This window comes from Bradyrhizobium sp. Unk1, from assembly GCF_059512345.1.
The window spans coordinates 1-103,930 of sequence record NZ_JCAMOP010000033.1; the positions used below are offsets into that span (position 1 = coordinate 1).

Annotated in this window: 83 protein-coding genes and 4 pseudogenes; 57 read left to right on the forward strand and 30 right to left on the reverse strand. The window is 59.8% G+C overall.

Annotated elements, in window-relative coordinates; all coding sequences use genetic code 11:
- Positions 1-191: 191 nt before the first annotated feature.
- Entirely contained in the window at positions 192-2,054 is a 1,863-nt protein-coding gene (locus tag AC5ZFO_RS33520; RefSeq protein WP_496123042.1) for a reverse transcriptase domain-containing protein, read from the reverse strand.
- Between the two features lie 1,098 nt (positions 2,055-3,152).
- On the opposite strand from AC5ZFO_RS33520, the gene AC5ZFO_RS33525 reads away from it, so the two are divergent.
- The 13 genes and pseudogenes from AC5ZFO_RS33525 to AC5ZFO_RS33585 form a co-directional block, all read left to right on the forward strand.
- On the forward strand, positions 3,153-5,330 hold the full coding sequence (locus AC5ZFO_RS33525; protein ID WP_496123043.1) for a carbohydrate porin: 2,178 nt from the start codon (positions 3,153-3,155) through the stop codon (positions 5,328-5,330).
- Between the two features lie 249 nt (positions 5,331-5,579).
- Complete coding sequence (locus tag AC5ZFO_RS33530) at positions 5,580-5,804, forward strand: hypothetical protein (protein ID WP_496123114.1); 225 nt, start codon at positions 5,580-5,582, stop codon at positions 5,802-5,804.
- 432 nt (positions 5,805-6,236) lie between these two features.
- Entirely contained in the window at positions 6,237-6,560 is a 324-nt protein-coding gene (locus AC5ZFO_RS33535) for a 2Fe-2S iron-sulfur cluster-binding protein (protein ID WP_496123044.1), read from the forward strand.
- Positions 6,561-6,608: 48 nt separating this feature from the next.
- The gene (locus tag AC5ZFO_RS33540; RefSeq protein WP_496123045.1) at positions 6,609-7,835 is read left to right on the forward strand and encodes an NAD(P)/FAD-dependent oxidoreductase; all 1,227 of its coding nucleotides are present in this window, start codon (positions 6,609-6,611) and stop codon (positions 7,833-7,835) included.
- 13 nt (positions 7,836-7,848) lie between these two features.
- The gene (locus AC5ZFO_RS33545) at positions 7,849-8,727 is read left to right on the forward strand and encodes a dihydrodipicolinate synthase family protein (protein ID WP_496123046.1); all 879 of its coding nucleotides are present in this window, start codon (positions 7,849-7,851) and stop codon (positions 8,725-8,727) included.
- Positions 8,728-8,929: 202 nt separating this feature from the next.
- On the forward strand, positions 8,930-10,240 hold the full coding sequence (locus AC5ZFO_RS33550) for an MFS transporter (protein WP_496123047.1): 1,311 nt from the start codon (positions 8,930-8,932) through the stop codon (positions 10,238-10,240).
- Positions 10,241-10,330: 90 nt separating this feature from the next.
- Positions 10,331-11,242, forward strand: coding sequence for a phytanoyl-CoA dioxygenase family protein (locus tag AC5ZFO_RS33555; protein ID WP_496123048.1), 912 nt, complete (start codon positions 10,331-10,333; stop codon positions 11,240-11,242).
- Between the two features lie 326 nt (positions 11,243-11,568).
- The gene (locus AC5ZFO_RS33560; protein ID WP_496123049.1) at positions 11,569-12,222 is read left to right on the forward strand and encodes a GntR family transcriptional regulator; all 654 of its coding nucleotides are present in this window, start codon (positions 11,569-11,571) and stop codon (positions 12,220-12,222) included.
- Positions 12,223-12,376: 154 nt separating this feature from the next.
- Positions 12,377-13,138, forward strand: a complete 762-nt coding sequence (locus tag AC5ZFO_RS33565) for an SDR family oxidoreductase (protein ID WP_496123050.1) — start codon at positions 12,377-12,379, stop codon at positions 13,136-13,138.
- Positions 13,139-13,361: 223 nt separating this feature from the next.
- Positions 13,362-14,651, forward strand: coding sequence for a 4Fe-4S dicluster domain-containing protein (locus tag AC5ZFO_RS33570; protein ID WP_496123115.1), 1,290 nt, complete (start codon positions 13,362-13,364; stop codon positions 14,649-14,651).
- Between the two features lie 69 nt (positions 14,652-14,720).
- Entirely contained in the window at positions 14,721-15,008 is a 288-nt protein-coding gene (locus tag AC5ZFO_RS33575; protein ID WP_496123051.1) for a helix-turn-helix domain-containing protein, read from the forward strand.
- A complete protein-coding gene (locus AC5ZFO_RS33580; protein WP_496123052.1) occupies positions 14,999-15,637 on the forward strand; it encodes a LysR substrate-binding domain-containing protein in 639 nt (212 codons plus the stop codon). Before AC5ZFO_RS33575 ends, AC5ZFO_RS33580 begins: the two co-directional genes overlap by 10 nt.
- Positions 15,638-15,698: 61 nt before the next feature.
- Positions 15,699-16,088: pseudogene (locus AC5ZFO_RS33585) on the forward strand (MFS transporter); the annotation flags it as partial.
- Here AC5ZFO_RS33585 and AC5ZFO_RS33590 read toward each other — a convergent pair.
- The 5 genes from AC5ZFO_RS33590 to AC5ZFO_RS33610 all read right to left on the reverse strand — a co-directional run bounded on the left by AC5ZFO_RS33590 (position 16,061) and on the right by AC5ZFO_RS33610 (position 21,394).
- The gene (locus AC5ZFO_RS33590; RefSeq protein WP_496123116.1) at positions 16,061-16,144 is read right to left on the reverse strand and encodes a hypothetical protein; all 84 of its coding nucleotides are present in this window, start codon (positions 16,142-16,144) and stop codon (positions 16,061-16,063) included. The pseudogene AC5ZFO_RS33585 and the gene AC5ZFO_RS33590 sit on opposite strands and share 28 nt — an antisense overlap.
- A gap of 89 nt (positions 16,145-16,233) precedes the next feature.
- Positions 16,234-16,452, reverse strand: coding sequence for a hypothetical protein (locus AC5ZFO_RS33595; RefSeq protein ID WP_496123053.1), 219 nt, complete (start codon positions 16,450-16,452; stop codon positions 16,234-16,236).
- 704 nt (positions 16,453-17,156) lie between these two features.
- Positions 17,157-17,585, reverse strand: a complete 429-nt coding sequence (locus AC5ZFO_RS33600) for a GlcG/HbpS family heme-binding protein (protein WP_282524628.1) — start codon at positions 17,583-17,585, stop codon at positions 17,157-17,159.
- Positions 17,578-20,553: an FAD-binding and (Fe-S)-binding domain-containing protein gene (locus tag AC5ZFO_RS33605; RefSeq protein ID WP_496123054.1), complete on the reverse strand. Its 2,976-nt coding sequence runs from the start codon at positions 20,551-20,553 to the stop codon at positions 17,578-17,580. The genes AC5ZFO_RS33600 and AC5ZFO_RS33605 overlap by 8 nt, the downstream gene beginning before the upstream one ends.
- Positions 20,554-20,656: 103 nt before the next feature.
- The gene (locus AC5ZFO_RS33610; protein ID WP_496123055.1) at positions 20,657-21,394 is read right to left on the reverse strand and encodes a GntR family transcriptional regulator; all 738 of its coding nucleotides are present in this window, start codon (positions 21,392-21,394) and stop codon (positions 20,657-20,659) included.
- Positions 21,395-21,527: 133 nt separating this feature from the next.
- Between AC5ZFO_RS33610 and AC5ZFO_RS33615 the strand changes: the two genes are divergently transcribed.
- The 4 genes from AC5ZFO_RS33615 to AC5ZFO_RS33630 all read left to right on the forward strand — a co-directional run bounded on the left by AC5ZFO_RS33615 (position 21,528) and on the right by AC5ZFO_RS33630 (position 26,246).
- Positions 21,528-22,730: a pyridoxal-phosphate-dependent aminotransferase family protein gene (locus AC5ZFO_RS33615; protein ID WP_496123056.1), complete on the forward strand. Its 1,203-nt coding sequence runs from the start codon at positions 21,528-21,530 to the stop codon at positions 22,728-22,730.
- Positions 22,731-22,782: 52 nt separating this feature from the next.
- Complete coding sequence (locus tag AC5ZFO_RS33620; protein ID WP_496123057.1) at positions 22,783-24,066, forward strand: MFS transporter; 1,284 nt, start codon at positions 22,783-22,785, stop codon at positions 24,064-24,066.
- Positions 24,067-24,190: 124 nt separating this feature from the next.
- Entirely contained in the window at positions 24,191-25,390 is a 1,200-nt protein-coding gene (locus tag AC5ZFO_RS33625) for a pyridoxal-phosphate-dependent aminotransferase family protein (RefSeq protein WP_496123058.1), read from the forward strand.
- Between the two features lie 58 nt (positions 25,391-25,448).
- Complete coding sequence (locus AC5ZFO_RS33630; RefSeq protein WP_028156590.1) at positions 25,449-26,246, forward strand: enoyl-CoA hydratase/isomerase family protein; 798 nt, start codon at positions 25,449-25,451, stop codon at positions 26,244-26,246.
- 105 nt (positions 26,247-26,351) lie between these two features.
- Here AC5ZFO_RS33630 and AC5ZFO_RS33635 read toward each other — a convergent pair whose 3' ends face one another.
- Positions 26,352-26,942 carry a prepilin peptidase gene (locus AC5ZFO_RS33635; RefSeq protein WP_496123059.1) on the reverse strand — a complete coding sequence of 197 codons (591 nt, stop codon included), beginning with the start codon at positions 26,940-26,942 and terminating at the stop codon, positions 26,352-26,354.
- Positions 26,943-27,353: 411 nt separating this feature from the next.
- Here AC5ZFO_RS33635 and AC5ZFO_RS33640 point away from each other — a divergent pair, with 411 nt between their 5' ends.
- The 6 genes from AC5ZFO_RS33640 to AC5ZFO_RS33665 all read left to right on the forward strand — a co-directional run bounded on the left by AC5ZFO_RS33640 (position 27,354) and on the right by AC5ZFO_RS33665 (position 32,659).
- The gene (locus AC5ZFO_RS33640) at positions 27,354-28,328 is read left to right on the forward strand and encodes a Bug family tripartite tricarboxylate transporter substrate binding protein (RefSeq protein ID WP_496123060.1); all 975 of its coding nucleotides are present in this window, start codon (positions 27,354-27,356) and stop codon (positions 28,326-28,328) included.
- A gap of 205 nt (positions 28,329-28,533) precedes the next feature.
- On the forward strand, positions 28,534-29,076 hold the full coding sequence (locus AC5ZFO_RS33645) for a tripartite tricarboxylate transporter TctB family protein (RefSeq protein ID WP_496123061.1): 543 nt from the start codon (positions 28,534-28,536) through the stop codon (positions 29,074-29,076).
- A 9-nt stretch (positions 29,077-29,085) separates the two neighbouring features.
- Positions 29,086-30,600: a tripartite tricarboxylate transporter permease gene (locus tag AC5ZFO_RS33650; RefSeq protein WP_496123062.1), complete on the forward strand. Its 1,515-nt coding sequence runs from the start codon at positions 29,086-29,088 to the stop codon at positions 30,598-30,600.
- A gap of 92 nt (positions 30,601-30,692) precedes the next feature.
- Positions 30,693-31,073 carry a hypothetical protein gene (locus AC5ZFO_RS33655; protein ID WP_496123063.1) on the forward strand — a complete coding sequence of 127 codons (381 nt, stop codon included), beginning with the start codon at positions 30,693-30,695 and terminating at the stop codon, positions 31,071-31,073.
- 389 nt (positions 31,074-31,462) lie between these two features.
- Entirely contained in the window at positions 31,463-32,326 is an 864-nt protein-coding gene (locus tag AC5ZFO_RS33660) for a leishmanolysin-related zinc metalloendopeptidase (RefSeq protein WP_496123064.1), read from the forward strand.
- A 60-nt stretch (positions 32,327-32,386) separates the two neighbouring features.
- Positions 32,387-32,659: a hypothetical protein gene (locus tag AC5ZFO_RS33665; protein ID WP_245285670.1), complete on the forward strand. Its 273-nt coding sequence runs from the start codon at positions 32,387-32,389 to the stop codon at positions 32,657-32,659.
- 92 nt (positions 32,660-32,751) lie between these two features.
- On the opposite strand, the pseudogene AC5ZFO_RS33670 reads toward AC5ZFO_RS33665, so the two are convergent.
- From AC5ZFO_RS33670 to AC5ZFO_RS33700, 7 genes and pseudogenes are all read right to left on the reverse strand, one after another.
- Positions 32,752-32,938, reverse strand: a pseudogene (locus AC5ZFO_RS33670) (CoA transferase); the annotation flags it as partial.
- A 185-nt stretch (positions 32,939-33,123) separates the two neighbouring features.
- Positions 33,124-34,125, reverse strand: coding sequence for a class I SAM-dependent methyltransferase (locus AC5ZFO_RS33675; protein WP_496123065.1), 1,002 nt, complete (start codon positions 34,123-34,125; stop codon positions 33,124-33,126).
- Positions 34,122-35,093, reverse strand: coding sequence for a fatty acid desaturase family protein (locus AC5ZFO_RS33680; protein WP_496123066.1), 972 nt, complete (start codon positions 35,091-35,093; stop codon positions 34,122-34,124). The genes AC5ZFO_RS33675 and AC5ZFO_RS33680 overlap by 4 nt, the downstream gene beginning before the upstream one ends.
- A gap of 723 nt (positions 35,094-35,816) precedes the next feature.
- The gene (locus AC5ZFO_RS33685) at positions 35,817-36,500 is read right to left on the reverse strand and encodes a class I SAM-dependent methyltransferase (protein ID WP_496123067.1); all 684 of its coding nucleotides are present in this window, start codon (positions 36,498-36,500) and stop codon (positions 35,817-35,819) included.
- 6 nt (positions 36,501-36,506) lie between these two features.
- A complete protein-coding gene (locus AC5ZFO_RS33690) occupies positions 36,507-37,508 on the reverse strand; it encodes a glycosyltransferase family 2 protein (protein WP_496123068.1) in 1,002 nt (333 codons plus the stop codon).
- A 362-nt stretch (positions 37,509-37,870) separates the two neighbouring features.
- Positions 37,871-38,002, reverse strand: a pseudogene (locus AC5ZFO_RS33695) (CoA transferase); the annotation flags it as partial.
- Positions 38,003-38,662: 660 nt separating this feature from the next.
- Positions 38,663-38,860: a hypothetical protein gene (locus AC5ZFO_RS33700; RefSeq protein ID WP_312016811.1), complete on the reverse strand. Its 198-nt coding sequence runs from the start codon at positions 38,858-38,860 to the stop codon at positions 38,663-38,665.
- Between the two features lie 222 nt (positions 38,861-39,082).
- Here AC5ZFO_RS33700 and AC5ZFO_RS33705 point away from each other — a divergent pair, with 222 nt between their 5' ends.
- On the forward strand, positions 39,083-39,430 hold the full coding sequence (locus tag AC5ZFO_RS33705; RefSeq protein ID WP_496123069.1) for a hypothetical protein: 348 nt from the start codon (positions 39,083-39,085) through the stop codon (positions 39,428-39,430).
- Between the two features lie 483 nt (positions 39,431-39,913).
- Here the strand turns inward: AC5ZFO_RS33705 and AC5ZFO_RS33710 are convergent, their stop codons facing one another.
- Positions 39,914-40,342: a CBS domain-containing protein gene (locus AC5ZFO_RS33710; RefSeq protein ID WP_496123070.1), complete on the reverse strand. Its 429-nt coding sequence runs from the start codon at positions 40,340-40,342 to the stop codon at positions 39,914-39,916.
- A gap of 1,027 nt (positions 40,343-41,369) precedes the next feature.
- On the opposite strand from AC5ZFO_RS33710, the gene AC5ZFO_RS33715 reads away from it, so the two are divergent.
- A complete protein-coding gene (locus tag AC5ZFO_RS33715; protein WP_496123071.1) occupies positions 41,370-42,206 on the forward strand; it encodes a glycosyltransferase family protein in 837 nt (278 codons plus the stop codon).
- A 176-nt stretch (positions 42,207-42,382) separates the two neighbouring features.
- Here AC5ZFO_RS33715 and AC5ZFO_RS33720 read toward each other — a convergent pair whose 3' ends face one another.
- Positions 42,383-43,426: an O-antigen ligase family protein gene (locus AC5ZFO_RS33720; protein WP_496123072.1), complete on the reverse strand. Its 1,044-nt coding sequence runs from the start codon at positions 43,424-43,426 to the stop codon at positions 42,383-42,385.
- 326 nt (positions 43,427-43,752) lie between these two features.
- Positions 43,753-44,946, reverse strand: coding sequence for a CaiB/BaiF CoA transferase family protein (locus AC5ZFO_RS33725; RefSeq protein ID WP_496123073.1), 1,194 nt, complete (start codon positions 44,944-44,946; stop codon positions 43,753-43,755).
- A 917-nt stretch (positions 44,947-45,863) separates the two neighbouring features.
- On the opposite strand from AC5ZFO_RS33725, the gene AC5ZFO_RS33730 reads away from it, so the two are divergent.
- The 4 genes from AC5ZFO_RS33730 (at position 45,864) to AC5ZFO_RS33745 (ending at position 52,900) form a co-directional block, all read left to right on the forward strand.
- Positions 45,864-47,765, forward strand: a complete 1,902-nt coding sequence (locus AC5ZFO_RS33730) for a polysaccharide biosynthesis protein (protein WP_496123074.1) — start codon at positions 45,864-45,866, stop codon at positions 47,763-47,765.
- Positions 47,766-48,648: 883 nt separating this feature from the next.
- Positions 48,649-50,745: an acyltransferase family protein gene (locus tag AC5ZFO_RS33735; RefSeq protein WP_496123075.1), complete on the forward strand. Its 2,097-nt coding sequence runs from the start codon at positions 48,649-48,651 to the stop codon at positions 50,743-50,745.
- 297 nt (positions 50,746-51,042) lie between these two features.
- Positions 51,043-51,885, forward strand: a complete 843-nt coding sequence (locus AC5ZFO_RS33740; protein WP_496123076.1) for an NAD-dependent epimerase/dehydratase family protein — start codon at positions 51,043-51,045, stop codon at positions 51,883-51,885.
- A complete protein-coding gene (locus AC5ZFO_RS33745; protein ID WP_496123077.1) occupies positions 51,842-52,900 on the forward strand; it encodes a glycosyltransferase family 2 protein in 1,059 nt (352 codons plus the stop codon). Before AC5ZFO_RS33740 ends, AC5ZFO_RS33745 begins: the two co-directional genes overlap by 44 nt.
- Before the next feature lie 416 nt (positions 52,901-53,316).
- Here the strand turns inward: AC5ZFO_RS33745 and AC5ZFO_RS33750 are convergent, their stop codons facing one another.
- Complete coding sequence (locus AC5ZFO_RS33750; protein ID WP_496123078.1) at positions 53,317-53,619, reverse strand: hypothetical protein; 303 nt, start codon at positions 53,617-53,619, stop codon at positions 53,317-53,319.
- A gap of 202 nt (positions 53,620-53,821) precedes the next feature.
- Between AC5ZFO_RS33750 and AC5ZFO_RS33755 the strand changes: the two genes are divergently transcribed.
- From AC5ZFO_RS33755 to AC5ZFO_RS33765, 3 genes are all read left to right on the forward strand, one after another.
- On the forward strand, positions 53,822-56,821 hold the full coding sequence (locus AC5ZFO_RS33755) for a M10 family metallopeptidase C-terminal domain-containing protein (protein WP_496123079.1): 3,000 nt from the start codon (positions 53,822-53,824) through the stop codon (positions 56,819-56,821).
- Positions 56,822-57,101: 280 nt separating this feature from the next.
- Positions 57,102-57,419, forward strand: coding sequence for a glycosyltransferase (locus AC5ZFO_RS33760; RefSeq protein WP_496123117.1), 318 nt, complete (start codon positions 57,102-57,104; stop codon positions 57,417-57,419).
- Positions 57,416-57,676 carry a glycosyltransferase family protein gene (locus tag AC5ZFO_RS33765; RefSeq protein WP_496123080.1) on the forward strand — a complete coding sequence of 87 codons (261 nt, stop codon included), beginning with the start codon at positions 57,416-57,418 and terminating at the stop codon, positions 57,674-57,676. The genes AC5ZFO_RS33760 and AC5ZFO_RS33765 overlap by 4 nt, the downstream gene beginning before the upstream one ends.
- A 426-nt stretch (positions 57,677-58,102) precedes the next feature.
- Here AC5ZFO_RS33765 and AC5ZFO_RS33770 read toward each other — a convergent pair whose 3' ends face one another.
- The 3 genes from AC5ZFO_RS33770 to AC5ZFO_RS33780 all read right to left on the reverse strand — a co-directional run bounded on the left by AC5ZFO_RS33770 (position 58,103) and on the right by AC5ZFO_RS33780 (position 60,932).
- The gene (locus AC5ZFO_RS33770) at positions 58,103-59,125 is read right to left on the reverse strand and encodes an acyltransferase family protein (protein WP_496123081.1); all 1,023 of its coding nucleotides are present in this window, start codon (positions 59,123-59,125) and stop codon (positions 58,103-58,105) included.
- Between the two features lie 242 nt (positions 59,126-59,367).
- Positions 59,368-60,153, reverse strand: coding sequence for an ABC transporter ATP-binding protein (locus tag AC5ZFO_RS33775; protein ID WP_496123082.1), 786 nt, complete (start codon positions 60,151-60,153; stop codon positions 59,368-59,370).
- A gap of 5 nt (positions 60,154-60,158) precedes the next feature.
- On the reverse strand, positions 60,159-60,932 hold the full coding sequence (locus AC5ZFO_RS33780) for an ABC transporter permease (RefSeq protein WP_496123083.1): 774 nt from the start codon (positions 60,930-60,932) through the stop codon (positions 60,159-60,161).
- A 427-nt stretch (positions 60,933-61,359) separates the two neighbouring features.
- Between AC5ZFO_RS33780 and rfbC (AC5ZFO_RS33785) the strand changes: the two genes are divergently transcribed.
- From rfbC (AC5ZFO_RS33785) to AC5ZFO_RS33825, 9 genes are all read left to right on the forward strand, one after another.
- Entirely contained in the window at positions 61,360-61,923 is a 564-nt protein-coding gene (gene rfbC / locus AC5ZFO_RS33785; RefSeq protein WP_496123118.1) for a dTDP-4-dehydrorhamnose 3,5-epimerase, read from the forward strand.
- Positions 61,924-61,935: 12 nt separating this feature from the next.
- The gene (gene rfbB, locus AC5ZFO_RS33790) at positions 61,936-62,985 is read left to right on the forward strand and encodes a dTDP-glucose 4,6-dehydratase (RefSeq protein WP_496123084.1); all 1,050 of its coding nucleotides are present in this window, start codon (positions 61,936-61,938) and stop codon (positions 62,983-62,985) included.
- A gap of 8 nt (positions 62,986-62,993) precedes the next feature.
- On the forward strand, positions 62,994-63,878 hold the full coding sequence (rfbD, locus tag AC5ZFO_RS33795) for a dTDP-4-dehydrorhamnose reductase (RefSeq protein ID WP_496123085.1): 885 nt from the start codon (positions 62,994-62,996) through the stop codon (positions 63,876-63,878).
- A gap of 14 nt (positions 63,879-63,892) precedes the next feature.
- Positions 63,893-64,762, forward strand: coding sequence for a glucose-1-phosphate thymidylyltransferase RfbA (gene rfbA, locus AC5ZFO_RS33800; protein WP_496123086.1), 870 nt, complete (start codon positions 63,893-63,895; stop codon positions 64,760-64,762).
- A 71-nt stretch (positions 64,763-64,833) separates the two neighbouring features.
- Positions 64,834-65,859, forward strand: a complete 1,026-nt coding sequence (locus AC5ZFO_RS33805; protein ID WP_496123087.1) for a hypothetical protein — start codon at positions 64,834-64,836, stop codon at positions 65,857-65,859.
- A 341-nt stretch (positions 65,860-66,200) separates the two neighbouring features.
- Positions 66,201-67,019: an ABC transporter permease gene (locus AC5ZFO_RS33810; protein ID WP_496123088.1), complete on the forward strand. Its 819-nt coding sequence runs from the start codon at positions 66,201-66,203 to the stop codon at positions 67,017-67,019.
- Positions 67,009-68,373, forward strand: coding sequence for an ABC transporter ATP-binding protein (locus AC5ZFO_RS33815; protein WP_496123089.1), 1,365 nt, complete (start codon positions 67,009-67,011; stop codon positions 68,371-68,373). Before AC5ZFO_RS33810 ends, AC5ZFO_RS33815 begins: the two co-directional genes overlap by 11 nt.
- Complete coding sequence (locus AC5ZFO_RS33820; RefSeq protein ID WP_496123090.1) at positions 68,366-74,011, forward strand: rhamnosyltransferase WsaF family glycosyltransferase; 5,646 nt, start codon at positions 68,366-68,368, stop codon at positions 74,009-74,011. The genes AC5ZFO_RS33815 and AC5ZFO_RS33820 overlap by 8 nt, the downstream gene beginning before the upstream one ends.
- Positions 74,012-74,091: 80 nt before the next feature.
- Positions 74,092-75,168 (forward strand): formyl transferase, encoded by a 1,077-nt coding sequence (locus AC5ZFO_RS33825; RefSeq protein ID WP_496123091.1) that lies wholly within the window; start codon positions 74,092-74,094, stop codon positions 75,166-75,168.
- 175 nt (positions 75,169-75,343) lie between these two features.
- Here the strand turns inward: AC5ZFO_RS33825 and AC5ZFO_RS33830 are convergent, their stop codons facing one another.
- A complete protein-coding gene (locus tag AC5ZFO_RS33830) occupies positions 75,344-78,136 on the reverse strand; it encodes a hypothetical protein (protein ID WP_496123092.1) in 2,793 nt (930 codons plus the stop codon).
- A gap of 467 nt (positions 78,137-78,603) precedes the next feature.
- Between AC5ZFO_RS33830 and AC5ZFO_RS33835 the strand changes: the two genes are divergently transcribed.
- From AC5ZFO_RS33835 to AC5ZFO_RS33880, 10 genes and pseudogenes are all read left to right on the forward strand, one after another.
- Positions 78,604-79,551, forward strand: coding sequence for a glycosyltransferase family 2 protein (locus tag AC5ZFO_RS33835; RefSeq protein ID WP_496123093.1), 948 nt, complete (start codon positions 78,604-78,606; stop codon positions 79,549-79,551).
- Between the two features lie 172 nt (positions 79,552-79,723).
- Positions 79,724-80,491, forward strand: coding sequence for a glucose-1-phosphate cytidylyltransferase (rfbF, locus tag AC5ZFO_RS33840; protein WP_496123094.1), 768 nt, complete (start codon positions 79,724-79,726; stop codon positions 80,489-80,491).
- On the forward strand, positions 80,491-81,576 hold the full coding sequence (gene rfbG / locus AC5ZFO_RS33845; RefSeq protein ID WP_496123095.1) for a CDP-glucose 4,6-dehydratase: 1,086 nt from the start codon (positions 80,491-80,493) through the stop codon (positions 81,574-81,576). The genes rfbF and rfbG overlap by 1 nt, the downstream gene beginning before the upstream one ends.
- Positions 81,573-82,124: a dTDP-4-dehydrorhamnose 3,5-epimerase gene (rfbC, locus tag AC5ZFO_RS33850; protein ID WP_496123096.1), complete on the forward strand. Its 552-nt coding sequence runs from the start codon at positions 81,573-81,575 to the stop codon at positions 82,122-82,124. The genes rfbG and rfbC (AC5ZFO_RS33850) overlap by 4 nt, the downstream gene beginning before the upstream one ends.
- Positions 82,121-83,347, forward strand: a complete 1,227-nt coding sequence (locus tag AC5ZFO_RS33855; protein WP_496123097.1) for a methyltransferase domain-containing protein — start codon at positions 82,121-82,123, stop codon at positions 83,345-83,347. Before rfbC (AC5ZFO_RS33850) ends, AC5ZFO_RS33855 begins: the two co-directional genes overlap by 4 nt.
- Positions 83,344-84,198 carry an NAD-dependent epimerase/dehydratase family protein gene (locus AC5ZFO_RS33860; protein ID WP_496123098.1) on the forward strand — a complete coding sequence of 285 codons (855 nt, stop codon included), beginning with the start codon at positions 83,344-83,346 and terminating at the stop codon, positions 84,196-84,198. The genes AC5ZFO_RS33855 and AC5ZFO_RS33860 overlap by 4 nt, the downstream gene beginning before the upstream one ends.
- A gap of 5 nt (positions 84,199-84,203) precedes the next feature.
- Positions 84,204-85,565, forward strand: a complete 1,362-nt coding sequence (locus AC5ZFO_RS33865; RefSeq protein WP_496123099.1) for an FAD-binding oxidoreductase — start codon at positions 84,204-84,206, stop codon at positions 85,563-85,565.
- Positions 85,566-85,573: 8 nt separating this feature from the next.
- Entirely contained in the window at positions 85,574-86,296 is a 723-nt protein-coding gene (locus AC5ZFO_RS33870) for an SDR family NAD(P)-dependent oxidoreductase (protein ID WP_496123100.1), read from the forward strand.
- Positions 86,297-86,568: 272 nt separating this feature from the next.
- Complete coding sequence (locus AC5ZFO_RS33875; protein WP_496123101.1) at positions 86,569-87,015, forward strand: GtrA family protein; 447 nt, start codon at positions 86,569-86,571, stop codon at positions 87,013-87,015.
- 168 nt (positions 87,016-87,183) lie between these two features.
- A pseudogene (locus AC5ZFO_RS33880) lies at positions 87,184-87,449 on the forward strand (transposase); the annotation flags it as partial.
- Between the two features lie 196 nt (positions 87,450-87,645).
- Here the strand turns inward: AC5ZFO_RS33880 and AC5ZFO_RS33885 are convergent.
- The gene (locus AC5ZFO_RS33885) at positions 87,646-88,242 is read right to left on the reverse strand and encodes a transcriptional regulator (protein ID WP_496123102.1); all 597 of its coding nucleotides are present in this window, start codon (positions 88,240-88,242) and stop codon (positions 87,646-87,648) included.
- A gap of 110 nt (positions 88,243-88,352) precedes the next feature.
- On the opposite strand from AC5ZFO_RS33885, the gene AC5ZFO_RS33890 reads away from it, so the two are divergent.
- The 4 genes from AC5ZFO_RS33890 (at position 88,353) to AC5ZFO_RS33905 (ending at position 93,031) form a co-directional block, all read left to right on the forward strand.
- Positions 88,353-89,141, forward strand: a complete 789-nt coding sequence (locus AC5ZFO_RS33890) for an outer membrane protein (protein ID WP_496123103.1) — start codon at positions 88,353-88,355, stop codon at positions 89,139-89,141.
- A 664-nt stretch (positions 89,142-89,805) separates the two neighbouring features.
- Entirely contained in the window at positions 89,806-91,566 is a 1,761-nt protein-coding gene (locus AC5ZFO_RS33895) for an adenylate/guanylate cyclase domain-containing protein (RefSeq protein WP_496123104.1), read from the forward strand.
- A 197-nt stretch (positions 91,567-91,763) separates the two neighbouring features.
- Complete coding sequence (locus AC5ZFO_RS33900; protein WP_496123105.1) at positions 91,764-92,300, forward strand: D-glycero-alpha-D-manno-heptose-1,7-bisphosphate 7-phosphatase; 537 nt, start codon at positions 91,764-91,766, stop codon at positions 92,298-92,300.
- A 536-nt stretch (positions 92,301-92,836) separates the two neighbouring features.
- A complete protein-coding gene (locus tag AC5ZFO_RS33905; protein WP_496123106.1) occupies positions 92,837-93,031 on the forward strand; it encodes a hypothetical protein in 195 nt (64 codons plus the stop codon).
- A 23-nt stretch (positions 93,032-93,054) separates the two neighbouring features.
- Here the strand turns inward: AC5ZFO_RS33905 and AC5ZFO_RS33910 are convergent, their stop codons facing one another.
- The gene (locus AC5ZFO_RS33910) at positions 93,055-94,278 is read right to left on the reverse strand and encodes a phenylacetate--CoA ligase family protein (protein ID WP_496123107.1); all 1,224 of its coding nucleotides are present in this window, start codon (positions 94,276-94,278) and stop codon (positions 93,055-93,057) included.
- A gap of 86 nt (positions 94,279-94,364) precedes the next feature.
- Here AC5ZFO_RS33910 and AC5ZFO_RS33915 point away from each other — a divergent pair, with 86 nt between their 5' ends.
- A complete protein-coding gene (locus AC5ZFO_RS33915; RefSeq protein ID WP_496123108.1) occupies positions 94,365-95,516 on the forward strand; it encodes an AGE family epimerase/isomerase in 1,152 nt (383 codons plus the stop codon).
- Positions 95,517-95,582: 66 nt separating this feature from the next.
- Here AC5ZFO_RS33915 and AC5ZFO_RS33920 read toward each other — a convergent pair whose 3' ends face one another.
- The 6 genes from AC5ZFO_RS33920 to AC5ZFO_RS33945 form a co-directional block, all read right to left on the reverse strand.
- A complete protein-coding gene (locus AC5ZFO_RS33920; protein ID WP_496123109.1) occupies positions 95,583-96,422 on the reverse strand; it encodes an ABC transporter ATP-binding protein in 840 nt (279 codons plus the stop codon).
- A 144-nt stretch (positions 96,423-96,566) separates the two neighbouring features.
- The gene (locus tag AC5ZFO_RS33925; RefSeq protein ID WP_496123110.1) at positions 96,567-97,850 is read right to left on the reverse strand and encodes an ABC transporter substrate-binding protein; all 1,284 of its coding nucleotides are present in this window, start codon (positions 97,848-97,850) and stop codon (positions 96,567-96,569) included.
- 46 nt (positions 97,851-97,896) lie between these two features.
- Positions 97,897-98,970: a branched-chain amino acid ABC transporter permease gene (locus tag AC5ZFO_RS33930; protein WP_496123111.1), complete on the reverse strand. Its 1,074-nt coding sequence runs from the start codon at positions 98,968-98,970 to the stop codon at positions 97,897-97,899.
- Positions 98,971-98,973: 3 nt separating this feature from the next.
- On the reverse strand, positions 98,974-99,867 hold the full coding sequence (locus tag AC5ZFO_RS33935) for a branched-chain amino acid ABC transporter permease (RefSeq protein ID WP_027545085.1): 894 nt from the start codon (positions 99,865-99,867) through the stop codon (positions 98,974-98,976).
- 223 nt (positions 99,868-100,090) lie between these two features.
- Positions 100,091-102,022 (reverse strand): long-chain fatty acid--CoA ligase, encoded by a 1,932-nt coding sequence (locus AC5ZFO_RS33940; RefSeq protein ID WP_496123112.1) that lies wholly within the window; start codon positions 102,020-102,022, stop codon positions 100,091-100,093.
- Positions 102,019-102,840: an ABC transporter ATP-binding protein gene (locus AC5ZFO_RS33945; RefSeq protein WP_014493868.1), complete on the reverse strand. Its 822-nt coding sequence runs from the start codon at positions 102,838-102,840 to the stop codon at positions 102,019-102,021. Before AC5ZFO_RS33945 ends, AC5ZFO_RS33940 begins: the two co-directional genes overlap by 4 nt.
- Positions 102,841-103,177: 337 nt before the next feature.
- Here AC5ZFO_RS33945 and AC5ZFO_RS33950 point away from each other — a divergent pair, with 337 nt between their 5' ends.
- Positions 103,178-103,852 (forward strand): Crp/Fnr family transcriptional regulator, encoded by a 675-nt coding sequence (locus AC5ZFO_RS33950; protein WP_496123113.1) that lies wholly within the window; start codon positions 103,178-103,180, stop codon positions 103,850-103,852.
- Positions 103,853-103,930 lie beyond the last annotated feature (78 nt).

Consider the following 103,930-nt stretch of genomic DNA (forward strand, 5'->3'; position numbering starts at 1 on the left):
CAGCCGCATCAAGAAGCCGGATATACGTCTGCAGTTGTGACCGTCGATCCTGATCAAGCCGGCCGTTGCAATCGGGCGGGGGCCATATACGTCCACATATGAACCGAGCCGCTTCGCGTCTCGGTAGGGTAGGCGCGGGACACCTCGAAGAGGATATCCCTACGCCTCCCCCCAAACCGTGCGGGCACTTTTCAATGCACACGGCTTTCCGTACGCGCATGCTCTCGACCGGAGACGGCTGCACGGCATGGCGGGCACAGGACAATGGTCTTGCGCCGCCAACCGGACCGTTTCCAGACCGTCAGCGATCCGCTTCGCAGGTCACCTAGGCGGCGGAGATGATGCATCTCGAATGGTCCCGTCGCATCGCTGCACGCTTCGCATTTGCGAGCGTTAAGTCGATCGACCAGATCATTTGGGCGTTTGACCCACCACGCACCTGCCGTGACGTTGTCGATAGTCGGACTTGTCCAGTAGGCTCGGGTGAGATGCTTCAGTCTCCACAGCTTGATGCTGCGAAGCTTACCACGGACCACGGAGCTAACCTCGTAGTCCGTGCCTTTCCACAGACGCGCCATGGTTCTTGCTCTCGTCGTCCGATGTCGCATCGCCAGCGTCTTCACAAGACTGCGGAACACGACAAGCTCCAGCAATCCCAAGGCGCTCTTGATGTCGTCGGCAAACCAGTGGTAGTTCGCAAACCCACGGAACTCTGAGTTATAGGCGAGGACGGTTGCAACATCGCTGGTTACCAGGAACTGCTCGCGCGGACTGCCGGTCTTCTTGGCGAGATCGCCATAGCCGTGTTGCTTGCAGAACTTGGTGACTTCCTTGCGCGGCACCCGCAGGCTGACATTGCCGGTGGTCGGCCGACGCATCACGCGCCATGTCCGTCCAGCCGGCCCCTTGCGGCTGGATTTTCGTCCAGCCCCGTAGGATGTGTATGTCGAGATGCGATAGCTCAAGAAGGTCACTCCCTTTGAAGCGGCGTGAACCCCACTTTTCTCGGGCGACACGGCGAGCTTCAAGGTCTCCGTCAGGAATCGTTCGACGCAGGCCATGACCTCACACGCTTCCCGCTTGCTCCCGATCACGCCGATGAGGAAGTCGTCGGCATAGCGGCAGTAGCGGAGCCTTTTGAAGTTGGGGTCCATCGGATCGACGGAAGGCACTTTCCGTCGCTCCTTATTGATGGCTTTGATCTCCGCAAATGCAGCATCGATCTCGGCCCGATCCGTGCCTTCGGCACGGAGCCGTTCAATCTTCCGGCGGAGACTGAGGACGCGCCGTTCCAACGCCACGTAGCGTGGGAATGGACGTCGCTCACGGCCTTTGTCGAAGTCCGCCTTCATCATCTGCATGTGCTGGTCCAGCTCGTGCAGATAAATGTTGGCGAGCAAGGGCGAGACAACGCCGCCCTGTGGCGTGCCACTGTAAGTGCGTCCGTAGACCCAATCTTCCATGTAGCCCGCTTTGAGCATTCCTTCGATCAGACCAATGAACCTATCGTCATCGATCCGCTTCCTTAGAAGCCCAAGCAGGATGTCATGGTCGATGTTGTCGAAGAACCCACGCACATCCACTTCGACCAGCCACTTGCAGCCCGTCCAACTCTTCTTGATGAGCTTGAGTGCGGTATGACAGGATCGCCCCGGGCGGAACCCATGTGATTCATTGAGGAACACAGGCTCATAGATCGCTTCGAGTAGAATCCTGACCGCCTCCTGAACGAGCCGGTCTTCCACCGTGGGGATACCCAGCGGTCGTGTTTTGCCGTTGTCCTTCGGGATATAAACCCGCCGGACCGGCCGGAAGCGATAAGTGCCATCTGCCACGCGCCTGGCGATGTCGGCGAGCTTCTCCAGCGACATGCCGTCGAAGGTCTTGCCATCTACACCGGGCGTCAGGGCTCCCTTGTTGCGGGAGACCTTTTCGTAGGCCCACTCGAAGAGATGCGGACATCTCATCAAGCGGTGAAGGCCATTTACGCGCTTACCCGACCGCGACAAAGTCGGCAGTGATTCAATTCTTCTCTGGATGGTAACGGCCTGCATCAGCAGAGCCTCTCCGTCGAAGAATCTCTTCTACGCATACTGCACATGCCGTTATTCGCGGCATCGTCCTTCCCCCGATCGGAGGCGCTTTCGGTCCGGTCGCCCGGCCTTATACGCATGATCGTCCACCTCACGGTGGCTGTCCCGGCCATTGCGCCGGGCATTTGGGTACTATGACGGCTCCGTCGCCATACAGGTCCTCGAAAGAGCCTGCTGCAGGCGATCCCGTAGTTGCGTGTGTGGGGAGTTACGGTGTGTTTAGGTGTCCCATTCGCTTCCTTGACCCTCCGACGGAGGTCGTCCCACGCGGACTGGTGGCAAATCGCACTGGCCGGTGCGATCCGCCCCGCGTGGCGCAGCGTGTCAGCCGCGTTCGCTACTGCCAGCCCTTTGGCGACTGGATACTGGGATTCAGGCAATACAGCTTTCACCATGCACACCTTACTTTGTGCTCTCCACCGGGCTGCGGCGCCCGATTTCGAGACGTTTCCCGGCATGCTCTGGTCCCGTTCCTCTTTCGAGGTCTCAGTCGTTTCCGACACCGGTAAGCCGGGTAAGTAAGAGCCCAACCAGCAGGCTCCGTTCTTTCGAACCCTCCCTTCTTCTTCACGCCACAACGGCGCACGCCATCCGGCTTCGATCCCTCGCGCAAACGCTGCGGAGCTCCTCGCCGGGGGCACTCGGGAAAGGGGCTCGCCTTCGGCGATCGCTATCACTGCCCCTGTCCCGGGTGCCGCCGTTAACCGGTCTCGTCGCTGCACTCGGTCCCGCGTGCCGCCTTCGGCGTCGCTATGCTCACGCTCCTGCGGGTGCCATTTTCCGTTGCGGCGATGCGCAATTGGCGCACGCCTGATCGGGGCCTTCGGCCCTAGGCACTCAAAGCCAAGTCCTACGAAGAAATGGGACGGAAGGCGGGCCGCCTCGCAGATTTTGCATTCTCGTTGTGTGCGCGCGGCGAGGAGCCAAACCGGGCTCTCCTAAGTCACACGCCGACGTATCCTCGCGAAAAAGGCTGAGAGTAAGAGTGCCGGCCGGGTGCTGCCGTGACGGGTTACAGGCTGCGAGAGAGGCTCGCGTCGCCCGTCGCGGAGAACCGCGATGTCTGGACATACCACCCGAGTTCGTGCCGGCAATGACCGCGCCAGCCTTTACACCGAAATCACCGACAAGATCATCGCCGAGCTGGAGGCCGGCCGTGTCCCGTGGGTGCAGCCCTGGGGAACGGCGGCAATCAAGGCACCGCTCGCCATGCCGCGCAACGCGTCGACGCAGCGCAAATATTCCGGGATCAACGTGCTGATCCTGTGGGGAGCCGTCATCGAGCACGGCTTTGCCGGACAGAGCTGGCTTACTTTCCGCCAGGCACTCGGAGTTGGTGGCCATGTCAGGAAGGGCGAACGCGGAACAACCGTCGTCTATGCCGATCGCTTCACCCCGGACTACGAACGTCGGCGAGCCGCGGAGGCCGGTGAAGAGCCGGGTGCCGTCGCGTTTCTCAAGCGCTTTACGGTCTACATGCTGCCGAACCGCATCGTTGTCGGCGCCGAAGCCGACGTCAGTTTCTCGGCATTCCCGTATCCTGGGACTGGCCTGTCGATCGGGGGCGCCGCTCTCGCGACAAACAGCCAGGCATTCTATACCGACAACATCTATGTTTCCGGCAGCGTACGCGGCCGTATTGGCTACGCGCCAGGAGACTGGCTGTTTTACGCGACCGGAGGCCTTGCGTGGACCACGGAGCAATTCTCGCTCACTCAACTGGCAACCGACTCCCACTTTGCATCGCGGTTAGGTTGGGTGGCGGGGGTCGGGATTGAAGCTCCGCTGATCCCAAACTGGACTGCACGGGCCGAATATCTCTACGCCAGCTACGGCAATAGCAACACATCGTTCCCGTCCACAGGTCAGCAGTTCATCTCCAGTCTTTCCGAGCAAATGGTGCGCCTCGGACTGAACTATCAGTTCAGCGAGGCCAGGGTACTAGCGGAAAAGAACGCACCAAAGCAGTTCGCAGGTTTGGACCCTGATCGCATCAACATTCACGGGGAGTTCACCGGCATCTGGCAAGGCTATCCCGCGTTCCGATCACCGTATGAAGGCCCGCGAAGCCTTCCCGGCGGTGGGCAGGGTCGCGAGACCACTGAGGCTGGGCTGTATATGGGCCTCAAGCTGTGGCAGGGCGCCGAACTTTGGTTCAACCCCGAGATCGATCAGGGCTTCGGTGTTGGCAACACGCTCGGCGTCGCCGGCTACCCAAGCGTCGGCGCTTTCAAGCTAGGCCAGGCGCAGCCCTATGCCAGGGTGCAGCACTTCTTCCTGCGGCAGACGATCAATCTTGGTGGCGTGAGTGAGAATGTGCCGGAGGGCTTTATGAACTTTGCCGGCACGCAGAGCTCGGACCGCCTAGTGCTGACCGTTGGCAGATTCTCGGCTCCCGAAATCTTCGATACGAACAAATATCTTCCGCTCAAATCCGGATTTCTCAACTGGTCGTTCCTCATCGCTCTCCCCTACGATTTTGGAGGCGATGCGTGGACACCCAGCTACGGTGCCGCTGCCGAATGGTACGTAGACCGCTTTACATTCCGGGTGGGTGCATTCGACCTCTCGCAGACACCGCAAGGCGGGCTCGGCTTCCTGGGGTACGGTCTGGATCCCACGTTTAACCAGTTCAACCTCGTGGCTGAGGTTGAGGAAAGGCATGAGCTGTGGGGTCAGCCAGGTAAGCTCAAGTTTCTCGCCTATCTGGATCGAGGCAACATGGCCGCCTATTCTGATGCGATCGCATGGGGTGTCACGAACGGGATGCCGCCTGTGCTCGATGCTGTGCGCCAGTACCGAACCAAGCCAGGCTTCGTCGTGAACCTTGAACAGCAGATCAATCCGAACCTGGGCTTTTTCGCCCAAGTTGGCTGGATGAATGGCCGATACGAGCAATTTGATACGTCGGATGTCGACCGTACCGTGATGGCGGGCCTGTCGATCTCAGGCAACCTGTGGGGGAGGCCTTACGACACAATTGGGATTGCAGCGGCTGTCAATGGCATTTCCAAAGGCCACCAGGCATTTTTGAATGCTGGAGGTCAGGGGACGTTGCTCGCTGACGGTCAGTTGCCGCACCCCAGCACCGAGCACATCTTTGAAACCTACTACAGCATGACTCTATCCGAGGCTTCGAATCTCTCCTTTGATTACCAGTTCATCCAAAACCCCGCTTACAACACAGATCGTGGACCCGTGAACCTCTTTGCCACTCGTTACATTTGGCATTTTTAGGCGCGGGCCCCTGCATCTAAACGTTGATCCGCCTAGCACGCGCCGGCGTGATGGGAGCACGTCACAACAGCCAAGACGCAGCACGATTCAAGTGCAGTAATCGGGAAAGTCAAATATGCAACGCAATTTGCTTGCCTAGATCGTTGCGCCGATCGGTCTGTTCGTGATTGTGAGCATTTTCGGAGGATCGGCCATCTGGGTCGTCTTCAATGGCGCGAACGACCCCTAACGATCTCGGGCAAGGCCGAAATTGTCCGACCCGCGACGGAGAACACCGGCCATGGCTGGCCTGACTATGGCGGTGACGCGGGCGGATCCCGCTATCCGTCCGCTGGCCAGATCACCCCGGCGAATGTGTCGTCGCTTCACGTCGCCTGGCAACCGCTGGACCGCTGGCTCACCGGCGTCATCTGCAACGAGCTCTACCCGACCCCGACAAGATCGGCAGTGATTCAATTCTCCTCTGGATGGTGACGGCCTGCATCAGCAGAGCCTCTCCGTTGAAGGATCTCTCTTCGAATACTGCACTTGCGGCATCGTCCTTCCCCCGATTGGAGGCGCTTTCGGTCCGGTCACCCGGCCTTATACGCATGATTGTACGCCTCGCGACGGCTGCCTCCGCCGGCAAGACGAACGGCCAGCCCTTGCATCAGAAGCCGAGCCGTAGCCCAACCACCGGCTAGTCAGCACTCGCGCGGGTGTAAGGTCTTGAAGCTTGACATGGCAGTTTAACATGTTAGAAACCGATCTGCTGATACGACGTAGGACCCGATTGTCTCCGCTAGAAAACAATGTTGGCCAACCGCCAACTCTCTCTTTGCATCGCAGCGGCGGGCCGTTTCGAAACCGTTAGCCAAGACCAAACAAGCGCCGTCGAGTGTCTTCGAATGATCAGGGAGCCTAGTATTGCCGACAGTCTGGTTCACATTGGCCGACGGCCAACGCCGAAAATGCGAGGCCTCCGAGGGCGCATCCGCGATGATGGCCGCTCGTCTCAATTCAGTGAACGGCATTGAAGCCGAGTGCGGGGGATCGCTGTCCTGCGGCACATGCCACGTCTATGTCGGTGAGGACTATCTCGGCAAATTGCCGCCGCCATCCGAAGCCGAACAGGAAATGCTCAGTCTTGTCGCCGCGGATCGCAAGCAAGGCAGTCGCCTCAGCTGCCAGATCCTGATCAGCAGCGACGTCGATGGGATCGAAATCAGCGTCCCAGCGTCGCAGTACTAGAACGCGAGATCAAATTCATTGGAAGCGCCTAGACCAGAGTATTCGGCAATGGAAAAGATCGTCATCATAGGCGCCGGCCATGCGGGCTTTCAACTCGCCGCCTCGTTGCGCCTTGCCGATTTCCGAGGTGACATCAGCCTGCTGAATGGAGAGGCCGGTCTACCCTATCAACGTCCTCCCTTGTCGAAAGATTTCCTCAAGACAGGCCGGCACGACGCGTTGCACTTTCGCAACGCTGACTTCTTCTCCGATAACAAAATCAACCTGGTCGCCCAGGAGGTCGTCGAGATCGACCGGGTTCGGCGGAGGGTCATTACGGCGAGCGATAACGCGCTGAGTTTCGACAATCTGGTCATCGCTACGGGGACGGTCAATCGCCGCCTCGAAATCCCGGGTGGGGGGCCAGATATGATTTACATCAAGACACTTCGGGACGCCGAAGAGCTGCGCAGGCGTATGCCGGCCTTCAAGAAGGTGGTTGTTGTCGGGGGCGGCTTTATCGGTCTGGAATTTGCCGCAGCGGCGGCCCCGATGGGCATCGAGGTCAACGTCGTCGATGCGGCAGACCGGTTGATGTCCCGCACGGCAACGCGGATGGTCTCCGCCTGGTTCGAAGCGCAGCATCGCAGAAGCGGAGTTCGGTTCTATCTGAGTGCGACCGTAGCAGCGATCGCCAGGCGCAATGGCGCGATCGCGGGCGTCATGCTGAATGATGGCCGGCAAATTGAAGCCGATGCTGTAGTTGTCGGAATCGGTTCGCTCGCTGATCAACGATTGGCGTCCGAAGCAGGCCTGACGGTGAACAACGGAATCGTAGTCGACCAATATCTGCAGACGTCAGACCCTTCCATCTCGGCCATTGGCGACTGCGCGGTTTTTCCGTCGCTTTACGCCACCTCGCATATTCGCCTGGAGTGCGTGCAAAACGCGGCCGATCAGGCCAAATGCGTCGCGCTTCGCATCGCAGGCAGCGCAACCCCATACACCAGCCTTCCCTGGTTCTGGAGCGAGCAGGGCGGGGATCGCCTGCAGATCGCAGGGCTGATTGATGGCCACGATACCGCCGTGGTCCGTGGGACGCCGGACGAGCGCGGCTTCTCCGTGTTCTGTTTTCAGGCCGGACGATTGGTCGGCGTGGAGTCGGTGAACCGCGCCGCCGACCACGTCGTTGCGCGCCGGCTTCTCTCCGCTGGCTTGAATGTTGATCCAGCGCAAATGGTCGATGTAAGCCTCGACCTGAAGTCGCTGCTCGCGCAGCATCTGCAGCCATCCTGAACGGGAGCGATCAATGCGGACATTTCGTGGGGTCTTTCCCTACATCGTTTCTCCGGTCAGCCGGGAAGGCGGCATCCGGACAGACGTCCTTGGGCGGCTCTGTAACGACCTGATCGCGAAGGGTGTCCACGGCCTGGCAGCGCTGGGGTCCACCGGAGAGTTCGCCTATCTCAGCGCGCGGCAAAAAGATGATGTCGTTCGCGCGACGATCGAGGCCGCGGACCGACGCGTGCCCGTCATTGCCGGAGTTTCATCGACCACGACCGCCGGCGCCGTCGACCAGGCGATACGATATCAGGGCATGGGCGTCGACGGTCTCATTGCTGTCATCGATGGCTACTTCCCGCTCAACGACACCCAGATCGAGTCCTATTTCCTGGCCATAGCTGACGCCGTCGAGGTGCCGGTGGTGGTCTATACCAATCCGAACTTCCAGCGCATCGATCTCAGCCTCGATGTCATTGCGACAATCGCAAAGCATCCCAGGATTCAATACATCAAGGACGCCTCAACGAACACGGGCCGGCTGTTCTCGATCATGAATCGCTGCGGAGGCGACCTGCAAGTCTTCTCCGCCTCGTCCCATGTCCCGGCAGCCGTCCTGCTCATGGGCGGCGCTGGATGGATGGCCGGACCTGCATGTGTCGTTCCGCGACTAAGCGTGGCGCTGTACGAGCTCTGCGAGGCGGGCGTTTGGAAATCCGCCATGACGCTTCAACAGAAGCTATGGACCTTCAACGAAGCGTTCAACGGAATGAACCTGGCTGCATGCATCAAGGCAGCTCTTTCAATTCAGGGCTACGCAGTCGGAGATCCCGTTGCGCCGCAGGCGCCTCTGAACCCTGAACAGCGCGGGATCGTCGAGCGCCTCGTCGGGTCCTTCGCAGAGTGATCGGAGGGGGCTCCAAGGCAGGACTGCATAGAAAACGGTCGGACAGGTTAAAATTAGCACGTCAAAGTGACATGTCAGATTGTTCACTTGGGCGGCTTTATTCCGCACGATCAATCATCGTGAGGCGCATTTGAAGTCGCCGTCTGCTTGAGCCGACTTTTACAGACGTGACCGAACGGATCGGTTACAGAGGAGGGATTGCATGAACTATATTGCCGTCACAGACGAGGTGCAGCCAAGCAGGTCGGCTTCCTCAACGACCTTGGTCGCATTTTCCACGATGATCGGGACCACGATCGAGTGGTACGACTTTTTCATCTTCGGTACGGCAAGCGCGCTGGTATTCAGCAACGCGTATTTTCCGTCATTCGATCCCGTGGTCGGAACGCTCCTCGCGTTCAGTACGGTGGCCGTCGGCCTGTTCGCGCGGCCAATCGGCGCAATCCTGTTCGGTCACTATGGTGACCGCATCGGCCGAAAGAAAATGCTGATCGCAGGCTTGCTGCTAATGGGAATTCCGACGGCGCTGATCGGTCTTCTGCCGACCTACAATCAGATCGGAATCGCAGCGCCCATCCTGCTTCTGCTCATTCGCGTGTGCCAGGGCATTGCGCTCGGAGGCGAGTGGGGCGGTGCCGTGCTGATGGCGGTCGAGCATGCGCCGGCACGCAAGCGCGGATTGTTCGGCAGCCTGCCGCAAATGGGGTGTCCCGCAGCCCTCGTCTTAGCCAGCGTCGCGTTCTCCTTGACCGGCCTGCTTTCAGCAGAGGACTTCTCGACCTGGGGATGGCGGCTTCCGTTCGTCGCAAGCGCCGTGCTGGTCATTCTCGGCTTTTTCATCCGCAGGAACGTCGCGGAATCGCCGAGCTTCCAGAAGCTGGGGGAGAGCGGCGGAATCGTGGAGATTCCGATTGTGCAGGTTCTCAAGAACCACAGCGTCCCGGTGCTCCTCGGAATCGGCGCAAAGCTCGGGGAAATTACGCTGTTCTGGCTGTTTGCCGTCTTCGTGCTGTCCTTTGCCACCAAGACTCTTGGATTTGCCAAAGTCGATATCCTCAACGCCACGACGGTCGGCGCGGTCTCGATGTTGGTGCTCATGCCGGTTTGCGGCTTGCTCAGCGACCGCTACGGAAAGCGCATGGTCTTCAACATCGGAACGGCCATGCTGCTCGTATCGGCCATCCCGATGTTCATGATGATCGGATCGGGAAGCCTCACGCTGGTCGTGATGTGCATCGTGTTTGCGCTCGGCGTGCTCTATCCGATCATGTACGCACCCGAAGCCTCACTCTTCGCCGAATTGTTCCCGGTCGAGGTGCGCTACACCGGGCTCTCGCTCTGCGCCAATATTGGCGGCGCGATCGGCGGCGGCATCGCGCCGATCGCTGCGACATGGCTGCTTGCGACCTCGGGTTCAATCACCTCCGTTGGGGTGTATCTTGCAGTGGTTGCTGCGATCTCATTGCTCAGCACCTGGGCAATGAAGGCTGCTGTTGAGGGAGCGAAGCGATAGTGACTCTCGCGGGCAGGCATTCGCCCGCGAGCGTCAAGCGGGAAGCGAGACATCATTCGTCCGTGTTCACGGGCGGGAATAGGAGTGGTTATGGTAAGCGCCAGTGCGGCACCTAGGAAGCTGACGGATACGGAAGTCGATACGTTCTGGCGAGATGGCGCGATCATCGTGCGCGGTCTCTATTCGCAAGAGTGGGTCTCGATCCTGCGGGATGCACTCGACGAACTGGGCGGCTTACGTCTCGGCCTCAACTCGAAAGAGGAGAGGCGCTTTCGATCCGACGCCTATACGTGGCACAGCAACGACCGGGTACGGGATTTCGTCCTTCAGGGACCAAGCGGGGCGCTCGCCGCGCAGGCTCTCCGATCCCCGCGCGTCAATCTGTTCTGCGACCAGATCTTCGTTAAGCCCGCCCACAATTCGGAGCGGACGCCTTGGCATCACGATTTTACGTTCTTTCCGATCTCCGGCAACCAGGTCGCGTCCTTGTGGACCTCGGTTGATCCGGTCAAGACAGACGAATCGGCGCTCGAATTCGTTGTCGGATCCCACCTTTGGCCGCAGAAATATCGGCCACTTGGTGTGGGCGGAATTGTCAAGTCTGTCGCCCCGCTCGCCGCGACCCCGGATTTCGACGCCAACCGCGAAAACTTTGAGATCAAGAGTTGGGACATGCAGCCGGGCGACGCAGTGCTGTTCCATGCGCGGACCCTGCATAGCTCGCGCGGCAGGCCGGCTGGCGAGCTCAATCGCCGAGCCATCGCCACGCGCTGGTGCGGCGAAGATGTACGCTACACGCCGACTGGCTCGGAGCTGCAGGTGCCCTGGTCCCACGGCCTGTCACCCGGTGATCCAATCGGCGGCCCAGTGTTCCCGCAAGTCTTCCCGGAATTAAAGGCCGAGGAAATCCAGACGAGAATGAGAGGGCCGATCGCGCCGAATCCTGACCTGGTCGCGGCTAACGCCAAGCTCGCGAGCCGGTTCGAGCGCGTTCAGCTTTAGGCAACGACGAGCGGCGGGATTGATCCAGAGCGCCTGACATTGCAAATTGACATGTCAAATCATGGCCTTAGGCGCTTTTGAGAAGTGTCCCGGCCGATTGGAATAACGCTTGATGACGATTGCACGATCAACAGGACAACAGCCGGCACTGACGCAGAATATGCTCAGTCCTTGGATGTCACTGTGGATGGGGCGGTCGTGCGGAGCATGGCCGCTTCCCGTTGGTGATGCCTTCGGTTATGCTGCGAGCAAGGACCAAAAGGAGGCGACGGAGCATCTCAGGGCTGCATCTCTCCTGGTTTCAGTTCGGATTGGATCTCCCTCGCATGTTGGACGCGGTAGCTGCCCCCGAGAAGAGCGCGACGGCGGCGGAAGCGGCGTATACCGGAATCGTCGATCTCCTGCTGAACAGCGAGCTCCGTCCGGGCGAGAGAACCTCGGTCTATCTGCTTGCCGAACGTTTGCAGCTTGGCCGGACGCCGGTGAAGGAAGCGATCACGCGGCTGCAGAACGAGGGCCTTCTATCTGTCACGGGTCGCAGCGGCACAATCGTCAACAAGATCGACCGCGATCAAGCCGGGCAATTGCTCGCGCTGCGTCGCACGCTGGAGGAGTTCGCGGCCGAAACTGCGGTGCAGAATGTCACGGACAAGGACATCCGACACCTCAAGAAGTGCCTGACGAAGCTGGGCCGGCCCGGCTCGACCTTAGAATTCGTGCGCGTGAATACAGAATTTCACTCGCTGATCGTGTCGCTCGCGCAGAATTCGTTCCTGTCACGCTTCTACGCGCAGCTTCAGATTCAGATGCAGGTCATGGCCTATTTGATGGAGCGCGGCGTCAATCTGAAGGAAGTCGATACGCGGCACAAAGAGCACGTGGCGATCGTCACAGCGCTCGAAAACCGCAGCGCCAAGGATCTCAAGGCCGCGCTGCGCAACCACGTTCTGACAACGGAACGCGCGTTACTGTCGCGCTAAGCGGACCATCCCCGTCACATCCTGCCGATCTGACGGGCCAACCTGCCGCGGCGATGACGCGTGGCCGGCGGCTGCCCCTTTTATCAGTTTCCCCACACCCATCGCCGGCAAACCCGTCGCGCCGGCCGACGAACTTTGACTTGAGGACCACGCCATGCGCTTGACGGATAAGACCGCGATCATCACCGGGGCCGGCTCTGGAATTGGCCGCGCCACAGCCCTGTTATTTGCCCGCGAAGGCGCCGCAGTCTGCGTCGTAGATCGCGACGCTGAACGCGCAAATGCGGTCGCCGACGAGATCGCAGCAGCAGGCGGAAAAGCCTACGCGACGAAGACCGATGTCGGAAACTTCTCGCAAGTCAGCGCCATGGTGGCCGGCGCTCACCAGAAATGGGGCCGCATCGATGTCCTAGTCAACAATGCCGGATATGGCATCGCGGGCACTGTTGTCAACACCGAAGAGGCCGACTGGAACGCGTTGATGTCCACCAACGTCAACGGAGTTTTCTTCGGCTGCAAGGCCGTGATCCCTATCATGGCCGAGCAGGGCGGCGGTTCCATTATCAATACCGCCTCGGCAGCGTCTGTCGTTGGCATCTATAACCGCGCCGCCTATGTGGCGTCGAAAGGCGCCGTTGCGGCTTTAACTCGCGCGATGGCGATGGATCATGCAGACGAGAAGGTCCGCATCAACTGCGTCGGAGCCGGCACCGTTGAGTCTCCCTACTACGACAAGCTGTTCTCCGAGAGCCCTGACGCTGCCGGGCTGCGCCGCCATCTCGAGGAGCGCCAGCTCTTCAACCGGCTCGGCAAGCCCGAAGAGATCGCGAGCGCGATGCTCTTTCTCGCCAGCGATGAGTCGTCCTTCTGCACCGGCTCAACGCTGTTCGCGGATGGCGGTTGGACAGCGCGCTGAGCGGGGGACAGGCGGTCATTCAGAGCGCGGCATGAGGGCGACGGCAACTAAAATGTACGGGTCCGAGTTCCTGAGGACCTCAACAGCCTCAACATCGCGCCGACAAAATAGGTCGAGGTGCGACGAGTGACGACCAGAGAGTGAGCGCGCGTCGGTGGCAAGCGCTCAAGACACGTTAGCTAAGGACCTGATCATGAATTTTCTGGAGGCGCTCGACGCCGAGATGGAAGATATCGCTGCCGCATGCACGACCTGCGGCAAATGCTTCCAGGCCTGTCCCATGACCGAGGCTATTGGAATCGATAAGGCCAATCCAGAGGACGTGCTGAACGGCATGGTCAGCCTGCTGCGCGGCGGTGATGGCACCGATGAGGCAAGGCGCTGGGCCGCATCTTGCTCGAGCAGCGGCCTCTGCGCAGACGCCTGCGAATATAACGTCGATCCTCGCATGCTGGTGCGGCTCGCCAATTATAGTCATATCCGCAAGCGCGATGGCGATGCGGTCAAGATCAATGCCATGAAGTCGTTTCGCTCAATGGCCAAGACCGTGCGCGTCGTCTCCCGCCTTCAATTGCCGGAAGCGGAAATCAACCGTTTGCAGCCTGTCGGCAAGAAGGACCGGATCGCCAGACCCGACGTCGCCCTCTATACGGGCTGCAACATCCACAAGACGCCGCATATCCTCGTGCTCTGTCTGGAAGTGCTGCAACAGATCGGCGCGACCTATGAGGTGATCGGCGGCCCCTCGGCGTGCTGCGGCATCAACCAGTTCCGGTCCGGCGATGGCGAGACGTCGGGGCGCGCTGGCCTCGGCACGCTGGAACAGATCGAACGTATCGCCGCTCAGTCGAAATTGTCCTGGTGTGCGAGCTGCCAGTCTCAATTCGACGAGATTATCATTCCGAGCCACCGGCGCATGACGGGGGACAGTTCGTTTGAGCTGACACCGTATTTTGTCTTTCTCGAAAGCAGGCTCGATAAGCTCAAACCCCTGTTCACACACCGGGTGGACAAGGTCGTCGCCATCAACGAGCGGCCGGGCTTGCCCGCTGTCACCCGCGCCGTCAAGAATATCCTCTCGGCGATTCCAGGGATCCGCATTGTCGAGCTCGACGTGCCGCGGGTCGGGCTGATGAGCAACTATTTGACCGTGACGCCCCGCTTCAAGGAGGAACTGCGCGAAAAGGAATTTCGCGCTGCGGCCGATGTCGGCGTAACCACGTTGGCGACGGTCTTCCATGCCTGCCATCGCGAGCTCTGCCATTTTGAGAAGGACGTTTCATTCGAGATCATCAACGTCATGGAGATCATCGGCCAAAGCATGGGGCTTTATGCCGAGGACATCTATAAGCGGCTCAAGATGATGGACGACGTCGATCAGATGATTGCGGAATGCCGCGACCTGATCGCGCAGCACGGCATAGATCCGGACGAGGCGCGCGATCTCCTGCTGGCGGACCAGAAGGCGGGTAAACCGGTGCAGGGCGATATCATGGAGTACCCCGTGTCCTGACCTGCCGAAACCCATAGCGTATCGAAAGCGCGATGGCCGCCCGGTTGGCGCAGAAAGTTCGAGAGAACGATGTTCAACTGGAACGATCTGAAGTTCTTCCTTGAGCTCGCCAGGCCAGGGCGGCTGATGCCCGCAGCGCGGCGCCTGAAGGTCGATCACACGACCGTCAGCAGGCGGATCGCCGAGCTGGAGCGCGATCTTGGGATCAAGATCTTCGATCGGAAGCCCGACGGGTTCGTTCTGACGGAGGACGGCCACAAGGACTATCAGGCCGCTGAAAAGATCGAGGGACGGCGCTTGGAATTGCCGAGGAGTTTCGGGCAGCCCCCACTGAGCCAAGCGGAAGGGTGCGGCTGACCGCCATCGAGGGCATTTCGGCCTTTTACCTCGCGGAAAAGCTCGCGGACTTCAACGCGCGGCATCCCGGGGTGGTGGTGGAGCTGGTCACTGAGCGCCACCTGATCAACCTCACTAAGCGTGAAGCCGACATCTGTATCAGCTTCGTGCCGCTGATCGGACCCAAGCTCTCGGTCAAAAACGTCGGCGAATTCAAGCTCGGCCTGTTCGCATCTGCCAAATACATCGGTCAGAAGGGAGAGCCCAAGACGATCGAGGAATTGCAATGCCACGACTTCGTCGACTATGTCGACGATCTCATCGCGGTGCAACCCTTGCAATGGCTGCAGGACGTGTTAGTGCCCGATCATGTCGTGTTTCGGTCGACCAGCATGGCAGTCCAACAAAATGCAGTCGCCAGCGGAAAGGGCATCGCATTGTTGCCGTTCTTCTCGGCCAAAAAGGAACCGCGCCTCGTCAGACTCATGCCGGACATCGTCGTCACCAGAAGCCTCATCTTCGCGGCTGTTCTTGGCGCCACTCTGACTTCAATGCTGCCTTCGGAAAGCATGCAGTCCTGGGGCTGGCGCATTCCCTTGCTGATCGGTGCGCTATCATTCCGCTGGTGTTTTTCCTTCGCCGCTCACTGAAGGAAACCGAGGTCTTCCTGGAGCGTCGCCGTCATCTCGCCGCTGCCCATATCTTCAGGTGGTGCAAAATTGGCGTATTGTCGTCCTTGGCATGATGATGGTGCTGATGACTACCGTCTCGTTCTACCTCATTACAGTCTACACGCCGACCTTCGGACGGAAGGTTCTTCATCTGACCGATCTCGAGGCCATGGTCGTCACGATCTGTGTCGGGGCCTCGAACCTTTTCTGGCTGCCTGTGAGTGGCGCTGTGTCGGATCGAATTGGTCGCCGCCCGATCTTGATTGCCTGCACCCTTCTTGCGATCATCAGCGCCTATCCGATCCTGGCTTGGCTCGTCGAAAACCCCCTCGTTTGGTGCCTTGCTGGTATCGAGCTATGGTTAAGCTTGATCTACGGCTGCTACAATGGCGCGATGATCGTCTATTTGACGGAAGTCATGCGGTTGGTGCCGAACAGGCGCGCAAAGGTTTGCGGCGACAGAGCCAGTGTGTCGCGATAGCGCATGAATGTTTCCTCGCCATCGAAGTACGGGTCGACGGTGACCCAGAACGGCCCGGCCCTTGGAGCGGACGTGATGGCAGACTTCACTGGGCTTAGGCATTGACGCTCTCTCTCCTTCCGCTCGGCGGGTCGATCATCCCGCTGCGCACGAGCTCGATGGTGTCGCGAGTCGTTACGACGTGGTTGAGAACGAATTGGTAGACCTGGCCGCGGGGAATTTCGGCCGGCGTAAATGTGAACGCGTAGCTCGGCATCGCGATGCCTCGGCGCAGCGGAGTGTGAAAGAAATAGGGATTGTACGTCTTCGCCATCCTATCAGCGAGCTCCTGGGTCGGCGCCGACATCGCTTGGAGGCACACCGGTCAGCAGGCTCACTAACTAACTCATACCTAGGACTGGACGAGGTATCGTACCTTTGGCTGCTGGGAAAGGCGCTAGCGCTCCGTGGCTCGAACCCCCGACACATCAGCGAAAGCGGCGGCCCAGCTACCAGGGGTAACAGCACGCGAGGGTGCCCCTCCCATCGATTAACATCGGCCCGCCGCGCATTCGCCACTGCTTAACCGTGCCCGAGCTCCGTTCTTCTTCAAGAACGCCGCAACGAAATCGCAAGGAATTGGGTGTAACGGCCGTCAACAAAACGGGACAGAAAAGACTGCCATGTCGATAAATAACAATAGCTTAGAGGGCACTTACTGCGTTCGGGACGCATGTGCCGTAGTTGGTCAGATCGCAACGTGAATCGAATGTCGGTATCGGTGGTTGCGCCTCCCCGATTTGAACCTACTGCGAGCCGCATTGTTGGCTAAAGTTCCTGCCAAAGCAGCGGCTCTTGGCACGCTGACAGGACGCTATTTCAGGAGTTAGGCTGCTCTTCGGTAAGAAAACAGCGTTCTTGCGATAGTGGGTATCGCAATGTAGCGCTCTAGCGACTCGAATCCCCGACAAATGGCCTTACGGCGGCATAATCCTTAGAATCTGCGCGAGCGCAGCCGCTGAGGCGCGTGGACGAGCGTCAACCCGCGTTCGCCTTCAACCCGGCCGCCTCGATGCCCGCCAGCGCGCAGGCCTCGTCATTGTCGGAGGTGTCGCCGGACACGCCGACGGCACCCAGCAGCGTTGCGCCATCCATGATCAGCACGCCGCCGGGGACCGGCACCAGCGCGCCTTTCGCAATCGTGTTCACGGAATCGATGAAATAGGCCTGCTCCTGCGCGCGCTGGAACAAGGCGCGCGAGCCCATGCCCATGGCGAGCGCACCATAGGCCTTGCCGTGGGCGATCTCGGCGCGCATCAGGCTGGTGCCGTCCTGCGCCGCGGCGATCTTGAGCACGCCGCGTGCGTCCAGGATGGTGACGACCAGCGGCTTGAGCTTCAGCTCGGTGGATTTTGCGAAAGCGGCGTCGAGGATCTTGCGGGCGGTGTCGAGCGTGAGGTCAGCCATGGCTGGTTTCCTTTTTAGTGTGAGAAGTGGAATTTGCTCCGGCGCGGTCGAGGCTCATCGCCAGCACGCGTGCGACGTGAAGCGCTTCGCGCTGGGCGCCGTCGTGGATCTGATGCCGGCAGGAGGTGCCGTCGGCAACGACGAGTGTAGTCTGGTCTGCCCGCCGCACGGCGGGCAGCAGCGACAGCTCGGCCATCTCGATCGAGGCATCATAGGTGTCAGCGCCGTAACCGAACGCGCCGGCCATGCCGCAGCAGCTCGATTCGATGGTCTCGACCTTCAGGTCCGGAATGAGGCGCAGCACCTGCTCGACCGGCTTGAAGGCGCCGAAGGATTTTTGGTGGCAATGGCCATGCACGACAGCCTTGTCGGCGACGGTGCCGAGCGGCAGTTGCAGCCGGCCGGCCTCGGCCTCGCGCACCAAAAATTCCTCGAAAGTCAGCGCGTGGGCGCCGACGGTCTTGGCATCCTTGTCCTTGCGCAGCGAAGCGAGCTCGTCGCGCAGCGTCAGCAGACAGCTCGGCTCGAGGCCGACGATCGGCACGCCGCGGGCGGCAAAGGGCGCGAACGCGGCCACCAGGCGGTCGAGCTCGGCCCTGGCTTCGTTGACGAGACCGGCTGAGAGGAATGTGCGGCCGCAGCAGAGCGGGCGACTGCCGCTCGCCGGCCTGGGCAGGTGCACGCGATAACCGCCCGCCGCGAGCACGCGGAGCGCGGCGTCGAGATTTTCGCGCTCGTAGATGCGATTGAAGGTGTCCGTGAACAACACGACTTCGCGGCCGGTCTGCGGCCCGACCGCTTCCGCGGGCGGCACGAACACGTCGCTGCGGAAGGCGGGCAGGGCGCGGCGCGCGCTGATGCCGGCAAAGCGCTCGAACAGCTTTCGCAGCAGCGGGCTGCGGTTGCGCAAATTGGCGAGTGGCGCGAAGCGCGATGCGAGTCCGGCATAGCGCGGGAGGTAGCCGACCAGGCGGTCGCGGAGAGTCAGGCCATGGGACGCGGCGCGAGCGGCGAGCACCTCGATCTTCATCTTGGCCATGTCGACACCGGTCGGGCATTCGTGGCGGCAGGCCTTGCAGGAGACGCACAGCTTTAGGGTCTCCATCATCTCGTCGGAGGACAACGCGTCGGGGCCGAGCTGGCCGGAGATGGCGAGCCGCAAGCTGTTGGCGCGGCCGCGGGTGACGTCCTTCTCGTTGCGCGTGGCGCGGTAGGACGGGCACATCACGCCGCCCTCGAGCTTGCGGCAGGCGCCGTTGTTGTTGCACATCTCGACCGCGCCCTGGAAACCGCCGCCGGCGCCGGGATAGGCGGACCAATCCAGCTTCGTCTTCAGCTCGTTGACGTGGTAGTTGGGTTTGAAGCGGAACAGCGTGCGATCGTCCATCCGGGGTGCATCGACGATCTTGCCGGGATTGAGGACGCTTTCGGGATCGAAGCGCCGCTTCACCTCCCTGAAGTCGGCGACGAGACGCTCGCCGAACATGGTCTCGTGGAATTCAGAGCGCACCAGGCCATCGCCATGCTCGCCGGAATGCGAGCCCTTGTACTCGCGCACCAGCGCGAAGGCTTCTTCGGCGATGGCCCGCATCGCCTTGACGTCCTTCTCCAGCTTCAGGTTCAGCACGGGCCGTACGTGCAGGCAGCCCTCGGAAGCATGCGCATACATCGTGCCGCTGGTGCCGTGCTTTGCGAAAACCTCGCTCAAGCGCGCGGTGTAGTCGGCCAGGTGCGGCAACGGCACGGCGCAATCCTCGACGAACGAGACCGGCTTGCCCTCCTGCTTCATCGACATCATGACGTTGAGGCCGGCGGCGCGGAAATCGGCAATGCCGCTTTGCAGTGCGGGCTCGGTGATCTCGACCACGCCGCCCCATTTGCGCTTGTCGTTGTTCCAGCCGAAGCCGAGATCGCCCATCAATTCGCCGAGTTGCTTGAGGCGCGCCAGATTGTCCGCCTGGTCCTCTTCAGCGAATTCGACCACCAGAACGGCATCCGGATCGCCCTTGATGGCGGCGGAGATGATCGGCCGGAACATCGCGATGTCGCGGCCGAGCGCGAGCATGGTGCGGTCGACCAGCTCGACCGCGATCGGCTTGAGCTTGACCAGGTGCTGGGCGGCGTCCATCGCCTCGTAGAAGCTGCCGAAATGACAGATGCCGAGCACCTTGTTGCGGATGACAGGCCACAGCTTCAGCTCGACCTTGGTGGTGAAGGCGAGGGTGCCTTCGGAGCCGACCAGGAGATGCGCCATGTTGTTGCGCGCATTGCGCGGTGTCAGCGCATCGAGATTGTAGCCGCCGACCCGGCGCTGCACCTTTGGAAAGCGCGCGGCGATCTCGTCAGCCTCGCGGGCGCCGAGATTGAGCATGTCGCGGAACAGGGTGCGCGCGCCGTCGTTCGCATCGAGATCAGAAAGGTCGCGCGACACCTCACCGTAGCGGCCCAGCGTGCCGTCGGCGAGCGCCGCCTCCATCGACAGGGTGTTGTCGCGCATGGTGCCGTAGCGAAGCGAGCGGCCGCCGCAGGAATTGTTGCCGGCCATGCCGCCGATGGTGGCGCGCGAGGCGGTGGAGACGTCGACCGGAAACCACAGGCCGTGTTTCTTGAGCTGACGGTTTAGATCGTCAAGCACGATGCCGGGTTCGACCACGCAGGTGCGGCCCGCGACATCGAGCGAGAGGATGCGGTTGAGGTGTTTCGAGAGATCGACCACGAGGCCGTCATTGACGGTCTGGCCGCATTGCGAGGTGCCGCCGCCGCGCGGGGTGACCTTCAGGCCCTCGTCACGGGCGATCGCCAGTGCCCGCAAGGCCTCGTCCATGGTCCTGGGCACGACCACGCCGGCCGGCATGATCTGGTAGAACGAGGCGTCGGTGGCATAGCGGCCGCGGCTGAAGCCGTCGAACAGGACGTCGCCGGTCATTTCCGCGCGCAGGCGCCGTTCGAGCGAGGAGGCGTTTGTCATCCCTGGTCCCGGATTGGCCCAGCGAGGCCCAGCCTTGCTGAGTATTCATTATTTCTCACGACCGATTATATTATGAATTCAAAATGAGCAAGTCGGCCGCCCCTCAGGGCGAGGCCGGCACGTCCTCTTGGGACTCGGTCAGGTGCTCGATCGCGGCCGTCCGCTTGTTGCGCAGGTGCTGGAACAGGATGTCGCTGAGCTCGCTGGCGGCGCGGCGGCGCAGCGCGTCGAGGATGGCCTCGTGCTCGCGCATCGCTTCCGCCCAGCGCTGCCGCTTGCGAGCGAAATTGGCGGAGTAACGGACCCGGCGGATGCGGCCTGCGAAGTTGGCGTAGGCGGTCTTCAGCGTCTCGTTCCGTGCGGCCGCGACGATGCTTTCGTGGATGCGCTGGTTGGTCTGGAAATAGCCGTGCATGTCGCGATGCAGATAGTGCCCGTACATCTCGTAATGCAGCTGCTCGATCGCGGTGATTTCCTCATCCGTAATGGCTTCGCATGCGAGGCGCCCGGCAAGGCTCTCCAGCCCCGCCATCACGTCGAACAGCTCCTCGAGGTCGCGCTGGCTGAGTTGGCGGACGCGCGCGCCGCGGTTGGGCAGAAGCTCGATCAACCCTTCGGAAGCGAGCACTTTCAGGGCCTCGCGCAGCGGCGTGCGGGAGATCCCGAGCATCGCGCAGAGCTGTCGCTCGGGAACGCGCGCGCCGTCGGGAATGTTGCCCTCGACCACGTAGTCGCGCAGCCGCAGCAGGATCTCGCCGTGCAGCGAAGCCTCCTGGCGGTCGCCGCCATTTGGGGCGGGTGGGGCGATCGGAACCCCGGTGTCGGGAATCGTGGATTTCATTTGCAGCACAATAGTTTGCCTGTTTGATCGCGTCGATGTTCACAATCGAATACCAAAATTCAATTGAAATGACAAAAAATGAATGCAAAATTGTCTCTGAAGCAGGCCAGAGTCCGTCGCCAGGGAGGTTTTCATGCACCAAGGTCGCCATTTCCTTCAGATTCCAGGCCCGAGCCCGGTCCCAGAGCGCGTCCTGCGCGCCATGGACATGCCGGTTATCGACCACCGGAGCGCCGAGTTCGGTGAGCTCGGCCGCGCCGTGCTCGAGGGCAGCCAGACAATTTTCCAGACCGCGGGCCCGGTCGTGATCTTCCCCTCGTCGGGGACGGGCGCCTGGGAGGCCGCGATCGTCAACACGCTGTCGCCGGGCGATAAGGTACTGATGGTCGAGACCGGCCATTTCGCCACCCTGTGGCGGCAGATGGCGGGGCGGTTCGGCATCGAGGTCGATTTCGTGCCCGGCGACTGGCGCCGTGGTGCCGACCCGGCCGTGATCGAAGCAAGGCTCAGCGACGACAAAGCGCGCGCGATCAAGGCCGTGATGGTGGTGCACAACGAGACCTCGACGGGCGCGACCAGCCGTATCGCCGAGATCCGCGCCGCGATTGATCGCACTGGTCACCCGGCGCTGCTGATGGTCGACACCATCTCCTCGCTCGGCTCGGTCGACTACCGCCACGACGAATGGAAGGTCGACGTCAGCGTGAGCTGCTCGCAGAAGGGTTTCATGTTGCCGCCCGGTCTCGGCTTCAACGCGATTTCGGAGAAGGCGCGCGCCGCCGCGAAGACCAACAAGATGCCGCGCTCTTATTTCGACTGGGAGGAGATGCTCAAGCCCAACGCCAACGGCTTCTTCCCCTATACACCGGCGACCAATCTGCTCTACGGCCTGCGCGAGGCGATCGCGATGCTGCTCGAAGAGGGGCTCGACAACGTGTTCGCGCGCCATCAGCGGCTGGCTGCCGCGACGCGTGCCGCCGTCAATCACTGGGGCCTCGAGATCCTCTGCCAGGAGCCCTCGGAGTTCTCGCCGGTGCTCACCGCGGTGTTTATGCCGCCGGGCCACGACGCCGATCAGTTCCGCAAGATCGTGCTCGACAATTACAACATGTCGCTCGGTTCGGGCCTGTCGAAGGTCGCCGGAAAAGTCTTCCGCATCGGCCATCTCGGCGAATGCAACGCGCTAACGCTGCTCGGCGCGCTCACCGGCGTGGAGATGGGCCTGTCGGTTGCGGGCGTGCCGCATCGCTCCGGCGGTGTCGACGCCGCGATGAAGGTGCTGGAACAGCGCCCGCAGGGCAATGCCTCACCGCATCTGAAAGTGGTCGGCACTTAGGTCGCGCGGGAGACGCAAGGCCAATCAGAAAAAGCAGTCCGGGAGGGTGGAGATGGGAATTCGGTTCAAGGCCACGCATGTCGTCTTGGCGATGCTGTGCGCGATGTATTTCATCACCTATGTCGACCGGGTGAACATCGGCACCGCCGCGAGCGAGATCCAGAAGGAGCTGGGTCTGTCGAACACCCAGCTTGGCCTCGTCTTCTCCGCCTTCGCCTATCCCTATCTGCTGTTCCAGGTGATCGGTGGCTGGGTCGGCGATCGTTTCGGGCCGCGCAAGACGCTGTTCTGGTGCGGCATGATCTGGGCGGCGGCAACCATCTCGACCGGCTTCGTCAACGGTCTTGCCGCACTGTTCGCCGCGCGCTTCGCGCTCGGCTTCGGCGAGGGCGCGACCTTTCCGACGGCAACGCGCGCGATGCAATACTGGACGCCCGCGAACCGCCGCGGTTTTGCGCAGGGACTGACCCATTCTTTCGCCCGGCTAGGCAATGCCGTGACGCCGCCGGTGGTGGCGCTGCTGATCCTCTGGTTGACCTGGCGCGGCGCGTTCGTCGTGCTTGGCTTCGTCAGCCTGGTCTGGGGCGTCGTCTGGGTCTGGTACTTCCGCAACGAGCCGAAGGAGCACGCCTCCATCACCGAGGCCGAGCTTGCCGCGCTGCCGCCGCGCCCGACCGGCGAGCGGCCGCGCGTGCCATGGGGGCCGTTGCTCGGCCGCATGTGGCCGGTGACGCTGACCTATTTCTGCTACGGCTGGTGCCTGTGGCTCTATCTCAACTGGCTGCCGCTGTTCTTCAAGAACAACTACAATCTCGACATCAAGAACTCGGCGCTGTTCGCCTCCGGCGTGTTCTTCGCCGGCGTTGTCGGCGACAGCGTCGGCGGCGTGCTTTCGGACAAGATCCTCGATCGCACCGGCAATGTCCGTCTGGCGCGGCTGAGCGTCACTGTTGCGGGATTTACGGGGGCGCTGCTCTCGCTGTTTCCGATCCTGTTCGTCCACGACATCACGATCGTCGCGCTGTGCCTGTCGGCCGGCTTCTTCTGCGCCGAACTGGTGATCGGCCCGATGTGGTCGATCCCGATGGACATCGCCCCGAAATACTCCGGCACCGCCTCGGGACTCATGAACACCGGCTCGGCCTTCGCCGCCATCGTGTCGCCGCTCGTGGCCGGTTTCGTGATCGACGCGACCGGCAACTGGTACCTGCCGTTCCTGATGTCGATGGGGCTGCTGCTGCTCGGCGGCTTCTCCGCCTTCCTGATGCATCCGGAGCGCCCGTTCACGGGGGCCGAGGGGCGCCTGCCTTCCGGAAAGGTGGTGGCCGCGGAGTAGGGAAGCGCGGCCGGGCGAGGGCCGCCGGTAATGCATGGGAGTCGCCCTTAGGAGAGGGGACAAGCCGGTCAAATGGTGCTATTCGGCGCCCATCAAAACCAAGGCTAGACCGGGAAGGACGCCGATGACCGTGCACACTGGAAGGCATTTCTTACAGATTCCAGGACCGACCAATGTGCCCGACCGGGTGCTGCGGGCGATGGACATGCCGACGCTGGACCATCGCGGTGCGGAGTTCGCCGAGCTCGGTTTTGCCGCGCTTGCCGCGATGCAGCGCGTGTTCCGCACCCAGCAGCCCGTGATCATCTTCCCCTCGTCCGGCACCGGCGCCTGGGAAGCGGCGATGGTCAACGTACTCGCACCCGGCGACAAGGTTTTGATGTGCGAGACCGGTCAGTTCGCCGTGTTGTGGCGCGGCATCGCCGACAAGTTCAAGCTCGACGTCGACTTCATCCCGAGCGACTGGCGCCATGGCGCCGACCTCGCCGAGATCGAGCAGCGCCTTGCCGCCGACAAGCCGCACACGATCAAGGCGGTCTGTGTCGTGCACAACGAGACTTCGACCGGCTGCGTGACGCCGCCGCTCGAAGTGCGCAAGCTGCTCGACCGCGTCAAGCATCCGGCCCTCCTGATGGTCGACACCATTTCCGGCCTCGGCTCGATGGAATACGAGCACGATGCCTGGGGCATCGACGTCTCGGTCGCCGGCTCCCAGAAGGGCCTGATGCTGCCCCCGGGCCTCGGCTTCAACGCCGTCTCGGAGAAGGCGCTCGCCGTGGCCAAAGCCAATCCGGGCATGCGCTCCTATTGGGATTGGCAGGAAGTCATCAGCTTCAACAAGCTCGGCACCTTCCCCTATACGCCCGCCACCAATCTGCTGATGGGCCTGCGCGAGGCCGTCAAGATGCTGGAGGAGGAAGGCCTCGAGAACGTGTGGACCCGCCACGAGCGCCACAGCGCCGCGACCCGCGCCGCGGTCAAGGTCTGGGGCCTGGAGACGCAGTGCGCCGATCCCGCCGCGCACTCGCCGGCGCTGACCGGCGTGCGCGTGCCCGATGGACACGACGCCGACGCCTTCCGCAAGGTGGTGCTCGAAAACTTCGACATGTCGCTCGGCACGGGCCTGAACAAGGTCAAGGGCAAGGTGTTCCGCATCGGCCATATCGGCCATTTCAACGATTTGATGCTGATGGGCACGCTTGCCGGCGTCGAGATGGGCCTGGATCTTGCAAAGATTCCGCACCGGAGCGGCGGCGTATTGGCGGCCATGGACGTCCTGAAGGGCCGCGATGCGGTGCCGATGGCCAAGGCTCAAGTAGCCTGAAGGCTCAGGTGGCCTAAAGGCTCAGGTGGCCTGAACTAACTCAGAAAGTGAGCGCGCGATGAACGCACCGACGACGACCAACGAAGACCTGCTCTACTCCGTCCAGGACGGCATCGCGCGGATCACCTTCAACCGCCCCCAGGCGCGCAACGCAATGACCTTCGCCATGTATGACCGCATGGCGGAGATCTGCCAGGAGATCAACGCCGATCGCTCGATCAAGGCGCTGATCCTGACCGGCGCCGGTGACAAGGCCTTCGCCTCCGGCACCGACATTTCTCAATTCCGCGCCTTCAAGACCGCGCAGGACGCGCTCGACTACGAGGCCCGCATCGACCGCGTGCTCGGCACGCTCGAGCAGTGCCGTGTGCCCGTGATCGCGGCGATTGCGGGAGCCTGCACCGGCGGCGGCGCCGGCATCGCGGCCTGCTGCGACCTTCGCATCGGTACCGAGACGACGCGCATCGGCTTTCCGATCGCACGCACGCTCGGCAACTGCCTGTCGATGTCCAACATCAGCCGCGTCGTCTCGCTGGTTGGTCCCGCCCGCACCAAGGATCTGATCTTCAAGGCGCGCCTCGTCGAGGCGCAGGAAGCGCTGTCGCTCGGCCTGCTCAACGAGGTCGTGCCCGACGTCGAGACGCTGCAGCGCCGTGCCGACGAGACCGCAAAGCTCGTCGCAAGCCATGCGCCGCTCACGCTGGAAGCGACCAAGGAGGCGGTGCGCCGCATCCGCCGCACGCTGTCGCGCGAAGAGGGCGAGGACCTGATCCTCAAGGCCTATATGAGCGAAGATTTCCGCGAGGGTATGGACGCCTTCCTCAACAAGCGTACACCGAACTGGAAGGGCAAGTAGCGCGCAACACTACGTCTCCGCGTCTCGATCGTTCAACTCGCGGCCGCGGGACCGCCGAGGCACCGACCTTGCAACGCCACAAGGTCAACCCGGCCAGAAATACGCCTAGGGCAAAGGCAATTGTTCGCTCAGCCAACCGATCCAAATCGCTGGCGCCATAAAAATTCCGAACGGCAGGAGGGCCGTAGCTCGTAGCGACTGCCGTCGCACGACAGCGTTGGCGGTGTAGGCGACAATCGCTGAAAGTGCGGCCAATTCGATCACCGCAGCCGCCGTTGGGAGTTCGAGCCAGGCACCGGCAACCGCGGCAAGCTTGACGTCCCCAAGTCCCAATCCGTCCCGGCCGCGCCAGTAACGGTAGAACAACAAGAGAAAAAACAACGGCAGACTTACCGCCGAGGCGCGAAAGACCGGCCAAAATATCGATGTTGCACTGGCATTGGGTAAGATTGCTTCGCGCAACAAGGCAATTCCGAAAGCCGCGGCGGTCAGCTCGTTTGGAATGCGATAGTGGCGGGCGTCGTTACAGGCGATGCCGAGCATTAAGGCGGCGAGGTATGCACCTAACAGCCCATCCGCGCCCGGCGCGATCATGAGGCTCGTGACAACGAGCGCGAATACGACAACAGCGAATGCCAAAGTGCTTTGAATTACTTCTGGTTTTCGACCAGTGGAATTCCGATTGAAATAGACCATAGGCTCTCGGCATCTGCGAAATGAGGAAACGATGCGCCCGCTCTTCACTGAAGTAACTGGGACCAGTGATCATATCGGTTGCATCTGGCACGCCGACCCATCCGTCCAATGGTCTCGCGGACTTTGTGGCACAAAGCTGTGACAAATTATCTTTCACCGCCAAACAGCAGGTAATTCCCGAACTTTCGTAAGGGCAATCCCAAACTGCAGCGTCTATTTGGGCGCTCGACTGCTATTCCGGTCCCGAGATTTCAGCGGTCCTGCTTGCAATCGATCTCATTCCAAAGTCATAAGCGGAGCGGCACCGGCCCGCTTGAACTGGCCGGCATTCGCCCGCACAATGCAATTCGCATTACTTCACGAATTGCCAATCCGAACAAGAACATAGGGAAGATGCGCGTGAGACATGGAATGAAGGCCGCAATCACGCTGGCCACCGCGCTTTGCGGCGCGCCAGCTTTTGCCGGCTGGGAGCCGACCAAGCCCGTCGAGATCGTGGTCGCCGCAGGCGCGGGCGGCGCCTCCGACCAGATGGCGCGGATGATGCAGGCCGCCATTCAGAAGAACAATCTGATGAAGCAGCCGATTGTCGTCTCGCTCAAGGGCGGCGCCTCGGGCGCGGAAGCGCTGATGTACATGAAGTCCAGCGAAGGCGACCCGAACAAGGCGCTGATCGCCTATTCGCTGATCTACATGCTGCCGCTGTCGGCGAAGATCCCGTTCAACTGGCGCGAGCTGACGCCGGTCTCGGTGATCGCGCTCGACCAGTTCGTGCTGTGGAACAACAGCGCAGGTCCGAAGACGGTGAAGGAATTCGTCGCGGCCGCGAAGGCGGCGAGTTCGCCGTTCAAGATGGGCGGCACCGGCTCCAAGCGTGAGGATCACGTGCTGACCGTCTTCCTCGAGCAGAAGACCGGCGCAAAATTCTCCTATCTGCCCTATAAGTCCGGCGGCGAGGCAGCGAGCCAGCTCGTCGGCAACCACACTGAATCCAACGTCAACAACCCGAGCGAAAATCTCGAAGTCTGGCGTGCCGGCCAGGTGCGTCCGCTCTGCGTGTTCGACAAGGAGCGCATCTCCTACACCAGCAAGGTGACGGACACGCAATCCTGGGCCGACATCCCGACCTGCAAGGAGGAGGGCGTTGACGTCCAGTATCTGATGCTGCGCGCGATGTTCCTGCCCGGCAAGGTCACGCCGGAGCAGCAGGCGTTCTATGTCGATCTGTTCCACAAGGTGACGCAGACCGCGGAATACAAGGACTACATGGAAAAGCAGGCGCTAAAGCCGATCTTCCTCACCGGCAAGGACATGGTGCAATTCCTCGAGGAGGACGACGCCACCAACAAGTCGCTGATGACGGAAGCCGGATTCGTCGCGAAGTAGCCGTCTCTCTTCTCCCTCTCCCCGTTCTTACGGGGAGAGGGCAGGGGTGAGGGGCTCCCTCCCCGAAGAGAGTGGCAGACGGACTCGCGGAGAGTCCCCTCACCCGGCGCTTCGGCGTTCTAGAAAACGGCCGCGGACGCGGCCTCTGCCTCTCCCCCGCAAGCGGGGCGAGGTGACATCATTCCCGGCTTTTGCAAAGCAGCTCATGTCCCAAACCGATCTTGAAATCGTCGTCGACGATCCGACCGCACCTGAAGACGGCTCCCCCTCCGTCGTCTCCTCCGGCACGATCGAGATATTCGTCTGCCTGCTGTTGCTCGCGTTGGCCGCAACGCTCGGCTATGACAATTGGCGCACCGGCGCCTCCTGGGATTCGACCGGGCCGGAGCCCGGCTATTTCCCGTTCTATCTCTCCGTCATCCTCGGTGGCGGCAGCCTCTATGGCCTGATTGCGGCCTTCGTGGCGCACCGCGCGGCATCCGAAAGCTTCGTCACGCGTGCGCAAGCGCGCCGTGTGATGGCGGTGTTCGTGCCGACGCTGCTGTTCTGCCTGGTGATGCAGTTCCTCGGCCTCTACGTCGCGAGCTTTCTCCTGATCGCAGGCTTCATGCGGCTCGTCGGCAAGATCGCGCTGTGGAAGGCGCTGCTCACTGCCTTCCTGTTCACGGCGATCATGTTCGTCACCTTCGACATCGCCTTCGACGTCATCATGCCGAAAGGGCCGCTCGAAGCGGCCTTCGGCCACTAGGCGCTCACGATGGAAGCGTTCGGTCTCTTGCTTCATGGCTTCGCCGTCCTGCTGACGTGGAAGACGCTCGCGCTGATGATGGTCGGGCTGGTGCTCGGCATCTTCGTCGGCGTGCTGCCCGGGCTCGGCGGCCCCAACGGCGTTGCGATCCTGCTGCCGCTCACCTTCACGATGGATCCGACCTCGGCGATCGTGATGCTGTCCTGCATCTACTGGGGCGCGCTGTTCGGCGGCGCCATCACCTCGATCCTGTTCAACATCCCGGGCGAGGCCTGGTCGGTCGCGACCACGTTCGACGGCTATCCGATGGCGCAGCAGGGCAGGGCGGCGGAAGCGCTGACCGCGGCGTTCACGTCCTCCTTCATCGGCTCGCTGGTCGCGGTGCTGCTGATCACTTTCCTCGCGCCGATGATCTCGTCCTTTGCGTTGAAGTTCGGCCCGCCCGAGTTCTTCGCGGTTTATCTGCTGACCTTCTGCTCCTTTGTCGGATTGGGGCGCGAGGCCAAGCACAAGACGGTCATCTCGATGTCGCTCGGCCTTCTGCTCGCCGGCGTCGGCATGGACACGGTGTCGGGTAATCTGCGCATGACCTTCGGCTCGTCAGAGCTCTTGCGCGGCATCAACTTCCTCGTTGCCGTCATCGGCCTGTTCGGCATCAGCGAGATCCTACTGACGATGGAGGAGCGGCTGGCGCTGCGCGGACACGCGGCAAGCATCTCGCTCCGCGTCGTGCTCAGCGTCTGGAAGGACCTGCCGAAATACTGGGTGACGCTGTTGCGTTCCTCCTTCATCGGCTGCTGGCTCGGCATCACCCCGGGTGGCGCGATCGCGGCCTCCTTCATGGGTTACAACCTCGCAAAACGCTTCGCCAAGGATCCCGAGAGCTTTGGCAAGGGCCGCATCGAGGGCGTGTTCGCACCGGAGACGGCAGCGCATGCCTCCGGCACCTCGGCGCTGCTGCCGATGCTGGCGCTCGGCATTCCCGGTTCCGGCACGGCCGCGATCCTGCTCGGCGGGTTAATGGTGTGGGGACTCAATCCGGGTCCGCTGCTGTTCGTGGAGCACAAGGACTTCGTCTGGGGCCTGATCGCCTCGATGTATCTCGGCAATGTCGTCGGCCTCGTGCTGGTGTTGACGACGGTGCCGATCTTCGCCTCGATCCTGCGGGTGCCGTTCGCCGCGGTGGCGCCGATGATCGTGGTGTCCTGCGCGATCGGCGCCTATGCGATCCAGAACGCGATGTTCGACATCTGGCTGATGCTGGGCTTCGGCGTCGTCGGCTACATTTTCAAGAAGATCGGCATCCCGCTCGCGCCGTTCACTCTGGCGCTCGTGCTCGGCAACCGCGCCGAGGATGCCTTCCGCCTGTCGATGATCGGGGCCGGCGGCAACCTCAAGGTGTTCTGGTCGAACGGCCTCGTCGGCTCGATCACAACCTTGGCGATCGTGCTGTTGTTTTGGCCTGTGATCGACCGCTTGCTGCGCTGCGTCGGATGGCCGCGGCGGGCGAAGCCTGCCGCTTGACCCAAGCGGATTGGAAACTGGAGCGCTGAACGTCGTGAACACCACGGGATCTGGGAGGCAGCGGCTTTACGATTGCAAGCGCGGCTGCGGGCTTGATCAAGGCGACGCTCAGCAACGTCAAGGTGATCAGCGCGGCCAGCGGTATCGGCGTGGGTGCCGGCGCCGCCGTTCACCTCAGCAATTCGGTCGTGTCAAGCAACTCGGTTGCCGGCATTGCCATCTCGGGCCGCGGCATCAACATTGACGCCACGACGATTTCCTTCAACACGATCGGCATCAAGCAAGTCGGCGGATCGGTCAACTGTCCAACAACGACCATTCGTTCAACAGCACCGGCGTGTCCGGCACGGTCAACTCGCATTCGAACAATCGCTTCACGAACAACGGTGCCGGCGGAACGATCACGCCAATCGGCAGCACGACCAATCCGACCGGATTGCAGTAAGAACGAGAATCGCAGGGCTCAGCGATGACGTGAAATGCAAAAGCCCCGGCTCGCCGGGGCTTTTGGTGTTTGCAACGTTTTCCGTGCCGGCGCGATGCGGGTCGTCGGGTTGGGCCGGCCCGACCAGGACCTGAGCGAAGCTGCCGCCGTTCAAATCGGGAGAGCGAAGCTGGCGAAAATTTACCGACTGCGGCACTTGTTTCTGGGTCGCGCGTCCCCCGCCAAACATAGCCGAGCATGCATCCCTGATCTGGTCCTCGTGATCGCGGTGACGATGAATCGAAGCCCGGCGGTGACGCCGGGCTTTCGTTATTTCATCGTGAAACGGTCAGAGCCTGTGACGCTTCCCGCGCTTGTCAGCGACGTTAATCAGCATCAGGATACAAGCGTAGATAGAGCTTCATTGATCTGTTCTTTTTGGAGGACATCATGGCAGTTGAGCATTATCGAGCCCGGAAGGGCGAGGAGATTCCACACGCGGCCGCCGCTGCAGCTCCCGGAGGCTACACGATCGAAGTTCGGTTCCTGGGCGGGCTGACGCCCAAGCAGAAGGCCGCCTTCAAGCTTGCTGCGAACCGCTGGACACACGCGATCGTCGGCGATCTGCCTGATGTCATTGTCGGTGGCGAGAGGATCAATAACCTGCGTATCACGGCGCAGGGCACCGACATTGACGGTCCCGGGAGGATTCTTGGTCAGGCAGGACCGAACCGCCTGCGCCCGCAGAATGCGGGAGCTGCTGCGTTCCTGCCGGCGACAGGCGACATGCAATTCGATACGGCCGACCTCGCGGCGATGGAGGCGGACGGCACCCTGAACGACGTCATCACGCACGAGATGGGGCACGTGATCGGCATCGGGACGATCTGGACGAACAAGAAATTGTTGAAGAGGACTCACCCGAACAATCCGACATTCAACGGCGCCAACGCCATGCGCGAATACGGCAAGCTCCGTGGTTCCGCGGGGTCGCTGCCCGTTCCCGTCGAAAACACGGGCGGGGAGGGGACGGTGGACTCGCATTGGCGCGACACCGTGTTCGGTGCAGAGCTGATGACCGGCTTCGTCAACGTGGGCGGTAATCCGATGAGTCGGGTGACGATAGCAAGCTTGCAGGATCTCGGCTATCAGGTGAACATGGACGCTGCCCAGCCGTATCAGCTACCTGATCATCTCCATATGGCTGAGGCGGGGCTCGTTGCCGCGCATGCTGAAAAGGCAAGAGGCATCGTGCTCCCGCGGATTCCGATCACGTTGCCCGAGGAGAGCCTTGGCCCCTAAGGCTAACTCTTTGCCAAGCAAGGCTCCTCGGGAATTCAGGGATACAGGATCATGGAGGGCATGAAGCGACCGGAAGCGATCGTGCTTCCAGATTCGTCACTGATCCCGTCGGACTGCCTGATCTCGCCGCCGCCCAACCAGTTCACCCACGAGGTGGCGAGATCGCAGCCCTTCTATGCCTCGCAGGGCGCGCCGAGCGACCCACCGACCGGGCAGTTCGAGGCGGGAGCCAAGGTCGTGCTGCTCTACCATGACGGCGGCGAGCTTTGTCGTGTCGTCGATGCTGCCGGCCGCTACGTCGGCACGCGCTTCGACGGTTTGCGCAAGATCTAGATGGTTGCGTAAGCCGTCAATGCGCGGCCGATGGTGACCCCCGCGGCGATCCGGATCCGAAACGCCGGCTGTCGATATGCGGCCGTTCTTCGCACCACCTTGGCGTTCCGCAGCGTCGCGATCTCGTCTGCACTGAGGCCGAGCTCCTTCAAGATCTCGTCGGTCTGCTCGCTGAATTCCGGCGGCCGCGCCACCATCTTGCTCGGCGTGCGCGACAGCGTGACGGGTTGGCCCGACCAGTCGAATGTGGCGGTCCTCGTCGTTCGGCACGTCCTGAGCGCAGGTCTTTGCGCGGGGTAATGGCTGAGAGAGGTCGGAGAATTCTCGCCAAACGGATGATCTTGCACGCAGATCTCGCAGCTCTTTTAGGCAGCGTCGGGAGTCTTCTCAGCCATGGCATTCATATGGAGCCGGGATTCAGATTACCGTCCGGCCCGCGCGTGATTCCTGTTGGAGCGACCTGATCACGCACCGCCAGAAATCCTGCTTGACCCCAACTTCGCCCTCGAAATCGGTGTTGCCGATGATGTCTCAGAAATGGATGATTGGGCCGTGAGGATGCAATTCATCTGCGACGTCTTAGAGAAAGGCATCCTGACAAAATCGAACGCCGCAAAAAGCAGATGAAAAAAGGGAGTAAGGCTGTTCTGCAGCGATGGCCGTGCAGCTGACACCTCTGCGAGGCCAACGCGCTTTAATTCGTTAATAGCGCTTACGGTCCAGAATGGGGCGCCTTGCGTATACGAGCAATTCAAAACATGAAGGCCCGCGGATTCACAGTGACGAATGAAGCTAGCTTTGGTGAAGAGAACAAAATGTCGAGGCGTGTGATATCCTCCCCAGGAACGATATCTAAAAATACGAGCGTCTAGCGAGTCGTAGTTGGGCGTTTTAATCCAAATGAGACCACCAGGAGAAAGCAGGCTCTTTGCCTTTTTCAGTATCTGGATCGGATCTGGAACGTGCTCGATCAGGTTTAGCATCAAGATCAAGTCAAACGTTTTTTCAGTCTCGAAGCCTTCAATAGGCGTGAGGTGAAAGTTGTGACCTTTGGCGCGGGCGACATCGGCCGCTCCAGCATCAATGTCTACGACGGTTGTATCAGCAATTCTGGAATCGGCTCTCTTCAGCCCGTCGAGGAGCCAACCGATTCCACCTCCAACGTCTAATGCAGACAGGCGTTCTCCATTGAGTTGTTTGGTGATTGCTTGGAAAGCCCTGTCGTCAAGACGCTTCTTGAAGCGTAGTGCCAAGGTATCGGCTGCATTGGCGTGAAACGAATAATAGTTGGATGGATAGATTTCATTCAGCCGATCCGACAGCATCGGGTAAATGAACAGAATATCGCAGCTGTCACAGCGGTAGAAATCGAAGAGCCTGCCGGATGTAAAATACTCAACGTCGGTGGCTTTCGCGAAATGACGCACAGAACCATCGGCACAAATCGGGCACGTTATTTTGGTCATGTGAACCTGAAGAGACTGAGGAACGTTTTCAGATATGTGGAGCGACGCTGCTCGATAACCGATGCTAACTCCGTCTTGAGGAGATATGCCTCCATTTCATGCAAGTTGGTATAGGAAACCTGCGGCTCCCAGTGGTGCAGTAGGTGGCGATTGAATCCCGCGGCTCCGAATACCGATGCGAATATGCCGGGTCCAAACACCCTCGTATAGGCGCCATGATCATGCTCATTGTAATCGACACATGGATCCGCAGAGGGGTCTCTATGTTCCAGCAACTGGCGAAGAGCGCCGAAGAGGGGGAAAAACATCACGGTCCCCAGGACCCACGCGGCGCAAAAAAGTAGCTCGCGAGAAAAGAAAGAAATCGTGACGATTGCAATGTGCGCAAGGAGACCCATGGGCCTGACCCATGTGCCTCGATCGACCCTCTTGGCTTTAGCTTCGAGTTCGGTGCGCGACCGCAGCACTTCCATCACTCGGACGCCAAACAGAGCCTTGATTAGAAATGCCAGATTAAGCGAGGAGAAATAAGTCGATTCGCTGTCGTCGATTTTGCCGAGCGCGCGATGATGCTGAAAATGGGTGATGCGGTACTGCTGAACAGATGTGCCTATCATCCAAGCAACCAGAATGTTGCATAGAAAATCACTCTGTCCTCTATCAGGGGCGAAATTGAAGTGAGCGCCTTCATGAAGGAACAGTTGCAGGTAGGCGATCCAGAAGCCAATAGAGATTGCACCAGCAACCACAGTAAATAGCAGTCCATAGTCCATTTCCACGGGCACGGCGCGGACAAGCGCAAAAGTAACAATCAGCGCAAAGTAGCCGAGCGCAATATCCAGATAGAGCCTCGTATAGTTGGGCGTCAGCGTCTTGATGAAGTCCGCGTATCTGAGACCTTCGTCATTTACGAGAAATGGCCTTAGTTCCTGAAACCTTCGCGAATAGTCATCTTTACTATCGATCATTTGCCGTCACCCCGGAGATGGTTCGCCGCCTGAGCGTGCGCCGAGCGTCATTGGTTTCGCCCCCGTCTGGCTCAAGTTGAAGAGGTCAGGTTAATATTTCCATTCGAGAACGGACAGCGAACGGCAGCCGGGCGCAACAAACCGATGGATTATTAGATTCCGCCAGCGGGGCGACGATCTAATTCGCAACCTCTAATCGAGCAACTCATGACCGACCCTTCGACGCCGATACCAAGTTGCGCACCGTCTCACTTCTACAATTCGCCTGGTGGCGCTACGGCTATCGCGCAGTCGCCGACTACCGGCGCGAGCGGTGGCGTTAACGGTGGGCTCGGCGGCTCCGAGCCGCGGCCGCGCAATATCGCGCTGTTTGCGTGGATCAAGTACTGAGAACTCGCTATGAAAATCTGGAATTACAGCTCAGAAGCCGGCGAGGTCCTTACAGAGAGCGCCGCCGATCCCTGTCCCGTGCAGGAAGACGTTTGGTTAATCCCGGCTTTCGCGCCGAATATCCTATTCGCGGACGGAGCTTGATTCGTCATGCTGGAAGCCGTTCTTATGCTACTAGGAATTGGAGCGCTGGCTCTTGAAAGCTTGATGCGACACTGCTTGAGCTGGACACGCCGGGGGTGACGCTGCTCCACTGCCCGCCGGACTGGCAATGCATCTTCAGCGACAATGTGGCGGTCGCCCATCGGCGGTTGGATGTGTTGTAGAAATAGTTCAGGCGGTACCAAAGGCGGCGTATTGGGCGCCGAGCGGAATACGCCTCAAGGCGCCCTCGACGCGGCGTGCCGGCTCTGCCTCCCAGGGCAACAGTAGGAAATGATGCGCGCCGATCTTCTGCAAACCGCTAGCCGCCATCAATCTCCGTGCCTTGCGAGCGCTGAGCAACACGGCGTCGCGATCGAATTCGCAGCGCGCAACGGCAAGGCGGGTAAGCGGATTGAGGGGATTGTGCTCGATGATGCAGATAAGGCCCCCCGGGCGCGCCACGCGCCGCATCTCATTGATGAAGTTGGTCCATTGGGCAGGCGCGACGTGGTGCAGCACGCAAATCGCAGTCACGATATCGAAACTGTCGTCGTCGAAGGGAAAGCTCCTGCCGTCGAAGGCGCGGTACTCGCCGCCGGGATTGTCGGCGCGCGCCTGCTCGATACTCTCCGATGAAACATCGATGCCGGTCAGGCTGCCGACCATGCCGCGCAGCAACGGATGAAAGCTGCCGACGCCACAACCGACGTCGAGCATCGCGGGTCCTGCCGATCCGAGACGCCGCGCGGTCAGGTCGCGCAGGAGGTCGGCTTTGGAGCGCATGAAGAAGCTGTGGGGCAGGCCCGAGAAGTCGATCGATGATTGGACGACGTCCCGGTAATTGCTGCGGTACTGGTCGAAGAGCTCGCTCATGTGGGCTCACCATTCGTGCATGGCGTGAGCTGCGGCGCTCGCCGGCGCAGCCTGGGCGCGATCGAAGCCCAACCGCTTCTGGACGACGTAGAGTGGACGGTGTTTCACCTCGGCATGAATGCGGCCGATGTAGAGCCCGACGATGCCCGTCATGAGCATGTTAAGTCCGCATAGGAGCGATATGACTACCATGGTCGAGGACCAGCCGGCAACCAGGTGGCTGTCCTTGCTCATCCACAGCACAAGCACCCAGCCGCCGTAGAGGAGCGCCAGGCACGACACCGCGAGCCCACACCAGATTGCCAGGCGTAAGGGCACATCGGAAAAGCCGAGCGCTGCAGCCAACGCAAGACGGGTCATCTTGAGCAGAGGATATTTTGTTTCGCCGGCCGCGCGCTCAAGGCGATGGAAGGTCACTTCAGTCTGCCGGAAGCCGAGCCAGGCGATCATGCCGCGCACGAAGCGGTCCCGCTCCGGCATCTGGCGCAGCGCGTCGAGCACCTTGCGATCGATCAGGCGGAAGTCACCGACGTCGGCCGGAATCCGAACCGAGGTCATGCGCCCGAGTATCCGGTAGAACAGATGGGCCGTCGAGCGCTTAAACCGGCTTTCGCCAGCGCGCGACAGGCGCCGCGCATAGACGACTTCGTAACCTTCTTCCCATTTGGCGATGAGTTGCTCCACGACCTCAGGCGGGTCCTGCAGATCGGCATCCATAACCACAATCGCTTGGCCCTGCGCCGCGTCCATGCCGGCGGTAATAGCGACTTGGTGGCCGAAATTGCGCGACAGGCCGATCAAGCGGTAGCGCGGATCGCGTTTGACGAGAGCTTCCAGCACGATGGGGCCGGAATCGCTGCTGCCATCGTCCACGATGATGACCTCCGCCGTCCCACGGAGCCGGGTCAGCAGCTGGTCGAGCCGGCGCAGCAAGACCGGCAGCACGGCCTCCTCATTGAAAACCGGGACAATGATGCTGTAACTGACCGGCTGGGAATCGATTGCCATTAGGGGGTCCATTCCGCTTTGAATGGGCTGAAATCTAGAACACCTGTGGTTAAAGCAGCCTTGCATGAACAACTAGGAACGGCCCGAACGGAGGCTCTTTTTTTGTGAAAACCGGGATGGAGGGCCAAGAAGGCTTATCCGGTCGGGCCGGGCGGCCCCGAACGGACAGGCATCCAACGTTTTACCCAATGCGAGACTGCCCCTGTCGTGAGCGGACTCGGACGACGCCCGCCCGCCTCCCTTAGTCTTTCGGTGCCCTGCGCGGTCTGATCGAAGCCCGGCCGCTTGTGATAGGGGCCGTCCTAGCCGAAGGGGGGAGGTTGCCTTAGACGATGCCCGGATTGATCGTATGCGGAGCTTCTTCTAGACGTCGGGCGGGAAATTCTCGACCACCACGTCCGCCTTGGCCGCGAGGCGCTTGAGCACGGCGAGCCCGTGTTCGTCCTTAAGGTTCAGCGTCGCACCCGCTTGTTGCGAAGCAGATTCTGGGAGTCCTGGTCAAACGGTTTGGTCGGCTCGACCATGAGCTGGCAGTCTGCCGCTCTTCTTGGCGAGGCGGATCGAGGCGGCGCCTTGGGAGGCAAGAACGGCGGCGAGCCCGCCATAGACGATCAGATCGATCTTCCGCCAGAAGGCTTCCACTCCACCGACCAGCGTTCAAAGCCCCTGATTCCAGTCACGAACTAGCGACCGCACGCGCCAGCGATGACACGAAGATTTTGAACCTTTCTCGGGGCCAAGGCACTACCCTGATAATCTTTAGGGTACGGTTCTATGACTATCGTTCATATCGTCGGCTGGGTTTTATTGGCAGCGGTGCTGGCGGCTACTCTGAGCATAAAGAAAAGGCCGTTGTGTTGAGCGCAGTTGCTTGATGCCCGGCTCACAGCGATAAAATCATCCATACCTGCGTGTCGTTCGGTTGGATTGCGCTACTCGCGATTGTTGCCACCCCCAAAGCGTTGAAGATCGACAGCACGACAAAGCTGAACAGATAAGTTCGTTCCGCCCAATCCATAAGCGTCCCCTGCTTGTACAACCTGTGGTATTCCATATCGCGCTTAATTGCATGCGAAAAGAAAGCAACATTGACCTAAAAGCACTTTTGACGGCGTCGCATTCGAATACGATGTGATCGAGTGATGAGTGGATAATCAGGGCCACATCGTTGGTGGGTCGAGGGCCTTGCGGCCCGCCGCTTTCAACGCGTCGGTTGAGAGCTGTCCGTGTGCTGCGGCATCCAGCAGCTTCGAGGCAACGTACGCTCTGGCGCCCGTCTCGCTTACAGGAATATTTTCGCAAACTTCCTCGAGCACCGCCCTGAGCAGCGCAGTTATTTCAGCATCAAACACGCCGAACTCCCGAAATGAGAGGATACCGAACGCTGCACAAGCGGAATATATTCGCTCGGCAGCATTCGCCGCGTATTCCGGTCTGGGCTCTGAAATCCCAGCGTCTGCCAAACTGGCACCTGTCTGTCAAAGTGATGTGACAGCCTTCTCGGCCGCGTCAACGGGGAGTTTGCCGGGCGTGCAAAGAAAGCCCCCAGCGCGAACGGGCGGGTCCTCTATATCATGCGGACCCGGGTGATTGCGTCACCGTCTCCGCCGATCAATATTACTGTGGCCCAGGAAGAACAAACCCGCCAGTATGCCAATAATGGCCGGTATGACAAGGCTGAGACAGTCCATGACGCACCTCCTCTCAGCAAAGGAATCGCCCGTCCAATAAAACTGACGGGCCTTCGGCGGGGTTCCGCGTCAGCGATAAAAACTCGCCAGCCGGAGCTGGCGTGGCGTTCGATCCGACCAGGATCGGTGATCGCGTACTGGTGCCCGCTGCTCGACGCCGGCGAGTACATCGCCACGCTACCGACGAAAGAGCGCTCCGCGCCGGAATGGCAAGCCGCGATGCAGCACTGATCCTGGTGGCGAAAGCGCCAGCCCGACGATGTTTGCCCGTATCGGAATCATGCGAGCATTGAACAGCCAAAAACCGAAATGAACAGAGGCGGCCTTACCGTTGGCGCCTGCGCTCAGCTCTAACATCGAAATAGGTGATTACCGCGAACGTGGCGCCAACAGCCAAAATGGCCACAACGCCGACAATTAGCAACAGGGGATCCATAGCCGGGTCAGTATTTCTGCAGCGTCCGGTATGGGCAACTCACGAATGATTAGCGCATGCAACAAGCTCCCGCTGTAATTGCCGTTGGAACGGCTCTTGCTCTTGCTAAGACGAGCTTTTGGCAGGGAACACGGCTCGCTTGGGTCTGCTACACAGCGTTTATGGCTCCTTCTTCCTCGCCGGATAGCTATCAGCAAGATACGAACTTGCAAAGAGAGTTGTATGACATCGTCGGCGAGGCGCATCCGCTGTCTAAAGCCGCACTTCGTTAAGGGCGGTCACCTTTTCTGACGGGCTGCGGCGCCAAGGCCGATGAAGGCCGAGCGCTGCTTCTCGACGGACCTTGCGGTGGCTCGAATGCGCAGGATATCCTTGCGGGCAACCAGGCCGACGAGATGCCCGGTCGCGCGTTCGACGATCGGCACGCGCCCGACGTCGGCCAGAACCATCCGATCCGCAAGATGCGACAGCGGTTCGCCGGGATAGCCGTGTGTGAGCGAGCGATCCGATGCGCAGTCGAACAAGGTGTCGCGACCGTCGGCGTTTTCCGCGCGCCAGCGCAAGACGTCCGCGCGGCCCACGAGACCCGAGACCTGACCTCCTGCATCGATCAGCGGGTAGGACTTGTGACGCCGCTCGTCCCCGGAGAAGAACGACATCGCTTCGCCGACCGTCATCGTTCCGGGCAGCGTATCGACGTCCGTCACCATCACTTCGTTGACGCGCTAAGGGATCGATACCGTATTCGCGCACCACATGCTGGCCGCGCCGCGCGATCTTCTCCGTGAGGATCGAGCGCTTGAGCAGCAGCTGCTGACGGCCAAGTCGCCAAGCGCCAAGCCAGTCGAGAGGAGCCCCAAATCTCCGATTCTAGCTAGACGCGGGTTTCGCTCGCCGCGTCCATCCGACGCGCCCCAGCAGCCGGTCTATCGCCGGCCAGAACAGCAGCACGATGGCCAGCGTTGTGATGCTGCTCGGATCGCTTCTGATTGCCACGAGCGCCTCCTATACGCTCACCGTGCAGTCTGGAACCTTCTTTCCGGTCGAGAGGTTCCCGCTGTTGCTTCAAGTTGTCGCGTTTCGGTCTTTGGCTGCACGAGGTTTGTCTTTCATGGAGGAACCTCTATGGTCTAAAAAGTGACGCACGCGTGTGCTACTGTATCAGCTTGTCTCCGTGCGTCTAGCGAGCCGGTTCGGCTCGCGCATTTGCCGCCACAGATTTGTTCTGTGAGAGCTCTAGTTCCGAGCGATCAGATGGACAGAATGTATCGTTCGCTAGCCAGGAGCGCGGTTTTGGCGATTGGCTGCCTTCTTTCGGCGTGCATGACTTCCGACCCGCCTGCTTCGACCGTTCGGACGGGGGCCCCCTGGGTTCGGGACCTCAATGAGCCGCCGCCGAAACGAGAGCCGGCTGCGGAATCGGCAGCACGACTGCGCTCCGATCTGAATGCAGTGCGCGAGACGGCAGGGCGCTAGCGAGCTTGAGTAAGCCGCCCAACAACACCTTCGCGGGCGCAGCGGTCTCAAGGACTCCATCAAGCGCTGGTCGTGTCGCCGCAGCGCACACTGGCCGCTTGAAATTGTATCGTGCTAAGCGAAGCTGACCTGAAGGGTCAGCCTTGGATACCTCACGAGACGCGCAAGCCTCAGATTGGCGCAAAGTGCGGCTTTCGCTTGCCATGGGTGCTCCCGTCCACCACTTTGAGAGCCAATTCCTCATCCCAGGAGGTGACCATGCCAAGCACGAGCAACAGGCAGTTGCGGGACGGCGAACGAAGCATTGTTTGCAATGCAAGCTTGGTGGGTCAGAGGCATTTTCTGGTTGGGATCACCCGCGTTCGCAATGAAGCACTCGTTCTCAAAGACACGCTGGACTACGTCGGCAAGCACGTCGATGCCATCGTGGCGTATGATGACGCAAGTACGGATCAGACGCTGGAGATACTTGGCGCACACTCGAAAGTCGCTCTGATCGTAGCAAATCAGGCGTGGGAGGCTGACATCGAGGCACGCCGAATTGCCGAGGGTCGGCATCGCGCACTCTTGATGCAGACAGCGCGCGAACAATTACCATTCGACTGGATGTTCTGCTTCGACGCGGATGAGCGCATTTCTGGAAATTTACGGGAGTTTATAGAAACAGCGCACCCCACCGAGTGCGAGGGCGTGCGGGTTCAACTGTTCGATGCCTATATGACCCCTGATGATCATGACCCCTATCAAGCCGATCGGGAGCTGTTGGGTTTCCGCCGTTTCTTCGGCCCGGAGAGGAGAGACATCCTGATGTTATGGCGAAATCGACCAGAGGTCTTCTTCGCGGAGCAACAGGGACGCGAGCCAGGAGGCGTAGATCGCGTGGAGACTGCTCTTTATTGCCAACACTATGGCAAGTCGTTGTCAGTCGACCATTGGGAAGAGACCTGTGAATACTACCTACGACACTTTCCGTTTGATCCCTACGGTCGAAAATGGCGCGAGCGCAAAGGTCGGGCAATCCACATTCAATCCGATTTCATGCGCCCCCTGTATGAGTGGGGTGAGGCGCTATTCACAAATGCAGTAAAGATCTAACTTGTACGACATGCGCATGATGTCGCCGCACTGGGGTCCGCGAGGGCGAACTGAGGGCGGACTGCCGCGCCCTCTGCGACGGCCGTGCCACCACGCAGCGGCAGGTAGATTAGGACGCAGTATCTTTCTTTCAGCACGGATGGACGCCGGCGAAAGCAGGCGCAGAACGGCGAGGTTCACGACGGAGGATACCTCTCAAGCGCTTCGTCCTGTCGTTGCAATATCATTCCTGCTGCGAGACTAACGCTTATCACGTAGATCCAGCCTGGCACAAAATCGAATAGATGCGAGTTGAACAACGAGCTTACGATGTTCTGGACTACAGCGATGAAGCCAAGCCATGAATAGAAACCTGTCCCGCGAAAGAGCAGCAGGTGAGCTATCCACATAGCGAAGAGAATTATGCATCCGACGGCGCCCAACTGCACCGCTATACTGAGGGTCTGATTATGAGGGTTGCTGATCGTCTCTGTGGCCAAACCAGTTTGGCCCTGCGCGGCTCGATCGAACAGCATCTGAACTGATCCTGTGCCATGTCCTAAGATGGGCGCTTCTAGAAAGAAGCCGAACGATTTGCGCCAATACTCCAGCCGTAACCCGGCAGACGTTTTTTCATTGCTCGTGCCGTACTTCGAGTATTCGAGCATGATGCTGCTTGTGCGAGTTTGCAGATTGCTTGATGAGACCCAAGCGGTTGCTGCCAAAAGAATGGAACAAGCGATAGCGGCGTATGAAAATGAGCGCGGTAGGTGCAGAACAACAAAAAGAAAGAGCATTATGGGGACGTAAACGAGTGCTGTTCGCGCGAGAACGACAAACGACAAATTGGCCAGGAAGCCAATCGCAAGCACGAAAAGGCAAAACGCAAAAACGTATTGGCGAGATTGGCATAACCGAAGAATTGGCCAGGCCAGGACGACGGCACACAAGGCGAAGGACTGGCTTTGATCGATGTAGTTCTTGACGGGAACGCCGGGTAGCGATGCCGGGTTGCGAATAAGATTCGGATCCAGTGCGGTGGCCCAGGACAGAGCCATTAGGACCGTGCAAGAGAGGAGAAAAGCGAACAACGTCCAGATTGCGTGCGGCGACTTTCGATAATGGTGGACCAAAAATGGGATCGCAAGGAGTTTGAGCGCGGGATTCACTCCGCGCAGGCGAGCCGGCCATGATACTCCGGTTGCCCAGACGGTTCCGATCAGAACCAACAAAAACAGCAAGATGGGGAAGATGCTCTTCGATCTCGTGATCGAATCGCGGAATGCCTCAAGACGCAACGTTCGGGATATGTTGAGGATCAAGAGGACGCTGAAGATCGAGACAAGAGTCGTGGACCATGGGAGTGACGCCGCCGTCAAAACAGCAAGGACGTCGCTCGTTAGGACTGGGTCGGATCGAAATGAAAGCAACCAGTCGCGCTTCCAATTTGACGGCTCTTCAACCGCTTGTGCGTTCTGTAGGGGGGGCATTCGGTCCGGGCACCCTGGGCTAGCGCGAAAGTGACGCCGCCTGACTATCATGAGGCAAGTGAGCTGCGAGCGGAAACTTAGATAATCTTGGCTTGCCTCAAAGCTGCAATCTCACGAGAGGTGAAGCCAAATTCCTCCAAGACCTCTTCGGTCTGCTCGCCGAATTCCGGCGGCCGCGCCACCATCTTGCTCGGCGTGCGCGACAGCGTCACGGGCTGGCCGACCAGTCGGATGTGGCGGTCCTCGTCGTTCGGCACGTCCTGCGCGATGCCGAGATGTTTGACCTGCGCGTCCTCGAACATCTGGTCGATGGCGTAGATCGGTCCGCAGGGCACGCCGGCCTCATTGAACTCGCGGACCCAGGTCTCGGTCGACTTCGTCACCGTGCGCTCCTCGATCTCGGCGTTGAGCGCGTCGCGGTTCTTTGAGCGGGCCGGGGCGGTCGCATAATCAGGATGGCTGTAGAGCTCCGGCGCGCCGATCGCCTGCGCGCAACGCTCCCAGATCCGTCCGCCCGTGGTGGCGATGTTGATGTAGCCGTCCGAGGTCTTGAACACGCCGGTCGGGATGCTGGTCGGGTGGTTGTTGCCGGCCTGCTTGGCGACCTCCTTCTCCATCAGCCAGCGCGCGGCCTGGAAGTCGAGCATGAAGATCTGGGCCTGGAGCAGCGAGGTCTGCACCCACTGGCCCTTGCCGGACACCTCGCGCTCGAGCAGCGCGGTGAGGATGCCCATGGCGCAGAACAGACCGGCCGTGAGGTCGGCGACAGGAATGCCGACCCGCATCGGCCCTTCGCCCGGCGCGCCGGTAATCGACATCAGTCCGCCCATGCCCTGCGCGATCTGATCGAAGCCCGGCCGCTTGTGATAGGGGCCGTCCTGTCCGAAGCCGGAGATGCTGCCATAGACGATGCGCGGATTGATCTCGCGCAGGCTCTCATAGTCGATGCCGAGCTTCTTCTTCACGTCGGGACGGAAATTCTCGACCACGACGTCGGCCTTGGCGGCGAGGCGCTTGAACACGGCGAGCCCGCGCTCGTCCTTCAGGTTCAGCGTCATCGCCCGCTTGTTACGGTGCAAATTCTGGAAGTCGGAACCCCGCCGCGGCCCGCCCGGCTGCTCGCCGCCGGCATCCTCGGTCAGCGCGTCGATCTTGACGACATTGGCGCCCCAGTCCGCGAGCTGCCGCACGCAGGTGGGGCCGGACCGGACACGGGTCAGATCGAGCACGGTGAAGCGCGACAGGGCTTCCGAGGCATGCGGGAAAGGCATCTTGAGCGGCTCCAGGACCGGTTAACGGGGGCTACCATAGTGTGGAAGCTTCCGACGGCAAGTCAGTCCTGGCGCCGATGCCGTCAATTAGGATTCGTCCTGGAGGCCGTGGTGTTCTCGGCAGTGGAACCGCTTCGCACGGCGCCGCCGCTCGGCTACGAGCCAGCCCTTATTGACCTGCTGCTTGCATGCCGAGTATCGCTTAGCAAGTTTTGCCAATGCGGAAGGATCCGAGGTCGTGATGCTGCTGGTGATCTTAGGGATGGTCCTTACCGTCTTGTTGGTGGCGACTATCCTCCTGCTTACAGTGAATGTGAAGGTAATAAAATACCGCGACGGAGGCGTGGATTAATGCTTTTGAGGCCTCCTCGTAGAAATCAAAAAGGAGATCCGATGGTCTATTTGCTTTTGGCGGTTTGGTCGGTCGCTCTTGCTGTCTATTCTTATCGCATCGGCTTCAGGAATGGGGAGTTTAGTGGGATGACCCAAATGGCTGAAGTCTGGCCTATTGACCTCAGCGGCAAAGCATCGTCGGACTCCATGCGGAGCAGTTAGCCGACTAGCTTGCCGAGTCGGTACCGGGTCGCTGGTTCATCGCCAAGCTGGCGCGTTGTAGTTGGGAGGCAACCAACCAGGAGAGCGGCAACCTTCTTGCACTCGATTGGTGCGGCAACAGGTTAGATCAGCACCGCCGATCTTCACCCGCCCTGAAGCCGTGGGCAGCACGATCGAACGGGTCTTCGATGCGGTCGCGCTTAAGCAGGTGTCTAGCCGTGCGAATCCCCACATCATGCATCGCCAGTGATCTCAAAGCTTGCAAACCAGGCTCCTGTTGAGACGGTGGCAAAGCCCTGCCATTCGGGTTAGAAGCGGAAAGAGCCTGGGGAGGTTCTATCGCACTTTGGGGCCGTAATCTAATGACGCCTTTATCGAGTCTCACGTATCGTAATTTTTTGATCGCGGTGCATGATGCTCTTGCTACCGTTGCGGCGGTGCTCGCCAGCTTCTATTTGCGGTTCGAAAGCGATCTGTTCATTGAACGGTTGCCGCTGCTTGTTCGCGTGCTGCCGTTCTTTGTCGCTTTGAGCGTCGTCGTTTGTTATGCGTTCAATTTGACCACGACGAAATGGCGTTTCTTCTCCTTGCCTGACGCCCTGAATCTTTTCCGCGCAGCATCGGTTCTAACTATCGCGCTTGTTGCCCTGGACTATATTTTCCTGGCCCCGAACGTCTACGGAACATATTTTCTGGGGAAGGTGACCATCATTCTTTACTGGTTCCTTCAAGTCTTCTTTCTCGGCGCCTCTCGTTTTGCATACCGCTATTTCCGCTATACGCGCACGCTGCATCATGCTCGTGAACTGAGTGCCACCCCCACACTCATGGTGGGCAGGGCCGCCGATTTGGAAGTTCTTCTGCGCGCGATTGAGAATGGCTCTGTAAAGGCGATTTGGCCGGCTGGTCTGCTGTCGCCGTCGCACGCTGATTGGGGGCAGCTGTTGCGCAATATTCCGGTGTTGGGTGGAGTGGACGACCTAGAGGACGTCGTTCGCGACTTGGCAAGTCGCAAGCGGCCAATTGCTCGGCTCGTGATGGGTCCGTCAGCATTTGAGGTTGACGCGCATCCGGAAAAGATCCTCAGTCAAGCAAGGAAGCTCGGCCTTGTCGTTAGCCGTTTGCCGTCGTTGGATGGAGATGAAGCTCCCAGGCTGAAGCCGATTGCCGTAGAAGATCTGTTGCTTCGACCGACCCAACCGATTGATCATGGGCGGATTGAGCAATTAGTAAAACAGAAGGCGATTGTCGTTACGGGAGGAGCGGGATCAATTGGCTCCGAGATATGTGAGCGCCTTCTTCGGCACGGAGCCAGCCGACTGCTCATAATCGATAATTCGGAGCCCGCACTATATGCTGTGATGGAGGAGCTTTCGACCCGCCATCCCGGAGCAATGGTTGAGGGAAGAATAGCCGACGTCCGCGATCGGAACCGCATTTTCCAGCTGATGCGTGGGTTTGGGCCGGAGATGGTTTTCCACGCTGCGGCACTCAAACATGTTCCAATCTTGGAGCGTGATTGGAGCGAGGGCGTCAAGACCAATGTGTTTGGGTCGATCAATGTTGCCGATGCAGCTGTGGCTTCCGGGGCCAAGGCTATGGTGCTCATATCGACCGACAAAGCGATTGAGCCCGTCTCGATGCTGGGTCTCACAAAGAGATTCGCTGAAATGTATTGTCAGGCTCTCGATCACGACCCTCAGAAGGGAGAACACCAAGCTACGCGGCTTATTTCGGTGCGCTTCGGGAACGTATTAGCATCCAAAGGATCGGTCGTTCCAAAGTTTAAGCTGCAGATCGAGGCGGGAGGGCCGGTGACGGTCACCCATCCGGATATGGTGCGCTATTTTATGACCATTCGAGAGGCGTGTGATCTCGTCATAACGGCGGCGTCTCATGCCGTTGCGTCCTGTCCCGACAATGCTTCTGTCTATGTGCTGAACATGGGACAGCCAGTCAGAATAGTCGAATTGGCCGAACGCATGATACGATTGTCAGGCCTCGAACCGGGGCGTGACATTGAGATATCGTTTAGCGGAATGAGGCCTGGTGAACGACTGAACGAAAAACTCTTTGCGCGCGAGGAGCCGCCCGTCGAGATCGGCATTCCAGGCGTTATGGCGGCAAAGCCAAATGAGCCGTCGATTTTGCAGATGAAACGTTGGTTGGATGCACTGGAACGTGCTACCGCAAAGATCGATCGGAGCACCATTCTCGCCATCTTGCATGAAGCGATCCCGGAATGCGGCTCCGATGCCGCCTAGTAAGTTTGGTTAGCCTCTGTGCATGCCGTACGAGGCGCTGTTCATCCCAAAATCGGCAGATAAAATGGTAGGAAGCCCATCCATGAGGTCTGCGAATGATTTGAGCGGCACTAATCACTTCAACAAGAAATCGAGGAAACAGATTGTCCCGTACGAAGACGGGGCGCAAATGCACGTCATCTGAGTATTTCGGATCGCCTGCGCCGAAGAATGGAGAAGAGCCGTCGCTCGCCACTACCTGCCCCGCGTTTCTTGGAGCTCTTGGCCGGGCAGGTCTGGCCTGGCTACGCCAGATTGCCTGTTCGCTCAACGTCCGATCATGGATTTCCTTTGTGGGCTTAGGCGCCATTATGATGTCGACGGCGTTCCTCACGCCTGACATGCCCTTCCCAAGGTGGCTCGCGCTGCTGCCGGTGCCATGATCTCTGGCTGAAGACTAAGAGATCGATCTCGGTGTTCAGAACACCAATCGAGGCAAAGTTTCTCAGCTTCAACATCAGGGCGCGTTTCTGCCAAGCTGCCGCGATCTGATCCGGCAGGCTTTACATGCGGACGGTAACTATTTTCCGTCGCCGGTCCGTGGCAACTTTGCAACTATCCGAGACGAAAACGTCGACCGCATTTTTTCGACTCGGATTCGAGGGCGGTGATTGTTACGAGTGCGGCGCGTCATTTTTTTGCCGCTCTAAGTACACATTGCTATGGCTTGGCGTGCACGAACTTCGCTGCTGGCGGGCTTTGTTCGACCGGGAAAAACTGTTGTCGCAAACATGCGATCTGCGGGCAGGGGCAAAAATGAATGGATCAGCGTCCCCAATCTTGGTGCGACGACGCGCGGAGCAAAAAAACGCCGTAGAGCTACTGAGAACTTAGACGAGGAACAATGGCGGAACTGTCAATTAACAAGCAGGGCATTTCGCAATATGGCTTGCGCTCGCTGGACGCTCCGCTGCTTGCTGCTAGCCCAATGACTCTTGACCGGACTTTAGAGCACTACCGTCCAGACATCGACGTTCTCAGATCTATAGCTGTTCTCGGAGTTGTATTCTTCCACGCCGGTTTTCATACAGCGCTCGGTGGATACGTCGGCGTCGATGTATTTTTTGTGATCAGCGGATATTTGATCACAAGAAAAATCCAAGAGGAGATTGCACTAGGGGTCTTCTCCTTCCGAGATTTCTACATAAACCGGGCGAGAAGGCTATTCCCCGCTCTGTTTGTGACAGTCCTGGTCACGTTCTTTGTTTCCTCAGTGTTGCTCGCCGCAGACCACTTCAAGCAGTTTGCTCAATCAGCCGTGTGGACTGCTCTATCTGCTTCAAACATCTTCTTTTGGATTGATTCGGGGTATTGGGCACCGGACAACTACCTTAGACCGCTCTTGCACACATGGTCATTGTCGGTCGAAGAGCAATTTTACCTCTTTTGGCCCCTTGCCCTCTACTTTCTTTCGAAGTTTTCGAACAAATTTGTCCCGACAACACTGACTTTGACTGGTGCTCTGAGCTTTATCGCTGCGGTCGCATACTTCAAGATTGACCAAGATGCCGTGTTTTTCCTGACACCGTTTCGTGTCTTCGAGTTCGTAGTTGGGGCGCTCCTGGTCTGGCTGGAGCGCACACCAAAACGTCAAATATTGAGCAATGCGCTTTCATCCATCGCCCTCTGTCTGGTGATCTCGAGCATAATCACGTTCCGACCGCACACGCCAACCGCACTCGTAGTTATTCCCTGTATAGGCGCAGCATTTATGATCTATGGGGGAGTGGTTCCTTCCCTTGAGAAAATTTGGAACAATCCAGTCGCCGTGTACATAGGCCGGATTTCTTACTCTATCTACCTGGTCCACTGGCCCATCATAGTTTTTTACCAGTATTGGCGTTTCAATGAGATACAGCAATCTGAAAAGATAGGACTGGTCATTGCATCCGTTCTGGCAGCTGTCCCCCTTCATCACTTCGTTGAGCAGAAATTCCGGCGTGGGCTTGCTGGTACGCGTCTGCGCTTTGCGTTGGCGTGGGGTTCTTTATCTGCGCTTCTTGTCGTGGCAGGCGCGTTCGCATCGACAATGATCAGACCGGAAATTCCACCGCTTTCGGATCCATGGATCATGGAGCGAGTAGCGCGGCCTGCTTGCGAAGGAGGCTTCGGACTTTGCGTCACTAGTCGCCCGGATATCGTCCTTGTCGGCGACAGCCACGCCACTCATTATGCCCCGGCAATTGCAGAGACCTTGAAACAGACGCACCTGCGTGGAAGCCAGTATCCAATGGTGCCCGGTTGTCCGTTTGTAGTAGGCATCAGTCCCGCCGATGCTTCGGCTAAAAGCGATGATTGCATCGGGGGAAAATACGACTGGCTCTCACGTGTGGCGCACGACAACCCTCGCGTCGTGATACTCGCCGGCCTCTGGGAAGTCGGAATGGGGAGAGGTTTTGGTAGGCGATATAAACTTGATGGAGAACCGCGCGAACTGACCCAAGAGGAGGCGCAGCTCCTGTGGTCCACGAAAATGAAGGAGACGGTCGATCTCCTTTTGACGAATGGTCGCAAAGTCATCTTGATGGGCAATGGACCCTTGGTCGCCAATCCGCCCTCGGCGTGTTTTGATCGCCCCACCTTCCTAGGCCGCTTTGATTGTTCCAAGATGAACGTCATCGTTGATCCTGACACTCATGCATTCACAAGAAAAGTTCTTAGGCAGATCGAGACCAGCCATCCATCGCAAGTGTTTTTCTTTGATGCATGGCCGTACCTTTGCAATGGCAATTTTTGCCCGCTAAGCGATGGCGCGCAAACCTTTTACAAAGATCAACATCATCTGACTCCTTACGGGGCTTTGTGGCTACAGCATTACGCCTTTCAGGACCTCTCGCGTTTTCTTCTAGGGGGCGTTCAAGAACCTGTTCTGCCGCATGTCGAGTACCAAAAAGGTAAAGCCGGTGAAGAGATTCCCCTCAGTGTTGATGCCAGACATTAATTAGTCGTCCAATTGACCGGAAACATAAAAGGCCGGCGCTGTTATGCGCCGGGGCTCCATTGTGTTTCCGACTAGCTTAAGACCCGGCGTTAGCGTATCACATCCTAAGGGCAATCACAGGTTGATACTTGTCGAATATGAGGTGCCTTTCGCGGTTCACCCAAGCCATGCTGAGGCTTGAATTCGGGCAAGCTTGGCCGTAACCAGCGGAAGGCGATTGGGCGCAAGGCAGATAGACCGATAAAGACATCCTGATCGCGTTGTTCGCCGCCGCGCCGCCGCAGTGAGTTGATTGGGATGCAGAGTTTCGTTGTGGGCGCCACCGGGATCGTCGGAGGCTACATCGTCGAGCATCTGGCCAGGTCCGGTGAAACCCCGCTGGCGTTATCCCGGGCGCAACACCGCAGTTGCGGAGTAGTGTGGCTCCAGGGGGATCTCGCCACGCCCGAAACATTGAAGCTGCCTTCGTTCGAGACCTTGTATTGCACTGCGGAGGTTGGTCTGCTCGCGGATGCGCTGCCGCACATCTATACGACGACCCTGAAGCGCGTCGTCGCCTTCACCTCAACCAGCATCGTCACCAAGATAGATTCCGAAGTCGCGTCGGAGCGCGAGCTGATGCAGCGGCTTGCGGAGGGGGAGAGGCGGCTGATTGCTACATGCAAGCGCTACAATGTCGGTTGGACCATCCTGCGTCCGACCCTCGTCTATGCAGAGGGTCGCGACGGCAACGTCTCGCGGCTAGCGCGGTTCATTCGACGGTTCGGAGTGCTACCTTTGATGGGCAGCGGCGCCGGGTTGCGGCAGCCCGTGCATGCGGAGGACCTTGCGATCGGCGCCATTGCCGCGGCAACAAGCGACACGGCAATCGGCAAAACCTATGCGCTGCCGGGCGGGGAGACGATTAGCTATCGTGAGATGGTCGGTCGGATTTTCGACGCGCTTGGCAAGCCGCGCCGGATCATATCCGCGCCGCCATTTGTCTGGCGGCTGGCATTTGCCCTAGCAAAGCCTTTGCTTCCCAATGCGAATGCCGCGATGGGCGCCCGGATGGCGAAGGACATGGTGTTCGATCCTGCGCCGGCGGTCCGCGATCTTGGCTGGAATCCGCGGGGGTTTCATCCGCGAATTGAAAAATAAAATGGATAGTCTAAGAGACGATCGAGTCTATTTCGAGTGTCGCCGCAGTGACCGCTGCGAGAGGCTCAATCAGGAATCATCCCAGTTGCCATTAGCAAGCCCTAAAGTCGTCATTCTGCTCGCGACCAGAAACGGCGCCGCATTTATTCAGGAGCAAATCGACTCCTATAAGGCGCAAACCTATCGCAACTGGGATTTGCTGGTGTCCGACGATGGCTCCACGGATGATACGATTCAGATCATCGAGGAGTTTGCCAAGCAGGTTCCCCAGCGGGTGGTGGTGCGGCGAGGGCCGCAGATGGGTTTCTGGCAGAATTTCGCGTCGCTGGTCCGATCTGACGATATCGACGGCGACCTGTTCGCCTACAGCGACCAAGACGACGTCTGGTTTCCGGAGAAACTTGCTAAGGCGGTGAGCTGGTTCGAAGCGCGTCCGAGCGATCGTCCGGCTCTGTATTTTACGCGAACCGAGTTGATCGAAGAGGACGGTACCCCGATTGGCTTCTCACCTCTTTTCTTACGCGAGCCAACTTTTCAGAATGCCCTGGTGCAGAACATCGGCGGCGGCAACACGATGGTGTTCGATCGCGCGGCGCGGCTGGCGCTTCGGGCCACGCCGGCAGACGTTGCACTGGTGTCGCACGATTGGTGGACCTATCAAATCGTGACGGGAATAGGTGGCACCGCACACTACGATCCCTGGCCCAGCCTCCGATACAGGCAGCATGGGCTAAATCTAGTTGGCGCGAACAAAGGTTTTCGAGCCCGACTCGTTCGGTTATCAGCATTCGCGTCCGGTCGCATGGTGATGTGGAACGACGTCAATCTCAATGTGCTGGGCAGCATGCGAAACCTGCTGACGCCGCACAATGCACTCGTCCTCGACCGCTACGCCAGGATCCGTCAGGCCGCATGGCCGATGCGGCTGTGGCTGGTCTGGAAGTCCGGTGTCTACCGGCAAAGCTTGGTCGACAATCTTGGCCTTTTCGTCGGGGCGTTACTTGGTCGGTTGTAGCGGTAGTTATGCTACTTTTACGCGGTCTTTTTGCGTCTCCGCGTACATTTCGACGATCTCCTCAAGGGAATCTCCGGCTTTGATAATTCCCCGCCATCCAGAGAGCCTTGTTGCAGAACTGGCGGCAGGTCTCGGCCCTGTGGGAAGTGCGCACTAGGATGCTCGCTTTCGCGACGAAATATCTATGCGATGCCTCGCCTTGGCGATGAAGCTGTCGTCGCCCGCCATGATCCACTCTTTCCGCTCAACAGGGATTCGGAGTCATGCGGAAGGGGCGGCTTGAAAGGCTCCGGGACAGATTGCGGGCCTACCATAGAGCCGGAACATCATGCGGCAAGTCTGAGCTGACCCGGATGCCGTGTCAAAATGCAATGCCTGACGGTTGGCCTGACGGGCTTGCTGCGATGCGCGCAGGATCAGCGCGACAGGCGCTTCAGCTCGGCACGCGCCTGCTGGGCCATAGGATCATCGCCGTGGCGCGCGATGAAGAGCTCGAACGCCTCCCGCGTGCCCTGCCGACGGGCGAATTCGTATTCCTCGGCGACCGCCGCCGAAGGGTCGCGGGCGGGCGGAACCGAGCGCGAGCGCCCCGCCTTGCCGTTGTCGTCCGCGTTGGCTTTCTCGACCATGACAGGCAGTTCTCCGAAGGGTGGATGATCCGGCCCGGCCAGCGCCACCAGGGCGCCGAACAGACCTGCCGAGAGTGGACGTCGTTTCATGATTTCCCCTTGCAAATCACGCGGGCGGCCGGAACTGGCGTTCTTGCCTTGCCTTCCCGTAGGTTAGGGGATTTGATGGCTAACCTGCCTTATGAAAGAGGTCCGGATGTGGTCGCCAATTTAAACCAAACGTATAACCTTCAAGCTAGAATAGGCCGCCCGCGCCCCGAATCAAACGGGGCTTGCTGCTTCGGAGGTTCCCTTGGCCACCGCTGTCACCGTCAGTAGGACCAACAACGCAGACATCGACGGCATGCTGTCGGGCTCCAAATGGTCCGGCGCGATTACCTACAGTTTTCCCGACTCGCCGAGCGACTACGCCAATCCCTACTCCGGCGGAAGCAGTGAGCCGACCAAGTCGGGTTTTGCCTCGGCGCCGAGCCAGATGCAGGCAGCGATCAATTACGCGATCGGACTGATCCTCGACTACACCAACGCCAGCATCCAGTACGCAGGGACCAACGGCGCCGACATCATGGTCGCGCAATCGCCGGCGGCCAATCCAACCTCCTACGCCTATTACCCCGGCAACTACGCTTCCGGCGGCGATGTGTGGTTCGGGACTGCGTACAACTATTCGCTGGCCGCGCTCGGCAATTACTATTTCACGACCGCGCTGCACGAGCTCGGCCATGCCCTCGGCCTCAAGCACAGCCAGGAGACGGGCGGCGTCGCCAACGTCGCGGTGCCAAGCGCGCATGACGACAGCGAATACACCGTCATGAGCTATCGCAGCTATGTCGGCGGGCCCCTGACCGGCTACACCAACGAGGCCTACGGATATCCGCAAACTTATATGGCGAACGATATCCTCGCGCTGCAGACGCTGTACGGCGCGAACTTCTCGACCCATAGCGAAAACACGGTCTACTCCTGGAGTCCGACGACCGGTCAGGAATTCATCAACGGCGCGGCCCAGCTCGCGCCGGGCGGCGGTGCGGGCGGTTCGGCCAACCGCGTTTACGAGACAATCTGGGACGGCGGCGGTGTCGATACCTACGACCTGTCGAACTACACGACCAACCTCACGATCAATCTCAATCCCGGTGCGTCATCGGTGTTCTCGACTACGCAATTGGCCTATCTCGGAAACGGCCATTACGCGTCCGGCAACGTCTACAGCGCATATCTGTACAACAGCGATTCGCGCTCCTACATCGAAAATGCCATCGGCGGTATCGGCAATGATGCGCTGATCGGCAACACGATTGCGAACGTGCTGAACGGCGGCGGTGGTAACGACACGATCACTGGTGGCGGCGGCAACGACACGATTATCGGCGGATCGGGTACGGATACCGCGGTCTATTCGGGCAACGAGGTCAATTACGCTGTCTCGTACAACGCAAGCTCTCAGACTTTCACGCTCATCGACCAGCGCTCCGGTTCGCCTGATGGCACCGACACCGTCATCGGCGTTGAGAATTTCCACTTTGCGGACGGCACGATCACCAACTCGGCACTCCTAGGCTTGCTCACGCCCGTTGTGATTGAGGCGATCGGCGCGACCACTCTGATGCAGTTCGGCAGCAACTATTACCTCTATGGGAACGGTACGTCATCGGGACCCTCGCTCAAGGTCTCTGGGGCCAATGTTGTGGCGGGTCAGTTCGGCGCCTGGTTGCCGGTCGGTGCGGAGCAGACGGCGAGCGGGTATGAGGTCGCCTGGAAGGTCACGGGGGCCGACATGTATTCGGTCTGGACCACCGACAGCAGCGGCAACTACATCTCGTCGACGGCGGCTTTGTCAGGAAATGACTATGCATTGCAATCGGCGGAGGCCAGTTTTTACCAGGATCTGAACGGCGACGGGCATATCGGCCTGACCACCACGGTCATCGAGACGAATGGATCAACCCATCTGACCGAGGGCGGCAACCACTTCTTCCTTTACGACAGCGCCGGGTTGGGCCCGTCGCTAAAAACCTCTGGAGCCGATGTTGTGGCGGGGCAGTTCGGCAACTGGTTGCCGATCAGCGCGGAGCAGACGGCGGGCGGATATGAGGTCGCGTGGAAGGTCACGGGGTCCGACATGTATTCGGTCTGGACCACCGACCGTAGCGGCAACTTCATGTCATCAACGGCGGGTTTGCCGGGAGCCGACTATGCATTGCAAACGGCGGAGTCCAGTTTTTCCCAGGATCTGAACGGCGATGGACATATCGGTCTGACCACCACGGTCATCGAAGCGAATGGATCAACCCATCTGACCGAGGGCGGCAACCACTTCTTCCTTTACGACAGCGCCGGGGTGGGCCCGTCGCTAAAAACTTCTGGGGCCGATTTTGTGGCGGGTCAGTTCGGCAACTGGTTGCCGATCAGCGCGGAGCAGACGGCGGGCGGGTATGAGGTCGCCTGGAAGGTCACGGGGTCCGACATGTATTCGATGTGGACCACCGACCGCAGCGGCAACTTCATGTCATCGACGGCGGGTTTGCCGGGAAATGACTACGCATTGCAAACGGCGGAGTCCAGTTTTTCCCAGGACCTGAACGGCGATGGACATATCGGTCTGACCACTACGGTCATCGAAGCGAATGGATCAACCCATCTGACCGAGGGCGGCAACCACTTCTTCCTTTACGACAGCGCCGGGTTGGGCCCGTCGCTAAAAACTTCTGGGGCCGATTTTGTGGCGGGTCAGTTCGGCGCTTGGTTGCCGGTCAGTGCGGAGCAGACGGCGGGCGGGTATGAGGTCGCCTGGAAGGTCGCGGGGGCCGACATGTATTCGGTCTGGACCACCGACCGCAGCGGCAACTACATCTCGTCGACGGCGGCTTTGTCGGGAAATGACTATGCATTGCAATCGGCGGAGGCCAGTTTTTACCAGGATCTGAACGGCGACGGGCATATCGGCCTGACCACCACGGTCATCGCGAGTTCGAACGCGAACGAGGCTACGTCCAACAATGTTTACCTCGGCGACGAGAACAGCAACTTGATGATCGGCACTACTGGCCGCGATACATTTGCGTTCGACCCGAATTTCGGCCAAGACACCATCGTCAATTTCCAACCCGGAGCGGATACTATTCAATTCCGCCACACGATTTTCGCCGACGTCGCCTCCATTGCTTCTCACATGGTAGATGATGGGCACGGAAACTCAATCATAACTACCGATTGCAATGATATCGTGATACTTCAAAACATCACGACGGCTACACTGCAGCAATACTTAAGCGACTTTCACGTTCTTTGATTCATGCTTGAAAAGGTCTTCGCACTCGTTATGGCGCCGCCATCCACAAGACGGCGAAGGCGAGAACCCAGTTGGAACGGCGCATGAGGTCGCGACATGACGCCGGTCCGGGATTCGAAGATCAGGATTGATGGTCTAAGAGACGCCGTGTCTATTTCCAGCGTCACGGCAGTGACGGCTGCGAGAGGCTCAATCAGGAATCATCCCAGTTGCCATTAGCAAGCCCTAAAGTCGTCATTCTGCTCGCGACCAGAAACGCGCAGCATTTATTCAGGAGCAAATCGACTCCTATAAGGCGCAAACCTATCGCAACTGGGAATTGCTGGTGTCCGACGACGGCTGCACGGATGATACGATTGAGATCATCGAGGAGTTTGCCAAGCAGATTCCACAGCGGGTGGTGGTGCGGCGAGGGCCGCAGATGGGTTTCTGGCAAAACTTTGTGTCGTTAGTCCGATCTGACGATATCGACGGTGACCTGTTCGCCTACAGCGACCAGGACGACGTATGGTTTCCGGAGAAGCTGGCGAAAGCCGTGCGTGGTTCGAAGCGCGTCCGTCAGATCAGCCAGCTGTGTATTTTACGCGAACCGAGTTGATCGAAGAGGGCGGCGCGCCGATTGGCTTCTCGCCGCTGTTCGTGCGCGCGCCGACCTTTCAAAATGCCCTGGTGCAGAACATCGGCGGCGGCAACACGATGGTGTTCAATCGCGCGGCGCGGCTGGAGCTTCAGGCGACGCCGGGCGACGTTGCTCTGGTATCGCACGATTGGTGGACCTATCAGGTCGTGACGGGGATCGGCGGCACCGCGCATTACGATCCTAGGCCCAGCCTCCGATACAGTTGGCGCGAATAAAGGTCTGCGGGCGCGGCTTGTTCGACTATCGGCATTTGCGTCCGGCCGGATGGTGATGTGGAACGACGTCAACCTCAACGTGCTGGGCAGGATGCGAAAGCTGCTAACGCCGCACAACGCACTCGCTCTCCACCGTTACGCCAGGATCCGTCAGGCCGCATGGCCGATCCGGCTGTGGCTGGTCTGGAAGTCCGGTGTCTACCGGCAGAGCTTCATCGCTTCATCGACAATCTCGGGCTGTTCGTCGGGGCGTTACTTGGCCGGCTGTAGCGGCAATTCACGCCACTTCGACCTCGCTGTTCAGATCCTCGAAGGCGCGAATTCGCCTGCGAAGGAACCTGTCGACAGCATTCCGCTTTCGGGGGGCTTGCGTTCGTCATGGCGCGCTGGCCCGCCTCTGGGCCGCTCAAGCAGGACTGATCACGCTCAGCCTATATTTGTCGCCGAATGTGTTGTGACAATTCCTCTTGCCTTCGGGTTTCGGACGCTCCGAAGGAGTGGTAACTCCAGATAATTGAAGCTCAGCACGCCCCAGATGTTCGCTGCAATTATGCACAAACCTGCGAATAAAATCTGGGCGACTAAGCCGTGATGTTGGGTTGAGAAAAGGCGGGTCAAAAGTGCAAGTAACAGAAAGTGGCTGAGGTAAGTGGAGTACGAAGCATCACCCAGTTTGATCGCCCACCGAGGGGGCGCCCCCCAGCCAGTGCTTTCAAGCGAAATCGCTCCATATACCACCAACATGTAGGGTGAGCCGATGAGCAACATCCGCAACCATTGCTGATCGGGATCAAGTAATCCGCACAAGGTTTGTCCAACGACGGCAAGGGCTGCGCCGGTCACGAGTATTGCCAATCCATGACGTCGTACATTCGCTAACGCGATGAATCCGCCAGCAATGAATTCAATCGTGTAGACGTGCGTCACGATCTGCAACACAGGATTCGTGGACGTCGCAAATAGCTGAGAGACGACGATCAGCATGGCCCAGCCTGCGAGAAGCCGCACCATAGAGAGCCCCAGCGCGAGCGCGAGCGCCACCACTGCGTAGAAATAGACCTCATGGACCAGCGACCATCCCACCGGTAAAAGTGGGGTCGTCACAGGCAGTAGAAAAACCGAATTGAGAAAGGCGGGAGCGGGATCGGGCCAGCCTTTGGCCAAATAAAACGCCGCCATCAGCGCCAAATAAACCCAATAAATCGGGTAGATCCTAACAACTCTCGAAAACAGAAATTGCTGCCAATTCTCACGCTGCGCGACAGTCGTAATCACGAACCCGCTGATAACGAAGAAGCAATGCACGCCCCCGATGCCCAGATTTGCAATGGCGGACTCGATTGCTCGGTACGACGGGTCGATCCTCGCGTTGAGCCCCACGAAATGGAATACGACCACCAAGGTGGCGGCTAAAGCGCGCAGCACTTGGATGGATTGGAATTTTTGCATGGTGCCGCAGCCTAGTAGCGCAACTTGACTGCGTAAAGACTTTCACCCGGGCACCAGCGTGGCATCGCTAATATCGCGCTTTTGCTCAAAAGTTTTAGAAAGGCCGTTTCACCCGTTATCCCATATCTTGTGAGCCAGCAACCGAAAGATGTCCGCCATCCATGTATAGTCACACCTCCATTGCTAGTGATCAGATCTCGGGCTTTTCGTGGGGGCATTGTACGGCCGCCTGTAACGTACGCTCACGCCGGTTCGACGCGGCCTCTTTGCGTCTCCGCGTACATTTCGAGGATCTCCTCGACGGAACCTGTCGCTTTGATGCTGCCCTGATCCATCCAAAGCGCCTTGTTGCAGAACTGGCGGCAGGTCTCGGCGCTGTGGGAAGCGAGCACCAGGATGCTCGCCTTCGCGACGAAATTGTCGATGCGATGCCTGGCCTTGGTGATGAAGCTATCGTCGCCGGCCATGATCCACTCGTCCATCAACAGGATTTCGGGGGCAAAGCTGGTCGCCACCGCAAAGGTCAATCGTGTCATCATACCGGAGGAATAGGTGCGCACCGGGATGTCCAGATATTCGCCAAGCTCCGTGAAGTCGGAAATATCCTGCATTTTGCTGGCGATATCATCGGGCGTCATGCCGAGGATCAGGCCGCGCATGCGGATATTCTCGTAGCCGCTGATGTCCTGGTCGATGCCAAGACCGATGTCGAGCATCGGAGAGATCATCCCGCGAGAGCGAACCGTGCCGACAGCCGGCTCATAGATGCCGGCCATCACGCGCAGCAAGGTGGTCTTGCCGGCGCCGTTTGATCCGATCAGCGCGACCCTATCGCCGGCGGTGATATGCGTCGAGACGTTTCGCAGTGCTTCGACGACGACGCGGTGGTTCGCGTCGGTTGCCAGATGGCCACCGGAACTACGGAATAGCAGGCTCTTCTTCAAGGACCGCGATCCGCCATGATAGATGGGAAACGACACGCTGACATTTTCCAGCGTCAGCTCTGACAGCATTTTGTCGTTATTCATCGTCTTCAGATCCAGTAGGCGATACGCGATCGAAAGCGTGTGAAGACCAGTCCGGCAAGCCCGAGATTGACCGCCGTGATCAACAGCACTGCAAGGTAGTTCTTGAGGTCGGGCACATTTCCCAGCAACGGCGTCCGCGCGATCTCAATCAGATGGAAAAACGGATTGATGTCGGCGATGTAGGCGCGGCGCTGGAGCAATTCCGGCTTCCACATGATCGGCGTAACAAAAAATATTAGCTGCACGACGGAGGCGATGAGCGGCGGGATGTCGCGGAATCGGACGGACAGGATGCCAATATAGACCGTCGCCAGCATGCCGTTCAACACCAGGAGGATTAGTCCGGGAATTGCCAGTAGGGCCGTGGCGCCGGGCCAGATCCCAAAATAGATCAGTACCCCAAAATAGATCACGAAGTTATGGGCGAAGATGATGATCTTGCTCCAGCTCGACCGATACACATAGATCGAATAGGGCAGCCGGACCTGCTTGATATAGGACTCGGCCGCCGTGAAGATCATGCCGCCTTCGCTGAGGAAGGTCGCGAGAAGATTCCAGACCAGTAGACCGGTGCAGAGAAAGGGCAGGAAATCGCGAATCGGGGTATTGAACAGTTCAGCGTAGAGAAATCCCAGCGCCACCACCATGATTGCCATGCTGGCGGTCAGCCAGAACGGTCCCAGCAGGGAGCGGCGATAGCGCTGAAGGATGTCGTTCCATCCCATCCGGCCCCACAGACGCCAGGCGGCTAAACCGTCCAGAAGGTCGGCAATAGCCATTTCGGCGGACTTTTGTCCGGCGCCCCAAGTAACGGTCGCCGGCGGGCGTCTTTCGCCGGTTCGTGTTTCGACAGTCGCTAACATCGATCGATTTCAACTTTGTGGTGGCTGCAGGCGAATCTCGGATCTCGATCCGAAAAAGCACAATGTTTTCAGTACCATGACGCCATCAAGGTACACGATTCCGTCAGTGCATAATGCAAGTTCCAGACAATGCCTTAGGCCATACAACGTCAGTCGCGTCTAGCGCGCAGATGCTTGAATAATTATAGATTGCGGCCGGTTTGGGAGCGAGCATCCACGTGACCAGTAGGTGCCCAACGAGGCATGCAGCCAGAGGAACCTGGCGCGAAGTAGAATTCTGTTGATCATGTTCTTCCAATTGGGGCATGCAGACGCAAGGATAGACCAACATCCGAAAGTGGATATGAAAATTGAACGGCTCGAGATTCCGGGCATTCTGCTGGTGACCGCAGCGAGGCATGGCGACCCCCGGGGATTTTTCTCGGAGACATTTCGTGCGGACGCGCTTCTTGCGAGTGGCGTCGAAGCGGCGTTCGTGCAGGACAATCACGTTTTATCGACGCAGAAAGGCGTGCTGCGCGGATTGCATTACCAGCTTCCGCCCCACGCGCAGGGTAAGTTGGTGCGGTGCTCGCGCGGAGCAATTCTCGATGTCGGCGTTGACATCAGGGCAGGCTCGCCGACCTTCGGCCGGCACGTTGCCGTCGAACTGTCGGCGGCGAACTGGTGTCAATTGTGGGTGCCGCCTGGCTTTGCTCATGGCTACGTCACCCTGACCGACGATTGCGAGGTCATCTACAAGGTGACCGATTACTACGCGCCGGACTGCGATCGTGGTATCGCATGGGATGATCCTGACCTGGCCATCGATTGGCGGATTTCGCCAGGTGACGTGGTCTTATCGGACAAGGACCGGAAGCAGCCGCGTTTGAAAGATGTCCCTCCGGGCTTTCAATTCGGCGGTTGAGGAGGTGGCGCAATGCGGGTGATCGTGACTGGAGGAGCCGGTTTTATCGGATCGGCGGTATGTCGTCATTTCATCGCCGATCTCGGCCATGACGTCGTCGTGGTCGATAAATTGACGTATGCCGGCAACATGGCATCGCTGGCGCTGGTTGCGTCCAGTCCGCATTTTGCGTTCGAAAAGCACGATATCTGCGACGGCGCCGCGATGGCTGCGATCTTCGAGAAATACCAGCCGGACGCGATAGTCCATCTCGCCGCTGAGAGCCACGTCGATCGTTCGATTTCCGGCTCCGACCTGTTCTTAAAAACCAATGTGGTTGGTACCTTCACGCTGCTCGAGACGGCTCGCCGCTACATCGCGTCGGCCAAGAAAAATGCGGATGATTTCCGTTTCGTGCACGTCTCGACGGACGAGGTTTACGGGTCGCTCGGAGAGGACGGGCTGTTCACAGAAACCACGGCCTACGATCCCAGTTCTCCCTATTCGGCCACCAAAGCTGCTTCCGACCATCTGGCGAAGGCCTGGCACCGAACCTATGACGTGCCTGTCATCGTCTCCAATTGTTCCAACAATTACGGGCCCTATCATTTTCCCGAAAAGCTGATTCCGCTGGTTATCCTCAACGCACTGGATCGCAAGTCGCTTCCGGTCTATGGCGACGGCTCCAACGTCCGGGATTGGCTGTTTGTCGACGACCACGCCCGGGCGCTTGGCATCATTCTCGCAACAGGAAGACCCGGCGAAACCTACAATATCGGCGGACGCAATGAGCGGACCAACATCGAAGTGGTTCGGCAGATCTGTTCGTGGATGGATCGCCTGCGCCCGAACGACGCCTCGCATCACGAGCTGATTTCGTTCGTTGCCGATCGCCCGGGGCACGATCAGCGTTACGCGATTGATGCCAGCAAGCTCGAAACCGATCTGGGATGGCGAGCGCGGGAAACGTTCGAAACCGGCATCGAAAAAACAGTGCAGTGGTATCTCGCGCGCGAAGATTGGTGGCAACCGTTGCGGAACAAGATCTATGGCGGCGAACGTCTCGGTCTGGTGGGGGCGTGAATCCACAGATGCGGATCTATGTGATTGGCGGCGAGGGCCAGGTCGCGCGGTCGCTCCGGGAGGCTGCGGCCGCCGACAAGGAGATTGAGTTCGGCTTTGGCCGACGACCGGACGTCGATCTGCTGAACGCAGTCTCGATCGAGCGAGCCATTGCCGCATTCCGTCCCGACGTGGTGGTCAATCCCGCGGCCTACACGGCGGTGGATAAGGCTGAGTCGGAACCCGATCTCGCATTTGCGCTCAATCGCGATGGCGCAGGCCTTGTAGCGGCGGCGGCCGCGGATCAAGGCATTCCGGTCATCCATCTGTCGACCGACTACGTCTTTGACGGGATGAAGACCGGCGCCTATGTCGAGAGCGATCCGGTCAACCCGCAAAGCGTCTATGGCCGCTCCAAGTTGGCGGGCGAGCTGGCTGTCGCCGCGGCGAACCCAAGGCACGTTATCTTGCGTACGTCATGGGTCTACGCGCCGTTTGGAAGTAATTTCTTGCGCACGATTCTTCGCCTTGCATCGGAACGCGACCGGCTGCGGGTAGTGAACGATCAGTTAGGTTGTCCCACATATGCGCCGGATATCGCCGACGCGATCCGCGTCATCGCCAAGCGGGTGGCGGGCGGCTGGCAGCCGCATCATGCGGGCGTCACGCATCTTGCTGGACCCGACGCGATGACTTGGTACACCTTCGCAAAACAGATCATCGATGCCGCCGCCCACCGGGGAGGCCGGTCCGTATCGCTTGACCCGATCTCGACCTCCGATTATCCGACAGCTGCGGTCCGGCCAGCAAACTCGCAGCTTTCGAGCGCGAAACTGGCGGTGGTGTTCGATGTTGGGCTGCCTCCGCTAGAGCAGTCCCTTACGGATTGCCTTGATCGTCTTCTTGGGATTTGAACGGGAGATCTGCTTTGAAGGGCATTATCCTCGCTGGCGGAAGCGGTACGCGCCTCTATCCTATGACGCTCGTGACGTCCAAGCAGTTGCTGCCCGTCTACGACAAGCCGATGATCTACTACCCGCTGACCACGCTGATGCTAGCCGGTATCCGCGACATCCTGATCATTTCGACGCCGCAGGACTTGCCGTTGTTCGAGGCGTTGTTGGGAGACGGCAATCAGTGGGGGCTGTCGCTGTCTTACGCGGTGCAGCCCAAACCTGAAGGTCTGGCGCAGGCGTTCGTGATCAGCGCCGATTTCATTGGCGGCGACGCCTCGGCGCTCATTCTCGGCGACAACATCTTCTTTGGCCATGGCCTGCCGAATTTGCTCGCCAGCGCCACGTCGCGGACCACCGGCGCAACGGTGTTTGCCTATCACGTCGCCGATCCGGAACGCTACGGCGTGGTCGCGTTCGACAGGAAGGGCAATGCGACCTCGATCGAGGAAAAGCCACTACAGCCGAAGTCGAACTTCGCCGTTACCGGACTCTATTTCTATGATAACCGAGTTGTCGATATTGCGGCCAACATCAAGCCGTCAGCACGCGGCGAACTCGAAATCACCGATGTGAACCGGGCCTATCTTGAGCGCGGAGAGCTCGCGGTTGAGCTGATGGGACGCGGCTTCGCCTGGCTGGACACCGGTACGCCGGACAGCCTGTTGGAAGCCGCCAACTTTGTCGCCACGCTCGAGCGGCGACAGGGATTTCGGATCGCCTGTCCCGAAGAGGTGGCTTTCGGCCAAGGATACATCGATCGCGATCAGTTGGCACGCCTGGGCGCGGCGCTGGGAAAGAGCGCCTATGCGCGCTACATCAGCGACCTCGCTGAAGCCCTGTGAGCCCCGTCTTTCCGATCATCGCCGCAGGTCTTCTAGTGCTTCGGTGATCCAGCAACAAGGACAACAACGTCGTGCCAGGCCAAGCTTCAACCTTCACCAGCGATCTCGCTGTTGTTTATCTGGCACGCCATGCCGAAGGAAAAGGACCGGTCACGAATTTCATTGAATCCTTCGAGCGTCATCCACCCGGGATTGCGCATGATTGCGTGGTGGTCCGAAAAGGCTTCCCGCCGGGGGAATCCACGCTCGACAAAGTCCTGAAGCGTGCATTCCCTCATTTCATTTCAGTGTCGGATGACGGCTTCGACATCAACGCCTATGCCAAGGCTGCTGCGCAGCTTCCGCACACGCGTGTGGTCTTCCTCAACACGTTCTCGGAAATCACGTCTGACAACTGGCTTCGCAAACTGCATTCGGCGTTTGCCGATCCGGCGGTCGGAATCGCTGGGGCCACCGGTTCCTATGAAAGCGTTCTCAGCAGCATGAAGCACGTCCAAAAGGGATGGTGGCTGTTTCAGAATGAGGGTATTCGAAAACCGGCCGGCCTCCGACGGTTGTTCCGAGCAATCAGGACGCGGTTGCCGAAGCGGCTGGCGACTAGAGTGGTGGCCACTGCGATTTCCTATTTCGCCGTGCGCTCGTCACGCCACGACTGCACACTGGACGACAAGTTTGAAGCGTATTGGGCCAACGAGATCGGGCCCGACGGCACGCTGGCGCGCCTGAACGACATGGCGCCTTTTCCGAACCCGCACATCAGAACGAATGCCTTCATGATCGAACGACAGGTCTTTCTCGATGTACTGCCCGAATCGATCGAAACCAAGAACGATTCATACTTGTTCGAGAGCGGGCCGGACGGGCTGACGCAGCGAATTCTTCAACGCGGCCTAAAAATCGTGGTGGTGGGTGCGGATGGACGCGTTTACGGGATGGAAGAATGGGCCGAAAGCGGCACATTTCGTCTTGGACGCCAGGATAATCTTCTCGTCAAGGACAACCAGACACGGGCGTTCCAAAACATGAATGCGGCCGGGCAGCGTGCTTTCACGAGGATGACCTGGGGCGACGACAAAGAAGGTACCATCTTCCGGTAGGTTATGAGCAGGGCAAATGCGCCGGAATCCGATCGCCGCGGGAGGGGTGAGGGGGAGGGGAGAATTGCCAACTGCGGAGCGCGGTTAGATTGTGCTGCGTGGCATAGGTTGGTACATAAGCCAGCGAAGGGTGGGGCCTCGCGGGGACGAGAACGGGGCACTTCCAACGGTTGAACCGAGATTCACAGTTCCTGGTAAAGAAGAATGCGCGTTGTCGAGAAAATTTGCCGTGTCCGATTGCTGTCGGATCCCACCGGTTCGCGGCACTCTAGCTGCTGGTCAGATTTGCTTCCCGAAGAAGAAGGGGCTCTGCGATCTGAAGCTGCAGCGGTTCTTGGTTGATGCAGGAGTTTTCGATTTCTCCGCTGAAAATGCTGGTGGACTTGTGGCGCAACCGCGGCCTGATACGCGCTCTGGTGCACCGGGAAGTGGTCGGACGCTATCGCGGATCCGTGCTCGGACTGTTCTGGTCATTCTTCAATCCGATTCTGATGCTAATCATCTACACACTAGTCTTCAGCGTGGTTTTCAAGATGCGCTGGAATGTCGGGAGTGACTCGAAGACTGAGTTTGCGATGGTGCTGTTTCCCGGCCTGATCGTATTCACGCTTTTCTCGGAATGCTTGAACCGCGCGCCCAGCCTGATCCTGAGCAACGTGAACTACGTCAAGAAGGTGGTTTTTCCGCTAGAGATACTTCCTTCCGTTGCGCTGGGTTCGGCGATCTTTCATGGCGCGGTGAGCATGTGCGTGTGGTTTATTGCGTATCTGTTCTTGTTTGGAATGCCGCACCTCACGGTAGTGCTGATCCCCCTGGTTTTGCTGCCGCTGCTGCTTTTCATTCTGGGGGTGAGCTGGTTCCTGGCCTCACTCGGCGTCTATTTGCGCGACGTCGCTCAGTTCATGGGCATGATCACCACGATCCTGATGTTCCTATCGCCGATCTTCTATCCGGTGAATGCATTTCCGGAGAAATATCGCAGCCTGCTGTTCCTCAATCCGATCACGCCCGCGATCGAGCAGGCGCGGGATGTGTTGTTCTGGGGGAAGGTGCCGGACTCGTCGATGTACCTGATCTATCTTTTAGGCGGCGCCTTGGTCGCATGGTGTGGTTTTGCCTGGTTTCAGAAGACCCGCCGGGGGTTCGCCGATGTCCTCTAGGGAAACTGCAATCAAGGTACAGAGCCTCAGCAAGTGCTACCAGATCTACAACAAGCCGCACGATCGTTTAAAGCAGTCCTTGTTTCCGCGACTTGGGGCGCTGATCGGCAAGACGCCGCAGCAGTATTTTCGGGAGTTCTGGGCGCTCAGAGACGTTTCCTTTGAGGTAAAGAAGGGCGAAACCGTTGGCATTATCGGGCGTAACGGCAGTGGAAAATCGACCCTATTGCAGATGATCTGCGGAACCCTCAATCCGAGCGGTGGCGCGATCAAGGTTAACGGTCGCGTGGCTGCGCTGCTGGAGCTCGGGGCTGGCTTCAATCCGGAATTCACTGGCCGCGAGAATGTCTACATGGCCGCCACCCTCTACGGGCTGACCCATGCGCAGATCGGCAGCCGTTTCGAGCGGATCGCTGCGTTCGCCGATATTGGCGAGTTCATCGAACAGCCGGTGAAGACCTATTCGAGCGGCATGTATGTCCGGCTGGCATTTGCGGTGATTGCGCATGTCGACGCCGATGTTCTGGTGGTCGACGAAGCGCTCGCGGTCGGGGATGCGGTGTTCACCCAAAAATGCATGCGCTTCATCCGAGAGTTTCAAAAGCACGGCACCTTGCTGTTTGTCAGCCACGATACCGCTGCCGTGCAGAACCTGTGCGAATCCGCGATCTGGCTGTCCCACGGCCAGATCCGGATGACCGGCACGTCGAGAGAGGTCTCCGAGACCTACCTTCAATTCACGCTGCAGGAAGTCTACGGCGAGGAAGCCAAGTTGATTTCGGTCGCGTCGGACCAGGCGGCGGGCGGGCTTGCGTCTGCGTCGCCGGTCGATCCGGACGCGGCGCCGGCCGTAGATTACGCCGCGGTGGCCAGCGTACGCGACAACACCGCCGTCGCCACGGGCTGGAAGACCGGCCATGCTGAAATCCAATCCGTTTCCTTAACGAAATTGTCCGCCGGTCCCGAGGGGATTTACGAAGGCGGCGAGCGCGTTCGCATGACCGTCCGCGCCAAGGCACATGGTCCACTCGACAAGCCCATCCTCGGATTTCTGATTCGCGATCGGTTGGGACAGGATCTGTTTGGAGAGAATACGCTTCCGTTCACCGATCGCATGCCGGTTCGCATCGGGCCGGGCACGACATTCGAGGGCGTGTTCGAGTTCCGTCTGCCGATGCTGCCGAACGGGCAATATGCGGTCATGGCGTCGGTCGCAGACGGCGATCGCTACGACAACATTCAGCATCATTGGATGCATGACGCGTTGATCGTCAACGTCGCCTCAAGCAAGATTCGTTACGGGCTCGTCGGCATTCCGTTCGAGCGGGTAGAGTTGCAGGTTACGAATGATTAAACGAACGCTCCACGAGCTCTACGCCAACCACACCGGAAAGATGTCCGACAAGTGGTCCCTCTATCTCGACGAATATGATCGCATGTTCGCGTCGATGTGGGATCGTCCTGTCCGGCTGCTCGAAATCGGTGTCCAGAACGGCGGTTCGCTCGAGATCTGGTCGCAATTCTTTCCGAAGGCGCAAGCCCTTGTCGGCTGTGACATCAATCCGGATTGCGAGCGCCTGACATATGATGATCCGCGCATCGGCGTCATCGTCGGCGACGCGAACGATCCGCAGACCCAGCAGCGCATCCTGCAGAGGTCCGGACAGTTCGACATCGTGATCGATGACGGGTCTCATCTGTCCAGCGACATCGTCAAGACTTTCGCGCTGTATTTTCCGCATCTTGCAGAGGGCGGAATCTTCGTCGCCGAGGACCTGCATTGCAGCTATTGGGACAAGTTCGAAGGCGGTCTCTACTATCCCTATTCCTCGATGACGTTTTTCAAGCGCCTTGCAGATGTCATCAACCATGAGCATTGGGGGATGCCCAAGGCCCGCGCCGAAATTCTGCGCGGCATCTTCGGTAAGTACGGTTGCGAGCTGCCCGAAGAAAATCTCGCGTTGGTTCATTCGGTTGAATTCATCAATTCGATGTGCGTGGTAAGGAAATCGCCCGCCGCAAAGAACGGCCTGGGTCAGCGCGTTATTTCCGGCACCTTGGAGTTGGTGGTTCCGGCCAACAAGGAATGGAGCGGTACTCCGTACAAACTGGATCCGATCTTCGACGAAACCAACAATGTCTGGGCCAATCGCTCAGCCTCGCCTGAAGAGATGTATATTGAGACAGTGCGCGACCTTGGCGCGTCGGTCGAACTCATTGTGGATCTGAAGCAGGGATTGAGTCGCAAGCTCGATGAAATTTTCGATCTGAAGGAGAGAAACGAACAGCTAAGTCGCAAGCTCGATGAAATTTTCGATCTGAAGGAGAGAAACGAACAGCTAAGTCGTGAGCTCGATGAAATTCGCAGATCGACCTGTTGGCGAATGACGGCGGTCCCGCGGCTTTTGGCAACGCGTATGCGGAGCCCGGCGTCCGATGCGCCCGGTACGGGCAGTCTGCTTCTGATACTCAGCGCAGCGGTGAAGTCGCTCCGGCGCTCCTTTTCGAGGAGCAATTGGACGACCGCCGAGCGCCTTCGTAAGTTCGTCTTGCGACACGGTTTCGATTTTTATCAAAATCGCATGAGGCACACCCAGTTGGGCCGCGCCATCGCGCAATATGTGCGCGATCGCGGGCTGATCAGGTCGTTCGACCTCCATTCGATCTCGCTCCCGCAAGGCAGCCTGGAGATCGTCGCGTCCGGACCTGCGCACGCCTTGGACGCCGCAGTCCATTCGCAGGTACCCGGCTATCACTTGAGCCCCCCGTTGAATTTCGAGGTGGCGGACGACCTCGCCGTTCGCCCCTGCGTCAATGTGCTGTTGCCGAGTCTCCGCCTCAAGAGCATGTCCGGCGGACCCAATACCGCGCTACTGCTCGCGTGCATGCTGGCGGAGCGCGGCGAGCGTATCCGACTAATCGCCAGCGATGCGCCGTTGGAGGGTGAAGAGGCAGCGTTATTCCCCTACATGGAGCGGCTATTGAACCGGCCGGTCGCCCGGGACCGCATTGAGATCGTCGATGGATTCGACCGCACCAGACCAATACCGATCGGCATCCGCGATGTATTTTTCGCGACTGCCTGGTGGACCGCCCAGATTGCGAAATACGCCGTCGCCAACACTGCCAACAAGACCTTCATTTACCTGATTCAGGATTTCGAACCGATTCTTCACGAGGGCTCCACTTTTCAGGCCCGTGCACTCGAAACCTATGGACTGCCGCATATCCCAGTGATCAATACCCAACTTCTGCTCGACCATTTGGTCAGGGAAGGTGCTGGGCGCTTTGCAGACCCGGCATTTGCAGCCGAGGCGCTATGGTTCAATCCCGCCCTGGATCGCACCCATTATTTTCCCGTCGCCTCTCAATCCAAAAAGAAGGTGCTGCTGTTCTACGCTCGCCCCAGCGTCGCCCGCCGCAACCTGTTCGAAATTGGCCTTGTCGCGCTGCGTCGCGCCGTCGCCTCCGGCGCGATCGACCGGGACAATTGGGAAGTCTATGGGATGGGCGAAAAGATTCCGCCGATTGCGCTCGGCGAAGGCGTCATGCTCAATCCGCTGCCGTGGATGAGCTTCGACGACTATGCCGGACGCGTGCGCACCGCCGATCTCATGCTGTCGTTGATGCTGTCGCCGCATCCAAGCTATCCGCCGTTGGAAATGGCTGCGTCGGGCAAGCCGGTCGTCACCAACAGCTTCTCGGTAAAGACGGCGGATCGCATGCGGGCGTTCTCGCCGAACATTATCGTTGCGGAGCCGAATGCCGAAAGCGTCGGACAGGCTATCGAGAACGCAGCAGGGCGGATCAATTGCGGGCTGCCGAGTTACGATTCCTCCGGCGCGATCGCATTGCCGACGAACTGGGATCAGAGCCTCAACGGAATCGTCACGGAATTGCTCGCGCGCCTGGAAGGGATGCGCGAGCCTGCGCTGGAAGCCGCGCAATCGGTGGCGCCGGGCCTGCCGTCGGTGGCGAAGTGCGACTACGAGGCCTACCGCAAGACGAGTCTCGCCCGTCGTCGACCGGATGGAATGTACCATCAGACGCCCGGCCTGCTTTCGTTCGTAACCACCGCCTACAACACGGATCCTCGGTTCCTCGAAGAGCTTGGCAACAGCGTTTTTCTTCAGGACGGGGGAATGCATTTCGAATGGCTAATCCTCGACAACGGCTCCACGGAGGAGGGAACCCGTCGCGCCCTTGCAAGGCTCGCACGCCATCCCGGCGTGCGGCTCGAGCGCGTCGAGAGCAATCTCGGTATTATCGGCGGAATGCGGTACTGCCTCGAGCGAGCGTCCGGCCGTTATATCTTGCCGCTTGATTCCGACGATCTGATCGAGCCCGATTGCGTCCACGTTCTCACTCGCTTCATCGAGTATAACAATTATCCTGCGCTGCTCTTTACCGACGAAGACAAGCTGGACTCGGGGCGGTTTCTTTCGCCGTATTTCAAGCCGGACTGGGATCCCGTGCTGTTCCTGCACTCGTGTTACATTGCGCATCTTTGCGCTATCGATCGCGAACTGGCAATCCAGCTTGGCTTATACAGCGACGGATCCGCCGAAGGCTGCCACGATTGGGACAGCTTTATCCGTTTCATGCTCGCTGGCAAAAAGCCGACGCATGTTCCGGAAGTGCTTTACAGTTGGCGCATGCATACCGCCTCGACGTCCGGAAACATCGAATCGAAGTCCTACATCACCGAGTCTCACCGGCGGACGCTGCAGAGATTTCTTGATCGCTCCGGCGCAACGAATATCGAGCTCGTGAGCAGCCCGCTGTTCCAGTACAATGTGGACTGGTGGTTCCGGCGAAAGCGATCGCATGGACAATCGATTCAGACGATCGTGATTGGCGCGACGGATGATGCCGCTGACGCGCTGCCGGACACAACGGCCATCGTGCTGGGACGCGGAAACGTTGCCGATCTCGCCGATGTAGTCGACAGAATCGGCACCGATCTCGTCCATCTGCAATCGTACGGCGTTTTGCTGCTCGACGACGAGTGGCGCTGGGACGCCATGGCGCTGCTTGAATTGTTCGCCGATGCGGTGATGGTTGGCGGCATGCTGGATGACGGCTCCGCGATCGTCGATGGTCCGCGCGTGTTCGGCTTCGGCGATGGCTGCGGTTGTCCGGATCAGGGACGCGCGCTGACCGATCCTGGCTATGGCGCGCGGATGTGGAAGGCGCATACGGTTTCGGCGGTTTCGACGGCGCATTGCGTCGTCAGGACATCGTTTCTGAAGGAGTGCTTGGGCGAACTGCGGCGCGAAGCCGTCGCGATGGAAATGCTCGGCCCTTGGCTTGGCGCGATGGCGGCGGAGGCGGGCAGGCGGGTGGTCTATTCGCCGTTCATGCGCGCGCGCGTCGAGAGTATCCAGGCGGCGGTTGCCTCCGGGGGCGGGATGGCGCGCTGGTTGTCGCGCTTCTGGTCACTGATCCCGGACCAGCGGGTCTATTCCCCGAGACTGGGGCTGGCGCGCGAACTCGCCTACCGGGAAGTCCACCCCGAAGCCAATCGCCAGCATCTGGCGCGCCTGCAAGCCGGGCTTCTCGGCTACTCCGCGTGGCTCGACATGCATATTGCCGGGCGGAAGGCGCGCTATCCGCTCCCGGCTGAGACGGTCTCGGTTTCGCTCATCACGACGGTCTATGAAGGCACGAGGATCGAACTACTCGACGCGTTGGCGGCCTCAGTTGTGGCGCAAACCTTAAAGCCGGCGGAATGGATCATTGTCGCGCACGGACCGATCGCGCCCGATGCGCTTAACCACATCGTACGCGGCGCCGATCATTGGCGGGCAACGGTCGTCGTTGAGCCGGAGCCGCTCGGCATCATGGGCGCGATGCGTCGCGGATTAGATAAGGCTCGGGGCGATTACATCGTGCCGGTAGATGCGGATGACCTGCTCACCGTGGATGCCGTTCAGATCCTGGCAAGTTCGATCACGCGATTGGACCAGCCGGACATGATCTTTTCCGACGAAGACGCGCTGGTCGAAGGCAATCCCGTATCGCCCTATCTCCGTGCTGCGTTCGATCCCGTGCTCAATCTCGACAGTTCGTATATTTGGCACCTCTGTGCTATCAATCGGCAGCGCGCCCTGTCGCTCGGCCTCTATACTGACCCCGGCGCCACATGGTGTCACGACTGGGACAGCGTGATGCGGATCGCCAATGGTGGCGGCCGCATCGAGCACGTTCCCGAGGTGCTTTATCACTGGCGGCAACATGCAGCTTCCACCACCCACAAGCCGGAAGGAGACGAGCGCTCGATAGGCTCGGTGAAGCATGTCCTCGAGCGTCAAATCGCCCGGTTGGCCGCACCCGACGGGTTCTGCGTTGCAAAATGGCCGGAATATCGCGGCGCGCGCGAGCTATATATTGCGCGGAAGATCGATCACCTACCTCAGCTGATCTGGGCGGGCGACGCGGCGCGGGTCGAGTCCGTCGATTCCGATGCGATTCTGGTGTTCGCCGCCAGCGGCGTGATAATTCAGTCCCAAGACGTCGCCGGCGAGGTGGCCCGTTTGCTTGAGTTGCATCCTGTGGTCGGCGCTATCGGAGGCGTCGTCGTCGGTCCAGACGATTTCGTGACGGACGGTTGCTGCATGGTCAATCGGGCCGGCTTGTTGGAATCGCCCTGGCTGGGCCGGAGCGCGGCGTGGCCTGGCCCCTATGCCCTAGCACTGAAGCCGCAGACCGTAACGACGACTGGCAATTCGCTCGCGTTCTTCAGGGTCGCGGCGTTGAAGCGGGCGGATCTCTGGCCGCTGGAAATAAACGAGCATTCGCCGAGCTCCGTCGGCGACATATGCCTTCTTCTCGCAAAGGACGGTTGGAGCACCGCGTTCTCACCGCTTGTGCGGGCGCGGAGCAGCCTCGCAGTTCAAAGCGACCCAGCCAGCGCTCGACCACTGCCTGATGTACGGCGCGAAAGCCAGGCGCTGGTCAGATATGGAACAGCTCTCGGTCACAGCGACTAACGGGTAACCCGGGCGTGTTTGAGTTGCAGGTACGCGGTGAGGTTGCGGCACTGAATTGCGGGTGAAAGTGGAGACTGCTCATGTCGTCGGGTGTTGCCGCCGCGGTCCAGCCACAAATCGCCGTCGTTTACCTTGCGAGGTTCGCGGAAGGCGTCGCGCCAGTTCGCAAGTTCATTGATTCCTATAAGCGCCGCCGGGTAGGCATCACCCATGACCTGGTGATCGTTTGGAAGGGCTTTCCCAATAACGATCCCGCCGGCTCTCCGCAGAAAGCGATTTGCGATCAGGTTGAGCATCGATCGATCGCGATGACCGATAAGGGCTTCGATATTACAGCTTACAAGCTGGCCGGCGAAACACTGTCGCACAACCACGTTTGCTTCTTGAACACTTTTTCCGAGATCGAATCCGACGACTGGCTTCGCAAGCTCTACGATCACGCATCACGGGCCAAGATCGGCATCGCCGGCGCAACCGCATCGTTGGAAAGCGTCCGCGACAGCATGAAGAGCATGTCAAAGGCCGTATGGCTTTGTGTCCAGGGCATCCCCTATGATCCGCTGATAGCCGAACAGTGGGGCCACGAGATCGTAAAGCACGCTCCGAACTGGTTGGCGCGGCGGCCGCCGTCGCTCTACAGGCGCGCCCGGCGGTTTGCCCGACGGGCCCTGGCGCTAAGATGGGGTGCATTGCAACCGCCGAGCCGCCAAGAGATGGAAGATCTCTTCGAGACCGTATGGGCGAAGCAAGGCGCTATCTATGCTGAATTGCCTCCATTTCCCAACCATCACATTCGCAGCAACGCCTTCATGATGCGGCGGCCGGTGTTTCTGGATGCGCTTCCGCCGAGGCTTGCTACGAAAGAAGACTGCTTTGAGTTCGAAAGCGGTCATGCGAGCGTGACGAACAGGGTTGTGCGGCAGGGTCTGTACGCTGTTGTCGTTGGTGATGATGGTAAGGCATACCATTCCTCCGAATGGTCGAGCAGCAAGACTTTCCGATCTGGCGCGCAAGAGAACATCCTCGTATCAGATAACCAAACACGCGCTTTCGAGGCGATGTCGCCGGAGTTGAAGAAACTGTACGAGCATTGGACGTGGCACGGACCCAAGGCAGATGTGATTGAAAGCGTGCTATATAAAGAATCGAGATCATAAGGACCTGATGAACGGAAGAACGACGAGTCTTGCGATCGCGCAGGGCCTCTTTAGGCCGCCGTCCAACGTCAATGTCACCCTCGAGCGTGTGATTACGAGCTTCAGATCGGCACACTGAATGCTTCAAACTTTGGTTCCAGCACGCCAAACGTCCATTGGGACGGGGAGGTAAGGATCACTGTTCGTAAGCTCGCAAATCAAGGTCGGTGGCGCTCTCAGAAGTTCTCCAGGCGGCTATCATTCCTTGGCCGACAGCCTCATAGGACAATCTCAGCACGACCTTGCCGCCATTGAGTTGAATGATCGGACCGAAAGCGAACATTGCGTAACCGTTGTCTCGCACGAGCGCGGCATCCATCTGTGATTGGCCCAGAACGGTCCCGTTACCGTCGACGACCGCAAGGGTCAAAAGCCCTTTGTTGAGTAGTCCATAAGTGGATAGCCGAACGTCAATTGCTCGGATCGTCTGAGCCGGAACAGGAAGTTCCGCGACGATCGTCGGCCGAATGAGGGAAGGGATACCCTTCTTTCCATTGGTGAACGTCGAAACAAATCGCGAATATGTCGGCTGGCAGGGCGTAGCCTCCTTACAATCGATCTTCTCCCAGGACAGCGAAAAGGGCTCGCCGTAGTCAGTGGGATTCTCGCTCTCGAAGCGAATGGCAACAACTTTCGGTCCTGCCCACTCGACGCCACCGAGAAAGCTATAGAGGGAGGAATAATTCTCAAAAAGCGGAGTGATCCAGACCCCGCTCGATAGGTGCGGCGGCATCAGCCGATACTTTTGCTCGGTGCCATCGGCAAGGATGTAGACGAGGTATATAGGGCTGAGGCGGAACACAGCTTCCTCGATCTTCGACGACAGAGGTTTTGTGAGGTCAACTTTGACGCGCAGAATTGTTGAGGGCGATGTCGGAGGCAAAGGAATTGCCTTGTTCCAGCGCGCCAGGTCCGTCTTGAAAGTCGTTGGCTCGCTAAACCGCCTCTCCGCGTCCGAGGAGCGCTCCAACAAGCCAATTTGAGGTTTCGAAGGGTCATTTTCCACAAACGCGGTTCGATAGTGTTGGATGACCTGCAGAAAGGCGATTGGATCATCGAAAAGTTGGTGCCGGCCATCGACTCCGCCGATCGAGTCGTTTGGATGATGCATGATCAGAAAGGCGGGCGCGTCTGGGCCTCGAAGAAAGTCGGCATTGAGCTTGTCGAGATGCTCCGTGAACGCATTGAAATGCTGGAATATGGGCTTCAGGTGCCAGTTTAATTGCGGATTGGCCGCGACGAAGGCGAGCTCATAGGAGTAGACGTCAACTGTCTTTTTGCCGATGTGGTTGAGGATATCTGGCTCGAGCCGAGAGCTCGCCAATTGTGAATCAGAGACCCGTCGGACGTGCAACCGGTACTGCGAATAATGACGGAGGTGCGCAAGCGGTTCCAGCCCGCTTGCAACTTTGGACGTGAATTGGATATCAGCGCTTGCAAGCGCTGTCGCGATCAAAGATGTGATTGCCGCCGCGCCGAGGATGCCAATCGCTGGAGGATAGAAGGCAAGGGTGAGCCATTTGCTTCGCGTCTTATCTGACGAAGATGATGGTTCGCTCAGATGCAAGATCAAGATGCAAAATGTCGAGAATGCCAGGATGATAACGAGCGCGAAAACGTGCCCGTCGTATCGAACGACGCCATGTTTCCAGGCAATGGCGACTGAGGGAATGACGATCACTAGCGCATGCAGATTGCGCCAGCGCGGCAGCATTCCCGCAAAGATCGCGAGCAAGGCCATGGCCAACAAATAAAGGCTCAGGCTCAAACTCTCGTTTGATCGAGAGACGCTCATCGAGGCTGTATATCCGGCGGACAGTTGTAGGGAGTTATAGAAGTAGGGGGCTATGCCTCCGGGTGAACCGCTGAGCGCAAGCCAGGCGAGGCAGAAAGTCGCCGCGCTCGATATCGCTGCGACCATGGCGCGCTGAAAGATTTCGCGGACTGAGGTGAAAGGAACCAGGGTGCTTGCGAGTATGGCGCCGAGGCAGCCAATACCAATCGTCACCTTCATCAAGAGCCCGAGGGCAGCCAAAAATCCGCAGCATGCGATGATCGGGTATCTAAACCGAGTTTCTTCGTACCCCAGAAATAGCAACAATGTGACAAAGCACGACGGCAGTCTGTCGACATCAATAAAGCCGGAGACGGCTGCGCCGACGGCAAGTCCTAAAATTGCGCGCCATCCTCCTGTACGGCTAATCACGAAGTAGGACATGGCGGCAGCGAAAGCCGCGTACACTATGGTCCAGAACACGAATCCTGTCGTGAAATTGATTCCGACGTCTTCTATCGCAAGGAGAAAGCCTAACGGGCCATAGGTGTAGACGATGTCGGTTCCAAATTTTGTCCCGGTGGAAGCACCGAGATTTAAGATGTGAGGGAATGAGGCGTCCAGTCCTGCGCCCATCGGTACGAACGGCACCCTGTAGGCCTGCAAAAATATGATCAGTGTCCCGATCCAAAAGAGAACAGGGGGCCGGTAGAGCTTAAGGCTGCTGATCAAGACGAACTCTATGCTTTGGCTGGATTGGCTCGCATGGAAGTCTGATGCGGCTGAGGTGTGAAAGGTTGTGGACCGTTCTTTCTGAATGGGGCGCAAGCTACCGTCACAGCCAGCCCGAGTAAAGCCAACCCCTTTCGGGGATTTTTCATGGGAAAAATGCTCGACCTGCGTGGAATTTCGCGCGCGTCGTTTGATCTGATTGTCGCGGAGGTGGTCACCCGTCGGGCGGGTAGGCGCTATCGCCATCGAGTGGCCCGGCGAACAGTCCGGCGTGACCGGCGGCACTGGGGTATGATTTCGGCCAAAAGTCGCGGGCACAGATCCTCGCCGATTGGACCGGCAAGATTGCGGACGCGATGTGAAAGCGCTGGCGAGCACCGCCGGCGTCACCGGACCGAAGGCAAAGGCCGCGGTATAGCCCACTGATAGTTGAAAAGAGTGGTCGGTGTTAATAAAGCCGACTACGAGCGCGCCAACGAAGAAACTGCTGGCGAGAAACCGACCTTTCGTCCGGCTGATGATGAAATAGGACGTCGGGGCAGCTAAAACGGCATGCCAAAGGTCCAGAACGGATATCCGAGTGGGAGGTTGGTTCCGACGTCCTCGATGACCAAAGGAAAGGTAAGCGGGCCATATGTATTGACGGTGTCCTGACCGAACGTGGCCGGCGTGAAGGCGGGCAGGTCGGCTGCATCGCTAGGCATGGAGAATCGATTTACCCACCCGGCGCAAATCCAGAGGCCAGACCATAGAGCCGCTGCTGGCCAATCGGTGGCGTCGGAACCAAGGCAGCCACTTTACACTTTTCGGCAGATCACGTAGAAACCAACCTGGGTAGCGGTAACGGTGCTGCTGGCCCGCTGATTGCGAGACTGAGGCGCAGCGCAGCCTTGAACGACGATCGACAGTTTTCGCGCATCACCATTGTTTGTCCTGTTTATAACGAGGAAAAGGTCGTTCCGCTGTTCTTCGAGCGGGCGCTGCCGGTGATCGAGCTGCTTTCCGCGCGTTACCGCGTCGAGCTGCTGTTCCTCAATAACGCCTCCACAGATGGGACCTATGCCGAAATCGGCAAGCTGCGCGCGCAATATGATTTCGTCTATGTGATCACGCTAAGCGCCAATGCCGGCTACCAGCGCTCGTTGGAATGTGGACTGCGCAACGCGCAGGGCGACGTCATCGCCTTTATCGACGTCGATTGCGAAGACCCGCCGGAGATGCTGCTGGATTTCGTCGGCTATTACGAGAAGGGCTTCGACATCGTTTATGGTGCGCGCGTGGATCGCGAGGAAGCGCGGCCAGTCAAGACGCTGCGCAAGTTGTTCTACCATGTCGTCCGATCGCTGGCGGACGAGGACATCATCCTGTACATGGCCGAGTTCTCGCTGCTTACTTCCGAAGTGCGCGATGCCATTGTAAACGACCACAACTCGTTCCCGTTCATCCGTGCGTCGATCTCGCGGGTCGGCTTCAAGCGGATCGGTCTGCCTTACAAGCGGCAACGCCGCGTCGCGGGGAAGACAAACTACAATCTCGTTGGAATGACGATCTTCGCCATCGCTGGCATCCTGTCGTCGACCACGCTGCCCCTACGCCTGCCAATCTACGTGCTGCCTTTGTGGCTGCTGCTCACGGCTGTATTGGGAGCTGCGTACATATTGGCCGAAAGCCCGTGGCTGTTGCTGCTGAACCTTCTGTGCGGCTGCACGTATTTTGGATTTACGGCGGCGTTCACAGCGCTCTACGTGGCCCGCTCCTACAAGAATGGCCTTGGGCGACCAAACTATGTGGTGAACCGCCGCTACACGCACGCCCAGCGTTCCACCGTGGCGTCGTGAGCGAAACCGGCGCCCAGATTTCCTTGATTTTCGCCAAGCCTGTCGGTATGGGGTTCTGAGCATTTTCCTGATAAAAGCGGGGGCTTTTCTGGTCCATGCATCCGGGCGCGCGTCGCTCCCGAGCTGCCGAGCCGAAACGGCAATTCCGTTCTCGAATTGAGTGAGAGACAAGATGAAAGCGATCATTCTCGCCGGTGGTTTGGGCACCCGTATCAGCGAAGAATCCCACCTCAAGCCGAAGCCGATGATTGAAATCGGCGGGAAGCCGATTCTTTGGCACATCATGAAAATGTACTCGCATCACGGGATCAATGATTTCGTGGTTTGTCTTGGCTACAAAGGCTACATCATCAAAGAGTACTTCTCCAATTACTTCCTGCACATGTCCAATGTCACGTTTAGCATGCGTGAGAATAGCATGGAGATCCATGAGAAGTTCGCCGAGCCCTGGCGCGTGACGCTGGTTGATACCGGCGAACTTACCATGACCGGCGGTCGGCTGAAACGGGTCGCACCGTATATCGGCAATGAATCGTTCTGCTTCACCTATGGCGATGGTGTCGCGGACCTTGATATTTCGGCTCTCATCGCCCAGCATCACGACGCTGGACGGCTGGCGACCGTGACCGCGATCCAGCCCCCCGGTCGCTACGGCGCGCTGCACATTGAGAACGAAGCGGTCCACCATTTCCAGGAAAAGCCGGCGGGCGACGGCGCCTGGATCAATGGCGGGTTTTTCGTGCTCGAGCCCGGCGTGCTGTCCTATCTCGACGGCGACGAAACGGTATGGGAGCAGCAGCCATTGCAGCGACTTGCCGCCGAGGGCCAGTTATCCGCCTATCGCCACGGGGGGTTCTGGCAGGCGATGGACACGCTTCGTGACAAAAATCATCTCGAGGAATTGTGGTCGTCAGGGAAGGCCCCCTGGAAGAGTTGGTGATGATGTTCGGCGATATCTACAAGGGCCGCCATGTGCTAGTGACCGGACACACCGGCTTTAAGGGAAGCTGGCTGGCACTATGGCTCAAGGAGCTGGGCGCGAAGGTGACGGGAATAGCACTTCCGCCGGAGACCGATCCCCACCATTTCGGCCTGCTGAAGCTCGATATCGATTCGCTCTTCATCGATATTCGCGATGAAAAACAGCTGCGCGACCAGATCCGCCAGACCGATCCAGATATCGTGTTCCACATGGCTGCCCAACCATTGGTGCGGCGCTCCTACCGCAGTCCGCTGGAGACTTGGGCCGTCAACGTGATGGGCACGGCCAATGTGCTCGACGCATGCCGCGAGGCGGAGCGCCTTGCTGCGATTGTCGTCGTGACCACCGACAAGTGCTACGAAAACAACGAGTGGGTCTGGGGCTATCGCGAGACCGATCGTCTAGGAGGGCATGATCCCTACAGTGCGTCCAAGGCCGGGTGCGAACTGGTTGCAGCCAGCTACCGGAAATCATTCTTCAACTCGCCGGACGCGCCACTGCTGGCCACGGCGCGCGCCGGTAATGTGATCGGCGGCGGCGACTGGTCCGAAGATCGTCTGATTCCGGATCTGGTGCGCTCGATCCGGCACGGCAGGCCAGTGGAGATCAGATCGCCGACGGCGACGCGACCCTGGCAGCATGTTCTCGAATGCCTCTCGGGTTATCTCATGCTCGGACAGAAATTGATCGAACGCGATTCCACCTTTGCCGAGGCCTGGAATTTCGGGCCCGATCGGGAAAGCAACCGCCAGGTTCGACAGGTCCTCGACGCGATCAAGCGGCACTGGCCGGCTGCGGAATGGTACGACGCCGGTCAGATCCAGGCCCACGAAGCGCATCTGCTTCAGGTCGATAGCGACAAGGCCCGTCAGCGCATGCACTGGCAGCCGGTATGGACCTTCGACGAAGGTGTAACAGCCACCGCCGAGTGGTATCAGGCCTGGCTCGAACGAAGCGACGTCATCAGCTGTGCGCAGCTCGATCGCTATGTCGCGCGCGCCAGTGCCCGGAAGCTGGCGTGGGCCGAAGGTTCGGCTTCATGAAGCTCGAGCAGACCGGCATCGAGGGGGTCTGGGTTGCGGAGAGCGTGGCCCACCAAGACTCGCGTGGGGCATTTTCCCGGCTCTTCTGCTCGCGCGAGCAACAGGACATCATCGGATCACGATCGATCGTTCAGATCAATCATTCGATCACTCGTCGCGTCGGCGCGCTCCGGGGACTGCACTATCAAAACGCGCCACATGCGGAAATGAAGATCGTCCGCTGCCTCCGCGGTCGCGTGTTCGACGTGGCCGTCGATTTGCGCAAGGGGTCGGCGACGTTCCGGAAATGGACGTCGCTGGAACTCTCGCCGGGCAATCGCCGCGCCTTGGTCATCCCCGAAGGATGTGCGCATGGCTTCCAGGTGCTAGAGCCGGATTCCGAACTGCTCTATCTGCATACCGCGTTCTACGCCTCTAAAGCAGAAGGCGCCGTCCGTTTTGACGATCCGACCATTGGCGTGGATTGGCCACTGGCGCCGACCGACCTGTCCGACAGGGACCTCCATCATCCGCTTCTCGACAGGAATTTCGAAGGTATCGTCGTATGAAATGCCGTCATTGCCATCATGAGCTCGAACACGTCTTTCTCGATCTCGGTCACGCGCCCCCATCGAACGCCTATCTCTCGGCCAGCCAGCTGCGCGCGCCGGAGACGACGTTTCCACTGCGGCTCTATGTTTGCGACAAATGTTGGTTGGTCCAGACCGAGGACTATGCGGCGGCCGACGAATTGTTTTCGCGCGATTATGCGTATTTTTCCTCAACCTCCCGCAGTTGGCTGCAGCATGCGGCGCGTTATGTGGAGAAGATCACTGAAATCCTGAAGCTGAACCGCGACAGTTTCGTGATCGAGGTCGCTTCCAATGACGGGTACCTGCTGAAGAACTTCGTTGCGGCGGACATCCCATGTCTAGGGGTTGAGCCGACCAGCAGTACCGCCGACGCTGCAGAAAAAATCGGCGTGCCGGTGCTGCGCAAGTTCTTCGGAGAGGCGACCGCGACGGAGCTGGCGGAAGGGGGCAAGCGCGCCGACCTGATCTGCGGTAATAACGTCTACGCGCACGTGCCTGCCATCAATGACTTCACGGACGGCCTTCGGATCGCGCTGAAGCAGGGGGGCACCATCAACCTCGAGTTCCCGCATCTGATGAACCTGATCAGGCTCAATCAATTCGATACGGTCTATCATGAACATTTTTCTTATCTCTCGCTGACCGCCGTCGTCCACATATTTGCAAGGTCAGGACTGCGCATTTTCGATCTGGAAGAACTGCCCACGCACGGCGGAAGCCTGCGCATCTACGGATGCCACGAAAGCGATCCGCGAAAAAACCAGCCTGTTGTGATGGATATGCTGGAAAAAGAGAAGGCCTATGGCTTGCGTGACCTGGCCATCTACAAAGGATTTCAGCGCAAGGCGGACAAGGTCAAGGATGACTTCCTTGAATTCCTGATTACCCAAAAGCGCGCAGGCAAATCGGTGGCTGCGTATGGTGCCGCGGCGAAGGGCAATACGCTGATGAACTATGCGGGGGTCAAACATGATCTCGTGAGTTTCGTGTGCGATGCCGCGGCCTCCAAGCAGGGCAGCTACATGCCGGGCAATCACCTCGCGATCCTGCCGCCGTCCGAGCTTGCGAAGGTCAAGCCCGATTGGGTGGTCATCTTCCCCTGGAACATCGCCGACGAGGTGGTGCAGCAGCAGCAGCAGCTTCTGGCGTCAGGCAGCAAGTTCGTCATAGCCGTTCCGGAACTCAAGGTTATTCCGTGAAGATCCTGGTGACAGGCGCGACGGGATTTGTCGGGCGGCACGTTGTTAGCACGCTGCTTGGCCGAGGTCATTCTGTTGTCGCTGTCGCCCGCAACGGCGAGAAGGCCCGATCGCTGCCGTGGTTCACGCAGCTCGAATTTATCTCCTGCGACCTTCACCAGGACTTCCGGCCGGCGCTTTCGGGTGGATCTCAGCCGGATGCGCTGATCCATCTGGCCTGGCCCGGTCTGCCGAACTATCGCGACTTCTTTCACCTCGGCCGCAATCTTCCTGCTGACCTGTCGTTTCTGGAAGCAGCCGTGGATTCGGGTGTCTCGCAAATCATGGTGGCGGGGACCTGCCTTGAATATGGCATGGAGTATGGGCCGCTGACCGAACAAGGCGCTACGGAGCCGATCACGGCCTATGGTCTTGCCAAGGACGCCTTGCGGAAATCCCTGGAGTTCTTGCAGCAGCAAAAGCCGTTCACTCTGCAGTGGATGCGGCTGTTCTATATGTATGGCGAGGGGCAAAACCCAAGTAGTCTGCTCGCGCAACTCGATCGCGCAATTGACGAAGACGCTCCATTTTTCAACATGTCGGCGGGCGATCAGCTGCGCGACTATTTGCCGATCAACGATGTTGCCGCGAATTTCGCATTGGCTCTTGAGAATCCACTAGCCTGCAATGGGGTCATCAACTGCTGCAGCGGCGCGCCGATATCAGTATTGGATCTTGTGTCGCAACGCCGACGCTCACGATCAAGTGGGATTGAACTCCGCCGCGGTCACTTCCCGTATCCCGACTACGAGCCGATGGCCTTCTGGGGCGTGCCCTCCAAGCTCAACGCGCTGAAGCTGTCGTCGCAGTGACTATCGTGGGCGGCCAGGTCTCGTCCATGCCATCCGCCGCTCCGGAGGCGAACTCAGATTTCGTCAGTTTCGACGGCCGCATCCGTGCCCGAGGGCAACTGCAGCAGCCCGATCGGTATCGCTATTGGCGAACCGACTTGACGGAAACACCGCGCATTTCGCGAGGCTCCGGGCTTTCTTACGCGGCAGCAAGCTTCCTGCAGGATGGTTTGTCTGTCTCGCACCGATCGTTCGATCGCGTCACGGATTTCGATTCAGCATGCCATGTCGTTGAGGTCGAGACGGGCATCTCGCTGTTCGCGCTGCACCGCTTCTTGTCTTCGCGCGGGCTTTATCTGCCCATACAGCCGGGGCATGGCCGAATTTCGGTAGGAGGATGTATTGCCGCCGATGTTCATGGCAAGAACCAAAGTCGCGATGGTACGTTTATCAACCAGGTCGAGTCGATTGATTTATTGCATCCGTCTCACGGGATATTAGAGCTGTCGCCACAGAAAAATCCGGACCTGTTTCGATTGACCTGTGGCGGTTACGGTCTGACCGGACACATCATCCGCGCACGGCTGCGCGCCTCACCAGTGCCGACGGCCTGGGTCCAGATGCGCGGCGTGCCGTTCGCGGATGCCGCAGAAGGATTCGAGCGCCTGCGGCTCGCCACCGGCGGCACCGATTTCGCCTATACGTGGCACGACATGGCATCATCAAGGCCCGGGTTCGGAAGCGGCTATCTATTTCAGGGCAGGTTCGTCGACGAAGGCGCATCGACGGCGTCGGATGCGGAACCGCCAGTGCTATCCTCCGAGAGCCGCGGCCGCTGGCCGGTTCCCCTGATGAATGCGATCTCATCGCGTGCCCTCAATCTGGAGTTTCGGCGCCGACAAAAAAGGACACAGCGGGGCCAGGTCGTGTCCTTGCAGGATGCGCTGTTTCCGGCTCACAAGACGCAGTTGTACTTTCAGCTGTTCGGCGCCGCAGGTTTTCGCGAGTATCAGGCCATTCTGCCTGACGAGGCGATTGAGGACTATGTCGAGACGGTCCGCGCTTATGTCCGTGCCAAGCCTCTGCCGATCACACTGTCATCCGCAAAGGCATTTGCCGGGAGGCGGGAGTTACTGCGATTCACCGGGGCAGGCATTTGTCTCGCCCTCGATGTGCCGGCTGGTGCAGCCGCTGATCGGTTCATGGCTTTTCTCGACGAACGGGTGATGGCGCTTGGCGGCCTGCCCAACATCATTAAGGATTCCCGCTTGCCCCGCCCTGTGGTCGACTTCTGCTATGACGAAGCGGATCGTTTCCGGGACGCGCTCCACGCCTTCGATCCGAAACGCCTGTTTCGTTCCGATCTATCCGAAAGGCTCGGCCTTTGAGAGCGCTGGTGATTGGAGCATCGGCGGGCGTGGGACGCGCGCTATGCGAAGCACTTGCGGCGCGTGGTACGGCGCTGCTTCTGGTGGCACGCGATGCACAGGACCTTGATGCGCTCGCCGCCCATCTTCGATTGGTCCACGGCGTCGAGGTGCGAGGGGTCGCCACCGATGCCAGTGTCCCCTCGGTCTGTGTGGAGCAGATCGCAGCGGCCGCTTCGCAGTTCGGCCAGATCGATGGGCTTTATTTTCCGATTGGGGCATCGCAGCCGGATGACCTGGGGCTGTTGAACGCGCAGGACACCCTTCGGATAGTGAATTCCAACCTCACCGTCGTGATCGCAGTCACGGCGCACTTACTGCCGCAGCTTCTGCATCAAAAGCGAGCGCGCATTGTCGGTTTCGGTTCGATCGCCGCCGTTCGCGGCAGGAGAGCCAACGTGGTATATTCCGCTGCAAAACGGGGATTGGAGAGCTACTTTGAAAGTCTGCGCCATCTCACCGTCGGCAGCGGCGTGCTGGTTCAGTTCTTTCGACTTGGCTATGTCGAAACCCAGCAGTCGTTTGGCAAGCGTCTGCTTTTCCCCATCGTATCGCCTGCGCGAGTTGCAGATTATGTAATGGCGAACGCCGATAACGACATCGGATCGCGTTTTTTTCCGAGGTTTTGGGCGGGAGTCGCCCTCGCGATTTCGTGGCTACCCTGGCTAATTTTCAAAAAACTGAATTTCTAACGTAACGCGTTGAGCCGATCTGTTCTTATAGTTGCAAGAGAAGTGTCAAGCGACGTGCGGACTTAATCCCGTGGCGATATGAGGAAGGGACCCCTTGTTGTTTGCGAACTAAATTAAAGCAAGCCGCTCGCGAAGTGCGCCTTCGAGCGCCGCTTCCTCCTTGGCTTGAGCCAGACCGAGCTGTTGCGAAAAATCCTCACCTCCAAGGATTGTGCGCCGCCGCGGCCCTGGAATGCGGGACGGAGTAGAAGAAAATTGGTAACAGTCCGCAAATGGAGTCCATTCTGCTCAAGATCGCCGACACTTGGTATCGCCGCACCGTGCTGGTCAAGCTTTTCAGCTTTGCCTCGATTGGGGTTGTGAACGTTGCGGTTGACGTCGGCGCCTTTACGGCAGCCTTTCATGTTCTCCATCTGCCGCTGATCTTGTCGAATATTGTTGCATGGCTAATTGCCGTCACTGGCTCTTATGCCATGAATAGCAAGATCACCTTCGGCCGTGAAACCGGGGGCGTTTTGAATCTTGGAAAGTATCTTCGCTTTGCCGCGTCCGGCATCCTCGGCGTGACAGTTGCAACAACGGTACTGGTCGTGCTCTCGCAGTATTCCAATGTTCCCAGTGCCAAGCTCGCCTCAATTATCGCCGCGTTCGGGGTGAATTTTTGTATGTCACATTTCCTCGTTTTCCGGACCTCTGAACCTGAAATAGGGCGCATCTAAGCGGGTTGGCGCGGGGTGGCCAACGATTGTCTGGTTTGATTCCATGTAAGCAACCGCGCATAAACCGAAATCAACCAGCGCATTGCTATGAGCTGAGCCCCTAAAACTGGACCGTTTTTGGCTAGAGTTTTCCGCGCCAGATTCCCTGGCTGGGAGGAGCGGAGCACGATGAAGGCTTCGAAGTTTTCGGACGCTCAGAAGGCGTTTATTTTGAAGCAGGGCGCGGACGGTGTGCCGGTGGTCGATGTCTGCCGCAAGGCCGGGATCAGCCAGGCGACCTACTTCAACTGGAAGAAGAAATATGACGGCTTGCTGTCGACGCGATGCGGCGGCTGAAGCAGCTTGAGGACGAGAACAACAAGCTGAAGCGGATCGTGGCGGACCTGTCGCTGGACAAGGAGATGCTGCAGGACGTCATCCGCCAAAGCTCTATAGTTTCCCCAATAGGCAAATCATCAAACGATATGGCATCTGCGGAACAAAAGGTCATTGGCCTTTCCGCCGGGCCTGCCAAGATCGGTTCAGGCCAGCGGGTTTTCATTGCCGTTTTCTGGCTTGAAAGATTTTCGCCTCCGTGCCCACTAATCGGGCCGCCAATAGGCGCCGGGCCGGGGCTCAACTCGAGAAAGTCTAAGGCCGCTCGCCCAGGGTCCTCCGCGGTCGACCAAGCTTCGGACGAGGTGGCCTGACCTTGGGCTCAGTCGACGGCACGACCTCCAGCCTGACCCGGAAAGTCTCGAAGAGACTTAGGACGCGGCTTAGCTGCGGATCGACTGTTCCTCCGAAAGTCTTGTAGACTGTCGTTCGCAGGATCCCGAGTTCGAGCGCGAGCGAGCTGACGTTCTGCGATTTGACGACAGCGCTTAGCGCTCGGATGGCTTCGCGAGGATCGCTAAGTGTGAGGGCTTGGTCGAGACGCGCTGCGACGTCGTAGGGGATCCCGGCGATAGACGTTACCCGAGGCTTTACGTCCATGGCTTGGAACAGCTTTAGAACCCTGCCGAGCTGGGGATCGATTCTCCCGCCAAACGTTCTGTAGAGTGTGTCTCGTCGCAATCCGACGGCTCGCGCCAAGAACTGCACATTTTGAGCTCTCATGACCAACGCAAGCGCTGCCGTTGCTCGGCTGGTGTCATTTTCTTGAAATTCTTCAGTTAGATAGGCGGATATCGCCGCGGGACTATCGCGGAGATGATCTGCCAAAACTGCCTTCTTCTCAGCCAGCATCGCCAGAGCTTTGTCAGTAACTGTGGCAGCGGAGCTACAGTATTTTCAGCCGGTATGTCTACATTGCCTATCAGCAAGACATCGACCGCTGCCACTGGGGACTTTTTGAAATGAAGAAGATTTTGCTCGCTTTGACCGCAGTTGCGGCTATGACCGGTTCGGCTTCGGCCGCTGACCTGGCTGCCCGTCCCTACGTGAAAGCTCCGATGCCGGCGCCGGTTGCCAACTGGACCGGCTTCTACATCTTCGGCGGTGGCGGCGGTGGCCTCTCCGCGGCTGACCAACACATTAACGACACCGGAACGGGCACTCCGCTGACCATCGACCAGCGCCAGGGCGGTTCGGGCTGGTTCGGCACCGCCGGTCTCGGCTACGACTGGCAGTTCAACAGCACCTGGGTCGCCGGCGTGTTCGCCGACGGTCAGTTCGGCAGCATCCGCGCCACCATCCAGGATCCGATTTTCGACATCACCGGCACCCAGAAACTGGAAACCTCCTGGGCCGCGGGTATCCGTCTCGGCTGGCTGGCCGCCCCGAACGTTCTCACCTACGTCAACGGCGGTTACTCGGGTGCCCACTTCGGCCGCACAAACTTTATGGACTTGGCAGGTGTTGACGCTGGAGTTCATCTCAACGGCTACAACCGTAACGGCTGGTTTATCGGTGGCGGCGTCGAGAACAGCCTGAACTTCTTCGGCATCTCCTCGCCCGGCTGGTTCATGAAGACCGAGTATCGTTCGGCTTTCTACGACACTAAGAGCCAGACCCAGCTCGACAATGTCACCAACCTTCCGTTTGTGGGCGGGCACGATATCCGCGCCAACAGCTGGAACCAGACGATCTCGACCTCGCTGGTCTACCGCTTCAACTGGACCGGTCCGGTCGTCGCGAAGTACTAATCTGAACTGAATTCAACTTCAGACGTCAAAGCCCCGGTATCGCCGGGGCTTTTCTTTTGTCCTGAAAGCTGGTGCAACACGAAGTGCGATGAGAATCCAAGCAAACGCCTAGCGCTTTAATCTGCAAGGATATCGACCTGCAAATCACATTGAATGCTGAACTACACCTGCCCGGACATCCGCGACGGGGTCTTCGTTTGTGAAATGGCAAAACGCCGCATCAAGCTGCGCTCAGCACGAGTAATTCTTAATCTCTAACGGAGAGGGCGATCAGAAGCCCTAGACCGATGGCAGCACCAGAAAGGTTGAGCACGACGATTTGTCGCCAGCTCCGCCCATTGATTGGAGGTCGACATATCGACGGCCTTGATTGCCTCGAGTCTTGGCCGAGGTGTCTCTATGTTGAAGAGAACCGGCGGCTCGGCTTCGCCAACTCGGCTCGCGAACGAGCGAGGCCTCAACCGCCTCGGAGTTGCTGGTTCTTCGCAGTTTTCACATCTCGCTCCAAGTATCTTTGCATTGCCAGGCTGGTAACGTGAGCCTCCGATGAAATGAAGCCGTTTTCTGAGCCGGGGCAGATAAATCCATCTACAATGTGCCGCCCCACCATGCTAAAGCTCTGTAATAGGACCCAAGCCGATTTTTTTTGTACGAGGAGTTATCCTTGGCACCAACGGCTGATCGGAAGCTCACAGCAATCCTTGCAGCCGATGTTGCCGGCTACAGTCGATTAATGGCTGCCGATGAGCCGGCAACGATTGAAGCGCTTACCCGCCACCGTTCGATATTTGACTCGTTGATACAAGATCATAGGGGCCGCATAGCAAACACGGCGGGTGACAGCGTCATCGCCGACTTTCAGAGTGCGGCCGATGCAGTCAGCTGTGCAGTCTTAGCGCAAACGAGGCTCGCTGCTGAAAATGAACATGTCCCTGCGGATCGGCAGGTTCGATTTCGAATGGGCGTTCATTTGGGAGATGTTGTAGTTCAGGGGAACGATATACTCGGCGATGGGGTCAACATTGCTGCTCGTATCGAGGCCATGGCGCAAGCCGGCACAGTTCTCATATCAGGTCCTCTATATGACGTTGTAGACGGCAAGGTACCGTTCCAATTCGTCGACCTTGGTTTCAAGCAGCTGAAGAATATCGATCGACCTATTCGAACCTACCAGGTCTTGACGCAAGAAGGCCAAGGCGTGTCTGGTCGACTTTGGTCCGTCAGTACCGATCGTGGGCGTCCCTCTATCGCTGTCCTTCCTTTTGAAAATCTAACGGGCGATGCGGAGCAAGACTACTTCGCAGATGGTCTGGTTGAAGACATTATTACGGCCCTTTCGCATAATCCAATGTTGGTGGTGATCGCGCGTCATTCGAGCTTCGCCTACAAGGGACGCTCACCCAACATACAGCAAGTTGGTCGAGAACTCGGCGTCCGCTATGCCCTTGAAGGCAGTGTTCGCACGTGGGGGAGAAAGGTTCGGATCACAGGCCAGCTCAATGATACGGAAACAGGTGCTCACGTGTGGGCGGACCGTTTTGATGGTGTTGCGGAGGACGTTTTCGACCTGCAAGACACGATCACTGAGCGAGTAGTGGGCGCGCTCGATGGCGAGGTGCGTGCCTCAGAGATAAAGCGGCAAAGACGGAGAACAACGACCGACCTCACCGCATATGACTGTCTGGTTCGCGGACTCGGCTGCTTCTATGAGCACACGCCGGAGAGCACGGCGCAAGCGCTTGTTCACTTTCGGCGCACGATCGAGCTAGATCCCGCGTGTGCAGTCGCTTGGGGCTATGGTGGTGCGACACTACTGCTTAGACGCACATTAGGTTGTATCCAGAATATCGCCGAAAATGCGCGGGAATGCGTCGAGCATTGCGAGCAAGCCACGTTGCGAGGAAGTGACGACGCTGAAGCGCTAAGTCTATCGGCGCTTGTGCAGGTATGTCTCGGTCATGAACTCGCGAGAAGCACCGAACTAGCCGAAAGATCGATCGCGCTGAACTCCAATTCTCCGTTCAGTTGGTACGCCATCGGGCTAGCTAAGCTCGCGGCTGGGAATGCACCAGAAGCCGTCAAGGCAATCGGGCGAGGGATCCGATTGAATCCTCGCGATCCCGCCGGATATGCCTATCTTGGATCTTACGCTTTGGCGCAATTTGTGCTGAATGATTACGCGGAAGCCGTCAAACACTCTGAACGAGCGTTGGCTGTACGTCCAACTTGGGCGCCGGCCTTGCGGATCAAGGCTGCTTCGTTGGCCAAGTTGGGCATGATTGAACCGGCCAAGATAGCCTTGCTCCATGCCCGCAAAATCGATCCTCACGGCTCTAGCTCTCTTATGGCGAGAATGATCCAACTTCGACCGTGTGATCTCGAAAATTACATTGAAGCTCTCAAGCTCGCGGGTTTGGATGAGTAGTGGTGGGATCTTTGCGAACGCCTTCAGGCTCGATGCCAAATAGACGCAGTCACCAGGTCGGTTAAGGGGCAAGACCAGGACGCCGCGCGAGCGCTTGGCAAAGCCAGATCCTGCCTGCGCGCGCGATGTATTGAAATCAAGTGGTGATTGTCGGAAGATGTCGGGTACGTTCGGTGCAAGTTGAGCCAGTCAGTCGTATGCGTCCCGCAGTCTTTTTTGATCGCGACGGTGTCCTCAATGAGGATGATGGCTATACTTTTGACCCGAACAGGGTCCGGTGGGTAGAAGGAGCCCGGCAGGCCGTCAAAGCAGTCAATGACGCCGGATATTTCGCGTTCGTCGTGACGAACCAATCAGGGATTGCGAGAGGGTTTTACGAGGAGCGGGATGTTCTGGTCTTGCACCAATGGATGTCGCGTGAGTTCGCCATAGTCGGGGCTCATATCGATGCGTATGAATTTTGCCCACATCATCCCGATGGTCGGATAGCGCAGTACCGGGTCGTCTGTGGCTGCCGCAAGCCCCAACCTGGAATGATCAAAGCTCTGCTCACACGGTATCCGGTGAGCGTGAGCGATAGCTTCATGATAGGTGACAAGCAGAGCGATCTTGATGCTGCGAAAGCGGCCGGTATTAAGGCCTATATGTTTGATGGGGCAAACCTCCAATCCTTCATTACCCCGCTGCTGGCAAAGCGATGCCATTCTCATCTCACAACGAAAAAGAGCGAATAGCGGCAGGAATAACCAGGGGCCGCCACGTCCTCTCAGCAAGATTTTTTTCTCGTTGACCGAGGGGATGCGATCGGCCCTAGCGATGGCTACGCTGTAGCGAGGTCGTGATCTTCCGCAGCAACAGTCGGCGGTTCAGGTCGGCCTCGGGCGCCCGGCTGTGTACCTCCAGCCGCCTCTTTCCCAGAACTCCTCTCAGCCGGTCTGTTCTCGGGGGTCTGGAGCCGATCCCGGGTGTCGCCAGTGGCTCTCAACTCATCTGCTCTGTCCGAGCGGCTCCCATGATGGTACGTTGGAGCATGATCATCTTCAGGAATCCACGAGCCGCCTTGACGTTGATGGGCATCTGGGCTGGTTTCGCGCTTATGCTGTGGCTACTTGCGAAGCTTTGGCCGGTTTTGCTTGTTCTCGGGGGTTGACCTCTCTGCGGCGCGCGGGGGCACAATTTGATCACGTCTCCAAAGCCACCATCTTTTCGTCGCTGCTGTTCGAGCTCGCTGATCGCACGCGGCTTCGCGCGATCGAGGTCATCCCCCGATTTGCTGCTCGTGCAGCAGTCCGGGCTGGACGAGGACCCGGTCGGTCTGCAAATGTTTGCGCTGTCCGCGGCCCAGAATGCCCTGATCCGCTCTGACTCTTCAGTGCTGAAACACCTTGTTTTCAGGCCGCTTCTCTGCGTGATTGACGCCGAGCGCGGCTCAAGCGCTGGGCTTTCCCTGCAGAATTCCCTGTAAGTAGGGAAGTGGACTTTCAGGTTCTACCGCTCGTCCGCGATCACCTTGCCGTCGTTCGGCAGCGCGCCCGGGCTGACCAGCTCGACATTGCCGCCGAGTTTCGTCACCGCGCGCAAGGTGCCTGCAATTTCCTCGCGCAGGGCGTCGCTCGCGGCCGCAGTTTCCGCGCGCAGCGTCATGGCATCGGCCTCGCCCTGGCGCATGACGACGAGGCGCAGGCGGCCGAGCGCGGCATGGCGTTTGCCGATCTCGGCGACCTGCTCGGGGCGGACGAACATGCCCTTGACCTTGGTGGTCTGGTCGGCGCGGCCCATCCAGCCCTTGATGCGCATGTTGGTGCGGCCGCATTTGCTCGGGCCCGGCAGCGCTGCCGTGAGGTCGCCGAGCGCGAGACGAATCCAGGGATGGTGCGGATCGAGCGAGGTCACCACGATCTCGCCGACGTCGCCCGGCGCGACGGGATCGCCGGTGCCGGGTTTGACGATCTCCATGATCAGATCCTCGTTCACGACCATGCCCTCACGCGCCTCGGTCTCGAAGGCAATGAGGCCGAGGTCGGCGGTGCCGAAGGCCTGGTAGGCGTCGATACCGCGTGCCTTGATTTCAGCCTGGAGCGAGGGCGGGAAGGCCGCACCCGAGACCAGCGCGCGCTTGATCGATGAGACGTCGCGCCCCGAGCTTGCTGCGGCATCGAGCAATATCTTCAGGAAGTCGGGCGTGCCGCTGTAGCCGACAGGACGGTAGGCCTCGATCAGCTCGAACTGCTGCTCGGTGTTGCCAGGCCCGGCCGGGATCACGGCGCAGCCGAGCGCGCGCGCCGAGGCGTCGAAGATGAAGCCGCCGGGGGTGAGGTGGTAGCTGAAGGTGTTGAGCACGATGTCATCGGGGCGGAACCCGGCCGCGAACAGCGCCCGCGCACCGCGCCAGGGATCGGCCTGCCGCCCTTCAGGCTCGAAGATCGGACCGGGAGAGGTGAACAGGCGGGCGAACGATCCCGGGGCTGTCGGCACGAAGCCGCCGAAGGGCGCTGAGGCCTTGTGCAGGGCCGGCAGCTCCGACTTGCGCAGCACCGGCAGGCCCGCCAGCGCCGCCCTGGAGGTCACGGCGGCCGAATCTATGCCCTTCAGCCGCTCGGCGTAGGCGGACGCGGCTATCGCGCCGCGCAGGACGTCCGGCAGGCGGGAGAACAGCTCCGCCTCGCGCACGGCCGGTTCACGCGTCTCGCGGGCGTCGTAATGGGAGGTCATGGCTGGTCTTTCCGGGTTGGCATCCGTTGCACGCCGCCGCCGGCATGGGTATCAGACGGCCAAGGTCGAGGCGTGGAGAGGACGCGATGGCGGACGAAGGCATCATTGCGGCGGACGAGGCGGCGGACGTCGTCGCGCGCCTGAAGCGCCGCATGATCGACGAGGCGCTGCCGCTGTGGTCGTCCGTCGGCTGGGACGATGCGGCAGGCGGTTTCATCGACCGGCTGCAGCTTGACGGCACGGCCGACGCGGCCGCGCCGCGGCGCGTGTTCGTGCAGGCGCGCCAGATCTGGTGCTACGCCAAGGCGGCGCAGATGGGCTGGTATCCTGAGGGGCGCGCCATCGCACTGAAGGGACTGGAGCATCTGCTCAGCAAAGCGAAGGCGCCCGACGGCCGGCCCGGCTATGTGCACCGGCTGACGCCGGACGGCGCCGTGCTGGACGGCCGGCGCGATGCCTACGACCACGCCTTCATCCTGTTTGCGCTCGCGGCCGTCTACGGGCTCGACCAGGATGCGCAAATTCGCGCCGAGATCGACGCGCTGCTCGCCTTCGTCGACGGCGATCTGCGTTCGCCGCATGGCGGCGTGCATGAAAGCTTGCCGGTCTCGCTGCCGCGCCGGCAGAACCCGCACATGCATCTGTTCGAGGCGATGATCGCATGCTTCGATGCGACCCACGATCTGTCGTTCCAGAATCGCGCCGGCGAGTTCTTCGCGCTGTTCCTCGCCAACCTCTACGACAAGCAGAAGCGCATCCTGACGGAGTATTTCGAGGAGGACTGGTCGAAGATCGAGCCGGTCAGCGTCGAGCCGGGCCATCAGGCCGAATGGGTCTGGCTGCTGAAGGGGTTTGAACGCATCACGGGCTGCCCGACCGGCCAGCGCCGCGCCGAGCTGCTCGCGACCGCGTTGCGCTATCGCGACGAGGCCACGGGGTGTCTGGTCGACGAGGGCGATGCCAGCGGCAACATCCGTCGCAGCACGCGCCGGCTGTGGCCACAGACCGAGATGGCGAAGGCGTGGATTGCGCAGGCCGAGTCCGGCGAGGCCGGCGCGGCCGACGAGGCGCGCGCGGCGCTGGTGCGGCTCGAACGGCATTATCTCAGCCATCCCGTGAAGGGCGGCTGGTACGACCAGTTCGATCGCGACGGCAAATCGCTGGTCGACACCATTCCTGCGTCGTCGTTCTATCATGTTCTCTGCGCAGTCACGGAAGCGGAGCAGGTGCTGAGCTGAGACTCTGTTTCTTTGACGCGTTTTCTTCACGCAAACCGGTTCCCACTTCGCTCGAAAACGCTATGCCTAAAGCCACCGTTTGCGCCGCTTGAAACTCTTGAGGTTCTTGAAGCTCTTGCGCTGATCGCCGGCGCCGCCGAGGTAGAACTCCTTGACGTCCTCATTGTCGCGCAGCTCGTCCGCGGTGCCGTCGAGCACGACCTTGCCCTGCTCCATGATGTAGCCGTGGCTTGCCACGGACAGCGCGGCGCGGGCGTTCTGCTCGACCAGCAGGATGGTGACGCCGAGGTCGCGGTTGATCTTCTGGATGATCGAGAACACCTCTTTCACCAGCAGCGGCGACAGGCCCATCGAAGGCTCGTCCATCAGGATCATCTTCGGGCGCGCCATCAGCGCGCGGCCGATCGCAAGCATCTGCTGCTCGCCGCCGGAGAGATAGCCGGCAAGGCCGGTGCGCTCCTTCAGGCGTGGGAAATAGTTGAACACCATGTCGAGATCGGCATCGACCTCGCGATCCCTGCGGGTGAAGGCGCCGAGCTTGAGGTTTTCGAGCGACGTCATGTCGGCGACGATGCGACGGCCCTCCATCACCTGGAAGATGCCGCGACGCACGATCTTGTCGGGATCGATGCCGGCGATGGCGGAGCCCTCGAACAGGATCTCGCCACGCGTGACCTCGCCGTCCTCGGTCTTGAGCAGCCCCGAGATCGCCTTCAGCGTCGTCGACTTGCCGGCGCCGTTGGCGCCCAACAACGCCACGATCGCGCCCTTGGGCACGTCGAGGCTGAGGCCGCGCAGCACAAGGATGACGTCGTCATAGACGACCTCGATGTTGCGGACGCTGAGGAGCGCGGCGGGCGCCACGGCGGTGGGAGTGGGGCGGGTTGCTTCAATGGTTTGGGACATGCGTCTTCATTCTCCGCTGTCGTCACCCGCGAAGGCGGGTGACCCAGTATTCCAGAGACGCCTGAGATTCACGGAGAAGCCGCGGCGTGCTGGATCCCCCGCCTTCGCGGGGGATGACAGTTGTGTGTGGGACGATGGTGGCGCTCACCACCCCAGCAGTTCCGGCTTGCGCGGCAGCTCGACGGTCTTGACCTTCTCGAGCTTGATCGTGCCCTTGGCCATGAGGTCGTTGAGGTCGCCGTCGGTCGCGCCCGAGATCTTGGTGCGATAGAGGTCGACCTTCAGCGTGCCGCGGTGGTCCTTGTCGGTCCAGGTCGAGGCATTGCAGACGCCTTCCATGCCAGCCGGCACCCAGTCCTTCTTCTGGTAGAAGCCCTTGGCGACGTTGTCGCCGGTGGCGCCGCCGTTCTTGACGGCCCAGTCGAGCGCTTCCTTCATGTAGAGCGCCGAGCAGACCGCCGCGACGTAATGCACCGGGCGATAGACCTTGCCGGTGGGGTCGGACATCTTCGAGATCTCCATCACCGTCTTCATGCCGGGCGCATCGCCGCCCCAGCTCACAGCGGTGCGCAGCGGGAAGATCACGCCGTTGGCGGCATCGCCGGCGGTCTTGGCGGCGTTCTCGTCCATGCCCCAGACATTGCCGAGGAACTGGATCTCGACGCCGGCGGTCTTGCAGGCCTTCATCACCGAGATGTTGGAAGCGGCGGTGTTGCCGAGATAAGCGTAGTTGGCGCCCGAGGATTTCAGGCTCAGGCACTGCGCGCTGTAGTCACCCGGGGCGAGCGCGAACACCAGCGGCGGCAGCACCTCGAAGCCGAGCTCCTGCGCCATGGCCTCGCCTGCGGCCTTCGGCGCGTTCGGATAGGGGTGGTTGGCGCCCATGTGCACGAACTTCGGCTTGCCGGCCTTGCCCTTGGCCTTCCAGTCCTCGGCCGCCCACATCAGCATCGCGCGCAGCGAGTCCGAATAGCTCGGGCCGTAGAAGAAATTGTAGGGCGCGGGCTTGGCCTTGCCGCTGACGCCTTCGGGATCGGTGAGGGCTGCTGCATAGGAGCCGGAGAGGTCGGGGATCTTGTCCTGGGCGAGGAAGCCGGTCAGCGCTTCGGTGTCCGCGGTGCCCCAGCCCATGATCGCGGCGACCTTGGAGTCCGGCGCCGACCATTTCTTGTAGAGCGCGATCGCGCGCGGCACCTGGTAGCCGTAGTCGTTGGTATCGACATTGAGCTGCTTGCCGCCGACGCCGCCGTTCTTGTTGACCCAGGCGAAAGTGTCGGCGACGGCCTGGCCGTAGGGCGTGCCGACGTCGGAGGTGCCGCCGGAATAATCGGCGAGATGGCCGATCGCGATCTGCGCCTGCGCGCCGGCCGAGAATGCGGCGATTACCAGCGCGAGCGATGCAGTGCTCAAAAGGGATTTTGTCTTCATTGGTTGCCTCCTCCTGTTTTTTCGTTGGTTAGAGAGTTGCCCGCGCTCAATGCGAGAACGGGTAGAGTTTCCAGTAGGCCTTGATCTGCCGCCAGCGATGCGCGAGCCCGTCCGGCTCGAACATCAGGAACGCGATGATGATCACCCCGATTGCGATCTCGCGCAGGAAGGTGATGTTGGTGTTGAGCGACAGTGCCTTGTCGATTGCGCCGCCCTTGAGATAGTGGCTGATGAATTCCATCGCCTCCGGCAGCAGCACCACGAAAGCGGTGCCCATCAGCGTGCCCATGATCGAGCCGGTGCCGCCGATGATGATCATGGCGAGGAACAGGATCGAGCGCTCGATGCCGAAACCCTCCTGCGAGACCACGAGTTGGTAATGCGCATAGAGCGCGCCGGCGATGCCGGCGAAGAAGGCGGCGAGGCCGAACGACAGCGTGCGGTATTTGGTGAGGTTGATGCCCATGATCTCGGCGGAGAGATAATGGTCGCGGATCGCCACCAATGCGCGGCCGTCGCGCGTGCGCATCAGATTGGTGACGAGGACGTAGCTCGCCAGCACATAGGCCAGCACGACGTAGAAATACTGCTTGTCGCCGCGCAAGGTGAAGCCGAAGATCGAGAACGGATTGGCGCTGGCCGGCACCGAGCCGCCGGTGAACCACTCCGCGCGGGAGAAGAAGTCGAGCAGGATGTATTGCGCCGCCAGCGTCGCGATGACGAGGTAGAGCCCCTTCAGTCGCGCCGCCGGGATGCCGAAGATCAGCCCGACCAGCGCGGTGACGACGCCCGCGAGCGGGATCGCGAAGAACACCGGGATCGCCGCCTTGTTGGAGATGTAGGCCGAGGTGAAGGCGCCAAGCAGGAAAAAGGCGGCATGACCGATCGAGATCTGGCCGGTGAAGCCGACCAGGATGTTGAGGCCGAGCGCCGCGATCGAGAAGATGCCGATCTGGATCAGGATGCTGAGCCAGTACCCGCCAAGGAATTGCGGCACGAGGCAGAGCAACAGCACGCCGATGATCGCAAAGTTGCGGCTGGTCGTCGTCGGGAAGATCGTGGTGTCCGCCGCGTAGGAGGTGCGGAAATCACCAGCAGGGATGAGGGCAGGGCCGGCCATGGATCAGATCCGCTCGATGTCGTGGGTGCCGAACAGGCCGTAGGGCTTGATCATCAGCACGATGATGAGGACGTAGAACGGTGCGATCTCGTAGAGATTGCCCCAGTGCAGATACTCGCTGTCGACATACTGTGCGATGTTCTCGAGCAAGCCGATGATGATGCCGCCGAGCACGGCGCCGCCGACGGAATCGAGCCCGCCGAGGATCGCCGCCGGGAACACCTTGATGCCGTAGGCGGCGAGGCCTGAGGACACGCCGTTGACGACGGCGACCACCACGCCCGCGACCGCCGACACCGTCGCGGAGATCGCCCAGGCCATCGCGAACACGCTCTTGACGGAGATGCCGAGCGATTGCGCGACCTGCTGGTTGAACGCGGTGGCGCGCATGGCGAGGCCGTACTTGGAGGCGCGGAAGAACCAGGCCATGCCGATCATCATCGCGACCGAGACCACCAGGCTCATGACATAGACGGTCTGGATCTGAAGCCCGAACAGGCTGACCGACTGGCTCTCGAACACGCGCGGGAACGGTTGCGGGTTGACGCCGAACATCCATTTCAGCGTGGCCTGGAGCACGGTCGAGAGGCCGATCGTCACCATGATCACCGAGATGATGGGTTCACCGATCATCGGTCTCAGGATCAGCACCTGGATCGCGATGCCGAATACGAACATGAACACCAGCGTCATCGGCATGCCGATCCAGAACGGCACCTGGTACTTCGCAAGCAGCGCCCAGCACACCCAGGCGCCGACCAGCAGCAGTTCGCCTTGCGCGAAGTTGACGACCTGCGTCGCCTTGTAGATCAGCACGAACGACATCGCGACCACGCCATAGAGCGTGCCGACCACGAGGCCGTTGACCAGGAGCTGGATGAGGAAGGCGGTGTTCATGTCGATGTCCGCGCAAAATGCAGAAGCGATGACGGTACGCCCTCTCCCCCTGCGGGAGAGGGTGGCTTCGCGAAGCGAAGCCGGGTGAGGGGTTCTCTCGGCAGCGACGGTGCGGAGAGAGGACCCCTCACCCGAGGGAGGGGGTGGCGAACGGCGGAGATGCCCTCTCCCTCAAGGGGAGAGGGCGCATCGGCCGGCATCGCGGTCTCGGTTCGAAGCAGGCTCACTCCGCGGCCTCCGCCATATGCCCATGCCCGCCCAGATCCACCACGCGCAGCGTCGTTCGCACGCGCTGCGTGGTGCCGTCCTGGAAGCGGATCACGGTGTCGACGGGGATGTCGGCGTCGCCGCGGTAGATCGCGTTGATGATGCCTTCGTATTTCTCGTTGATGACGCTGCGGCGCACCTTTCGGGTGCGGGTGAGCTCGCCGTCGTCGGCGTCCAGCTCCTTGTAGAGCAGCAGGAAGCGCGAGATGCGTTGCGCCGGCGGCAATGTGGCGTTGACGGTCTCGACTTCCTTCTTGAGTAGCGCGTAGACCTCCGGCCGTGAAGCTAGGTCGCTGTAGGTCGTGAACGAGAGGCGGCTCTTCTCCGCCCATTTCGAGATGATGGAGTAACGGATGCAGATCATCGCCGCGAGCGTGTCGCGGCCGGCCCCTAACACCACGGCTTCGGCGATATAGGGCGAGAACTTCAGCTTGTTCTCGATGAACTGCGGCGAGAAGCGCTCGCCGCGCGAGGTCTCGGCCAGGTCCTTGATGCGGTCGATGACGACGAGCTGGCGGTTCGCGTTGAAGTAGCCGGCGTCACCGGACAGCATCCAGCCGTCCTTGATGTCGGCGACGCTCGCCTCGGGGTTCTTGTAGTAGCCGAGGAACATGTTGGGATGCCGCACCACGATCTCGCCGACGCCGTGGACGTCGGCATTGTCGATGCGGATCTCCACGCTGTCGGCCATCGGCACGCCTGTCGTGTCGGGGTCGACCTTGCCCTCGGGATGCAGCGTGTAGGCCCCTAACAGTTCGGTCTGGCCGTAGAGCGTGCGCAGCGGCACGCCCATGGCCTGGAAGAACTTGAAGGTATCAGGGCCGAGCGCTGCGCCGCCGGTCGCGGCTGAACGCAGACGGGTAAAGCCGAGACGATCGCGGAGCGCACGGAACAGGATTGCGTCGGCAAAGCTCGAACGTTTGCCGTCTGCGAGCGCGGCGAGGCCGCTTTTCATGCCGACGTCGAACAGGCGTTGCTTGAAAGGCGTTGCGTCCATCACCTTGGCGCGGACGTCGGCGGCGATGGATTCCCAGACGCGCGGCGCAAACAGCACGAACGTCGGCGCGATTTCGCGCAGATCGTTCATCATCGTATCAGGCTCTTCGACGAAGTTGATCTTCATCCGGCACAAGAGGCCTTTGCCGAGCACATAGACCTGCTCCATGATCCACGGTAGCGGCAGCACGGAGACGTATTCGTCGTCCGGCCCCTTCGGATCGAAGGCGAGATAGGTCGCGCAATGGCCGAGCACGCGGCCGGCGGCGAGCATGGCGAGCTTCGGGTGCGAGGTGGTGCCCGACGTGGTGCAGAGAATTGCGACATCCTCGCCCTTGGTGGCATCGACGAGGCGATCGTAGAGCTTCGGCTCACGCGTGGCGCGGCCGCGGCCGAGTTCGGCGAACGCTTCCGCCGACATCAGTCTGGGATCGTCGTATTTCCGCATGCCGCGCGGATCGGAATAGATGATGTGCTTCAGCCGCGGGACCCGCTCGGCAAGCACGAGCAGCTTGTCGACCTGCTCTTCGTCCTCGGCGAAAACGACCTGCGCCTCGCCATAGTTGAGGAGGTAGGAGGCTTCCTCGTCCAGCACGTCGCGATAGAGGCCGAGGCTCAATCCACCGATGGCGTGGGTCGCCACTTCCGCCGCGACCCAGTCCGGCCGGTTGTCGCCGATGATGCCGATGACGTCCTCGCGCCCCAAGCCCAATTCGATGAGGCCGAGCGCAAAGTCGCGTACGCGGGTGTGGTAGTCATTCCAGGTGAAGACGCGCCAGAGCCCGAGATCCTTTTCGCGCAACGCGATCTCGTTGCCGTGCTCCCTGGCATTGAGCCGCAGCATCTTCGGATAGGTGTCGGCCTGCGCGACGCGGCCCGCGTAATCCATCATGCCGCACTCTCCTGCGCCGGCGGAGCATCGTCCGGATCGACCAGCACCTCGTCCTCCTCGCCGAGATAGGCGCGCCTGACGTGGGGATCGGCGAGCACGGCGGCCGGATCGCCCTCGGCGATCTTGCGGCCGAAATCGAGCACCATGACGCGGTGGGAGATGTCCATCACCACGCCCATGTCGTGCTCGATCATCACCACCGTCATCCCGAACTCCTCGTTGAGGTCGACGATGTAGCGGGCCATGTCCTCCTTCTCCTCGAAGTTCATGCCGGCCATCGGCTCGTCGAGGAGAATGAGGCGCGGCTCCAGCGCCATGGCACGGGCGAGCTCGACGCGTTTGCGCAGGCCGTAGGAGAGGGTGCCGGCTTGCGCCTTTCGCACCGACTGGAGATCGAGGAAGTCGATGATCTCCTCGACCTTGCGGCGGTGCTCGAGTTCTTCCTTGCGCGCGCCGGTGAGCCAGTACAGCGATCCCGTGAGGAAATTGTTCTTCAGGAGGTGATGGCGCCCGACCATGATGTTGTCGAGCACGCTCATGTGGTGGAACAGGGCCAGATTCTGGAAGGTGCGGCCGATGCCGAGCGTGGGGCGCGCGTTCGGCGTCAGCCCTGTGATGTCGCGGCCCCGGTAGAACAGCTGGCCCTCGGTCGGCTTGTAGCGACCGGAAATACAATTCACGATCGAAGTCTTGCCGGCGCCGTTGGGGCCGATGATCGAGAACAGCTCGCCGTCATTGATGGCAAAGCTGACATCGGTCAGCGCACGGACGCCGCCGAATCGCAAGGACACGCCGCGCACTTCGAGACTGGTAGCCACCAAACAAATCCCTCCCGGTGATGGCGCATTCAGCGGCGCTCTTCGTCCGTTCCTGTCGGGCGATCCTAGTACGGCCGTGCCGGTGAGGCCATGCAGCTATTGGTCTCGACCGGCGCCGCGCCACTCTTGCTCCCGATCGGGATCAAAAGCCGCATCGCCCAAGGTGGTCCTCAATAGGGGAAAGCGCTATTTTGAAATGTCTCCGGCCTGACAATTCTGCGACAAAGTTTTTTCGGGCGGGAGTGGCCTTCATCTTTCGTCGGATGGTGGTCGAAGCGATCGTGTTGCAGTGCAACAGAGAGATTGGGTAGCGAACGGTGCGGCTGGCTTCGGCATCATGATTTCAGAGGATCAACTGAAGCGGATCGCGGCCTGGTCGCGCGAGCTCACGGACGCGGAGATCGAGGTCGCCCGTACCGGAATCACGGAACGGTCCTACCGCACCGGCGAGACCGTGTTCATGCGCGGCGATACGTTCAGCTATTGGGCGGGCATGGTGAGCGGCCTGGCACGGATGGGCGGGGTCTCGCGCGACGGCAAGGAGACGAGCCTTGCGGGGCTGACGGCCGGAGCCTGGTTCGGCGAGGGCAGCGTGCTCAAGAACGAGCCGCGCCGCTACGACGTGGTCGCGCTGCGCGACAGCCGCGTCGCGCTGATGGAACGCAGCGCCTTCATGTGGCTGTTCGAGAACAGCGTCGGCTTCAACCGCTTCCTGGTGCGCCAGCTCAACGAGCGGCTCGGCCAGTTCATCGGCATGCTCGAGGTCAACCGCACGCTGGATGCCACCGCACGCCTCGCGCGCAGCATCGCCTCGCTGTTCAATCCGATCCTCTATCCCGAATCCACCGCGCATCTGGAGATCACCCAGGAGGAGATCGGGGCGCTCTCCGGCATGTCCCGGCAGAACGCCAACCGCGCGCTGAACCGGCTGGAGAAGGAGGGGCTGCTGCGGCTCGAATATGGCGGCGTCACCATTCTCGATGTCGAGCGGCTGCGTGGCTACGGGGATTAGCGCGTACTCATCTGTGGACGCCCCGCCAGATGCAAGCGGTTTTTGAGGAAGATTGGCACGTAGTCGGATGCTGCCATC

What these genes read in the sequence shown, in the direction of transcription:
- AC5ZFO_RS33595 (WP_496123053.1), bottom strand. Translation starts at nt 16,452, where the DNA reads ATGGCGAAGACGTACAATCCCTATTTCTTTCACACTCCGCTGCGCCGA.
- AC5ZFO_RS33770 (WP_496123081.1), bottom strand. Translation starts at nt 59,125, where the DNA reads ATGCAAAAATTCCAATCCATCCAAGTGCTGCGCGCTTTAGCCGCCACC.
- AC5ZFO_RS33565 (WP_496123050.1), top strand. Translation starts at nt 12,377, where the DNA reads ATGCGCTTGACGGATAAGACCGCGATCATCACCGGGGCCGGCTCTGGA.
- AC5ZFO_RS33560 (WP_496123049.1), top strand. Translation starts at nt 11,569, where the DNA reads ATGTTGGACGCGGTAGCTGCCCCCGAGAAGAGCGCGACGGCGGCGGAA.
- AC5ZFO_RS33600 (WP_282524628.1), bottom strand. Translation starts at nt 17,585, where the DNA reads ATGGCTGACCTCACGCTCGACACCGCCCGCAAGATCCTCGACGCCGCT.
- AC5ZFO_RS33715 (WP_496123071.1), top strand. Translation starts at nt 41,370, where the DNA reads ATGCCAAGCACGAGCAACAGGCAGTTGCGGGACGGCGAACGAAGCATT.
- AC5ZFO_RS33685 (WP_496123067.1), bottom strand. Translation starts at nt 36,500, where the DNA reads ATGAGCGAGCTCTTCGACCAGTACCGCAGCAATTACCGGGACGTCGTC.
- AC5ZFO_RS33590 (WP_496123116.1), bottom strand. Translation starts at nt 16,144, where the DNA reads ATGCGCTATCGCGACACACTGGCTCTGTCGCCGCAAACCTTTGCGCGC.
- AC5ZFO_RS33610 (WP_496123055.1), bottom strand. Translation starts at nt 21,394, where the DNA reads ATGAAATCCACGATTCCCGACACCGGGGTTCCGATCGCCCCACCCGCC.
- AC5ZFO_RS33930 (WP_496123111.1), bottom strand. Translation starts at nt 98,970, where the DNA reads ATGGCCGGCCCTGCCCTCATCCCTGCTGGTGATTTCCGCACCTCCTAC.
- AC5ZFO_RS33940 (WP_496123112.1), bottom strand. Translation starts at nt 102,022, where the DNA reads ATGATGGATTACGCGGGCCGCGTCGCGCAGGCCGACACCTATCCGAAG.
- rfbC (WP_496123096.1), top strand. Translation starts at nt 81,573, where the DNA reads ATGAAGCTCGAGCAGACCGGCATCGAGGGGGTCTGGGTTGCGGAGAGC.
- AC5ZFO_RS33575 (WP_496123051.1), top strand. Translation starts at nt 14,721, where the DNA reads ATGTTCAACTGGAACGATCTGAAGTTCTTCCTTGAGCTCGCCAGGCCA.
- AC5ZFO_RS33780 (WP_496123083.1), bottom strand. Translation starts at nt 60,932, where the DNA reads ATGGCTATTGCCGACCTTCTGGACGGTTTAGCCGCCTGGCGTCTGTGG.
- AC5ZFO_RS33900 (WP_496123105.1), top strand. Translation starts at nt 91,764, where the DNA reads ATGCGTCCCGCAGTCTTTTTTGATCGCGACGGTGTCCTCAATGAGGAT.
- AC5ZFO_RS33630 (WP_028156590.1), top strand. Translation starts at nt 25,449, where the DNA reads ATGAACGCACCGACGACGACCAACGAAGACCTGCTCTACTCCGTCCAG.
- AC5ZFO_RS33545 (WP_496123046.1), top strand. Translation starts at nt 7,849, where the DNA reads ATGCGGACATTTCGTGGGGTCTTTCCCTACATCGTTTCTCCGGTCAGC.
- AC5ZFO_RS33910 (WP_496123107.1), bottom strand. Translation starts at nt 94,278, where the DNA reads ATGACCTCCCATTACGACGCCCGCGAGACGCGTGAACCGGCCGTGCGC.
- AC5ZFO_RS33820 (WP_496123090.1), top strand. Translation starts at nt 68,366, where the DNA reads ATGATTAAACGAACGCTCCACGAGCTCTACGCCAACCACACCGGAAAG.
- AC5ZFO_RS33825 (WP_496123091.1), top strand. Translation starts at nt 74,092, where the DNA reads ATGTCGTCGGGTGTTGCCGCCGCGGTCCAGCCACAAATCGCCGTCGTT.
- rfbD (WP_496123085.1), top strand. Translation starts at nt 62,994, where the DNA reads ATGCGGATCTATGTGATTGGCGGCGAGGGCCAGGTCGCGCGGTCGCTC.
- rfbG (WP_496123095.1), top strand. Translation starts at nt 80,491, where the DNA reads ATGATGTTCGGCGATATCTACAAGGGCCGCCATGTGCTAGTGACCGGA.
- AC5ZFO_RS33730 (WP_496123074.1), top strand. Translation starts at nt 45,864, where the DNA reads ATGACGCCTTTATCGAGTCTCACGTATCGTAATTTTTTGATCGCGGTG.
- AC5ZFO_RS33645 (WP_496123061.1), top strand. Translation starts at nt 28,534, where the DNA reads ATGTCCCAAACCGATCTTGAAATCGTCGTCGACGATCCGACCGCACCT.
- AC5ZFO_RS33675 (WP_496123065.1), bottom strand. Translation starts at nt 34,125, where the DNA reads ATGACCAAAATAACGTGCCCGATTTGTGCCGATGGTTCTGTGCGTCAT.
- AC5ZFO_RS33705 (WP_496123069.1), top strand. Translation starts at nt 39,083, where the DNA reads ATGCGGACCCGGGTGATTGCGTCACCGTCTCCGCCGATCAATATTACT.
- AC5ZFO_RS33920 (WP_496123109.1), bottom strand. Translation starts at nt 96,422, where the DNA reads ATGTCCCAAACCATTGAAGCAACCCGCCCCACTCCCACCGCCGTGGCG.
- AC5ZFO_RS33855 (WP_496123097.1), top strand. Translation starts at nt 82,121, where the DNA reads ATGAAATGCCGTCATTGCCATCATGAGCTCGAACACGTCTTTCTCGAT.
- AC5ZFO_RS33815 (WP_496123089.1), top strand. Translation starts at nt 67,009, where the DNA reads ATGTCCTCTAGGGAAACTGCAATCAAGGTACAGAGCCTCAGCAAGTGC.
- AC5ZFO_RS33690 (WP_496123068.1), bottom strand. Translation starts at nt 37,508, where the DNA reads ATGGCAATCGATTCCCAGCCGGTCAGTTACAGCATCATTGTCCCGGTT.
- rfbF (WP_496123094.1), top strand. Translation starts at nt 79,724, where the DNA reads ATGAAAGCGATCATTCTCGCCGGTGGTTTGGGCACCCGTATCAGCGAA.
- AC5ZFO_RS33925 (WP_496123110.1), bottom strand. Translation starts at nt 97,850, where the DNA reads ATGAAGACAAAATCCCTTTTGAGCACTGCATCGCTCGCGCTGGTAATC.
- rfbB (WP_496123084.1), top strand. Translation starts at nt 61,936, where the DNA reads ATGCGGGTGATCGTGACTGGAGGAGCCGGTTTTATCGGATCGGCGGTA.
- AC5ZFO_RS33740 (WP_496123076.1), top strand. Translation starts at nt 51,043, where the DNA reads ATGCAGAGTTTCGTTGTGGGCGCCACCGGGATCGTCGGAGGCTACATC.
- AC5ZFO_RS33810 (WP_496123088.1), top strand. Translation starts at nt 66,201, where the DNA reads ATGCAGGAGTTTTCGATTTCTCCGCTGAAAATGCTGGTGGACTTGTGG.
- AC5ZFO_RS33625 (WP_496123058.1), top strand. Translation starts at nt 24,191, where the DNA reads ATGACCGTGCACACTGGAAGGCATTTCTTACAGATTCCAGGACCGACC.
- AC5ZFO_RS33640 (WP_496123060.1), top strand. Translation starts at nt 27,354, where the DNA reads ATGAAGGCCGCAATCACGCTGGCCACCGCGCTTTGCGGCGCGCCAGCT.
- AC5ZFO_RS33615 (WP_496123056.1), top strand. Translation starts at nt 21,528, where the DNA reads ATGCACCAAGGTCGCCATTTCCTTCAGATTCCAGGCCCGAGCCCGGTC.
- AC5ZFO_RS33915 (WP_496123108.1), top strand. Translation starts at nt 94,365, where the DNA reads ATGGCGGACGAAGGCATCATTGCGGCGGACGAGGCGGCGGACGTCGTC.
- AC5ZFO_RS33680 (WP_496123066.1), bottom strand. Translation starts at nt 35,093, where the DNA reads ATGATCGATAGTAAAGATGACTATTCGCGAAGGTTTCAGGAACTAAGG.
- AC5ZFO_RS33570 (WP_496123115.1), top strand. Translation starts at nt 13,362, where the DNA reads ATGGAAGATATCGCTGCCGCATGCACGACCTGCGGCAAATGCTTCCAG.
- AC5ZFO_RS33605 (WP_496123054.1), bottom strand. Translation starts at nt 20,553, where the DNA reads ATGACAAACGCCTCCTCGCTCGAACGGCGCCTGCGCGCGGAAATGACC.
- AC5ZFO_RS33890 (WP_496123103.1), top strand. Translation starts at nt 88,353, where the DNA reads ATGAAGAAGATTTTGCTCGCTTTGACCGCAGTTGCGGCTATGACCGGT.
- AC5ZFO_RS33525 (WP_496123043.1), top strand. Translation starts at nt 3,153, where the DNA reads ATGTCTGGACATACCACCCGAGTTCGTGCCGGCAATGACCGCGCCAGC.
- AC5ZFO_RS33540 (WP_496123045.1), top strand. Translation starts at nt 6,609, where the DNA reads ATGGAAAAGATCGTCATCATAGGCGCCGGCCATGCGGGCTTTCAACTC.
- AC5ZFO_RS33725 (WP_496123073.1), bottom strand. Translation starts at nt 44,946, where the DNA reads ATGCCTTTCCCGCATGCCTCGGAAGCCCTGTCGCGCTTCACCGTGCTC.
- AC5ZFO_RS33620 (WP_496123057.1), top strand. Translation starts at nt 22,783, where the DNA reads ATGGGAATTCGGTTCAAGGCCACGCATGTCGTCTTGGCGATGCTGTGC.
- AC5ZFO_RS33875 (WP_496123101.1), top strand. Translation starts at nt 86,569, where the DNA reads ATGGAGTCCATTCTGCTCAAGATCGCCGACACTTGGTATCGCCGCACC.
- AC5ZFO_RS33935 (WP_027545085.1), bottom strand. Translation starts at nt 99,867, where the DNA reads ATGAACACCGCCTTCCTCATCCAGCTCCTGGTCAACGGCCTCGTGGTC.
- AC5ZFO_RS33735 (WP_496123075.1), top strand. Translation starts at nt 48,649, where the DNA reads ATGGCGGAACTGTCAATTAACAAGCAGGGCATTTCGCAATATGGCTTG.
- AC5ZFO_RS33520 (WP_496123042.1), bottom strand. Translation starts at nt 2,054, where the DNA reads ATGCAGGCCGTTACCATCCAGAGAAGAATTGAATCACTGCCGACTTTG.
- AC5ZFO_RS33885 (WP_496123102.1), bottom strand. Translation starts at nt 88,242, where the DNA reads ATGCTGGCTGAGAAGAAGGCAGTTTTGGCAGATCATCTCCGCGATAGT.
- AC5ZFO_RS33555 (WP_496123048.1), top strand. Translation starts at nt 10,331, where the DNA reads ATGGTAAGCGCCAGTGCGGCACCTAGGAAGCTGACGGATACGGAAGTC.
- AC5ZFO_RS33950 (WP_496123113.1), top strand. Translation starts at nt 103,178, where the DNA reads ATGATTTCAGAGGATCAACTGAAGCGGATCGCGGCCTGGTCGCGCGAG.
- AC5ZFO_RS33635 (WP_496123059.1), bottom strand. Translation starts at nt 26,942, where the DNA reads ATGGTCTATTTCAATCGGAATTCCACTGGTCGAAAACCAGAAGTAATT.
- AC5ZFO_RS33650 (WP_496123062.1), top strand. Translation starts at nt 29,086, where the DNA reads ATGGAAGCGTTCGGTCTCTTGCTTCATGGCTTCGCCGTCCTGCTGACG.
- AC5ZFO_RS33750 (WP_496123078.1), bottom strand. Translation starts at nt 53,619, where the DNA reads ATGAAACGACGTCCACTCTCGGCAGGTCTGTTCGGCGCCCTGGTGGCG.
- AC5ZFO_RS33550 (WP_496123047.1), top strand. Translation starts at nt 8,930, where the DNA reads ATGAACTATATTGCCGTCACAGACGAGGTGCAGCCAAGCAGGTCGGCT.
- AC5ZFO_RS33665 (WP_245285670.1), top strand. Translation starts at nt 32,387, where the DNA reads ATGAAGCGACCGGAAGCGATCGTGCTTCCAGATTCGTCACTGATCCCG.
- AC5ZFO_RS33775 (WP_496123082.1), bottom strand. Translation starts at nt 60,153, where the DNA reads ATGAATAACGACAAAATGCTGTCAGAGCTGACGCTGGAAAATGTCAGC.
- rfbC (WP_496123118.1), top strand. Translation starts at nt 61,360, where the DNA reads ATGAAAATTGAACGGCTCGAGATTCCGGGCATTCTGCTGGTGACCGCA.